Origin of the sequence: Ensifer sp. NM-2 (genome assembly GCF_003024455.1) — a bacterium.
GTDB lineage: Bacteria > Pseudomonadota > Alphaproteobacteria > Rhizobiales > Rhizobiaceae > Ensifer > Ensifer canadensis.
On record NZ_PVZR01000003.1, the window covers coordinates 172,461 to 284,640 of the forward strand.

General features: G+C 62.8%; 109 protein-coding genes, 1 other RNA gene and 3 pseudogenes (1 of these 113 running past the window's edge). 65 read left to right on the forward strand and 48 right to left on the reverse strand.

The genetic code is table 11. The features are described 5' to 3' along the window. Window positions 1-29 precede the first annotated feature (29 nt). From panC to C6558_RS08135, 5 genes are all read left to right on the forward strand, one after another. Window positions 30-905 carry a pantoate--beta-alanine ligase gene (panC, locus tag C6558_RS08115; protein WP_025427709.1) on the forward strand — a complete coding sequence of 292 codons (876 nt, stop codon included), beginning with the start codon at window positions 30-32 and terminating at the stop codon, window positions 903-905. Between the two features lie 2 nt (window positions 906-907). Then, on the forward strand, window positions 908-1,729 hold the full coding sequence (gene panB / locus C6558_RS08120) for a 3-methyl-2-oxobutanoate hydroxymethyltransferase (RefSeq protein WP_025427708.1): 822 nt from the start codon (window positions 908-910) through the stop codon (window positions 1,727-1,729). 418 nt (window positions 1,730-2,147) lie between these two features. Then, on the forward strand, window positions 2,148-2,867 hold the full coding sequence (locus tag C6558_RS08125) for an AzlC family ABC transporter permease (RefSeq protein ID WP_084814678.1): 720 nt from the start codon (window positions 2,148-2,150) through the stop codon (window positions 2,865-2,867). A 3-nt stretch (window positions 2,868-2,870) separates the two neighbouring features. Next, the gene (locus C6558_RS08130; protein WP_025427706.1) at window positions 2,871-3,185 is read left to right on the forward strand and encodes an AzlD family protein; all 315 of its coding nucleotides are present in this window, start codon (window positions 2,871-2,873) and stop codon (window positions 3,183-3,185) included. Between the two features lie 228 nt (window positions 3,186-3,413). Then, window positions 3,414-3,653 (forward strand): hypothetical protein, encoded by a 240-nt coding sequence (locus tag C6558_RS08135; protein ID WP_025427705.1) that lies wholly within the window; start codon window positions 3,414-3,416, stop codon window positions 3,651-3,653. Between the two features lie 259 nt (window positions 3,654-3,912). Here C6558_RS08135 and C6558_RS08140 read toward each other — a convergent pair whose 3' ends face one another. After that, complete coding sequence (locus C6558_RS08140) at window positions 3,913-5,748, reverse strand: aminopeptidase P family protein (RefSeq protein ID WP_025427704.1); 1,836 nt, start codon at window positions 5,746-5,748, stop codon at window positions 3,913-3,915. 631 nt (window positions 5,749-6,379) lie between these two features. On the opposite strand from C6558_RS08140, the pseudogene C6558_RS41385 reads away from it, so the two are divergent. Then, window positions 6,380-6,910, forward strand: a pseudogene (locus C6558_RS41385) (adenylate/guanylate cyclase domain-containing protein); the annotation flags it as partial. A 1,435-nt stretch (window positions 6,911-8,345) separates the two neighbouring features. Here the strand turns inward: C6558_RS41385 and C6558_RS08150 are convergent. The 4 genes from C6558_RS08150 to C6558_RS08160 form a co-directional block, all read right to left on the reverse strand. After that, the gene (locus C6558_RS08150) at window positions 8,346-9,221 is read right to left on the reverse strand and encodes a 50S ribosomal protein L11 methyltransferase (protein ID WP_025427702.1); all 876 of its coding nucleotides are present in this window, start codon (window positions 9,219-9,221) and stop codon (window positions 8,346-8,348) included. A gap of 155 nt (window positions 9,222-9,376) precedes the next feature. Next, the gene (locus tag C6558_RS08155) at window positions 9,377-9,976 is read right to left on the reverse strand and encodes an SCO family protein (RefSeq protein ID WP_025427701.1); all 600 of its coding nucleotides are present in this window, start codon (window positions 9,974-9,976) and stop codon (window positions 9,377-9,379) included. Window positions 9,977-10,162: 186 nt separating this feature from the next. Next, window positions 10,163-10,321, reverse strand: coding sequence for a hypothetical protein (locus C6558_RS40285; RefSeq protein WP_025427700.1), 159 nt, complete (start codon window positions 10,319-10,321; stop codon window positions 10,163-10,165). A gap of 64 nt (window positions 10,322-10,385) precedes the next feature. Then, the gene (locus tag C6558_RS08160; RefSeq protein WP_025427699.1) at window positions 10,386-11,585 is read right to left on the reverse strand and encodes an NAD(P)/FAD-dependent oxidoreductase; all 1,200 of its coding nucleotides are present in this window, start codon (window positions 11,583-11,585) and stop codon (window positions 10,386-10,388) included. A 148-nt stretch (window positions 11,586-11,733) separates the two neighbouring features. On the opposite strand from C6558_RS08160, the gene C6558_RS08165 reads away from it, so the two are divergent. From C6558_RS08165 to C6558_RS08180, 4 genes are all read left to right on the forward strand, one after another. Further along, window positions 11,734-12,147 carry a MarR family transcriptional regulator gene (locus C6558_RS08165; protein WP_309141651.1) on the forward strand — a complete coding sequence of 138 codons (414 nt, stop codon included), beginning with the start codon at window positions 11,734-11,736 and terminating at the stop codon, window positions 12,145-12,147. A gap of 179 nt (window positions 12,148-12,326) precedes the next feature. Beyond that, window positions 12,327-14,462, forward strand: coding sequence for a methyl-accepting chemotaxis protein (locus C6558_RS08170; protein ID WP_038577246.1), 2,136 nt, complete (start codon window positions 12,327-12,329; stop codon window positions 14,460-14,462). Window positions 14,463-14,464: 2 nt separating this feature from the next. Beyond that, window positions 14,465-14,929, forward strand: coding sequence for a chemotaxis protein CheW (locus tag C6558_RS08175; RefSeq protein ID WP_018326507.1), 465 nt, complete (start codon window positions 14,465-14,467; stop codon window positions 14,927-14,929). 247 nt (window positions 14,930-15,176) lie between these two features. Beyond that, window positions 15,177-15,473 carry a hypothetical protein gene (locus C6558_RS08180; protein WP_025427696.1) on the forward strand — a complete coding sequence of 99 codons (297 nt, stop codon included), beginning with the start codon at window positions 15,177-15,179 and terminating at the stop codon, window positions 15,471-15,473. Between the two features lie 82 nt (window positions 15,474-15,555). Here the strand turns inward: C6558_RS08180 and C6558_RS08185 are convergent, their stop codons facing one another. Further along, entirely contained in the window at window positions 15,556-16,032 is a 477-nt protein-coding gene (locus C6558_RS08185; RefSeq protein WP_371412249.1) for a CreA family protein, read from the reverse strand. A gap of 131 nt (window positions 16,033-16,163) precedes the next feature. Continuing rightward, window positions 16,164-17,408 carry a diguanylate cyclase gene (locus C6558_RS08190; protein WP_025427694.1) on the reverse strand — a complete coding sequence of 415 codons (1,245 nt, stop codon included), beginning with the start codon at window positions 17,406-17,408 and terminating at the stop codon, window positions 16,164-16,166. 248 nt (window positions 17,409-17,656) lie between these two features. Between C6558_RS08190 and C6558_RS08195 the strand changes: the two genes are divergently transcribed. The 4 genes from C6558_RS08195 to C6558_RS08210 all read left to right on the forward strand — a co-directional run bounded on the left by C6558_RS08195 (window position 17,657) and on the right by C6558_RS08210 (window position 20,253). Next, on the forward strand, window positions 17,657-18,331 hold the full coding sequence (locus C6558_RS08195; RefSeq protein ID WP_025427693.1) for a phosphoribosyltransferase: 675 nt from the start codon (window positions 17,657-17,659) through the stop codon (window positions 18,329-18,331). A gap of 130 nt (window positions 18,332-18,461) precedes the next feature. Beyond that, window positions 18,462-19,103, forward strand: a complete 642-nt coding sequence (locus C6558_RS08200; RefSeq protein ID WP_225906331.1) for a cysteine hydrolase family protein — start codon at window positions 18,462-18,464, stop codon at window positions 19,101-19,103. 190 nt (window positions 19,104-19,293) lie between these two features. Continuing rightward, the gene (locus C6558_RS08205) at window positions 19,294-19,755 is read left to right on the forward strand and encodes a GNAT family N-acetyltransferase (protein ID WP_025427691.1); all 462 of its coding nucleotides are present in this window, start codon (window positions 19,294-19,296) and stop codon (window positions 19,753-19,755) included. Window positions 19,756-19,806: 51 nt separating this feature from the next. Beyond that, window positions 19,807-20,253, forward strand: coding sequence for a DUF488 family protein (locus C6558_RS08210; RefSeq protein ID WP_025427690.1), 447 nt, complete (start codon window positions 19,807-19,809; stop codon window positions 20,251-20,253). Window positions 20,254-20,287: 34 nt separating this feature from the next. Here the strand turns inward: C6558_RS08210 and C6558_RS08215 are convergent, their stop codons facing one another. The 4 genes from C6558_RS08215 to C6558_RS08230 form a co-directional block, all read right to left on the reverse strand. Continuing rightward, entirely contained in the window at window positions 20,288-20,590 is a 303-nt protein-coding gene (locus C6558_RS08215) for a hypothetical protein (RefSeq protein ID WP_128090488.1), read from the reverse strand. Between the two features lie 382 nt (window positions 20,591-20,972). After that, window positions 20,973-23,417 carry an ATP-dependent helicase gene (locus C6558_RS08220; RefSeq protein ID WP_025427688.1) on the reverse strand — a complete coding sequence of 815 codons (2,445 nt, stop codon included), beginning with the start codon at window positions 23,415-23,417 and terminating at the stop codon, window positions 20,973-20,975. A 135-nt stretch (window positions 23,418-23,552) separates the two neighbouring features. Continuing rightward, window positions 23,553-23,957, reverse strand: coding sequence for a carboxymuconolactone decarboxylase family protein (locus C6558_RS08225; protein WP_025427687.1), 405 nt, complete (start codon window positions 23,955-23,957; stop codon window positions 23,553-23,555). A 132-nt stretch (window positions 23,958-24,089) separates the two neighbouring features. After that, window positions 24,090-24,911 carry a cyclase family protein gene (locus tag C6558_RS08230; RefSeq protein WP_057211137.1) on the reverse strand — a complete coding sequence of 274 codons (822 nt, stop codon included), beginning with the start codon at window positions 24,909-24,911 and terminating at the stop codon, window positions 24,090-24,092. Window positions 24,912-25,227: 316 nt separating this feature from the next. Between C6558_RS08230 and C6558_RS08235 the strand changes: the two genes are divergently transcribed. Together C6558_RS08235 and C6558_RS08240 are read left to right on the forward strand one after the other, a co-directional pair. Further along, window positions 25,228-26,412 (forward strand): efflux RND transporter periplasmic adaptor subunit, encoded by a 1,185-nt coding sequence (locus C6558_RS08235; protein WP_025427685.1) that lies wholly within the window; start codon window positions 25,228-25,230, stop codon window positions 26,410-26,412. Further along, complete coding sequence (locus tag C6558_RS08240) at window positions 26,409-29,549, forward strand: efflux RND transporter permease subunit (protein WP_025427684.1); 3,141 nt, start codon at window positions 26,409-26,411, stop codon at window positions 29,547-29,549. Before C6558_RS08235 ends, C6558_RS08240 begins: the two co-directional genes overlap by 4 nt. A gap of 76 nt (window positions 29,550-29,625) precedes the next feature. On the opposite strand, the pseudogene C6558_RS08245 reads toward C6558_RS08240, so the two are convergent. Then, window positions 29,626-30,062: pseudogene (locus C6558_RS08245) on the reverse strand (DUF1772 domain-containing protein). Window positions 30,063-30,373: 311 nt separating this feature from the next. On the opposite strand from C6558_RS08245, the gene C6558_RS08250 reads away from it, so the two are divergent. After that, a complete protein-coding gene (locus C6558_RS08250; protein WP_025427683.1) occupies window positions 30,374-31,780 on the forward strand; it encodes an FAD-binding oxidoreductase in 1,407 nt (468 codons plus the stop codon). Window positions 31,781-31,947: 167 nt separating this feature from the next. Beyond that, window positions 31,948-35,685, forward strand: coding sequence for an AsmA-like C-terminal region-containing protein (locus C6558_RS08255; RefSeq protein ID WP_107027140.1), 3,738 nt, complete (start codon window positions 31,948-31,950; stop codon window positions 35,683-35,685). Window positions 35,686-36,074: 389 nt separating this feature from the next. On the opposite strand, the gene C6558_RS08260 is transcribed toward C6558_RS08255, so the two are convergent. Beyond that, window positions 36,075-36,866 carry a hypothetical protein gene (locus C6558_RS08260; protein ID WP_025427681.1) on the reverse strand — a complete coding sequence of 264 codons (792 nt, stop codon included), beginning with the start codon at window positions 36,864-36,866 and terminating at the stop codon, window positions 36,075-36,077. A 401-nt stretch (window positions 36,867-37,267) separates the two neighbouring features. Here C6558_RS08260 and C6558_RS08265 point away from each other — a divergent pair, with 401 nt between their 5' ends. Continuing rightward, on the forward strand, window positions 37,268-38,152 hold the full coding sequence (locus C6558_RS08265) for a GGDEF domain-containing protein (RefSeq protein ID WP_025427680.1): 885 nt from the start codon (window positions 37,268-37,270) through the stop codon (window positions 38,150-38,152). Here the strand turns inward: C6558_RS08265 and C6558_RS08270 are convergent. From C6558_RS08270 to ssrA, 4 genes are all read right to left on the reverse strand, one after another. Next, window positions 38,132-38,368 carry a ribbon-helix-helix domain-containing protein gene (locus C6558_RS08270; RefSeq protein ID WP_025427679.1) on the reverse strand — a complete coding sequence of 79 codons (237 nt, stop codon included), beginning with the start codon at window positions 38,366-38,368 and terminating at the stop codon, window positions 38,132-38,134. The genes C6558_RS08265 and C6558_RS08270 overlap by 21 nt on opposite strands. Before the next feature lie 212 nt (window positions 38,369-38,580). After that, on the reverse strand, window positions 38,581-38,790 hold the full coding sequence (locus C6558_RS08275) for a DUF4169 family protein (protein WP_025427678.1): 210 nt from the start codon (window positions 38,788-38,790) through the stop codon (window positions 38,581-38,583). Window positions 38,791-38,810: 20 nt separating this feature from the next. Further along, the gene (locus tag C6558_RS08280) at window positions 38,811-39,326 is read right to left on the reverse strand and encodes an SspB family protein (RefSeq protein ID WP_025427677.1); all 516 of its coding nucleotides are present in this window, start codon (window positions 39,324-39,326) and stop codon (window positions 38,811-38,813) included. A gap of 111 nt (window positions 39,327-39,437) precedes the next feature. Continuing rightward, window positions 39,438-39,801: a transfer-messenger RNA gene (gene ssrA / locus C6558_RS08285) on the reverse strand. Between the two features lie 144 nt (window positions 39,802-39,945). On the opposite strand from ssrA, the gene C6558_RS08290 reads away from it, so the two are divergent. The 10 genes from C6558_RS08290 (at window position 39,946) to C6558_RS39875 (ending at window position 47,471) form a co-directional block, all read left to right on the forward strand. Next, entirely contained in the window at window positions 39,946-40,254 is a 309-nt protein-coding gene (locus tag C6558_RS08290) for a DUF2853 family protein (protein WP_025427676.1), read from the forward strand. 163 nt (window positions 40,255-40,417) lie between these two features. Further along, a complete protein-coding gene (locus C6558_RS08295; RefSeq protein WP_025427675.1) occupies window positions 40,418-41,212 on the forward strand; it encodes a thymidylate synthase in 795 nt (264 codons plus the stop codon). A gap of 151 nt (window positions 41,213-41,363) precedes the next feature. Beyond that, window positions 41,364-41,969 (forward strand): glutathione S-transferase, encoded by a 606-nt coding sequence (locus C6558_RS08300; RefSeq protein WP_025427674.1) that lies wholly within the window; start codon window positions 41,364-41,366, stop codon window positions 41,967-41,969. Next, window positions 41,962-42,498 carry a dihydrofolate reductase gene (locus C6558_RS08305; RefSeq protein WP_025427673.1) on the forward strand — a complete coding sequence of 179 codons (537 nt, stop codon included), beginning with the start codon at window positions 41,962-41,964 and terminating at the stop codon, window positions 42,496-42,498. The genes C6558_RS08300 and C6558_RS08305 overlap by 8 nt, the downstream gene beginning before the upstream one ends. Window positions 42,499-42,751: 253 nt before the next feature. Continuing rightward, the gene (gene hflK, locus C6558_RS08310; protein WP_025427672.1) at window positions 42,752-43,849 is read left to right on the forward strand and encodes an FtsH protease activity modulator HflK; all 1,098 of its coding nucleotides are present in this window, start codon (window positions 42,752-42,754) and stop codon (window positions 43,847-43,849) included. Next, entirely contained in the window at window positions 43,846-44,769 is a 924-nt protein-coding gene (hflC, locus tag C6558_RS08315) for a protease modulator HflC (RefSeq protein WP_025427671.1), read from the forward strand. Before hflK ends, hflC begins: the two co-directional genes overlap by 4 nt. Window positions 44,770-44,776: 7 nt before the next feature. Continuing rightward, window positions 44,777-44,962, forward strand: coding sequence for a DUF2065 domain-containing protein (locus C6558_RS08320; RefSeq protein ID WP_025427670.1), 186 nt, complete (start codon window positions 44,777-44,779; stop codon window positions 44,960-44,962). Window positions 44,963-44,967: 5 nt separating this feature from the next. Further along, complete coding sequence (locus C6558_RS08325; protein ID WP_025427669.1) at window positions 44,968-45,354, forward strand: ACT domain-containing protein; 387 nt, start codon at window positions 44,968-44,970, stop codon at window positions 45,352-45,354. Between the two features lie 466 nt (window positions 45,355-45,820). Then, window positions 45,821-47,260 (forward strand): DegQ family serine endoprotease, encoded by a 1,440-nt coding sequence (locus C6558_RS08330; protein WP_371412250.1) that lies wholly within the window; start codon window positions 45,821-45,823, stop codon window positions 47,258-47,260. Window positions 47,261-47,300: 40 nt separating this feature from the next. Beyond that, complete coding sequence (locus tag C6558_RS39875; protein ID WP_156408090.1) at window positions 47,301-47,471, forward strand: hypothetical protein; 171 nt, start codon at window positions 47,301-47,303, stop codon at window positions 47,469-47,471. A gap of 119 nt (window positions 47,472-47,590) precedes the next feature. Here C6558_RS39875 and C6558_RS41390 read toward each other — a convergent pair whose 3' ends face one another. After that, entirely contained in the window at window positions 47,591-47,719 is a 129-nt protein-coding gene (locus C6558_RS41390; protein WP_255569857.1) for a hypothetical protein, read from the reverse strand. Between the two features lie 94 nt (window positions 47,720-47,813). On the opposite strand from C6558_RS41390, the gene C6558_RS08340 reads away from it, so the two are divergent. After that, window positions 47,814-48,716: a LysR substrate-binding domain-containing protein gene (locus C6558_RS08340; protein WP_025427667.1), complete on the forward strand. Its 903-nt coding sequence runs from the start codon at window positions 47,814-47,816 to the stop codon at window positions 48,714-48,716. A gap of 272 nt (window positions 48,717-48,988) precedes the next feature. Here C6558_RS08340 and C6558_RS08345 read toward each other — a convergent pair whose 3' ends face one another. After that, window positions 48,989-49,564 carry a GNAT family N-acetyltransferase gene (locus C6558_RS08345; protein ID WP_025427666.1) on the reverse strand — a complete coding sequence of 192 codons (576 nt, stop codon included), beginning with the start codon at window positions 49,562-49,564 and terminating at the stop codon, window positions 48,989-48,991. Then, window positions 49,561-50,448, reverse strand: coding sequence for a phosphoserine phosphatase SerB (gene serB / locus C6558_RS08350; RefSeq protein WP_025427665.1), 888 nt, complete (start codon window positions 50,446-50,448; stop codon window positions 49,561-49,563). Before serB ends, C6558_RS08345 begins: the two co-directional genes overlap by 4 nt. Here serB and miaA point away from each other — a divergent pair. After that, window positions 50,447-51,358, forward strand: coding sequence for a tRNA (adenosine(37)-N6)-dimethylallyltransferase MiaA (miaA, locus tag C6558_RS08355; RefSeq protein WP_025427664.1), 912 nt, complete (start codon window positions 50,447-50,449; stop codon window positions 51,356-51,358). The genes serB and miaA overlap by 2 nt on opposite strands. Window positions 51,359-51,524: 166 nt before the next feature. On the opposite strand, the pseudogene C6558_RS08360 reads toward miaA, so the two are convergent. Next, window positions 51,525-52,666, reverse strand: a pseudogene (locus C6558_RS08360) (sulfatase-like hydrolase/transferase); the annotation flags it as partial. A 186-nt stretch (window positions 52,667-52,852) separates the two neighbouring features. On the opposite strand from C6558_RS08360, the gene C6558_RS08365 reads away from it, so the two are divergent. Next, window positions 52,853-53,194 carry a potassium channel family protein gene (locus C6558_RS08365; protein WP_025427662.1) on the forward strand — a complete coding sequence of 114 codons (342 nt, stop codon included), beginning with the start codon at window positions 52,853-52,855 and terminating at the stop codon, window positions 53,192-53,194. 61 nt (window positions 53,195-53,255) lie between these two features. Further along, the gene (gene cax / locus C6558_RS08370; RefSeq protein ID WP_057211147.1) at window positions 53,256-54,356 is read left to right on the forward strand and encodes a calcium/proton exchanger; all 1,101 of its coding nucleotides are present in this window, start codon (window positions 53,256-53,258) and stop codon (window positions 54,354-54,356) included. A 29-nt stretch (window positions 54,357-54,385) separates the two neighbouring features. Here the strand turns inward: cax and C6558_RS08375 are convergent, their stop codons facing one another. Beyond that, window positions 54,386-54,787 carry a VOC family protein gene (locus C6558_RS08375; protein ID WP_025427660.1) on the reverse strand — a complete coding sequence of 134 codons (402 nt, stop codon included), beginning with the start codon at window positions 54,785-54,787 and terminating at the stop codon, window positions 54,386-54,388. Window positions 54,788-55,056: 269 nt separating this feature from the next. Continuing rightward, the gene (locus C6558_RS08380; protein WP_162174744.1) at window positions 55,057-57,081 is read right to left on the reverse strand and encodes an ATP-binding protein; all 2,025 of its coding nucleotides are present in this window, start codon (window positions 57,079-57,081) and stop codon (window positions 55,057-55,059) included. A gap of 216 nt (window positions 57,082-57,297) precedes the next feature. On the opposite strand from C6558_RS08380, the gene C6558_RS08385 reads away from it, so the two are divergent. The 7 genes from C6558_RS08385 to C6558_RS08420 all read left to right on the forward strand — a co-directional run bounded on the left by C6558_RS08385 (window position 57,298) and on the right by C6558_RS08420 (window position 66,708). Next, on the forward strand, window positions 57,298-59,739 hold the full coding sequence (locus C6558_RS08385; RefSeq protein WP_107027143.1) for an arylsulfatase: 2,442 nt from the start codon (window positions 57,298-57,300) through the stop codon (window positions 59,737-59,739). Between the two features lie 43 nt (window positions 59,740-59,782). Next, entirely contained in the window at window positions 59,783-60,145 is a 363-nt protein-coding gene (locus C6558_RS08390) for a hypothetical protein (protein WP_244494216.1), read from the forward strand. Window positions 60,146-60,566: 421 nt separating this feature from the next. Then, window positions 60,567-61,100 (forward strand): SRPBCC family protein, encoded by a 534-nt coding sequence (locus C6558_RS08395; protein WP_025427656.1) that lies wholly within the window; start codon window positions 60,567-60,569, stop codon window positions 61,098-61,100. A 254-nt stretch (window positions 61,101-61,354) separates the two neighbouring features. Further along, the gene (locus C6558_RS08400; protein ID WP_084815050.1) at window positions 61,355-62,572 is read left to right on the forward strand and encodes an MFS transporter; all 1,218 of its coding nucleotides are present in this window, start codon (window positions 61,355-61,357) and stop codon (window positions 62,570-62,572) included. 795 nt (window positions 62,573-63,367) lie between these two features. After that, on the forward strand, window positions 63,368-65,146 hold the full coding sequence (locus C6558_RS08410; RefSeq protein ID WP_025427654.1) for an acetolactate synthase 3 large subunit: 1,779 nt from the start codon (window positions 63,368-63,370) through the stop codon (window positions 65,144-65,146). Between the two features lie 22 nt (window positions 65,147-65,168). After that, the gene (gene ilvN / locus C6558_RS08415) at window positions 65,169-65,741 is read left to right on the forward strand and encodes an acetolactate synthase small subunit (protein ID WP_025427653.1); all 573 of its coding nucleotides are present in this window, start codon (window positions 65,169-65,171) and stop codon (window positions 65,739-65,741) included. A 472-nt stretch (window positions 65,742-66,213) separates the two neighbouring features. After that, window positions 66,214-66,708 (forward strand): nucleoside deaminase, encoded by a 495-nt coding sequence (locus C6558_RS08420; RefSeq protein WP_025427652.1) that lies wholly within the window; start codon window positions 66,214-66,216, stop codon window positions 66,706-66,708. Between the two features lie 627 nt (window positions 66,709-67,335). On the opposite strand, the gene C6558_RS08425 is transcribed toward C6558_RS08420, so the two are convergent. Continuing rightward, window positions 67,336-68,181, reverse strand: a complete 846-nt coding sequence (locus C6558_RS08425) for an aldo/keto reductase (RefSeq protein WP_025427651.1) — start codon at window positions 68,179-68,181, stop codon at window positions 67,336-67,338. A 277-nt stretch (window positions 68,182-68,458) separates the two neighbouring features. Here C6558_RS08425 and C6558_RS08430 point away from each other — a divergent pair, with 277 nt between their 5' ends. Further along, the gene (locus C6558_RS08430) at window positions 68,459-69,052 is read left to right on the forward strand and encodes a LysE family translocator (RefSeq protein WP_025427650.1); all 594 of its coding nucleotides are present in this window, start codon (window positions 68,459-68,461) and stop codon (window positions 69,050-69,052) included. On the opposite strand, the gene C6558_RS08435 is transcribed toward C6558_RS08430, so the two are convergent. The 3 genes from C6558_RS08435 to C6558_RS08445 form a co-directional block, all read right to left on the reverse strand. Further along, window positions 69,044-69,523, reverse strand: coding sequence for a DUF2269 domain-containing protein (locus C6558_RS08435; RefSeq protein ID WP_057211149.1), 480 nt, complete (start codon window positions 69,521-69,523; stop codon window positions 69,044-69,046). The genes C6558_RS08430 and C6558_RS08435 overlap by 9 nt on opposite strands. Further along, complete coding sequence (locus C6558_RS08440; protein WP_025427648.1) at window positions 69,523-70,806, reverse strand: SDR family oxidoreductase; 1,284 nt, start codon at window positions 70,804-70,806, stop codon at window positions 69,523-69,525. Before C6558_RS08440 ends, C6558_RS08435 begins: the two co-directional genes overlap by 1 nt. A gap of 188 nt (window positions 70,807-70,994) precedes the next feature. Further along, entirely contained in the window at window positions 70,995-72,008 is a 1,014-nt protein-coding gene (locus C6558_RS08445) for a hypothetical protein (protein WP_025427647.1), read from the reverse strand. Window positions 72,009-72,354: 346 nt separating this feature from the next. Between C6558_RS08445 and nthA the strand changes: the two genes are divergently transcribed. The 3 genes from nthA to C6558_RS08460 are packed head-to-tail and all read left to right on the forward strand — an operon-like array spanning window position 72,355 to window position 74,013. Then, on the forward strand, window positions 72,355-72,999 hold the full coding sequence (gene nthA, locus C6558_RS08450; protein ID WP_025427646.1) for a nitrile hydratase subunit alpha: 645 nt from the start codon (window positions 72,355-72,357) through the stop codon (window positions 72,997-72,999). Next, entirely contained in the window at window positions 72,996-73,655 is a 660-nt protein-coding gene (nthB, locus tag C6558_RS08455; RefSeq protein ID WP_025427645.1) for a nitrile hydratase subunit beta, read from the forward strand. The genes nthA and nthB overlap by 4 nt, the downstream gene beginning before the upstream one ends. Then, entirely contained in the window at window positions 73,624-74,013 is a 390-nt protein-coding gene (locus tag C6558_RS08460) for a nitrile hydratase accessory protein (protein ID WP_371412247.1), read from the forward strand. Before nthB ends, C6558_RS08460 begins: the two co-directional genes overlap by 32 nt. A 348-nt stretch (window positions 74,014-74,361) precedes the next feature. On the opposite strand, the gene C6558_RS08465 is transcribed toward C6558_RS08460, so the two are convergent. The 4 genes from C6558_RS08465 to C6558_RS08480 all read right to left on the reverse strand — a co-directional run bounded on the left by C6558_RS08465 (window position 74,362) and on the right by C6558_RS08480 (window position 77,325). Beyond that, window positions 74,362-75,189, reverse strand: a complete 828-nt coding sequence (locus tag C6558_RS08465; RefSeq protein WP_025427643.1) for an anti-sigma factor — start codon at window positions 75,187-75,189, stop codon at window positions 74,362-74,364. Further along, window positions 75,186-75,740, reverse strand: coding sequence for an RNA polymerase sigma factor (locus tag C6558_RS08470; RefSeq protein ID WP_025427642.1), 555 nt, complete (start codon window positions 75,738-75,740; stop codon window positions 75,186-75,188). Before C6558_RS08470 ends, C6558_RS08465 begins: the two co-directional genes overlap by 4 nt. After that, window positions 75,724-76,095 (reverse strand): hypothetical protein, encoded by a 372-nt coding sequence (locus tag C6558_RS08475; protein ID WP_025427641.1) that lies wholly within the window; start codon window positions 76,093-76,095, stop codon window positions 75,724-75,726. Before C6558_RS08475 ends, C6558_RS08470 begins: the two co-directional genes overlap by 17 nt. Before the next feature lie 141 nt (window positions 76,096-76,236). After that, entirely contained in the window at window positions 76,237-77,325 is a 1,089-nt protein-coding gene (locus C6558_RS08480; RefSeq protein ID WP_057211151.1) for an AbrB family transcriptional regulator, read from the reverse strand. A 405-nt stretch (window positions 77,326-77,730) separates the two neighbouring features. Between C6558_RS08480 and C6558_RS08485 the strand changes: the two genes are divergently transcribed. Together C6558_RS08485 and C6558_RS08490 are read left to right on the forward strand one after the other, a co-directional pair. Continuing rightward, on the forward strand, window positions 77,731-78,858 hold the full coding sequence (locus tag C6558_RS08485; protein ID WP_025427639.1) for an ATP-dependent RecD-like DNA helicase: 1,128 nt from the start codon (window positions 77,731-77,733) through the stop codon (window positions 78,856-78,858). Between the two features lie 39 nt (window positions 78,859-78,897). Beyond that, the gene (locus C6558_RS08490) at window positions 78,898-79,257 is read left to right on the forward strand and encodes a VOC family protein (RefSeq protein WP_025427638.1); all 360 of its coding nucleotides are present in this window, start codon (window positions 78,898-78,900) and stop codon (window positions 79,255-79,257) included. 81 nt (window positions 79,258-79,338) lie between these two features. Here C6558_RS08490 and C6558_RS08495 read toward each other — a convergent pair whose 3' ends face one another. The 3 genes from C6558_RS08495 to C6558_RS08505 form a co-directional block, all read right to left on the reverse strand. Further along, complete coding sequence (locus C6558_RS08495; protein ID WP_025427637.1) at window positions 79,339-80,013, reverse strand: spermidine synthase; 675 nt, start codon at window positions 80,011-80,013, stop codon at window positions 79,339-79,341. A 205-nt stretch (window positions 80,014-80,218) separates the two neighbouring features. Then, window positions 80,219-80,899: a MerR family transcriptional regulator gene (locus tag C6558_RS08500; protein WP_025427636.1), complete on the reverse strand. Its 681-nt coding sequence runs from the start codon at window positions 80,897-80,899 to the stop codon at window positions 80,219-80,221. A gap of 416 nt (window positions 80,900-81,315) precedes the next feature. Continuing rightward, the gene (locus C6558_RS08505) at window positions 81,316-82,428 is read right to left on the reverse strand and encodes a hypothetical protein (RefSeq protein WP_025427635.1); all 1,113 of its coding nucleotides are present in this window, start codon (window positions 82,426-82,428) and stop codon (window positions 81,316-81,318) included. Between the two features lie 457 nt (window positions 82,429-82,885). On the opposite strand from C6558_RS08505, the gene C6558_RS08510 reads away from it, so the two are divergent. The 3 genes from C6558_RS08510 (at window position 82,886) to C6558_RS08520 (ending at window position 85,876) form a co-directional block, all read left to right on the forward strand. Next, window positions 82,886-83,638 carry a pyridoxine 5'-phosphate synthase gene (locus tag C6558_RS08510; protein WP_025427634.1) on the forward strand — a complete coding sequence of 251 codons (753 nt, stop codon included), beginning with the start codon at window positions 82,886-82,888 and terminating at the stop codon, window positions 83,636-83,638. Between the two features lie 272 nt (window positions 83,639-83,910). Then, complete coding sequence (locus C6558_RS08515) at window positions 83,911-84,534, forward strand: histidine phosphatase family protein (protein WP_025427633.1); 624 nt, start codon at window positions 83,911-83,913, stop codon at window positions 84,532-84,534. A gap of 127 nt (window positions 84,535-84,661) precedes the next feature. Beyond that, window positions 84,662-85,876, forward strand: a complete 1,215-nt coding sequence (locus C6558_RS08520; RefSeq protein WP_025427632.1) for a multidrug effflux MFS transporter — start codon at window positions 84,662-84,664, stop codon at window positions 85,874-85,876. Window positions 85,877-86,146: 270 nt separating this feature from the next. On the opposite strand, the gene C6558_RS08525 is transcribed toward C6558_RS08520, so the two are convergent. After that, window positions 86,147-87,034: an NmrA family NAD(P)-binding protein gene (locus C6558_RS08525; RefSeq protein ID WP_025427631.1), complete on the reverse strand. Its 888-nt coding sequence runs from the start codon at window positions 87,032-87,034 to the stop codon at window positions 86,147-86,149. A gap of 162 nt (window positions 87,035-87,196) precedes the next feature. On the opposite strand from C6558_RS08525, the gene C6558_RS08530 reads away from it, so the two are divergent. From C6558_RS08530 to C6558_RS08540, 3 genes are all read left to right on the forward strand, one after another. Then, a complete protein-coding gene (locus C6558_RS08530) occupies window positions 87,197-87,601 on the forward strand; it encodes a helix-turn-helix domain-containing protein (protein ID WP_025427630.1) in 405 nt (134 codons plus the stop codon). Window positions 87,602-87,619: 18 nt separating this feature from the next. Continuing rightward, window positions 87,620-88,891 (forward strand): NAD(P)/FAD-dependent oxidoreductase, encoded by a 1,272-nt coding sequence (locus C6558_RS08535; protein ID WP_025427629.1) that lies wholly within the window; start codon window positions 87,620-87,622, stop codon window positions 88,889-88,891. A gap of 201 nt (window positions 88,892-89,092) precedes the next feature. Further along, window positions 89,093-89,467 carry a VOC family protein gene (locus C6558_RS08540; protein ID WP_025427628.1) on the forward strand — a complete coding sequence of 125 codons (375 nt, stop codon included), beginning with the start codon at window positions 89,093-89,095 and terminating at the stop codon, window positions 89,465-89,467. A 267-nt stretch (window positions 89,468-89,734) separates the two neighbouring features. Here the strand turns inward: C6558_RS08540 and C6558_RS08545 are convergent, their stop codons facing one another. Further along, window positions 89,735-90,454, reverse strand: coding sequence for an aspartate/glutamate racemase family protein (locus tag C6558_RS08545; RefSeq protein ID WP_025427627.1), 720 nt, complete (start codon window positions 90,452-90,454; stop codon window positions 89,735-89,737). Window positions 90,455-90,653: 199 nt separating this feature from the next. Between C6558_RS08545 and C6558_RS08550 the strand changes: the two genes are divergently transcribed. Both C6558_RS08550 and C6558_RS08555 read left to right on the forward strand, forming a co-directional pair. After that, complete coding sequence (locus tag C6558_RS08550) at window positions 90,654-91,118, forward strand: Lrp/AsnC family transcriptional regulator (RefSeq protein WP_025427626.1); 465 nt, start codon at window positions 90,654-90,656, stop codon at window positions 91,116-91,118. 8 nt (window positions 91,119-91,126) lie between these two features. Beyond that, window positions 91,127-91,708 (forward strand): isochorismatase family protein, encoded by a 582-nt coding sequence (locus C6558_RS08555; RefSeq protein WP_038577231.1) that lies wholly within the window; start codon window positions 91,127-91,129, stop codon window positions 91,706-91,708. A 17-nt stretch (window positions 91,709-91,725) separates the two neighbouring features. On the opposite strand, the gene C6558_RS08560 is transcribed toward C6558_RS08555, so the two are convergent. The 4 genes from C6558_RS08560 to C6558_RS08575 form a co-directional block, all read right to left on the reverse strand. Continuing rightward, window positions 91,726-91,995: an antibiotic biosynthesis monooxygenase gene (locus C6558_RS08560; protein WP_025427624.1), complete on the reverse strand. Its 270-nt coding sequence runs from the start codon at window positions 91,993-91,995 to the stop codon at window positions 91,726-91,728. A gap of 124 nt (window positions 91,996-92,119) precedes the next feature. Then, a complete protein-coding gene (locus tag C6558_RS08565) occupies window positions 92,120-92,386 on the reverse strand; it encodes a hypothetical protein (protein ID WP_025427623.1) in 267 nt (88 codons plus the stop codon). A gap of 438 nt (window positions 92,387-92,824) precedes the next feature. Further along, complete coding sequence (locus C6558_RS08570) at window positions 92,825-93,853, reverse strand: DUF3095 family protein (protein ID WP_025427622.1); 1,029 nt, start codon at window positions 93,851-93,853, stop codon at window positions 92,825-92,827. A gap of 72 nt (window positions 93,854-93,925) precedes the next feature. Further along, window positions 93,926-94,321, reverse strand: coding sequence for an Ohr family peroxiredoxin (locus C6558_RS08575; protein ID WP_025427621.1), 396 nt, complete (start codon window positions 94,319-94,321; stop codon window positions 93,926-93,928). Window positions 94,322-94,475: 154 nt separating this feature from the next. Here C6558_RS08575 and C6558_RS08580 point away from each other — a divergent pair, with 154 nt between their 5' ends. Then, the gene (locus tag C6558_RS08580) at window positions 94,476-94,967 is read left to right on the forward strand and encodes a MarR family winged helix-turn-helix transcriptional regulator (protein WP_025427620.1); all 492 of its coding nucleotides are present in this window, start codon (window positions 94,476-94,478) and stop codon (window positions 94,965-94,967) included. Between the two features lie 145 nt (window positions 94,968-95,112). Here the strand turns inward: C6558_RS08580 and C6558_RS08585 are convergent, their stop codons facing one another. Beyond that, window positions 95,113-96,747, reverse strand: coding sequence for an autotransporter outer membrane beta-barrel domain-containing protein (locus tag C6558_RS08585; protein ID WP_107027144.1), 1,635 nt, complete (start codon window positions 96,745-96,747; stop codon window positions 95,113-95,115). A gap of 587 nt (window positions 96,748-97,334) precedes the next feature. Between C6558_RS08585 and C6558_RS08590 the strand changes: the two genes are divergently transcribed. The 5 genes from C6558_RS08590 (at window position 97,335) to C6558_RS08610 (ending at window position 102,177) form a co-directional block, all read left to right on the forward strand. Further along, window positions 97,335-97,580 carry a DUF3302 domain-containing protein gene (locus C6558_RS08590; RefSeq protein ID WP_025427618.1) on the forward strand — a complete coding sequence of 82 codons (246 nt, stop codon included), beginning with the start codon at window positions 97,335-97,337 and terminating at the stop codon, window positions 97,578-97,580. Further along, window positions 97,577-98,518 (forward strand): HlyD family secretion protein, encoded by a 942-nt coding sequence (locus C6558_RS08595; protein ID WP_025427617.1) that lies wholly within the window; start codon window positions 97,577-97,579, stop codon window positions 98,516-98,518. Before C6558_RS08590 ends, C6558_RS08595 begins: the two co-directional genes overlap by 4 nt. A gap of 430 nt (window positions 98,519-98,948) precedes the next feature. Then, window positions 98,949-100,217, forward strand: coding sequence for an NAD(P)/FAD-dependent oxidoreductase (locus tag C6558_RS08600; protein ID WP_025427616.1), 1,269 nt, complete (start codon window positions 98,949-98,951; stop codon window positions 100,215-100,217). 259 nt (window positions 100,218-100,476) lie between these two features. Further along, window positions 100,477-100,941 carry a hypothetical protein gene (locus tag C6558_RS08605; RefSeq protein ID WP_025427615.1) on the forward strand — a complete coding sequence of 155 codons (465 nt, stop codon included), beginning with the start codon at window positions 100,477-100,479 and terminating at the stop codon, window positions 100,939-100,941. Between the two features lie 3 nt (window positions 100,942-100,944). Next, window positions 100,945-102,177, forward strand: a complete 1,233-nt coding sequence (locus tag C6558_RS08610; RefSeq protein ID WP_025427614.1) for an HlyD family secretion protein — start codon at window positions 100,945-100,947, stop codon at window positions 102,175-102,177. A gap of 350 nt (window positions 102,178-102,527) precedes the next feature. Here C6558_RS08610 and C6558_RS08615 read toward each other — a convergent pair whose 3' ends face one another. The 3 genes from C6558_RS08615 to C6558_RS08625 form a co-directional block, all read right to left on the reverse strand. Then, entirely contained in the window at window positions 102,528-102,947 is a 420-nt protein-coding gene (locus C6558_RS08615) for a DUF1801 domain-containing protein (RefSeq protein ID WP_084815052.1), read from the reverse strand. A gap of 398 nt (window positions 102,948-103,345) precedes the next feature. Beyond that, a complete protein-coding gene (locus C6558_RS08620) occupies window positions 103,346-103,816 on the reverse strand; it encodes a GNAT family N-acetyltransferase (RefSeq protein WP_025427612.1) in 471 nt (156 codons plus the stop codon). A 177-nt stretch (window positions 103,817-103,993) separates the two neighbouring features. Then, window positions 103,994-104,425: a rhodanese-like domain-containing protein gene (locus C6558_RS08625; RefSeq protein WP_025427611.1), complete on the reverse strand. Its 432-nt coding sequence runs from the start codon at window positions 104,423-104,425 to the stop codon at window positions 103,994-103,996. 73 nt (window positions 104,426-104,498) lie between these two features. On the opposite strand from C6558_RS08625, the gene ftrA reads away from it, so the two are divergent. Next, window positions 104,499-105,554: a transcriptional regulator FtrA gene (gene ftrA / locus C6558_RS08630; RefSeq protein WP_051509172.1), complete on the forward strand. Its 1,056-nt coding sequence runs from the start codon at window positions 104,499-104,501 to the stop codon at window positions 105,552-105,554. A 21-nt stretch (window positions 105,555-105,575) separates the two neighbouring features. Here the strand turns inward: ftrA and C6558_RS08635 are convergent, their stop codons facing one another. Beyond that, window positions 105,576-106,559, reverse strand: a complete 984-nt coding sequence (locus tag C6558_RS08635) for a nucleoside recognition domain-containing protein (RefSeq protein ID WP_025427609.1) — start codon at window positions 106,557-106,559, stop codon at window positions 105,576-105,578. A 114-nt stretch (window positions 106,560-106,673) separates the two neighbouring features. Between C6558_RS08635 and C6558_RS08640 the strand changes: the two genes are divergently transcribed. Continuing rightward, window positions 106,674-107,126, forward strand: a complete 453-nt coding sequence (locus C6558_RS08640; RefSeq protein WP_025427608.1) for an Lrp/AsnC family transcriptional regulator — start codon at window positions 106,674-106,676, stop codon at window positions 107,124-107,126. 112 nt (window positions 107,127-107,238) lie between these two features. Here C6558_RS08640 and C6558_RS08645 read toward each other — a convergent pair whose 3' ends face one another. Both C6558_RS08645 and C6558_RS08650 read right to left on the reverse strand, forming a co-directional pair. After that, window positions 107,239-107,988, reverse strand: a complete 750-nt coding sequence (locus C6558_RS08645; RefSeq protein WP_025427607.1) for an SDR family oxidoreductase — start codon at window positions 107,986-107,988, stop codon at window positions 107,239-107,241. 587 nt (window positions 107,989-108,575) lie between these two features. After that, window positions 108,576-109,577, reverse strand: coding sequence for a threo-3-hydroxy-L-aspartate ammonia-lyase (locus C6558_RS08650; RefSeq protein WP_025427606.1), 1,002 nt, complete (start codon window positions 109,575-109,577; stop codon window positions 108,576-108,578). Between the two features lie 312 nt (window positions 109,578-109,889). Between C6558_RS08650 and C6558_RS08655 the strand changes: the two genes are divergently transcribed. Together C6558_RS08655 and C6558_RS08660 are read left to right on the forward strand one after the other, a co-directional pair. Next, a complete protein-coding gene (locus tag C6558_RS08655; protein ID WP_025427605.1) occupies window positions 109,890-110,297 on the forward strand; it encodes a GFA family protein in 408 nt (135 codons plus the stop codon). A gap of 135 nt (window positions 110,298-110,432) precedes the next feature. After that, window positions 110,433-110,966, forward strand: coding sequence for a hypothetical protein (locus C6558_RS08660; RefSeq protein ID WP_025427604.1), 534 nt, complete (start codon window positions 110,433-110,435; stop codon window positions 110,964-110,966). A 49-nt stretch (window positions 110,967-111,015) separates the two neighbouring features. On the opposite strand, the gene C6558_RS08665 is transcribed toward C6558_RS08660, so the two are convergent. Beyond that, window positions 111,016-111,921: a LysR family transcriptional regulator gene (locus C6558_RS08665; RefSeq protein WP_025427603.1), complete on the reverse strand. Its 906-nt coding sequence runs from the start codon at window positions 111,919-111,921 to the stop codon at window positions 111,016-111,018. A 74-nt stretch (window positions 111,922-111,995) separates the two neighbouring features. Between C6558_RS08665 and C6558_RS39620 the strand changes: the two genes are divergently transcribed. After that, a protein-coding gene (locus C6558_RS39620; RefSeq protein WP_128090489.1) for a DUF1127 domain-containing protein crosses the window boundary here: on the forward strand, window positions 111,996-112,180 show its 5' portion. 64 nt of this gene lie beyond the right edge of the window; only the first 185 of its 249 coding nucleotides appear in the window; the start codon lies at window positions 111,996-111,998; the stop codon falls past the right edge of the window.

Sequence of the window (112,180 nt, forward strand, 5' to 3'; positions counted from 1 at the left end):
GGCGCCTTCGCGGATTGGAGGGTCCGGATTTGAAGACCATCACCACCATCACCGAGCTGCGCGCAGCCCTTGCCGAATACCGGCGGGCAGGCAAGACGGTCGGGCTCGTGCCGACCATGGGCTATCTGCATGTCGGCCATATGGAGCTTGTGCGCCGTGCGCGCGGGCAAAATGACGTCGTCGTTGCCAGCATCTTCGTCAATCCGCTGCAGTTCGGCCCCAACGAAGACTTGAGCAAATATCCGCGCGATCTCGCCCGCGATCAGGCGATGCTGGAAGAGGGCGGCGTCGACTTCCTGTTTTCGCCAGGGGTGTCCGACATGTATCCGCGACCGATGGAAACGGTGGTCGACGTGCCGAAGCTCGGCTCCGAGCTTGAAGGTTCCGTGCGTCCCGGCCACTTTGCCGGCGTTGCGACTGTCGTCACCAAGCTGTTCAACATCGTGCAGCCGGACCGCGCCTATTTCGGCGAGAAGGATTTCCAGCAGCTGCAGATCATTCGCCGTATGGTCGATGATCTCGCCCAGCCGGTGGAGATCATCGGCGTGCCGACGGTGCGCGAGGCCGATGGGCTCGCCTGTTCGTCGCGCAATGTCTACCTCAGCGCCGCTGAGCGTGAAGCGGCTGCCATCGTGCCGAAGGCACTTGCCGAGGCCGAGCGGCTGGTCGCGTCCGGGATCACCGATGCCGTCGAAGTGGAAAGGGCCGTGACGGCTTTTCTTTCCGCCGAACCGCTGGCTCGACCCGAAGTCGTGGCGCTGCGCGATCCTGGCACGCTCGAAACAATTCAAGAGATCGGTGACAAGCCGGTGCTGCTGCTGCTCTTCGTGCGCTTCGGCACGACGAAGCTGCTCGACAACCGCGTGATTGCCGCCAAATCCGCCCATTTTGCAAAGGTTGCCTGAGAATGAGCGTACAATCTGCCAGACGCCGCCTGAGCCCTGCCAATATCGAGGCGCTGAAGGGCGAGCGCCCGATCGTCAGCCTGACGGCCTATACGACACCGATTGCCCGGCTGCTCGATCCGCATGTCGATTTCCTGTTGGTCGGCGATTCGCTCGGCATGGTGCTCTACGGTCTCGACACCACCGTCGGCGTCACGCTCGAGATGATGATCGCCCATGGCCAGGCGGTCATGCGCGGCTCGGAGCGCTCCTGCATTGTCATCGACCTGCCGTTCGGCTCCTACCAGGAATCCAAGGAACAGGCCTTCCGAAGTGCTGCACGCGTTTTGAAGGAAACCGGCTGTAGCGCCGTGAAGCTCGAGGGTGGCGCCGAGATGGCCGAGACGGTCGAGTTCCTCGTCAGCCGCGGCATTCCGGTTCTCGGCCATGTCGGGCTGATGCCGCAGCTCGTCAACACCACCGGCGGCTATCGCTCGGTCGGTCGCAACGAGAAGGAAGTGGCCAAGATCCGCCGCGACGCCAAGGCGATCGACGATGCCGGCGCTTTTGCGATCGTCGTCGAAGGCACCGTCGAGCCGGTTGCGCGCGAGATCACCGGGGAATTGCGCTCGCCGACCATCGGCATCGGCGCATCGCCGGCCTGCGACGGCCAGATCCTCGTCTCTGACGATATGCTGGGCCTGTTCAACGACTTCAAGCCCCGCTTCGTCAAACATTTTGCCGAACTGGCGCCGGCGATCTCGAAGGCTGCGGAGGAATACGCCAACGAGGTCAAGGCGCGCACGTTCCCGGGTGTCGAGCATACGTTCCAGGTCAAGCGCTGACACATCTCTTTGCACGACCTGGCCGCGCCAACGAGCACACGGCGACTTTGAACAGGAGGGCGCAGGTCATGCGGCTTGCGCCTTATCCCACTGGGGGAGCGATCTTCGGATAAATGCCCCACCGCCAGGTGGTCGGTGGCGAGGCGGCGGTGAAAAAACGGCGATCGCTTATCGACCCGTGCGCATTTCGTTCAAGCCTGCCGCGGTCAGGCATCATAAAATTCAATCATTGTATAAGCGCAATTGAATTGTTGGTCGGGGCGGGAACGCCTATCTGTCCGGCACAGGACGACAGCCGCGCGCGCCTTGAGGTGCACAGTCGCTGTCGCAGTTTTGAAATGCTGCATGTGGCCTTGATCGATCCCGATTAAAGACGGCATGCCGCGGGCGCCCATTGCCGGCGCCGCGGGAGGATTCCATGAGAAAAGACGAATTCTGGGAAGGCGTGCGCGGCGGCTTCCCGATCATGCTAGCGGCGTCACCCTTTGGCGCGCTGTTCGGTGCGCTTGCGGTCGACAATGGTTTTACCATCGCCGATACCGTGTTCATGAGCGCGACGGTTTATGCCGGCGCCAGCCAGATGGTCGGCATCGAGCTGTTCGGCAACCATGTCCAGCCATGGCTGGTGGTGCTTTCGGTCTTCGCCGTCAACTTCCGCCACGTGCTCTATTCCGCCTCGATCGCCAAATACATCCGGCATTTCACCGAGGTCCAGAAGTTCTTTGCCTTCTTCCTGCTGGTCGATCCGCAATATGCCGAGACCGAGAAGCGCGGCGAGCGTGGCCTGCCGGTGACCTTCCCCTGGTATCTCGGCTTCGGCCTGGTGATCTATTTCCCCTGGATCTTCAACACGCTGCTTGGCGCGATCTTCGGTCAGTTGATCGGCGATCCCAAGGCCATCGGCCTCGACGTGCTCTTGCCGATCTACTTCCTCGGCCTGGTGATGGGTTTTCGCAAGCGTGACCGCTTTTTGCCGATCGTTGCGGTTTCTGCCGTGGCGTCGGTTGCCGGCATGCATCTCGTCGGCTCGCCCTGGCATGTCAGCATCGGGGCGCTGGCGGGCGTGCTGCTCGCCGCCTGCCTGCCGCCGACCGAGACGGTTTCGGCACCGCCCGTCGCCATCGAGAAGGAGGCCTGAGCCATGGACCCGCAACACCTCAATCTCATCTATCTGATCATCGCGGCGGCCGTTGCGACCTTCATCACCCGCATCGGTGGCTATGTGCTCATCACCCAGATGAAGCAGATCCCGCCGCGGCTCGAATCGGCATTGAACGCCGTTCCGGCGGCGGTGCTGACGACGCTGGTGGCGCCGGCCTTCGTCTATGGCGGCTTCGACGTCGCGGTCTCGATGTTCGTCGCCTTCGCCATTGCGCTCGGGCTTAATCTCTCCACCTTGCGCATGCTCGTCATCGGCTGGGTGGTGGTGATGCTGATCCGGCATCTCGTCCTGTAGGTTCCTCACCGCCTTTGTGCGGGCAATCCCTGTCGCTGGTCGTGTCGTCGAAGACGGCGCGGGCAGGGCAGGGTGCGCTGAACGCTCCGGCGTTGGCTTCGGGCGCGTCCTGGATTATCATCCTCTGATTGCCGGAGAGGTACGGCTGCGCCGCGCGCCCTGTCTGACGCGCAAAGGTCGCGGTTGCACTTTGACTTGCTGCAGCCTCCCGGTGGTGGAGGAGCGACCATGATTACCAGGATCTCGATTGCCCTTTTGCTCGCGCTTGCGCCTGCGACGGCCTTTGCCAACCAGTGCCCCACCATGATGGCTGCGATCGATGCGGCCATCCCGACGGCCTCTCTTTCCGAGGCCGACATGGCGAAGGTCACGGCGCTGCGCAAGCAGGGCGAAGACCAGCACAAGGCCGGCGATCACGCCGCGTCGGAGGCAACGCTCGGCCAGGCCAAGAAACTGTTGGGAATCTGAAAGGAAAAGCCGGGGCTTCCCCCAAGCCTTTGTGCTTCTTCTTGAAAGCCGGCGTCAGAGCGGGATGAGGAAAACTGCGTGCGGTTTTCCGGCCGCATCCCGCCCCAATTTGCTACAGCGCCGGGCGCTCTCCCGGATTCGCTTGTTGCGCTTTAAGCTCTTGTTTTTGCGCATGTCGTTATCGCAAAACCACTGCGCACCTTTGCGCGACATGCTTTGGGGACTGGAAACGCGCTTCAGCCCCTTCGCAATGCCCCACTCAGCGTGTGATGGCTTTCGTCGCGGTCTTCAGCCAGTTGCGGGTCTCGTCGCCCACCAACAGCGGCATCAGCTTTTCGCGCGTCTCGGCGTGGTAGGCGTTGAACCAGCCCAGTTCCTCGTCGGTCAGCAACGCCGGCAGCACCAGGCGGCTGTCGATCGGGCAATAGGTGATCGTGTCGAAGCCGAGCATCGCCAGGTCGCCGCCGGCGATCTCTTCGGCCGGTTGCACCACGATGAGGTTTTCGATGCGGATGCCGAAGGCGCCGGGGCGGTAATAGCCGGGCTCGTTCGACAGGATCATGCCGGGCAGCAGTTCCTGGGTTGAAAGCCGGGCGATGCGCTGCGGTCCCTCATGCACCGAGAGGTAGGAGCCGACGCCGTGGCCGGTGCCATGGGCGTAGTCGGCGCCAGCCTTCCACAGCGCGATGCGGGCCAAGGGGTCAAGGTCGACACCGCGCGAGCCCTTGGGGAAACGCGCGGTGCTGATGGCGATCATGCCCTTCAGCACCAGCGTGAAGAAGCGCTTCTGCTCTTCCGGAACCGCGCCGACCGCCACCGTGCGGGTGATGTCGGTGGTGCCGTTGATGTATTGCGCGCCGGAATCGATCAGGAACATGGTGCCTGCTTCGATCGCGCGGTCGGTTTCGGTCGTCACGCGGTAGTGCATGATCGCCGCATGCGAGCCGGCACCGGAGATGGTGTCGAAGGAAATGTCCTTGAGTGGGTTTTGCATGCGCTCGCCGACGGTGGCACGGGCGGCTTCCAGCTGGTTGGCAGCGCCGATCTCGGTGACGGTGCCGGGCTCGGCCTTGTCGAGCCAGGCGAGGAATTCGACCATCGCGGCGCCATCCTGCAGATGCGCGCGGGTCGAGCCCTCGATCTCGGCCCTGTTCTTCTGGGCGCGGGGCAGGCGGGCTGGGTCGACGGCCTCGACGACCTTGCCGCCCTTGGAGCGGATCAGCTCGGAAATGGCGAAGGAGGCAAGGTCCGGGTCGAGCATGACGGCAGCACCCGCAGTACTGAGCGTCGACAGGCGGTCGTCGAAGGTCGAGGGTGCTGCGATCTCGGCGATCTGGGTGAGATAGGCTTCCTGCTCGATGCCGGTCTTGCGCTTGTCGAGGAAGATCTCGGCGCGGCCGTCGGCATGGATGATGGCGCGGGCGAGCGGATGCGGCGTGTGCGGCACGTCGGTACCGCGGATATTGAAGGTCCAGGCGACGGAGGAGGGGTCGGTCAAAACCACGGCGCTGGCACCGGCCTTTTCGAGGCCGCCAGCGATGGTCGCGATCTTGTCCTTGGCAAGCTCGCCGGCCTGCTCGATCGGCTGGATGGAGACGCGGCCGAGCGGGGCTGCCGGGCGACCGGTCCAGATGCGGTCGAGCGGGTTGTGGTCGAGGAAGACGAGCGAGCCGCCGAGGACGGCAAGCGCCTTTTCCAGCCGGCGCACTTCAGCGCCTGTGTGCAGCCACGGGTCGATGCCGAGCCTGAAGCCCTTGGTGCCGTTATTTTCCAGCCAGAGATGCGGCGGCTCGCCGATGAGATCGCCGCCGATAAAGACCTGGCCGTCGACCTGTTCCTTCAGCTGGGTCACGTAACGTCCATCGACGAAAACGACAGCCTGACGCTGCGTAATGAGGGCGACGCCGGCGGAACCGGTAAAGCCGGTGAGCCAGGAAAGCCGCTCCGACGATGCCGGCACATACTCGCCCTGGAACTCGTCGGCACGGGGTACGAGAAACCCGTCGATGCCGAGGGCGGCGAAGGTGGCGCGCAAGGCTTCTGTGCGCTCCTTGCCGAACTGGGGCGTGGAGGTGACTTCAAAGGACTGAAACATGAGGGATTTCCGGTAAATTGGGCGGAGAACCGCGGGAAAGATGCGCGATCTTAGCGGAAACGTCCATGGGGAGGAAAGAGGCGAGATCCTGCCGGGCATGCCGGCGGCAGGACGTGCACAGAATCAGAGCATTTCCAGGAAAAGTGCGAAGCGGTTTTCCGTCAGGAAATGTGTAAAAACAAAGAGATAGAGCGTTTTTGCGATTCCGCATAAATCGGAAATGCTTTAGAGGGCAATTGCTCATTTACCATACATATGCGCTTTCTGCATGGCTCCTATGCCAAGAAGCTGCTATCTCTATCGGAATAATAGTTTATAAGCCGCCTCAACGAACACGGACGAACATCCGGTGGTTCAAAAGCCTGCAGTTCCGAGAATAGTTGATCACTCTGTTCTCCTCCTCCCTCAAGGGTGGTCAATTTCGGAACGGTAGACGCCCGCTCGAGCGCTCCTCCTCCTCAGGCTCGCGGGCATGGTTCGGTCTCAAGCCGAACCAGCAGGCGATGCCCCTGGCATCGCCTTTGTTTCGAAGGGCCGCCCGTCATGAAAGACGTGGCGGCCTTTTCGTTTTTCTTCGGCTTGGCTTTTTGGCGCTGGCACCCTGACATCAACGGCTCTTTCGTGCGCCGTTATGGAGCACGTGCCACAAGATGATTTTGCACAAGGTCACAATCCCGATATTGTGGACGAGTTCGGTTTCCCAACAGAGTGCGCCACCCGAAGGAGACGTGGGAGCGTGGTCGAGAAATCAATCCACCGCCGCCTTGTTGCGATCCTCGTCGCCGATGTGGTCGGCTATTCCCGCATGATGGAAGCCGATGAAGCCGGGACGTATGAGACGCTGAAGGAGCGGCGAAGTCATGTGCTCTACCCGGTGGTGCGCGCCCATGGAGGACGCATCGTCAAGCTGATGGGCGACGGCGTGCTGGTCGAATTCGCCAGCGCGATTGACGTCGTCGAGGCCGCGCTCGAGCTTCAGCGGAAGATGGCGGAGGCGAATGCCGGTGTTCCAGAACCCAGCGAGATCCTGCTCCGCATCGGCATCAACATCGGCGATGTCATCGGCGAGGGTTCAGACATTTATGGCGAGGGGGTCAACATCGCAGCGCGACTGGAAGCGCTGGCCGAGCCGGGTGGCATCTGCATGTCCGAGAAGGTGCACAATGAAGTCCGAGGCAAGATCCCCGTCGTGATGAAAGACCTCGGACTGGTGCAGCTCAAGAACATTGCTGCGCCGGTCAGGATCTTCGGAATGGAGACGGCCCGGGCACTGCTCCAAACGACACTTTCTCGCGGCAGGGAATTTACCACCATCGCCGTTCTGCCTCTCACGAACATGTCGGGAAGCACAGAGCAGGACTACTTCGCCGACGGCCTCACCGAGGACATCATCACCGAGCTGAGCCGCTTCCGGAATCTCTCCGTCGTCGCCAGAAACACCACGTTCAGCTACAGGGGCCAATCGGTGAACGTGGCGGAGGTGGGCCGGCAGCTCGGTGCGGAATTCGTCCTCGAAGGCAGTGTCCGGCTGGCTGGCCAGCGCCTGCGCGCCTCGGTGCAATTGATCGACACACAGACAGGGGCGCATGTCTTTGCCGAGAGATTCGATCGCGAAATGGCGGACATCTTCGCGGTCCAGGATCAAATCGTCGATGCGATCATAGGTCGCCTGTTTTTCAATCTTCAAGAGGTGGCCGGGGCCGTTCGCGCAAGGAGTTCGACGACGGATATCTCCGCCTATAGGTCCTGGCTCCGGGCAGGGGCTGCCTGGCGCAACGGTGACGAACAGGGTGCACGCGGGCACATGCAGGAGGCGATCCGCGTCGACCCGACCTATGCGCCCGCTCTCGCCTCGCTAGGATTGCTCTACGCATACTGGCGGTTCAGTGAGCCTGATGCTGCGACAGATGCCGGGCTTGAGGTTGAGTGCCAGGAATATGCCGCGCGGGCGATCGCTGCCGACAGAAACGATCCATTCGTCCTCACCAGCGTTGCTGCATGCTTTCTGTTGGTCGGGAAAATTGACGAGGCCCTGCGCTACTCCGACATTGCGATCTCGATGAGCCCGCGCGACATGAACGTCCTTGTCGCCCGAGGCATGATCCTTTCCTATGCGGGAATGCATGAAGAAGGCTTGGCGCTTGTCGAACGGGGCTGCAAGTTCGAGCCGCTCCTGCCGCCGGCGTTCCTCTCCAGTCTCGGGGACTGCTACTATCTCGCGCGCAGGTTCGATGCGGCATTGACCGCCTACGGAACCCTGATCGATCCGCCGTATTTCTTCCGATTGAACCAGGCGGCCTGTCTCGCCCAGCTCGGCAGGCCAGGCGGCCTGTCTCGCCCAGCTCGGCAGGGCGGAGGAGGCGGCAATCATAACGCGCGCGATGCCCGCGGCGTTCGATGCAGACGTCTACGCCCGAAACACCGCGAAGATTTGCTCCTTGTCAGAGGATGCGGAGCTCTGGCTGAACGGCTTCCGCAAAGCCGGCATATCCATCGCTCAGTTCTCCCACCGCCGTCCGGCGAAGGGATAGGCTGCAAACCGAGACCAGGTCAGGCTTTGCGAAGAAACCCTGCGGCTGTCGCTCCGGACGCGTGCCTCACTTCTCCAGGTGGATCGTCACCCAGCCGTTGCGCCAGATGGTGCGGACATGGCGCAGGTGCTGCCCGTTATAGGCGGCAAGCACCTTCCAGCGCTGCTCGGCAAGAATGCCCGAGAGGATCACCGAGCCGCCGGGGGCGAGGTTGGCGGTCAGTTGCGCTGCCATCTTCATCAGCGGACGGGCGAGGATGTTGGCGATGATCAGGTCGAAGGGGCCGTTGCCGCTGAAGGCGGTGGAGTGAAAGCCGGGGGCCGTCGCAAAGGTCATGCCGGTGACGACGCCGTTGCGGCGGGCATTTTCCTCGGCAACGCGGGTGGCGATCGGGTCGATGTCGGTGGCGAGCACCGTCACATGCAGGAGCTTCCAGGCAGCGATCGCCAGCACGCCGCTGCCGGTGCCGAGGTCGAGCACGTTGCGCACCGTGCGGGTGCGCGCCACGGTCGCCAGCACTTCGAGGCAGCCGGCGGTCGTGCCATGGTGGCCGGTGCCGAAGGCCTGGCCGGCCTCGATCTCGATGGCGATCTCACCGGTGCGGACCTTGTCGCGGTCATGGGAGCCATGCACGACGAAACGGCCGGCGCGCACGGGCGCCAGCCCCTCGAGCGACTTGGCGATCCAGTCGATATCCGGCAGCACTTCGCGTTCGATGGCAAGATGGGAAAAGTCGTCGGCAAGCGCCTCCGTCAGCCGCTCGTTGACGCTCTCCTCGTCGGCCGCCATCATGTAGATCGAGGCTTCCCAGACGTCGCGCTTTTCGTCGACTTCCGTCGTGCCGATGGCAAAATCCTCTTCGCCGAAGACCTCGCTCATGCGGTCGAGCACGGCTTCCGCCTGCTTCTCGGTGGTGGTGACGAAAAGTCTGATCTCGCTCAAGGCTCTGTCCTTCGGCTGGCTCTGCATAATCGCCGCACGCCCTATCCGACGTGCGCCGCTGCAAGCCCCCGCCGCTAGCATGAAAGCTTGGCAAACGCAAAGCGCCGGGCGATGCCGGCGCTAGCAAAGATGTTCGATTGGGGCAGGAGCGGTCCTCAACCCTTGGTGAGGTTCTCGAGCTTCTTGATCGCGGTTTCGGGGTTTTCCCCGTAGGCGATGGTGCCGGAGAAGCTGCCGTCGGCGTCGAGCAGGAACACCGAGGCGGTATGGTCCATGGTGTAGTCGCCGTCAGGCTTTTCGGCGTCGAGCGGCACCTTTTTGGCGTAAACGCGGTAGCCCTTGACCATCTCCAGCACCTTGTCGGCCGGACCGGAAATGCCGGTGATGCGCTTGGACACGTTGGAGACGTACTGGCCGAGAATTTCAGGCGTGTCGCGCTCAGGGTCGACGGTGATGAAATAGGCCTGCAGCTTGTTGCCTTCCGGGTCGACCTTTTCCAGCCAGCCGTTCAGCTCGAACAACGTCGTCGGGCAGACCTCCGGGCAATGGGTGAAGCCGAAGAACAGCGCGGTCGGTTTGCCGGAGAAAGCCTTCTCGGTGATCTCCTTGCCATCCTGCGCCACCAGCGTGAAGGGCACGCCGAAGGGGCCGGAGGCGCCCTGCTGCTTCGACTGGGTCATCTCGTAGGTCAGCCAGCCGAGAACGCCGGCCATGACGACGACGGCGGCCCAAAGGGCGATGCGAATGGTTTTCATGCGTGCTACCGATTTAGTTGGGGCCTTGGCCGGCCATATCAGGTTGATCGGCTTTTGATACCGTCTCCGCCGCAGCCACGCAAATGGGACAATTGCCGCAGGCAATCTCTTTGTGTTGAAGCATTTCCGGACGGAAAACCGCTTCGCACTTTTCCTGGAAATCCTCCGGCAGTAATGCCCGTCAGCTCAGATGCACCAGGCAAGGCCGGACTGGGCGAGCGCCAGGAAGATATCGGCGCCGTTCGCCATCCAGCCGCGGAAGGCGAGAAGCGTCACGACGGCAAGCGCCATCGCAAGACCCGCAAGCAGCGGAAGCCGGATCGATCTCTGCGTTCTCGTGTTCATGACCCTATCATAGCATCCGGAGCGCCAAGGGGAAGGGATCTCCGGCCGGGCCGGAGATCGGCGTTCAGGCGGCCGGCAACACCAGCGGGTCGAGATCGGCGCGGTAGCGCTGGACGGCCTGGGTCGTTTTCGCGTCGAAGGGCAACAGAAGCGGCAGGAGAAGATCGCGCAGGAACAGTGCGACCGGGCCCTTTGCCTGCTTCTTGGCGCCACGGCGGCGGCTGATGCGGACGATGTGTTCCACCCGGTCGCGCCGGAGCGTCTCATAGGCCCTGAAGGCCCGGCTCGGCGCGCCATAGGCGGTGAGGCAGGCGGCGAGCACGACGGCATCCTCGATCGCCATCGAGGCGCCCTGGCCGGCATGGGGAGAGACCGCATGGGCGGCATCGCCAAGCAGCACGACGCGATCGTCGAACCAGCGCGGCAGGTGGCCCATGTCGAAGACCGGATAGGCGCGCGGCACCGAGGTGACGGCCGCGGCGATGTCGCGGACCGGGGCGGCGTCGCCGGCGTGCTGGGCGCGGGTGCGGGCGGCAAGGGCTGCCGGATCCGGCCGGCCGATCGCCGTCTCCTCGTCGAGCGTGAAGGAATCGAACCAGAACACCGGCCCTTCCTGCGCCTTGATGTAGCCGAAGAAGGCGCTTTCGCCGAACATCAGGCGCAGCACGCCGCCGCTCGACGGCACGTGAGGACAATCGAGAAAGCCGCCGGTGCCTGTCAACCCGGTATAGAGCGGCTCGGGCGAGGCGGGCAATGCGAGGCGCCGCGTGCGCGACCAGACCCCGTCGCAGCCGGCGAGCCAATGCGCATGCGCACTCTCGCCGTTGCCGAAGCGCAAGGTCACGCCGTCCGCTTTCCGCTCGATGTCGATGAGCGCGTGGTCATAGCGAATGTCGACGCCCTGCGCCGACGCTGTCTGGCGTAGCGCCTCCAGCAGGTCGGCGCGACGCAGGGTGATGCTCGCGGCGCCCGCCTGCCGTTGGGCTTCCCGCTCATCGAGCAATGCCAGCCGTCGGCCAGCGGCGTTGAGGATTTCAATGCCGGTCGTCGGGATGCCGAGGGAAGAGACACGCTCGGCAAGGCCGAGCGCGCGCAGCGCATTGATGCCGTTCGGCGCCAGCGTCAGGAAGGCGCCTTCGCCGGACGCCTCCCGCGGCCGAGCCTCGAAGATCTGGACTGAGTGGCCGGTCTGGCGCAGGCGAATGGCGAGGGACAGGCCGGCAATGCCGGCGCCTGTTATCGCGATGGAATTCTGCTTTGGCATATGCGTCTCCAAGGCTTGCGTCCGCTGCAAGCGAAGTTCATATTGTTGCGATGAATGAAAAGTACGATGGATTAATATTTAGATGATCGAAGTAAATTCGTCAAGCCCGGCGCCGGACGGACTCGTCCGAGCAATTGGCGGCGCCGTGATGCGCTGGCAGGATGCGACCCAAGCCTATGACGAGGCGGTGGGCGAGCGGCTGCAGCTCAATGCCGCCGAGCGCCGCTGCCTCGCGTTCTTGCATGCCGGCCCGCGACCGGCCGGCGCGATTGCCGAGGAGACGGGACTGACGCCAGCGGCGGTGACGGCGCTGATCGACCGGATGGAGGCACGCGGCCTCTTGCAGCGGACGCGCAGCGCCGAAGACCGGCGCAAGGTGATGGTGGAAAACACCGATGCAGTGGAGATGCTGACGGCGCCCTATTACCGGCCGATCGCCGAGGAAGGTGCCGGCTTCCTCGCGACCTTTTCAGCCGAGGAGCAGGCGGTTCTGCTGCGCTTTCTCGAAGGGGCGACCGCGCTCCAGCAAAAGCATCTCGCCGCGCTGCGTTTCTCCCCATGATTCGGGGGTCGGCTTAGCGAATGCTTAAGGTCTGTTTGCCAGTGTTTTGCCAACGCGGGTGAAGTGCTTCACCTCTACATGACATGACGTCATCCGGTTTGATCGAGCCCGGCTTTCCGCATCGATTTTAACGGAGGACTTCGCCTGGTTTTGGCAGGTCCGTGACCATGGACTGCCCTATGACCGCAACGTCTGCGCCCCTGAAAAAGAACCTCACCGTCAGCCAGCGGCTTGCCACGCTCGCCGGTGCCGCCTTCGTTGGCTTCGGCTCCGTGCTCGGCGTCGGCTGGTATGAGGACATGCGCTCGAACGAGGCGCTGAACGGGGCGATCACCGCGCAGCGCGGCCTGACCGCCGTCGACGAGATGCGGCTTGCCACCACCAACCTCGTGCTCAACGCCATGGATACCATCGTCGACCGTAACGAAGGCGTGATCCATCCGGAGCGCGCCGCAGGCATCGCAACCACGCTTAGCCTTCTCGAAGCCAGCAAGGCGGATATCAAGACGCTGGCGACGCTGCTCGGCCGGACTGACGCGCTTTCGACCTTCGACGCGGATCTCACCGAACTTCGCCAGGCAATCGGCGTCGACCTGAAGACGCTGGTCGAAGGCAAGGCTTCGACGGAAGAATTCGGCAAGATCGACGACGCGATCGACGGTGCCGGCGAACGGCTTGGTAAAGCACTTTCGCAGCTCTCCGAGGCTGCGACACAACTGGTTCAGACGCGGGTCGACGAAGCGCGCGCCGTTTCGGCCGATGCGCTTCTGCTGCAGACTATAGCCGGTCTCGTCGCCATGGCGACCTTGCTCGGCCTGCTCTGGTTTCACGGGGCGACGTTGCGCCGCGGCATCCTCGGGCTTCGCGACAGCATGCAGCGCATCCAGAAGGGCGAGCTCGGCTCCAAGGTCGAGGCGCTTGACCGTGGCGACGAGATCGGCGTCATGGCCCGCTCCGTCGATCTCTTCCGTGCCTCGGCCATAGAAAAGCAATCGCTCGAGCAGAATGCGGCGGCAAGCCGCCGCGAAATCGAGAAGGAACGCGAACAGCAGCAAAGCGAGCGCGACGAAGCGGTTCGCCGCATCCAGGCTGCGGTCGACAGCCTCGGCCTGGCACTGACGCAGCTTGCCGAAGGCGATCTCGCCGTCACCATCGACCGCCCCTTCGATGGCAAGCTCGATACGCTGCGCCGCAATTTCAACCAGACGGTCGAGCGCCTGCGTGACGTGCTCTTCAACGTCAAGGAAAACGCGCTCTCGATCGAGACGAATGGCCGCCAGATGCGCACCGCCGCCGACGACCTGGCGCGCCGCACCGAAAAGCAGGCCGCATCGCTGGAGCAGACATCCGCCGCCCTCGACGAGATCACGGTGACCGTGCGCACCGCGACCCAGCGCGCCGAAGAGGCGAGCCGCATGGTCGACGAGACCCGCACCAATGCGCAGGAATCCGGCCGCATCGTCGGCGAGGCGATCAGCGCCATGGCCCGCATCGAGGATGCCTCGAACGAGATCGGCACGATCATCAACGTCATCGACGAGATTGCCTTTCAGACCAACCTTCTGGCGCTGAACGCCGGCGTCGAGGCAGCGCGGGCAGGGGAAGCCGGCAAGGGTTTTGCCGTCGTGGCGCAGGAAGTGCGCGCGCTGGCGCAGCGCGCCGCAGGCGCCGCCAAGGATATCAAGACGCTCGTCGGCCGCTCGGGCAACGAGGTCGGCACCGGTGTCCGGCTGGTGCAGGCGACGGGCGAGGCGCTCGGTCGCATCGGCGCCGATGTCGCGCGGATCAACGAGCACATGAGTTCCATCGTCATGGCGGCGCGTGAGCAGTCGACCGGGCTCAACGAAATCAGCACGGCGGTCGGCCAGCTCGACCAGATGACGCAGCAGAACGCCGCGATGGTCGAACAGACCAACGCCTCCAGCCACACGCTGGCGCAGGACGCGGAAAAGCTGACGCAACTCGTCGGCCAGTTCCACGAGGGCCGGACCGTCCAAGCATTGATGCGCTCCAACGCACCGTCGCAGACGACCGCGAGCGTGAAGCCAGTTACGACCGTGAAGCCGGCAGCGCCTGTCCAGACGCGGGCTTCAACGCAGATCGCAGCCGCAACGACGCCTGCAGCTGCAAGGCTCGTACCCAGGGGCACGCACAAGGCGGTGCCTTTGCACAACCTTGCCTCGGCAAAATCGACCTCGCGTCCAGCTCCATCCCCCGCCAAGGCCCTGATGGGCAAGCTAGCGGGCGCATTCGGCAACCAACCGGGCTCCGTGCCATCGACGTCGGCCTCCGGTGAGAATTGGGAAGAATTCTGATCATGTCCAACGCAATCAAGCAGTCCGGTGCCTATCTCGAAATCGTTTCGTTTCATCTGGGCGACCAGGAATTCTGCATCGACATCATGGCGATCCGCGAAATCCGCGGCTGGGCGCCGGTGACGCCGATGCCGCACACGCCGCCCTACGTGCTCGGCCTCATCAACCTGCGCGGCGCGGTGATCCCGGTCATCGACATGGCCTGCCGTCTCGGCATGAAGATGACCGAACCGTCGGAACGTTCGGCGATCATCGTCACCGACATTGCCGGCAAGCTGGTCGGCCTGCTCGTCGAGCAGGTATCCGACATGATGACCATCAAGAGCGAAGATCTGCAGCCGGCGCCGGAGATCATTCCGGAAGCGCAACGTGCCTTCTGCCGCGGCATTGTCGCGCTGGAAAAGACCATGGTCTGCTTCCTCAACCTCGACACGGTGATTGCCGACGAGCTGGCGCAGGCCGCCTGACCACCTTCGAGCCGCGGATTGGCGATGCGCCCTGGGGCTTTCCCGGGGCGTTTCGCGTTTTGCGCGTGGCACGTTGGTCAGAAAGCCCGCAGGTCAAGTTAAACTTGCGTCATGATTTTCACGCTTGGGCGAGGCTATCGTGACAAAACGTCATGAGCGCTGACGGAACAGTTGTACTACTTTAGCGTTGTCGCAGCGTACCTGTTCGGAGGCCGGGTACCGTATTTTTGAAACAGGAGTTGAACCTATGACCATGTCTGTAAGGAAACTCATTGCCGCGCTCTCCGTAACAACGCTCATTGCCGGCGCCGCCGGGCCAGTTCTGGCTGACAGCTACTATCAGGGCATCGACGCGAACAATCCTCCCGGAACACAGTATCGCGCCAGGGTCGCCCCGATGCGCACCACCGTTGCTCCAGTCGATAGGATGTCGACAGGCAGTATCTACAGAACCGTTCCGCGTGCCTACCAGCAGCCGTTAACTGATCGCTATCAGGGTGGTGACGGCGACTACTACCAGGGTATCGTCCCGCCTACCTATTGAGCATCGATGGCCTGACGCCAGTTGTGGGGACTGGCCGGTGACAAAGCCCTCCTGGAACACTCTTCCGGGAGGGTTCGTTTTGTCAGGGCTTCGGCTTGCCTTCCTGCCAGTTGACGGTCTGCCCGTAGAGCGGGATCGTCGTGATCGACATCTTGGCCGAGCCGTCGGTCAGTTCGCGCGAGTGGGCAAGATAGATCAGCGTGTCGTTCTTGCGGTCATAGATCCGGGTGACGAGCAGGTCTTTCCAGATCAAGGACAAGCCGGAGCGGAACACTTCCTCGCCTTCTTTCGAAAGGTCGATGTCGCCGATCTCGATCGGGCCGGTCTGGCGGCAGGCGATCGAGTTGTTGGATGGATCCTCGAACCAGTTGCCGTTTTTCAGCCTATCGATGACGCCGCGATCGAAATAGGTGACGTGACAGGTCACACCCTTGACCTTGGGATCGCTGACCGCGTCGACGATGATGTCGTTGCCGAGCCAGTCGACGCCGACTTCGCCGACGGTTTCGGCCCGGGCGGGAGAGACTGTCGTTACGAAAGCGGCAAGGCTGGTTAGCATCAAGACGCGGAACGAACGGGACATGAATTTCCTCCGGTGGTTTGCACCGTTCACATAGGTTCTGCCCCAATCAATGCAAGATGGCCAGCGCAAGGTGGACACGTGAACCGGGCTGAGCGGAGGTTCCCGGATCAGCCGGTGTCGCGCAGCAGTTGCGGTGCGAGCGAATAGGCCTCGGCAGCGCGAAGCTGTGCGGCGGCAGCGGCAAGCACGCGACCGCTGGCGTCTGGCTGCAGCCTCCCGGCGATGGTGCAGCGGTCGCGTCCGTCGGCCTTGGAGGCGTAGAGTGCCATGTCCGCCCGGATCATCACGTCGGTCATGGTATCGCCAAGGCCCGCGCTGGCAATGCCGATGCTGACAGTCAATCGGATCGGCTGGCCGAAACGTCCGACGGGGGTGACGCGGACCGTACGGCCGATCTCCTCGGCCAGCAGAAACGCTTCGCCTTCGGTATGGTCAGACAGCACCACGCCGAATTCCTCGCCGCCGATGCGGCCGAATGTGCCGCGTCCGGCAAGGCAGGCGGTGACCGTGTCGGCGAAATGGCCGAGCGCGGCATCGCCGGCCGCATGGCCATAGCGGTCGTTGATCTGCTTGAAATAGTCGAGGTCGAGCAGCAGGAAGGCGGCGGGGCGCGCGTGCGCCGTGCACGAGGCAAAGATGCGTTCGCCAAGTTCGATGAAGGCGCGCCGCGACAGCGCTCCTGTCAACTCGTCGCGGGCAATCGTGGTCTTGAGATCGGCGATGACGCGGTCATGAGTCATCAGGATGACGCCGAGAAACAGGATGGGCATGTAGAGCAGCCACATCGCAGCCAGCAGAAAGTTCCAAGCAACAAGGGGAGCCGGGCCCGCCTCGTTCACGGGGGAAGGGGGCGAGATCGCGGCGATCTGCAGGAGCGTGACGCTGGCAATGGCGGCACCGATGACGATTGCCTTCCGTGTTGTCGGGTCGCTCGCTGTGCGCAGCCTCAGGACGGAAATGGAGGCGACCACGAAGACGGCGGCGGCGATGCCGAGCGTGATCAGCGCCCGAGCCGCGGTACTCTCAGCGCCGAACGCAGCCAGAACCGAGATGGTTGCAACCATCGTTGCGCCGAGCGGCAGGATTGCCGGCCTCCAGCTGGGTAGAGCGAAGAACGAGCGGAACCCGGCGAGTACGAAGAGACAGGCGATGGCAAGAAACGCAAAGCCGACAAGCAGCAGCGGCCGGAGAGACTGGATCTCGGCCAGCATCACCAGTGTCATGGCAATGGCTGTCATGGCACAGCCGGAAGCGAACTCCGCAGCGCCTGGCATCGATGATTTCTGCAGCGAAAGCAGTACCGGCAGCATCACCAGTAGGCATATGATCGATAGGGCGGGGAGAAAGCTCATTTCGAAACGGCCTGTCGTGCTAAAATCGAGGAAGGCGGCTTACGTCAATGCCAAATATGCAGGGGTCAATTGGTAGCTTTGGCGCCTTAACGAAACCCGGCGGAAATCGCTGCAATTTTAGCGACTGCCGAAATTGACACGGTTGTCCACCGATGCGGAGTGACAACTGCCGGATGGTCAGGCGTTTCGTCGGCGGTGACGCGGTGCCAGGCGGTTCAAGCGGCCTTCTGCGGGCCGGGAGAGGCGACATGTTCACGGGACCGGTGTTCTTCGAAAACAGGGCCGACGCCGGCCGCAGGCTGGCGCAGGCGGTGGCCGTCGAGGCGCCGCCGGAGCCCCTGGTCATGGCGCTGCCGCGCGGCGGCGTTCCGGTTGCCTTCGAGATTGCCACGTATCTCCGCGCACCGCTTGAGGTGCTGATCGTGCGCAAGATCGGCGCGCCGGGTCATCAGGAATTCGGGCTTGGCGCACTGGTCGATGGCGAAGAGGCGGAACTGGTGCTGAACCGCGAGGCCGTGCGCCTGGTGCGGCCGCCGCGCGGCTACATCGCCGCCGAAGCCGAGCGCCAACGCGCGGAAATCGCAAGACGGCGGGTGCTCTATCTCGGCGATCGCGAGCCGCATTCGCCGAGGGATCGCAATGTGGTGCTCGTCGACGACGGCATTGCCACCGGCGGCACGATCCGCGCGGCGATCCAGGCGCTGCGCCGGACCGGTGTGCGTAGCCTGCTGTTGGCGGTTCCCGTTGCGCCGGCGAGCGCGCTCGCAAGCCTGCGGCCGTCGGTCGACGGCATCGTCTGTCTCTCCACCCCCGCCTTCTTCCGCGCCGTCGGCCTGCATTACCGCGACTTCGAGCAGACCTCGGATGCCGAGGTCATGACCTTGATCAGCAGGGCGAGGGCAGGCGGGTGCGATGACGCTTGAGACGGAGGTTGTTACCGCCAACATCTGCCTCCGGCCGTATTGAAACCTTGGAACCGCCGCGCCACATTCCCGGTGCTTGATTGAAGCGTGAGGACGGCCGCCGGAGGAGGTGGGCCGGAAGAGGGGAATGATGGCAGTTTCACTGGACATTGGGAAAACGCTTGCCGATTTTTGCCGACCGGACCGGATGGCGCTGGTGGTTTATGACATGCAGGCGGGGATCACCAATCAGGTCAAGAATGGCCCGGCGATCCTGGCTGAGGTGCTGAAGGTTCTGGAGGCCGCGCGCGCCGGCGGCTATCCCATCATCTTTCTGCGGCATCTGTCGATGCCGAAGCCGCTGATGGGCGCGTTCCAGATGCGCCAGGCGATGGCCTGGCAGCGCACGGACGATCCCGATGCCGTCAAGCCCTGGTTCCTGCGCGGCACGCCGGGCTTCGAGCTGGTGGCGGAACTGGCGCCGCGCGACGATGAGGCCATTCTCGACAAGATCACGTTCTCGGCCTTCGAGGGCACGCCCCTTGCCATCATCCTGCGCGATCTCGGACTGACCTCGTTTGCCATCTGCGGCATTGCAACCGAAATCGGTATCGATCCGACGGTGCGCCATGGCGCCGATCTTGGGCTGGTGCCGATCGTCATCCGCGATGCCTGCGGCGCCGGCCACCACGAGGCCGGCGAGCGCTCGATGGACAACATCGCCTTCATGGGCGACGCGATCCTGACCGGCGTGGACGAGATCATCGGGGCGATGGCCAAGGGCCGAATGTAGCGGCAGTCTTTGTCGCTGGTCCGCTCCAGCTCGGGCTGTTTCAGTGGGTGCACGGTCCTCGCAATCGCGAAGACCGTGGCGCCTTCGCCCCTTGAGGGCTGAGCACGCCTTGCGCAGGCAGGCTATGAATGGAAAGACATCACGCCATCATCCCCATAGTTCATTCGCATCGATCCAGCAGGATAGAGATATGACCGACGCAGTTCGCATCCGCCCGATTGTCCGCAGCGATTACCAGCAATGGCTGCCGCTCTGGGATGGTTACAACGCCTTTTATGGAAGGTCGGGTGCAACGGCGCTCGATCCTGATATCACCGCAATGACCTGGTCGCGATTCTTCGATGCTTACGAGCCGATGCACGCGCTGGTGGCCGAAAACGAGGGACGGCTGGTCGGGCTCACCCACTACCTCTTTCACCGCAGCACGACGTCCATCGGGCCGAACTGCTATCTCCAGGATCTCTTCACCAGCGAAGCTGCGCGCGGCAAGGGCGTTGGCGCGGCATTGATCGAAGGCGTCTACGAGGCCGCCCGCACGGCCGGCTCGCCGCGGGTTTACTGGCAGACACATGAGACCAATGCCACAGCGATGGCACTTTACGACAAGGTGGCGGAGCGTTCAGGCTTTCTCGTCTACCGCAAGATGATCTAGGCTTTAGCTTGGCTGAAGGCTGTGTGACAGCGGGCAACTGGGGTGGACGCGATGGACAACGTGCAGGTTTCTACGATCGGCTTCACAAAATCATCGGCGGAAGATTTTTTCGATCGCCTGCAGAAGGCCGGCGTCAAGACGATCGTCGATGTCCGGCTGCACAATACCTCGCAGCTTGCCGGCTTCGCCAAGGCCAATGACCTTGCGTTCTTCCTGAAGAAGATCGGCGGTATCGACTATGTGCACCAGCCGCTTTTTGCGCCCACCGAGGCGATCATGAAGGCCTACAAGACCGACAAGGGCGACTGGAAGACCTTTTCGCGGGACTTTCTCGACCTGATGGCGGAGCGCAAGGTCGAGCAGCACGTGAAGCCGGAGGCGCTGCAGGGCGCCTGCCTGCTCTGCGCCGAGGACAAACCGCACCGCTGCCACCGCACCCTCGTCTGCGAATATCTCAACGATCGTTGGGGAGGCCGCCTTCGCGTCGAGCATCTGTAGGACCTGACAGTCGCCAGCAGCTGTGCCGTCTCCTTCAACCGTCACGCTCTTGATGAACGCTCCCGTACTCGCAAGCTGTTTGAACAACATCAGCCTTGTGGCCATGGTCGCGATGGTAGGCAAGGAGTAGTGAATGTAGCTCGGCAAAAGTAATGGCAAGGCCGTGCGAGACCACTAGGAGCCCTTTGGGTGTTCCAAACATGCCGCTTCGCCGAATCTTCGCGCCAATTTTCTTATGTAGGCGGCCGATCGTGTTCGGATCGAGTGTCAACACAATCATTTTTTGTTTGTGATACTCGATCGGATTGAGGCCGACGATCGCGGGCCAGGGGATCATGCTCGGAGCCAGTCGAGCATCGCTAAACCCCTGAGGGGACAACATGATAACGCTGCGTCGCATCGGAACGTAGAGGACGAGTACACCCAGGAATGCAGCGGGCCAAGCTATCGAGCCGAGATAGCGGGCGAACAACAAGCGACCAGAACCTGCTTCTACATCCAGTTCAGTACAGTTGTTAGGGAAGCCGCCGACAGTGCTGCGGCGGCGGCGAGGATTCCTATCAATTGGGGCCAGGATTTTTTGACTTCGACGGTGCGGGAGGTGTCAATCATATTGGCCGTTCCGCCTGGGCGATTTAGAATCCGATGCCGGCAATCCAAATCGTCCGTTGTCCCAACTGGTTGCCACCTGATGTGCCAGCCTAGCAGACTCGTTGCGCTCACGCTTTCTCGACAAATCCATCCAGCACGCGCTTCTGCCCGGCCTTGTCGAAGTCGATCGTCAGCTTGTTGCCTTCGATCGCTGAAATGTTGCCGTTGCCGAACTTCATGTGGAAGACGCGGTCGCCGACGGTGAAGCGCGAGGGCTCGGTGCTGGTGGATTTCGCCACCAGTTCGCCATCGATGGTGCGGCTGCGCGGGCCGCTTTCGCCGTAGCCGATGCGCTCGACGGCGTGGCCGGAGCGCGAGCCCCAGTTGTCGCGCGTCGCATCCGAGCGGTTCTGCTGGGCGCGCTTCCAGCCGGGGGTGGAGTAGTTGTTCTGGAAGGGATCGGCCTTGTCGAAGCGCGACTGGCCATAGCCGCCGCGGCCGTACCCGCCATAGGACTGCTCGGTCTCGGCCACCTCCACATGGGTATTCGGCAACTCGTCGAGGAAGCGCGAGGGCAGGGTGGACTGCCACAGCCCGTGGATGCGGCGGTTGGAGACGAACCAGATGTGGCAGCGGTGCTTTGCCCGGGTGATGCCGACATAGGCAAGACGGCGTTCTTCCTCGAGGCCGGAGCGGCCGCCCTCGTCAAGCGCGCGCTGGTGCGGAAACAGGCCTTCCTCCCAGCCGGGCAGGAACACGGTGTCGAACTCCAGCCCCTTGGCCGAATGCAGCGTCATGATCGAGACGGCATCGAGGTTTTCGTTCTGCTCGGCGTCCATCACCAGCGCGACGTGTTCGAGGAAGCCGCGCAGGCTCTCGAAGGCTTCCATCGAGCGGATCAGTTCCTTGAGGTTTTCGAGCCGGCCCGGCGCTTCGGCCGATTTGTCGTTCTGCCACATAGCCGTGTAGCCGCTCTCGTCGAGGATCTGCTCGGCAAGTTCGGTGTGCGGCGTGGTTTCGAGCAGGCTCTGCCAGCGGCGGAAATCGGCGACGACATCGAACAGCCCCTTGCGGGCCTTGGCCTTCAGTTCGTCGGTCTCGATGATGTCAGTCGCAGCCGCAAGCATCGGCACGTCGCGGGCGCGGGCATAGTCGTGCAGGGTGCGAATGGTGGTGTCGCCAAGGCCGCGCTTCGGCGTGTTGACGATGCGCTCGAAGGCAAGGTCGTCGGCCGGCTGGCAGACGAGCCGGAAATAGGCCATGGCGTCGCGGATCTCGAGCCGCTCGTAAAAGCGCGGGCCGCCGATGACGCGGTAGTTCAGGCCGAGCGTGACGAAGCGGTCTTCGAATTCGCGCATCTGGAACGAGGCGCGCACCAGGATCGCCATGTCGTTGAGCTTGTGGCTCTTGCGCTGCAGTTGTTCGATTTCCTCGCCGACGGCGCGGGCTTCCTCTTCGGAGTCCCAGGCGGCGTGCACCTGCACCTTCTCGTCATCCGGGTCGGTGCGTTCGGTAAACAGCGTCTTGCCGAGGCGCCCCTCGTTGTGGGCGATCAGATGCGCGGCGGCGCCGAGAATATGCTCGGTCGAGCGGTAGTTGCGCTCGAGCTTGATGACCTTGGCGCCGGGGAAATCCTTTTCGAAGCGCAGGATGTTGTCCACTTCCGCGCCGCGCCAGCCATAGATCGACTGGTCGTCGTCGCCGACGCAGCAAACGTTCTGCGGCACGCCCTTGGCGCGCTGCGCCAGAAGCCGCAGCCACATGTACTGCGCGGTGTTGGTGTCCTGATATTCGTCGACGAGGATGTAGCGGAACTTGTCGTGGTATTCCTTCAGCACATCCGGATTGCTGCGGAACATGCGGATCGGGTGCAGCAGCAGATCGCCGAAGTCGCAGGCGTTCAGCGTGCGCAGCCGGTTCTGGTAGGCGGCGTAGAGCTCGCGGCCCTTGCCGTTGGCAAAGGCGCGGGCATCGCCCTCGGGGATCTGCGCCGGGTCGAGGCCCTTGTTCTTCCAGCCGTCGATCATGCCGGCGAACTGCTTGGCCGGCCAGCGCTTGTCGTCGAGGCCCTCGGCCTGGATGATCTGCTTGATCAATCTGACGACGTCGTCGGTGTCGAGAATGGTGAAGTCGGAGCGCAGGCCCACCAGCTCGGCGTGGCGGCGCAACAGCTTGACGCCGATCGAGTGGAAGGTGCCGAGCCAGGGCATGCCCTCGACCGCATGGCCGACGAGCACGCCGACGCGCTCCTTCATCTCGCGCGCCGCCTTGTTGGTGAAGGTCACCGCAAGGATCTGCGAGGGGAAGGCGCGGCCGGTGGAAAGAATATGGGCGATGCGGGTGGTGAGAACCCGGGTCTTGCCGGTGCCGGCGCCGGCGAGAACCAGCACCGGGCCATCCAGAGATTCGACCGCTTCGGCCTGTTCCGGATTGAGGCCGGAGAGATAATCCGGGCGCTGCTGGCGGTCGCGGGCAGCCATGGCGCGCGCGGCGATGCCGCCCGTTGCTGGCGGCTGCTTGCGCGGGGCCGGCTCTTCGTCGAAGAAGGGAATGTCGTCGAAACCACTCATCATGCGGCTCAATGTAGTGATTCGGAGGCGAAAGGCCAGAAAGGATGTTCTTCTTTTATTCCGTTTTCTGCGCCACCCGCACCAAGCCTGTGGAAAGACAGGCGATTTCGAAGCCGCTTATTCTCGCGCTCACCGCCGTCAGGCCGTCCTGTCGAAGGCAGCGTCCACCGGCACCTGCAAGGCGGTCGCCAGCTGGTTGGTTCTGGCGGCAAGTGAGATCACGCGCAAGAGATCGGCATGTTCGGCGTCGCTCATGCCCTTGGCTCTCGCGGCAGCCGTATGCGAATGGGCGCAGTAGCCGCAGCCATTGCTGACGGAAACGGCGATGTAGAGCATTTCCTTGACCAGCGGATCGAGCGCGGAGGGCGTTGCCATCACCGCCTTGACGTCGCGCCAGGTCTGCTCCAGCAGGTCGGCATCGAAGGCGAGCCACAGCCACATATTGTTGATGAAATCCGATTTGCGGGTGGCGCGAATGTCGTCGAACACGGCTTTTACGCGCGCGTCGGATTCCGGATCGGCAGGCGGGGCGATGGTGCTCATGACGTCTCCTGGTCATAGGGTCAATCGGGGGGCGTCCGGCGGCGGACGCCGCCGGATCGGCAGGTTGGTATCCCTCTTTGCTTGTACGCATTTCCTCACGGAAAACCGCTTCGCATTTTTCCTGGGTATGCTCTAGACGAGCGCAAACACGCGCGCCGGACCGCCGGTGCCGCCGCGGTGTTTGGGCGCGCCAAGCACGAGGGTCGCGCCCTTGACGGGCACCTTGTCGAGGTTGGCGGCCGCCTCCAGTCCCCAGCGGCCTTCCGGCAGCCAGGCATAGTGGGTGGCGAAATCAGGCGAGGGGCCATGGTCGAGCGAAAGCGTGTCGACGGCGATGCCGGCCGCCTTGGTCTCGTCGAGCAGGTATTTCGCCGCCTCGGCGTGGAAACCGGGAAAGTGCATCTTGCCGTTTGCATCGGCATTGCGGAACTTGTCAGTGCCAAGGTGCGCTCCCCAACCGGAAAGCATGGCGACGCAGGCGTTTTCCGGAATGTCGCCATTGGCGGCGACCCAGGCCTTGATGTCGTCGGGTGTTATTTGCGCATCGGCATCGGCGGACGCCTTCTCGCGGATGTCGACGACGCAGAGTGGCACGACGAGCTTTTCAACCGGCAGCTCGGCGACCGACAGACCATCGGCGGAGAAATGCAGCGGCGCGTCGACATGGGTGCCGGTGTGTTCGTTCACCCGGAGCTCGAACAGGTTGAACTTGTCCTTGGCGTAGCTGAACTTTTGCTCGCGGAAGAACTGCTGCTGGCCGAAGAAGGTCGGGAACTCCTCGTAGAGTTCGTGGGTGAGGTCGGTGACGCCGGTGTGTCCCTGGGCGAGCGCCGGCGGGGCGATACCGGCGCTCGCGGCGGCGATGCCCGCTGTGCCGACGGCTGCTGCCTTGAAGAAGCTGCGGCGGGACAACATTTTCTGCTTTACGGATTCCATGACGCACGCATCGCACATGTCTTTGCTTCCCTCTCAAGAACCGGTCGAAACCTGATGGCAATGGCTGCCAGCGGTTGCAGGATACCTCAGAGGAAATCGCTGTAAACGGTCTTTGTCCCGTGCGTTTTGATGGAATGACACGGCGATCGCGATTGCCGGCGCACGATGGCGCTGATGTCATCATGCCGCCAACAAATACGCTTTTATTACAATTGCGTAATGATGGCATTCCGCCGTTGCCCACAAAGGTGCGAACAACGATACTCTGGGCAAATCGGAACGTTCCGCCGGCGCGTGCCGCGCAGGAGCGCGTTTTGCATATTTGGAGACATGAATGCGGGTTTGGAAACAGCTGGCGGTGAGCGCCGTTGTGCTTTTGGTGGGTGCCGGCGTCTGGGTGCGGTTCGTGCCCGGAGCAGGCGAAACGCTGGCCGCGATCGGTGTCTCGCATCCGCTGATCGATGCCATCTCCAAGCAGAGCGGTGCCGCTGGGGGCGAGGGCGGCCAAGGCAGCGGCGGACGCAGGCAGGGCGGCAACGACGCCATCCTCGTCATGGTTCGCCCTTCGGCAACGTCTGTCGTCAATGACCGGCTGAACGCGATCGGCAACGGCGAGGCGATCCACTCCGTCACCGTGACGCCGACGGCCACCGGCAACCTCACCGAAATTCTCGTGCGCTCCGGCGAAAAGGTGGCGCAGGGGCAGGTGATCGCCAAGCTCGATAGCGACGACCAGAAGATTGCTGCCGACCAGGCGCGGCTGACGCGCGACAGTGCCCGCGAAAAACTGGAGCGCTATCGCAACCTCAGCACAGCGCGCGCGGTGACCGCCGTCGACGTGCGCGACGCCGAAATCGCCATGCAGGCCGCGGAGCTTGCGCTCAAGACCGCCGAGCTCGACCTCAAGCGCCGCGATATCGTTGCGCCGTCGCAGGGCGTTGTCGGCATCATCACCGTCAATGTCGGCGACTACGTCACCACGACGACGCCGATCGCCGTGGTCGACGACCGCTCGGAAATCCTCGTCGACTTCTGGGTGCCGGAGCGTTTTGCGAGCAAGATCGTCGTCGGCCAGCCGGTGACAGCGCACGCCATTGCCCAGCCGGGCAGCCAACTCGAGGGCGTCATTCACGCCATCGACAACCGCCTGGACCAGGCAAGCCGGACGCTGCGCGTGCGGGCGCGGCTGGAAAATCCTGACGACACGTTGCGGGCGGGCATGTCCTTCTCGGTGACCATGGCATTCGATGGCGACACCTATCCGACCGTCGATCCGCTCGCGATCCAGTGGAGCTCCGAAGGCTCCTATGTCTGGCGTGTCAGCGCCGACAAGAGCGAGCGGGTTCCGGTCAAGATCATCCAGCGCAACCCCGACAAGGTGCTGGTTGATGCGGCCTTGAGCGAAGGCGACGAAGTCGTCACCGAAGGTGTGCAGCGGCTGCGCGACGGCGGCGACGTGCGCATTGCCGGGCGCGAGCGCCGCGATGCCGCGCAGAAGGTCGCGGAGGACGGGAAGTGAGCGGCGCGAAGGAACCCGGCCACCAGACCGCGCGCGAGGCCGGCAAGACCGGCTTCACCGCGCTTTTCATCCGCCGGCCGATCTTCGCCCTGGTCGTCAACACGCTGATCGTCGTCGCCGGCCTTGCGGCCTGGAACGGCATCGAGATCCGCGAACTGCCGCAGGTCGACCAGCCGGTCGTCTCCGTGACGACGACGCTCGACGGTGCAGCACCCGAGACCATGGACCGCGAGGTGACATCGGTCGTCGAAGGTGCGGTCTCGCGCGTGCAGGGCATCCGCGACATCTCCTCGACCTCGTCCTTCGGCCGCAGCCGCGTGACGCTGCAATTCTCCGACACCACCGACATCGGCCAGGCGGCCAACGATATCCGCGATGCGCTGGGGCGCGTTCGCAACCAGCTGCCCGACCAGGCGGACGAGCCGAGCATCGTCAAGGCGGACGCCGACAGCCAACCGATCATGCGCCTGGCGCTGACCTCCGATACCATGTCGATGGAAGACATGACGCTGCTCGTCGAAAACGAGATCAGCGACCGGCTGGCCGCCGTCGAGGGCGTCGCCGACGTTGCCGTCTATGGCGACCAGGAAAAAATCTTTCGCATCGACCTCGACCAAGCCAAGCTTGCCGGGCGCGGCGTGACGGTGGCAGACCTCAGGACGGCCCTTGCCAACGCCTCCTATGACGTGCCGGCCGGCAAGCTCACGAGCGCCAGCCAGGACATTTCGGTGCGCGCCACCGCCGACCTGCAGACGCCGGAGCAATTCGAAAACCTCATCCTCGTCAACAATGTGCGGCTGCGCGACATCGGCACGGTGACGCTCGGACCCGATTCAGGCACCACGGCGCTGCGCTCCAACGGCCGCCAGGGCATCGGCCTCGGCATCATCCGCCAGGCGCAATCCAATACCGTCGATATTTCCGAGGGCGTGCGCAAGGTCGTCGAGACGATCCAGACGCAGATTCTTCCCGAGGGCACGCAGCTCAGGATCACCAGCGACGACGCCGTCTTCATCAACGGCGCCATCCACGAGGTCGAGATTGCGCTGGGCGTGGCGATCTTCATCGTCACGCTCGTCATCTACATGTTCCTGCTCGACTGGCGCGCAACGCTGATCCCGACCATCACCATGCCGATCGCGCTGATCGGGACGGTGGCGGCGATCTACATGGCCGGCTTCTCGATCAACATCCTGACGCTGCTGGCGATCGTGCTCGCCACGGGGCTCGTGGTCGATGATGCGATCGTGGTTCTGGAAAACATCGTGCGACGGCGGGCCGAAGGGCTGGGCCCAAGGGCCGCGGCCGTGCACGGCACGCTCGAAGTGTTCTTCGCGGTGCTGGCGACGACCGCGACGCTTGCGGCCGTGTTCGTGCCGCTGTCCTTCCTGCCGGGCCAGACAGGCGGGCTCTTCCGCGAGTTCGGCTTCGTGCTCGCCTTCTCGATCCTGCTTTCGTCCTTCGTGTCGCTGACGCTCTGCCCGATGCTGGCATCGCGCATGCTGACAAAGGAGGCCCACAACGAGAAGCCGGGGCCGATGCGCCGGTTCGGGGCACGGGCTTCGGAATTCTACCGGGTCACGTTGCGCGGTTGCCTCAATGCGCCGCTGATCGTCTTCGTCGTTGCCGCCTTCTTCACCGCCATGGGCGGCATCGGCTTCATGACGCTGAAATCGGAACTGACACCGAGCGAGGACCGCTCGCAGGTGATGATGCGCATCAACGCGCCGCAGGGCGTGTCGCTGGAATATGCGCAGGCGCAGATGCGCCGGATCGAGGACGGGCTGCAGCCGCTGGTCAAATCCGGCGAGATCGACAACATCTTCTCGATCTCCGGCCAGGGTGGTTCGGCCAATAGCGGCTTCATGGTGCTGACGCTTGCCCCCTGGGACAAGCGCGACCGCAGCCAGCAGCAGATCGTCTCCGACATCAACAAGGTGACGGCGCGCATCCCCTCGGTGCGGGTGTTTGCGATGCAGCCCAACAGCCTCGGCATTCGCGGCGCCGGCAGCGGCCTGCAGGTGGCGCTTGTTGGTAACGACTACACCAAGCTCGGCGATGCCGCGGCAAAGCTGGTGCGCCAGATGGAAGACACCGGGCGCTTCGAGAATGTGCGGCTGAACTATGAGGCCAACCAGGCGCAGCTTTCGATCACCATCGACCGCGAGCGGGCATCCGACATGGGCGTCGATATCGGCGGCCTTGCCTGGGCGCTGCAGGCGATGCTCGACGGCAACAGCGTCGTCGATGTCTATGTCGACGGCGAATCCTACCCGGTCAAGCTCCTGTCCTCGACCAATCCGGTCAACGACCCGACCGACCTGCAGAACATCTTTCTGAAAGCCGGCGACGGCAAGATCGTGCCGATGTCGACGATCGCCAGCGTCGAGGAAACCGCCGTGGCGCCGCAGCTCTCGCGCGAATCGCAGCTTCGCGCCGTGTCGCTGTCGGCCGGGCTCAAGTCCGACCTGGCGCTCGGTGAGGCGCTGACCATGGTCGAGCAGATGGCCGAGCCGCTGCTGCCGCCGGGCTCGCGCATCATGCCGCTGGCCGAGGCTGCCACCCTCAACGAGAACGCCAACGGCCTCGTCATCACCTTCGGCTTTGCCCTCGTCATCATCTTCCTGGTGCTGGCGGCGCAGTTCGAAAGCTTCATCAGCGGCTTCATCATCATGGCGACGGTGCCGCTCGGGCTTGCCTGCGCGATCTTTGCGATGATCATGACCGGCAACACGCTTAACATCTACAGCCAGATCGGCCTGGTCATGCTTGTCGGCATCATGGCGAAGAACGGCATCCTGATCGTCGAATTCGCCAACCAGCTGCGTGATCGCGGCCAGGATGTGCGCACGGCGATCGAGAACGCCGCCAACATTCGCCTCAGGCCGGTGATGATGACGATGATCGCCACCATCGTCGGCGCGGTGCCGCTGGTGCTGGCAAGCGGTGCCGGTGCCGAGGCGCGCATTGCGCTCGGCTGGGTGCTGGTCGGCGGGCTCGGCCTTGCCGTGGTCGTGACGCTCTATCTCACGCCGGTCGCCTATCTCGTCATTGCTGGGCTCACGAAGCCGCATGCGGACGAGGAGCGCAAGCTGCACGAGGAAATGGAAGCGGCGGCCGCGCTCGAAACGAAATAGCGGCGGGCTCTCAGCGTCGGCAGCGAAGATGTCAACGCTGACCGCCTGTCGCGCTGCTCCCTGGCTCTAAAAAGCGCTAACCCTGAAGTTCAAGCCAGGCGGCGATCAGAAAGACCACCGCTGCGATCGCGCCCAGCGCACTCCTGCCGGCGTGGAGCCTCGCCCAGCGGCGGAGAAGCGCGCGGGTTTCCTCGCTCGCCTCATCCGGCCGCGTTGCCTCGAGGCGTCGGTTGATCGGCATGATGACGAGGATCGTGTAGGGCCAGTTCAGAATGATGATTGCTGCCCCTAGGCCCCAAAGTGCATTGTCACTCTGCCACCATGCGGCAGCGCCGAGCAGGCCCGAGATGATTGCGAGCGAGGCTTGCATCTCGAAACCTCGCCGGTAGGCCGGCACCCATTGGGCGAGGGCCGCTCATCGAGGTGAAGCCTTGCCGGGTGTTCGGCGACGTTGATGTAGACGGCGGCGCCGAAGAATACCGCTGCGGTAAACAAAGCGAGCAGACCGAGCATTTGACCTTCTCCTCTCTCCCTTCAGTATATACCGTCAGGGGCTGCACAACGATAGGTGTCGTCGTTGGGCGCAGAGCTGCCGGCTCAAGGGCAGATCCGGGAGGGAATTCTGATCGACGTTATCCGTCGCAATGCGAAAGCTTTGTGACACTCAGGTCTCACCAGCGGCGTTTTCACGCGATAGTCTGCCGGAGACTGCGTGAACGTCTGGACAAAGTGATTCCGATTTGCACAGTAGCGCCTTGAAATGAAAGCGCTTCCCCTATGTCGGAATGGGGCAGCGCGAATGGCATGAAGAAGGGACGTTTTCCGTGGCATTGAAGGCGATCAGAGCTGGCTCGAGAAACGAAACCGGGATCGAAACCGCAAAGGGGCAGCTTGCTGCCCGATTCGGCGATCGGTTCCAGACGGGCGAAGCGATCCGTGCCCAGCATGCCCACACCACCACCTACATCCCGGCGCAGCTTCCCGATGGCGTCGTCTTCCCCGAGAGTGCCGACGAGGTGCGCGAGATCGTTGCGATCGCAGCCGCAAATGCCGTGCCGCTCATTCCCTTTGGCACCGGATCCTCGCTCGAGGGCCACGTCAACGCGCCGAACGGTGGCATTTCCGTCGACATGATGCGGATGAACCGGGTGCTCGAGGTCAACGCGGAAGACTTGGATTGCCGGGTCGAGCCCGGCATCACCCGCGAGGAGCTGAACACCTATCTGCGCGACACCGGCCTGTTCTTCCCGATCGATCCCGGCGCCAACGCCTCGATCGGCGGCATGGCCTCGACGCGGGCGTCCGGCACCAACGCGGTGCGCTACGGCACGATGAAGGACAATGTGCTGGCGCTGACGGTGGTGACATCAGACGGGCGCGAGGTGCGCACCGCGCATCGGGCACGCAAGTCGTCTGCCGGCTATGACCTGACCCGGCTCTTCGTCGGGGCCGAGGGCACGCTCGGCATCATCACCTCGATCACGCTCCGGCTGCAGGGCATTCCCGAGGTCATCTCCGGCGGCGTCTGCCCGTTCCCGACGATTGCCGATGCCTGCAACGCGGTGATCCTGACGATCCAGTCCGGCATTCCGGTCGCCCGCATCGAGCTGTTGGACGCTTTGCAGATGAAGGCGTGCAACGGCTACTCCGGCCTTTCCTATGAGGAAACGCCGACGCTTTTTGTCGAATTCCATGGGAACAGCGAGAGCGTCGAGATGCAATCGCGGCACTTTGCCGAAATTGCGTCGGAATTCGGCTCTAGCGGCTTCATCTGGACGACCAACCCGGAAGAGCGGGCGCGGCTGTGGAAGGCGCGGCACAACGCCTACTGGGCCCAGAAGAGCCTGATCCCCGGGGCTGCAATTCTCTCCACCGATGTCTGTGTGCCGATCTCGCGGCTGGCCGATTGCGTTGCGGCGACCCATGACGACATCGCCCAGCACGGTCTGACGGCACCGATCGTCGGCCACGCGGGCGACGGCAACTTCCACGTCGGCCTGCTGTTTGACGACAAGGACGCCGCCGACGTGGCGCGGGCCGAGGCCTTCGTCGAGCGGCTGAATGCGCGGGCGCTGTCGATGGACGGGACCTGCACCGGCGAACACGGCATCGGTCAGGGCAAGATGCCGTTCCTCGAAGCCGAACTCGGCGACGCGCTGGATCTGATGCGGCAGGTCAAGCGTTCTCTCGACCCGCAGAATATCTTCAACCCCGGCAAGATCTTCGCCTGACGCGAGACGACGGGCGAGGGGACACGCGGCCGCGCGGCCACTACCCCTTTGGGGCAAAGGCGGGCGCGCCCGCGCAATTGTAATGGACGGAAACGTCCCTTTGGCGTTCATATGGACGCAGACGGCGTCGACAGGCGCCCCGAGAACTTGATGGGAATGTAGGCACGGTGCTTTCGCGAATTCTGGTTGCCATCGGCGGTCTTGTGGTTGTTGCGCTCTTTGCGGCGCTGATCGCCCCGTGGTTCATCGACTGGACGGGTTTCCGCAAGGAATTCGAGCGCGAGGCTAGCCGCATCATGGGCAAACCCGTCGTCGTGCACGGCCGCGTCGACGCACGCCTGATCCCGTTCCCGACCGTGACGCTCAACGACGTGCGTGTCGGCGGCAGCGATGCGCGCGAACCGCTGATCCAGGTCGAACAATTCTCGATGAGCGCGGAGCTTGCGCCGTTCCTGAGTGGCGAAGCGCTAATCTTCGACATGCGCCTCGACCGGCCCAAGGCCAAGGTCCGGCTGCTTTCCGACGGTACGCTCGACTGGGCGCGTGGTACGCGCACGGCGATCCCCGCCAAGACGGTGGTGCTTGAAAACGTAGAGATCACCCAGGGCGAGATCGAATTCATCGACGAGCAGACCGGCCGCACCCGGCGCGTGACCGACCTTGCCGCCGATCTTTCGGCCCGGTCGCTGGCCGGCCCCTGGAAGGTCGAAGGTCGTGCGGCATTGGACGGCGAGGCCGGCAGTTTTGCCTTTGCCAGTAACAAGGTGGACGAGGCGGGCGCGCTCAGCCTCAAGGCGCGGGTGACGCCGGACAAGCGTCCATTCGGCGTCGAGCTCGATGGCGCGCTGAAGATCGTCGACTTCAAGCCGCTTTACGGCGGCCGCTTCACGCTGACCGAAAACCGCCCGCAGGGCGAGGCCAAAGAAGTCGACGACCATGCGCCGCTGCGCATCAACGGCGATTTCCAGCTGACCAATGAGAGCATCCGTGTGCCGGAGTATCGCTTCGAGGTCGGTCCTTCGGATGATCCTTACGTGGTGACCGGCGAGGCGACGCTCGACACCGGCAAGGAGCAGAAGTTCCTGCTAATTGCCGACGGCCAGCAGATCGACGTCAGCCGCATCGGCAATTCCGGCAGCAACGGCAAGACCGGGCGCGACCCGGCGATCTCCATGCGCCAGCGGCTGGAAGCGATGCTGGCGATCGCTGCCGACATTCCCATTCCGCAGGTGCCGGGCAGGGCCAGTTTGAAGCTGCCGGCGATCGTCATCGGCGATACGACGGTGCGCGACGTGCGCATCGACGTACAGCCTGATGGCGCCGGATGGGTAATCGACAATGTCGTGGCGCTTCTGCCCGGTCGCACCCAGCTCGAGGCCAAGGGACGGCTCAACCTCAAGGGTCAGCGCTCCTTCCGCGGCGACCTGCTGCTCGCGTCCAACCAGCCGTCGGGGCTGGCGAGCTGGCTGGCCGGCTCTGTCGACCCGGCCATCCGCAAGCTGAAGACCGCGGGTTTTTCGGCAACCGTCAACCTGACCGACACGCTGCAGCAGTTCGAAAACCTTGAAGTCGCGGCCGGCGATGCCAGCCTCAAGGGGCGGCTCGAGCGCCAGTCCTTCGCCGAGCAGCAGCCGAACCTTTCGCTGCAGCTGAACGGCAACCGCATCGATCTCGAAGCCTTGCAGGCGCTGGCTGGCCTCGTCGCCGGCGATGCCTCGACCTCGACATTGATGCAGCACGCGATCGCTGCCGACCTTTCGGCCGACGAGTTCTCCGCCTTCGGCGAAGATGCCCGCGACGTTCAGGCGGTGGTGACGCTCAAGAACGGCCAGCTACAGGCCGAGCGCGTGGCGATCGGCTCGCTTGCCGGCGCGCAGCTTGCCTTTTCCGGCCGCGCCAGCGGCGATCTCGCAAAGCCCGTCATTTCGGCCAAGATGAAGCTCGCGGCCAACGATCTGACGCCGTTCCTGGAAATGATCGGCCGGCACGCCGTCGATCATCCGGCCCTTCGTCGGCTGACCAAGGCTGGCCCGTACTACACGGACGCCGCCTTCGACGTGACGCTGACCGCCGGCAACAAGGAAGGCAACGCGCCCGCGACCTTCGGCATCTTCGGCACGGCCAACGGCACCAAGATCGCCGCCAGCTATCAGGCGCCCGACATGGCCCAGGCGCTTGCCGGCAAGGGCATGCTGCTCGAAGCGACGCTCGAAAACCCGCAGACGCTGTTGCTGCTCGGCCAGGCCGGGTTCGATCCGCTGCCATTCGATGCGGACGCCAACGGCATCCTCTCGGTCAAGCTGCAGAGCACCGATGGCTCCAACGCCAATGGCACGGTGACCTTTACCACTGAGAAGACGGCGCTTGCCGCCAAGGGCAGCTTCGATCTTTCGCGCGACCATTTCCTCGAGGGCCAGGCCAAGCTGACGCTGCAGACGGAAGACCTCGAACCTTATCTGCTGCAGCAGGGCATCGCCCTGCCACAGACGGGCAGTGGCCTGCCGATCTCTGTTTCGGCCGACGTGGCGACGACACCGGAGGCGATCGCCCTTACAACGGTCGAAGGCAAGGCGGATAACAACGGCTTTGCAGGCGCGCTGACGATCGACCGCAAGGTGCCGGGCAAGGCGGAGGGCCAGATCAACCTTGCAACGCTCGATCTCGCCTGGCTCGCCGAGGGCATCCTCGGCCAGGTTCAGGACATGTCGACCGGCGCGCTGTCGAAAACGCCGGTCGCCCAGGCGGCCTGGACCGGCCTCAACGTGGCCCTGGATGTGCAGGCGGCCAATTTCTGGCCGGGCTTCTACGGCGCCGTTGGAAATTTTGTCGGCAAGATGGAATGGAAGGGCGACGAGATCGCCTTCACCGACGCGACCGGCGACTGGCTCGGCGGCAAACTTGAGGGCCGGGTGCAGATCGGCAATGCCAACGGTTCCGGCTTCCTGCGCTCGCGTCTCGACGTCAAGGGCGGCGATCTGGCGCAGGCGGGCTGGATGCGGGCAGGCGCGCCGGTTGCCACCGGCACCTTCGACCTGTCCGTGGCGCTGGAGGCATCGGGCGCGAACGCGCAAGCCATGGCGCATTCGGCAAGCGGCTCGGGCACTGCGACCTTCAACGGCGTGACACTCAACGGCATCAACAGCGCCGCCCTGCCGCAGTTGATGGCGACTGCCGATGCGCTGAAGATGGAGATTTCAGCTGACGCGATCCGCCAGGCGGCGGAGGCGACGGTGTTTTCGGGCCAGTCGGTCGTCGGTGTGGTCAAGGTGCCCTTCAGCATCGCCGGCGGCGTGCTGCGGGCACAGAACGTGACGGCCGCCGACGGCAACGCAGCTTTTGCCGGCGAGGCGTCGCTCGACCTTGCGGCAGAACGCATCGATGCCGGCATCGACATGACTTTCCGTCCGGGTGACGAGGCGCTTGCTGGCGCTGAGCCGCGCGTGCGGCTCGGCTTCGCGGGACTGCTGGCATCGCCAGGCGTCAGCCTCGATGTTGCCGATCTCTCGAATTTCCTCTCGCTTCGGGCCTTCGAGCGCGAGCGCCGGCGCGTCGAGACGCTGCAGGCCAACGTGCTTGAGAAGCAGCGGCTGCGCCGCGAGGTGCAGCTCTACAAGGCAAAGGCGCAGCAGCGTGAAGTCGAGCGCCTGCGGGCGATCGCCGACGAACGGCGCCGCGCCGCTGCGGCAGTCGAGGCGGAGCGGGTGAAGGCGGATCTCGCCGCCCGCGCCGAGGCGGCCCGCAAGGCGGCGGAAGAGGCTGCTCAGGCCGAACGCGAACGCCAGCAGCAACAGCAGCTGGGCGCGCCAGCGCAGGCGCAGCCGAATACAGGTACCGTCGAAGGCCCGCAGAAACCGGGCGGCCAGGGGCTGAATTTCGACGTCTTGCCCGACATTACCGTGCAATAGTCTTGCCGGCATCGCGGTTGCGCGCCGCATAGGCGTTGGCCTACTGCATGGTTCCTTAAATCCTATTCGATTTAAGGATAACAACAGGCAGCAATTCAAAGTGCTACAGCGACCTTTGCCCGTCTAATAAGACGCGCAAAGGTCGCTGTAGCTGTGCGTGCCGTCGGGCGTGCAGCTGTGCGGTTTGTCGCCCGCGTGCTCACACCGGACGATCACGCTTGGATCGTTTCCAGTTTAAGCGGAGTCGCAGAAATGCTCTGTCTCTTTGTTCTTACGCATTTCCTGACGGAAAACCGCCTCGCACTTTTCCTGGAAATGCTTGGGTCTCCAGCTCGCATTGGAGCATAGTATCTTTCGGCCAGGATTGCGAAGCGTCGCCGCGTCCCGGTTCAGAAGTGGATGGCAACGCCGAGGATCGGTCCGTGTTGCACGGCGTCGAACTTGAAGCCGTCGTCGCTGTAGTCGACGCCGAGTGCGCGGTAGCCGGCGACGACTGAGATCGTATCCGTGAACTTGTAGCCGAGACCGAGCGCTGCATCCCAGTCGAGATCCGCGCCGCCCGCACCGACCAGCCCCCAGCCGGTCATATAGAACTCGGGCGTGAAGTAATAGGCGCCGCGCAAGCCCGCGACCGCATCGACCCATGTCGCACTGTCTTCGCGTTTCCTACCGTTGAGCAGGCCGCCTGAGAACGAAAGCGTCGAATCAACCGACCAGACTTTCAGGCCGCCGACGAAATCCAGGTTGGACGATTGATCTTCGTAGATCGCATAACCGACGCCAAGCAATCCGGCAAAGGTCTTCGATTTCACATCGACGCTATTGGCAAGAATGCCGTTCGGCGTGTGGCCGTCGGCGGAAAGGTCGGTATAGATCACGTCGCCGAAGATGCTGTAGGGCCCGTTGCGGGCTTCGCCCGTCGCCATGAAAGCGAAATCGAGATGGTCCCAGATATCTCCGAAGCTTGAATCGATGTGCACCTCAGGGAGACCGAACTGGGCGGTGTCGCCCGTCAGGCCCGCCATCCAGAAGTAGGGTGCAACGGTGAACTTCCAGCCGCTCTCCGTCTCCTGCTGTTGGGCTGTGGGTGCAAGAAGGGGTGCGATATCGGCGGCGCTGGCGATGGCGGCCGATGACAAAGTCAAACACGTGGCCAGACCGATACGAGCATAGAGCTTCATGGGTTCCTCCCTCTCCTGTCCAGCCAGCGACTCTCGTGCGCTGGCAACTGTATGATTGTTTGAAATTAGTGCAGTCTAAACAAGCCCATTCGCGTTTATTGCCGGATCAAGCGTTACCGAAATGCCCGAGCTGTGGCGCCAAGCACACAGAAACCGGTGGGATGGGCCACAGTTGCAATCTCAAGTCTATGTTTCTGTCGGCGTGTGCTTCAAATTTTCCCGGATTGGTGTGTTCAGGGACGGGTGCTGAGGCATGCATCTGGTTTGTGAAGGCAATCCCGCTCCTGCGCCGAATGCCTGCTTTTGCGCGCTGAAATGGGGAGACCCCTAAAATCCTAATGGATTGATTGAGCAGGAGTTAGCATCCTGCCTTCACAGTGAGGCCTGCAACGGGGGGTGGCATGAAGTCGCTGGAGCAGGGCCTTGATCGCCGCGCGATCATCTGGATCATGAACTGGACGTTTTCAGGCACTGCCGGCTGCACGGCCGTTGCCCTTCTCATCACTTATTACTACATCGTCCCGTTCGGCGGCGAGCTGATGGCGACCTCAATGCGCCTTGCGCTGTTCATTCCGCTGCTGCTGGCCATCCCGCTTTTCGCCTTCATCGGCATCAAGCTCCAACAGTTGGCACTTGCCAACGATCTTCTGACGCTGGCCAGTCGCTATGACGGCCTGACGGGCTGTCTCAACCGTGCCGCCTTCACATCGGATGTCACCGCATTCTTTGCCGATCAGGACCTCGAGCCGTTTCCGCCGACGTCGGCGCTGATGGTGCTGGACGCCGACCACTTCAAACGCATCAACGATTGCCACGGCCATCTGGCCGGCGATCAGGCATTGGTGGCGATAGCAACCGAGATGCGCCAGGCAGTGGACGGTAGCGGCCTGACGGGGCGCCTCGGCGGAGAGGAATTCGGCGTTTTCGTTCCCTATGCCCGTCCCGAAACGATAGGGGCGATGGCGGAGCGAATTCGGTTGGCGGTGGCCGAGCGCGGGCAGGCGATCGCGCCGGGCGCAGAGCCAGTCACTGTCAGCGTCGGTGTGGCGCTGTTCAGCTATCCCGCCCACTATGAGGATGTCTTCAAGATCGCCGACGACCAGCTCTATCTCGCCAAGAATACCGGGCGCAACCGGGTTTGCCTGGTCGAGTATTTGCGTCGGCCGGGCGGCATCAGGGCGATGGCAAACCAGCTGCGCGAGGGGCTTGCAGGCGTCTTCACCGAGACATTCGGAAGCGGCCGCGATGAGCCAGGCGAAGAGCCGTCAAGTGTCGCTGGCCGCTGACAGCTCTATATTCGCCTTTATCCAGTCGAGAACGTAGACGCGGAGCGCCGAAGACAGGTTGCTGTCGGCGCCACGCGCATCGTCGATCTCGACGATCAGTTGGGCGATCGGCATGGCGCGGGCGGCCGCGATCGTCTTCAGCTCCAACCAGAACGGATCTTCCAGCGAGAAGCTGGTGCGGTGGCCGTGCAAGGTGGCGGAGTGTTTTCGGATCATCGCCGGAGCTCGCAAATTGATTCAAGTCGTTGGCGGTTTGATTCGGGACGTTGCTGCAAGTCATTGAAGCGGAATCGCTTTTTTGCAGGTCGTGCGCCGGGTTCGACGTTCTAAAGCGCGTCGCGATCTCTACAGCGCCGCGCGTCTTATTAGACGCGCAAAGGTCGCTGTAACGCTTTAAACGTTCCGCAGCCGTTCGTGCGCGCGGCGCTTCAGTCCTCGGCCTCGTCAGGTCGATCGCCGGAAGGTTCGCGGCGCCCCTGGTCGAGGGCCTTTGCCGCCTTCGCATTCAAGGCGTCGGTCAGCGATTTCTCGGCCTTGGTGCGGCCGAACGAGATGCGGTTCTGTTCGGCCTGCTTTTCTTTTTCGGCGCGGGCATTGCGCTTGCGGAACTGGCGTAGATTGACGACGTCACCACTCATGCCGCGTCCTTTCGCTTGCCTCAGTTCTTCTTGCGGAAGGAGTCGAGCGAAACCACCGAGCCGCCGCCGTTCTTGGCGTCGCCGGATTTTTCCGGGTCCTTGGGCGGCACTTCGCCATCGGTTTCAGGAACGGGATAGGCGGTGATCTCCGCCGATTCGGCCTCTTCCTCTTCGGCCGTCGCCACGTCGAATTCGAGTTCGAAATTGACCGAGGGGTCGTAGAAGCCGCGAATGGCATTGAACGGAATGACCAGCCGCTCCGGCGTATCGGAGAAGGACAGGCCGATTTCGAAGCCGGCCTCGGAAACCTTGAGTTCCCAGAACTGGTGCTGCACGACGATGGTCATCTGCTCGGGATACTTGGATTTCAGGTGCTGCGAGATGCGAACACCCGGCGCGCCGGTCAGGAAGGTGATGAAGAAATGGTGCTCGCCGGGCAGGTGGCCGGTGGCCGCAACCTCGGTCAGCACCTTGCGGATGACGCCGCGAAGCGCGTCCTGCGCCAGAATGTCGTAGCGAATGTGGTCCTGGCCCATGAGATTCCCGTCTTTCTCGAACTCAATTCTACTGTCGGCTTTCCATTGCCCGTCTCGATATGACGAGTCAATTATTCAAGCATCTATAGACCATTTCGAAGCGGGGGAGAAGGTGAAGGCTTCTGTTGCCAGGTGCCTTCGGACCCCGCCTTACGGTGCTACCCGGAAGGACTTGATTTGAAGTGTCGCACCGCCGTTAGGCAGCGAGACGTGCTTCAGCATAGTTGTCGTTTGCAACTATAAGTTTAGCCCGATAACGGTGGTACAATGCCGAGCAAAAAGTCGATCTTTACGCCCTTGTCGATCCTATTTCGCCCCCATCAAAAGCCGGTCATCGAAATCTCGACCGGTTTTTGGTGGAGGCGCCGGGTACCGCCCCCGGGTCCAATGGGTTTATTTCACCGCCCGTTTATTGCCATAGCCGCCCGAAGACGGCATCTGTCATATAGGTCTTTCCGGCGCTGAAGAAAAGGGGAAAGCACGGATATATCGCAGCTTTTCCAAAACCCCTGACATGCCAAACGCCTTGACATGAATGGCAGCCGTGAAAAACTCCGGCTGCTGCACGCGGCCTGCAAGGGCGCTGCGGTTTATCGAGCAAGATCAATCTGGAGGCATCATGACTGACTATCTCGCAGATGTGCAGAAGTATGACAGCGGCGCCGACGAAGCTGTTGTGAACAAGATCGTGCGCCATCTCGGCATTGCACTGCGCAACAAGGATTCCTCGCTCGTGTCGGCCACGGACCCCAAGGAACTCGATCGCGTTAGGGAAAAATGGTGCGAGAAGAAGCTCGGCGTCGTGGGTGCGGAAGCGGATGCGGCCATTTCGGCGACGACGAAGGCGATGTCGGCAGATCGATCCAAGTCACGCGTGACCTTCTATTATCTGGTGGCCAAGAACCTCGGTAAGCTGCAAACGCTGTAGATCACGTTCATTGTGAAGGCGGGATGCAGGCGGAAAACCGCGCGCACTTTCCTTGATCCCGCTTTGAGCGCGGCTGAATATGCGGGATAAACACCCCCGGGACATTGGTTTGCCGCCGGCTTCACCCTAAATTTGGGACAACACGAATCGGCGGCGCCAGACCATGCAGCAATATCTCGACTTCCTCGACCATGTGATGACCAGCGGAACCGACCGGGGTGACCGGACGGGAACGGGGACGCGCTCGGTCTTCGGCTACCAGATGCGTTTCGATCTTTCGCAAGGCTTCCCGGTGCTGACCACCAAGAAGCTGCACCTGCGCTCGATCATCCACGAACTGCTGTGGTTCCTGAAGGGCGAGACCAATATCGCCTATCTCAAGGAAAACGGCGTCAGCATTTGGGACGAATGGGCGGACGAAAACGGCGATCTCGGGCCCGTCTACGGCTACCAGTGGCGCTCCTGGCCGGCGCCGGACGGGCGGCATATCGACCAGATCGCCGGTCTTGTCGAAAGCCTGAAGACCAATCCGAACTCGCGCCGTCATATCGTTTCCGCCTGGAACCCGGCGCTGGTCGACGAGATGGCCCTGCCGCCGTGCCATTGCCTGTTCCAGTTCTATGTCGCCGACGGCAAGCTTTCCTGCCAGCTCTATCAGCGTTCGGCCGACATCTTCCTCGGCGTGCCGTTCAACATCGCCTCCTACGCGCTTCTGACGATGATGGTGGCGCAGGTGACCGGGCTGAAGCCGGGCGATTTCGTCCATACCTTCGGCGACGCGCATATCTACCACAACCATTTCGACCAGGCACGGCTGCAGCTTGCCCGCACGCCGAAGACGCTGCCGACCATGCAGATCAAGCCAGACGTCAAGGATCTGTTTTCGTTCCGTTTTGAAGACTTTACCCTGGTCGGCTACGAAGCTGATTCAACCATCAAGGCGCCGATCGCCGTCTGAGGCGTCGTCGCCTCGGGGGTGCGGGCAGGCGGTCGATACGGGCATTCGCGTAACGGCGGCAGACCGGGAGGGTTTGCCGTTTCTTACGGAGTTCAGATGTTACAGCGGCCTTTGCGCATCATGTTCGGCGAGGCGCTGTCGGGAGGTTTCGATGCTGACGCTCGTCCACGCACCCTTGTCGCGCTCGTCGCGTATCGTCTGGCTGCTCGAGGAGATCGGCGCGGAATACGAGATCCGCTATGTCTCGATCCGCCGCTGGGATGGCACCGGCGCACCCGACGACAACAATCCGCATCCGCACAAGCAGGTGCCGGCGCTCTTGCACAAGGGTGCGCTGATCTGGGAATCGGCGGCCGTGGTACAATATCTCACCGACCTTCACCCCGAATGCAGTCTCGGCCGGGCGCCCGGCCATCCCGAGCGCGGCGCCTATCTCTCCTGGCTTGCCTATTATGCCGGCGTGATCGAGCCGACGGCGCTGGCCCACATCACCGGCGCGACGATCAACAATCCGGCGCAGGCGCGGCTCTACAGCGAAATGTGCGCCCATGTGATCGACGTGCTCAACCGACAGACCTATCTGCTCGGCGCGACGATGAGCGCCGCCGACCTGCTTTTGGCCAGCGCACTGCAATGGATGCGCAAGATCCTGCCCGAGAGTGAGGTCGTCGACCGCTATATCCGGGTGGTCACGGACCGGGCAGCCTATGTCAGGGCAAGTGAAATCGACAGCAAACCGAATGGGTTCCATGACTGATACCAGCACCAACGAGCCGAAAATCTCCATCGTCGTCGCGGTTGCCGCCAACGGCGTCATCGGCCGCGACGGCGATCTGCCGTGGCGGCTTTCCACCGATCTCAAGCGCTTCAAGGCGCTGACGATCGGCAAGCCCGTGATCATGGGGCGCAAGACCTGGGCCTCGATCGGACGTCCGCTGCCCGGCCGAGCGAACATCGTCATCAGCCGCAGCGCAGATTTTACTGCTGAGGGCGCGACCGTCGCGCATTCGCTGGAGGAGGCGCTGGGCGCAGCGCGGCGCGAAGCGTCGGCATCAGGGGCAGACGAGATCTGCGTTATTGGCGGCGGCGAGATCTACCGGCAATCGATCGGCGTCGCCGATATCCTGCACATCACAGAGGTTCAGGCGGAAGTCGAAGGCGATACTCGCTTTCCGGATATCGACCCTGACGTTTTCGACAAGGTGTTCGAAGAGGACCTGCCGCAGGGCGAGAAAGACAGCCATGCCATGCATTTCGTGACGTGGCGGCGCCGGGCCACGCGCTAATGCATGCCTCCTAAAATCGGCATCGATCTAAGGAGAAAGTTATGCAGCGAGTTTGAAGCGCTGTCCTTGGCGCGTCATGTTTGGCGCGCCGCGCGTAATGGGCCATTCGTCAACTATTTTGAACCATTTACGGTGAACTCTGGCGTATCGCGTTGAAAGCGGTGCATGTCATACCTATAACGGGTTCACATCGTGGACGTCCGTGCATTCGCGCGGCAGTTCAGCGTGAGCAGTATTCAAAAGAGAGGTTTTGATGCCCTGGAGCAATCAGAATGGCGGCGGCGGCCCTTGGGGCGGCGGCGGCGGCGGAGGCAATCAGGGGCCATGGGGCCAGGGGCCGAACCGGCCGCGTGGCGGCGGCAAGGGCGGACCGCCGGATCTCGAAGAGATCATTCGCCGTGGCCAGGATCAGCTGAAGAACGTCGTTCCCGGCGGTTTCAACGGCGGCATCTTCGCCATCGTCGGCCTGCTGATCGTCGGCTTCATCCTGATCAACTCGATCTACACCGTCCAGCCGGATGAACGCGGCGTCGAAATGCGCTTCGGCAAGCCGAAGGACGAGATCTCGATGCCGGGCCTGCACTATCACTTCTGGCCGCTCGAAACCGTCGAGTTCGTCAAGATCACCGAGCAGCAGCAGAACATCGGCGGCCGCAACAGCGGTCAGTCCAATGCCGGCCTGATGCTCACCGGCGACCAGAACATCGTCAACGTTCAGTTCTCGGTGCTGTTCTCGGTCACGGATCCGAAGGCCTACCTCTTCAACGTCGAAAATCCGGCTGACACGCTGCAGCAGGTCGCCGAAAGCGCGATGCGCGAAGTGGTCGGCCGTCGTCCGGCCCAGGACATTTTCCGCGATAACCGTCAGGCGATCGCCGCCGACGTGAAGAGCACGATCCAGGCAACGATGGACAGCTACGGCGCCGGCGTTTCCGTCAACACCGTGGCGATCGAGGATGCGGCCCCGCCGCGCGAAGTCGCCGATGCGTTCGACGAAGTGCAGCGTGCCGAGCAGGACGAAGACCGCTTCGTCGAAGAAGCCAACCAGTACGCCAACCAGATCCTCGGCAAGGCCCGCGGTCAGGGCGCGCAGATCCGCGAAGAGGCAGCCGCCTACAAGGGCCGCGTCGTCAAGGAAGCGCAAGGTGAGGCCCAGCGCTTCATCTCTGTTTATGACGAATATTCAAAGGCGCCTGATGTAACCCGCAAGCGTCTCTATCTCGAAACGATGCAAGGCGTTCTCGGCAAGTCGAAGAAGGTCATCATCGACGAGAAGAACGGGCAGGGCGTCGTGCCCTATCTGCCGCTGAATGAAATCGGTCGGCCGGCACAGTCGGGAGGCGCACAGTGATCAACAATCGTACTTCAATCATCCTGATCCTGCTCGCCGTCGTCCTGGTCGGTCTCTATTCGTCGATCTTCGTGGTCAACGAACGCCAGCAGGCGATCGTCGTTCGCTTCGGTCAGATCCAGGACGTCAAGACCCAGCCGGGCCTCTACTTCAAGCTGCCCTTCGCCTTCATGGATGCCGATCGCGTGCAGTATGTCGAAGACCAGGCCCTGCGCTTCGATCTCGACAACATCCGCGTCCAGGTTTCGGGCGGCAAGTTCTATGAAGTCGACGCCTTCGTCATCTACAAGATCGCCGATCCCCGTCGCTTCCGCGAAACCGTTTCGGGCGACCGCGATTCTGCCGAGGCACGTCTGCGCACCCGTCTCGACGCATCGCTGCGTCGCGTCTACGGTCTGCGTGGCTTCGAGGCAGCGCTGTCCGACGAGCGTGCATCGATGATGCGCGAAGTTCGCGCCGACCTCAAAACCGATGCCGAATCGCTCGGCCTCAACATCGAGGACGTTCGCATCCGTCGCACAGACCTTACGCAGGAAGTCTCGCAGCAGACCTTCGACCGCATGAAGGCCGAGCGTCTGGCGGAAGCCGAACTGATCCGTGCCCGCGGTAACGAAGCCGGCCAGCGTCGCCGCGCCATCGCCGACCGTCAGGTCGTCGAGATCGTCGCCGACGCCCAGCGCGAATCGGAAATCCTGCGCGGTGAAGGCGAAGCCGAACGGACGAAGACCTTTGCCGACGCATTTGCGCGCGATCCGAAGTTCTTCGAATTCTACCGTTCGATGACCGCCTATACGGAGTCCATCGGTAGCTCGGACACGACGCTCGTGCTGTCGCCGCATTCGGAGTTCTTCCGTTATTTCAATGACTCGGAAGGCAAAGCACCGGCTGCGACAGAGACGCAACCGGCGACCGGGAACTAAGCGGACAATGTCCGACTTTCTGACCGGGATTGCTTTTTTCCTGATCATCGAGGGGCTGGTGTACGCACTGGCCCCTTTGGTTTTAGTGGAATTGGCGAAGCGTTTGCCGTATGTCCCGGAGCATCAGCTTCGACTGGCCGGGGTATTTTCCGTTGCCGCCGGTGTCGGACTTGTCTGGTTGCTTCGAGGATAATGCGAATGCCACATAAACTGCTGATCCGGCTGGTCGATGCCGAATATGCGATCACCCGTCTCAATGTCGGTTCCCAGATGCCGGAATGGCTGCCGGGGCCGGGTTTCTGGACCGTGTCCAGCTCGCGAGAGGAAATGACCCTCGTCTGTCGCGCCGCGCGCGTCCCTTCCAGCACCCAGAGTTCGCTCGGCTGGCGCTGCTTCCGTATCGAACAGCATTTCAGCGTCGACGTGCCCGGCGTGCTTTCTTCCGTGCTCAGGCCGCTGTCGGCCGCGGGCATCGGCGTCTTTGCCAATTCGACCTTCAGCACCGACTATATCTTCGTGCCGGGCTCCGATCTCGACAAAGCGGTGCAGGCGCTGAAAGAGCACGGGCACGAGATCACCATCTGATCTACTGCATAATTCCTTAAATCGGATTCGATTTAAGGAGAAATTATGCAGTGAGCCTGAAGTGCTACAGCGTCCTTAGCGCGTCATATTTGACGCGCGGCGCTGTAGGCTCCGTATCCGCACTTTCGAGCGGATCAGAAAATCGTGTCTGGACGCTTCTGAATTCCGCCGTATCTTCACTGGAAGATCGGGTGCAACGTGATCCCCGGATCGCGTCGCTGTCACCGGCTGCATAAGTCTTCCGATCGGGATCGATCGTGGGATAAATTATGCGGCAAATCAAAGTCGCTGCAGCGACCCTTGCTCTTTGTCGGGCGCATGGGGCTGCAGAGCATCGCATGACGCGGCTACCTTCAAGGGCGCCGCACCGCCGAGACAATGTGAGGAGCTCCGCGAATTGTCCACTCGATCGAAATCCTTCGGCGCTCTGGCGCTGGCCGCCACGCTGCTTCTGTCCAATGCGGCCATGGCGCAGACGGCCGCCGTTCGCCCGCCGAGCAATGGCCCCGCATCCGTCGCCGACCTTGCGGCCGGCCTGCTTGATGCGGTCGTGAACATTTCGACGTCCCAGCGCGTCAAGAACGACGACGATGCGCCGACGCCGCAGGTGCCGGAGGGCTCGCCCTATCAGGACTTCTTCGACGAGTTCTTCAAGGGGCAGGGCGACAAGGGCGGCAACCGCCAGCGCACCGTCAATTCGCTCGGCTCCGGCTTCGTCATCGATCCCGCCGGCGTCATCGTCACCAACAATCACGTGATCGAGGGTGCCGACGATATCGAAGTGATCTTCGCCAATGGCAGCAAGCTGAAGGCCAAGCTCGTCGGCAAGGATACCAAGACCGACCTCGCGGTGCTCAAGGTCGAGCCGAAGACGCCGCTGAAGGCAGTACCCTTCGGCGATTCCCGCAAGATGCGGATCGGCGATTGGGTCATGGCGATCGGCAACCCGTTCGGCTTTGGCGGCTCTGTCTCCGTCGGCATCATCTCGGCGCGCGGCCGGAACATCAATGCCGGCCCCTACGACAATTTCATCCAAACGGACGCCGCCATCAACCGCGGCAACTCGGGCGGCCCGCTGTTCAACATGCAGGGCGAGGTGATCGGCATCAACACGGCGATCATTTCGCCGACGGGCGGCTCGATCGGTATCGGCTTCTCGGTTCCGACCGAGCTTGCCGCCAATGTCGTGCTGCAGCTGAAGGATTTCGGCGAGACGCGGCGCGGCTGGCTTGGCGTGCGCATCCAGCCGGTGACGGACGATATCGCTGAAAGCCTGAAGATGGCCTCGCCGCGCGGCGCTCTGGTCTCGGGCATTATCGAGGGCGGGCCGATCGCCAAGGGCGAGATCAAGGCCGGCGACGTCATCATCAAGTTCGATGGCAAGGACGTCTCCGAGATGCGCGACCTGCCGCGGGCGGTCGCCGAAAGTGCCGTCGGCAAGGCCGTCGACGTGGTGATCATCCGCGACGGCAAGGAGCAGACGGTCAAGGTCACGCTCGGACGGCTCGAGGATGGCGAGGGCATCGCCAATGCCGCGGTAACCACCAATGAAGAAGGCGGCGAGGACAAGAAGACGGATCAGCCGCCGGCAGCCGAGCTGCCCGCCACCGACACGGTGCTCGGCATGAAGCTGACCACGCTCAATGCCGAAAGCCGCAAGAAGTTCGGCATTGCCGACGATGTCGAAGGCGTGGTGATCGCCGAGGTCCAGGCAGGCTCTGCCGCCGCCGAGCGGCGGGTGGAGCCGGGTGACGTTATCGTCGAGGTCGGCCAGGAAGCGATGGATACGCCTGACGACGTCTCCGAGCGCGTTGAAGAGCTGAAGTCCGACGGCCGGCGCAATGCGCTGCTGATGCTTTCCAACAAGACCGGCGAATTGCGCTTCGTCACCGTGCGCATGGAATAGGACGGCGTGGCGCGATGGCCTTTTCCTGAATCCTTTCAGGATGATCGCGCCGTTCTCTCCCGGCTTGATTCCGATCCCTGAGATTTCGATTCAAGGCGGTGTCTTCCTTGAACCGGCAGCGGTCGAAGCTCAGTATTATGCGGTGGCGCTTCGGGCGATCTACAGCGTCGCGCGTCTTATTGGACGCGCAAAGGTCGCTGTCGCACTTTGAATTGCTGCATGTTTGGTAGGTCCTGTCTTACGTCCGGCACTGTGGTGACGGGCGGTGGCCGCTGTCTTGGAGGTACCGCCTGCAGCGCCGTTGGGGAAAGCGGTGCGGCGGCCCCCCCCTCAGTCTTTGGCGCAGGGCACGCCGTGGCTGGCGGTCCGTTCCGGTCGGGTGCGGTGTATGTCGTGCCGCAGGGGCTGAAAGGTCATCAGGCGCAGCGCGTCGATCAGGGTCTCGAGGATGGCGTACATGGCCGGATCCTCCTTTCTGGTTCCTCATTTCAACGCACTTGTCGCAAAGGCTCAAACGAGTTTACAGTTGTCTTCGGATGACTTGAGGTTATGCATGAAGCGCGGCCGTCTGCCCCTGACAGCGTTGCGGAGTTTCGAGGCTGCGGGCCGGCTCGAAAGCTTCACGCTGGCTGCCGGCGAGCTTTTCGTTTCCCAAGCCGCAATCAGCCGACAGATCCGCGAGCTGGAAAACCTCATCGGCCGGCCGCTGTTTGAGCGGCGCCACCGCAGCGTCAGCCTGACGGTCGAGGGCCGGTCGCTGCTTTCGGTGCTGACCTCCGCCTTCGACATGGTGGGAGACAGCCTGGAGGCGCTCTCCGGGCACAAGCCTGGCCATACGCTGAGGGTCAGTGCCGAACCGTCCCTTACCGGCTGCTGGCTGGTTCCGCATCTGGCGGAGTTCCAGAGCGAGCATCCCGAGATCGACCTGTTGATCGACGCCGACCCGCGGCTTGTGGAGTTTCGCAGCGGGGACGCTGATATCGCCATGCGTCACAGCTTGAAGCTCTCCTCCTGGCCGCGCGTCGAGGCGCGACGGCTTGCGCAGGTGGAGATGATCCCGGTGATCGCGCCGGAGCTTGCCCGGTCCGGCAGGCCCTTGTTGATGCCTGTCGATCTCATGCAGCATGCGCTCCTGCACGAGGACAATCGCGAAGCATGGCAGCAATGGTTCACTGCTGCCGGGGCGGGACCGGTTCGCATCGAGCGGGGCGCGATCTTTACCGATGGCGCCATGGTGCTGCAGGCGGCGTTGCGCGGCAACGGCGTCGGGTTGGTCGATCGCGACCATGTGCGCGACGAGCTTGCGGCCGGGCGCCTGCTGCAGCCGTTCGATGTCTCGGTGCCCTATGGCGCCTTCTTTCTCGTGGCGCGGCGGTTCGACGCTTTGTCAGAGGCGGCGCAGGCGTTCGTCACTTGGGTCGAACGGAGTTATCCGGGGGCAGGGCGCGGGGGGTGACGTCTCGGATGGCGTTGCGAGATGTTCCGGGTGGGTCGCCCCTCATCCGCCTGCTGGCACCTTCTCGCCGCCTGCGGGGAGCAGGCTCGGATGTGACCGGACTGACAACGCGCAAACGTTGCGGATTGGCGAAGAGGGTTCGGCTTGCGCATCTCTCCCCGCTGGCGGGGAGAGATGTCCGGCAGGACAGTGAGGGGCAAGCGCAGCGTCATGAACTGCAAGCGGCTGACGGATGAACCCGCAAGCCGCCGTTTACCGGCGCCGCGGCGCTTTCACGCCACGTCCTTCGCCCGCTGTGCCTGCCATTCCGCCCGGGTGATTGCGTAGAGCACGTGGCGAACGAGCTGCGGTTTGTCGGCGGGGATGCGCGGGTGGTTGAAGTCGCGTGCGGGGTCGCGGTGCATTCCAAGGCGCGCCATCACCGCCGTCGAGCGGGTGTTGTCGGGGACGGCGAAGGAGACGATTTCGCGAAGGCCTTTTTCGTCGAAGCCGTAGCGCAGGAGGTCGGACGCTGCCTCGGTGATATAGCCCTTGCCCCAGAAGGGGGCGGCGAGCCGCCAGCCGATCTCGACGGTGCCTTTCGGCAGGTGGGGCTCGAGGTCGGTATAGGCGAGGCCGCAGAAGCCGATCGGCCGGTCGTCTTTTTTCAGCGCGACAGCGAAGAAGCCGAGCCCCGTTTCGGCGATGCCCTGGCCGACGCGGTCGAACAGCGCGTCGGTTTCCTCCCGGTTGCGGCGATGGGGGAAGAACGCCATCACCTCGGCATCATTGTTGATCTCGAAGAAGAGATCGCGGTCGGCCTCCTTCCAGGCGCGGATGCGCAGGCGTTCGGTCTCGGAAACGATCATCTGACGAAATCGGTCTTTCGATAGCCCTGCAGATAGAGAAGGGCCGTGAGGTCGCCATGGTCGATGCGGACCTTCGCCTGTTCGGCGACCACGGGCTTGGCGTGCAGCGCAACGCCGGTGCCGGCGAGCTGCAGCATGCCGAGATCGTTGGCGCCGTCGCCGACGGCAAGCGCCTCGTCGGTCGAAATGCCGAGGCGGCCGGCAATGTCGATGAGCGCATCGACCTTGGCCTGTTTGCCGAGGATCGGTTCGGCGACCTCGCCGGTCAGCGTGCCGTCCTTCTCGATCAGCGTATTGGCGCGGTTTTCCTGGAAGCCGAGCATGTCGGCGACCGGGCCGGTAAACACGGTGAAGCCGCCGGAGATGAGGGCGGTGTAGTAGCCCTTCGCCTTCATCGTGGCGATCAGCTCAGGGCCGCCCGGCGTCAGCGTGATGCGCCTGGCGATGACATCGCCTACGACGCTCGAAGGCAGGCCCTTCAGCAGCGCGACGCGCTCGATCAGCGCCGGCTCGAAGGCGATCTCGCCGTTCATGGCGCGGGCGGTGATGGCGGCAACCTTGTCCTTGAGGCCGACTTCGGCGGCAAGTTCGTCGATGCATTCCTGGCCGATCATGGTGGAGTCCATGTCGGCGATCAGAAGCTTCTTGCGCCTGGTGTCGGCGTCCTGGACGGCGACATCGACAGGCGTTCCGTTCAGCGCGCCGCGCAGCGCCGCCTCGGCGGCAAAGGGGTCCGTGCCGTCGGTGAGCGCCAGGTCGCAGGCGACGCCGTCGGCGAGCCAGTAGAGACCGGATGCCCTAACGGCGTCAGCGGCGGCTTCCGCGAGCGCTGGCGTCAGAACAGGATTTGACGGATTGGCGATAAGCGTGGCAACGAGAGCCATGGACAACAACCTTGAAACCGATACGGACGCGATCCTGATAACCGGGCCGACCGCCAGCGGCAAGTCCGCGCTTGCGGTCGAATTGGCGCGCCGGCATGACGGCGTGGTCATCAACGCCGACAGCATGCAGGTCTATGACACTTTGCGGGTGCTGACCGCGCGCCCTGACGAGGCCGATATGGGTGGCGTCGAACACCGTCTCTACGGCCATATGCCTGCCGGTCAGGCCTATTCGACCGGGGCGTGGCTGCGCGAGGCGCAAGCGCTCGTCGCCACGCTGCGCAAGACCGGCCGGTTGCCGGTCTTCGTCGGCGGCACCGGGCTCTACTTCAAGGCGTTGACCGGCGGGCTTGCCGACATGCCCGAAATTCCGGCCGCCATTCGCGAGCGGCTGCGCGAGCGGCTGATGCAAGAGGGGCCGGATGGGCTGCATGCCGAGCTTGCCGCGCGCGACCCGCAGACGGCAGAGACGCTGAAGCCCGGCGACGGCCAGCGTATCGTGCGCGCGCTCGAAGTGGTGGAGGCGACCGGCCAGTCGATCCGCCTCTACCAGCAGAAGAGCGGCCCTGAGATCATCGATCCGCAACGGGCGCGAAAGCTTGTCGTGCTGCCGGATCGCAAGGTGCTGCACGATCGCATCAACCGCCGCTTCGGTATGATGCTCTCCGGTGGGGCGATCGACGAGGTGCGTGCGCTCTTGGCGCTGAACCTCGATCCGGCCATGCCCGTGATGAAGGCGATCGGCGTCAGCCAGATTGCCGCGCTCCTGCGCGGCGAGATCGATGAGGCCGAGGTGATCGAGACCGGCGCCGCCGCAACCCGGCAATATGCCAAGCGGCAGATGACCTGGTTTCGCAACCAGCTCGACGACAGCTGGCAGCGCATCGAGAATGCTGCCGAGGCTATTTGAGTTCCGGCGGGCGATCGCACCACCGGATAACGATGTGTAAAATTCAGACTTGCAGGACAAAGCCGCCATTCTCGGCGGCTTTGTCGTTTGGTGCGGAAGTGTCGTCGTCAAGACGCGCCGCGGTCGACGGCGCGGCTATGCGGGCGACCACCTTCGGGATAGGTGATCAGTTGCCTGTTGGCATCGGGATACTAAAACCGTCCTTTGACAACTCATCGCGTAGCCACTGGAATTGTTGGTATTTCGAGATCTCGATCGGACCGGAGTAGCTCGCGCTCTGCAGCTTGCGCGGCGGATACTTTACATAGGTTTCCATCAGCTGTTTGATCGCGTCGCCGATGGTGACCATCGTCCAGGTGCGCTCCGTGTAGTTGTTCATGAAGATGTCGTAGCGCTCCTGCGGGTCCTGCCAAAGATCGAAGACCTGCGGGACCGTTGCGACATATTTGGATGCGCCCTTCCAGCCAAGGTTCGAATCGACCGCCAGTCCTCCCGTCGACTGACCGTCGTCGCCGCGCAAATTGAACACCGCCTTGTAATTGCCGACGCGGGCAGCGCCGGGCGAAAGTTCGTTCTCGGTGAAGTAGAACCAGGACGTGCGTTCCGACTTGCCCGTACCGAGCAGGATCGGCGACATGTCATAGCTGTCGAAGATGGTCGGCTGGCCCTCGCGGTCCTTATCCGGCAGGGCGACGCCGGCGACGGAGGCGAAAGTCGCCATCAGATCAAGCCCGCCGACGATATCGTGGTTCTTGCTGTTTGGCTTGACCTTGCCCGGCCAGACAGCGATGGCGGGAACGCGATTGCCGCCTTCGCGAACGGTACCTTTGGTGCCGCGGAATGGCGTGTAACCGGCGTCGGGGTACACGTCCTGCCAGGCGCCGTTATCGGTGGTGTAGAACACGAGGGTATTTCTGTCCAAGCCGGTTTCATGGAGTTTGTCCATGATGCGGCCAATGCGGGTGTCCAGTTCCACGATGCTGTCGGCATACTTCGATTTCGACATCGACTTATGCTCGAACTCCGGTGCAGGCAGGTTCGGCTGGTGCACCTTCATGAAGTTGACGCTGATAAAGAATGGCTTGTCGGATTTGGATGCGTCGTCAGGAAGCCAACGGCGGCCTTCTCGACGTAGCTATCGAAGAACGGAATACCGACAACACCCGGTGCACCGTTGATCGTCGGCGTATCGACGTACTGGCCGTTGATCTTGAACTCTTCCACGGCTTTTTCACCCGCTTTGCCTGACAGAGCGCCTTTGGTCACTTTCTGGAACATCGCCCGCAGCTTCGGATCCATGTCGGGGAACCGCAAAATCCGCTCGATGGCAGCCGACCTACCTCGTTACCGTTACAGAGTTGACATTTCTCCACATTAGATCACCCTAAATTGTAATCTGGACTGCAGGGGTAATCTGGTCGTCGGCATTATCTGGAAATGTCTTTCAGGCGGCCATCATGGGGATGGCGGCTTTCGTTTCTCGGGCAGGGTCCGATGGGTACTAAGCGCACAAGACGGATCTTCTTCATCGAGTTCTATCGCCAGCTTGGCGTTGTCTGGCCAATCCTGTCCGGCATGCTTGGCATCATGCTCGGGTGCGGCCTGTTGATCGGGCGAATAGAGGAATGGCGGATGATGGACACGCTGTATTTCACCTTCGTGACCGGTCTTACCATCGGCTACGGCGATCTGGTGCCGAGCCACTTGTCTTCGCGCGTGCTGGCCTTGCTTATCGGTCTTACGGGGATTGTGCTCACCGGCCTCGTGGCAGCCGTCAGTGTCCAGGCGCTGAGGACTACGGCCGATGATAGCAACGGGCGAGATTCGCCAGACTGAGCCTTGTTTGCTGTCGCCGGCCGCATTCCGGTCGAGAAGCCTCGATGCATTTGGGGGGCTCATGAGCCAGCTTTGGCACGAAATTCGGCACACTCCGCTCCTCTGGCTCCTGGTCCTGGGGCCGTTGGTGCTGGTGGCGCATAGTGCCGCACCCGATGCGCACACGCTGCTTTTCCTGCTTTCGGTCTTGGCGATCATTCCGTTGGCAACTTTGTTGAGCCATGCCACCGAAGCCGTCGCCGCCAGGACGGGCGACACGGTCGGCAGCCTTCTCAACGCAACACTCGGCAATCTGACCGAGCTTATCATTGCGCTGGCCGCCTTGCGGCTTGGTCAGTACACGCTGGTGAAGGCCTCATTGGCCGGCGCCATCGTCTGCAACACGCTTTTCATGCTGGGCGCTTCATTCCTGCTCGGCGGCCTGAAATACCACGTTCAGGACTACAATCGCGTCGGCGCCCGCCTGCAGACGAGCATGCTTTTCCTGGCAACGATCGCCCTTATCGTTCCGTCGGCAATGGCCGAGGCCGATAGTCTCGCAGCGGCACCGGACTTCATGCAGGAGTTGAGCTTCGGTCTGGCGATCGTTCTGATCATCGCATACGGGTTGGGCTTGTTCTTCTCCCTGAAAAGCCATCGCGAATTCTTCGGCAGCGTCGAGCATGCTGCCACCTCGGACGATGCTCCCTGGCCGTTGAGTGTTGCGCTTGCGACGTTGGCCGCCGTGACGGTCATGGTCGCCCTAGTCAGCGAAGTCTTCGTGGAATCGGTGCAGCAGGCGGCCGAGACGTTCGGAATGACGCCGGCATTCGTCGGGTTTATCGTCGTGGCACTGGTGGGGGCGGCGGCCGAAATGGCGTCGGCATTTTCCGGCGCTCGCAAAAACCGGCTGGACCTGAGCGTCGGCATTGCGCTCGGTAGTGCTGCCCAGATTGCCCTTTTCGTTGCTCCCGTTCTCGTGCTTTTGAGCTACGTCATCGGGCCGACGCCGATGGACCTGCAGTTCTGGCCGGGTGCGGTCACCATGGTGCTGCTCTCCACCATGACGGCCTTCATCGTCACGACCAGCGGCCGGGCCGCGTGGTTCGTAGGCGTGCTGATGCTCATGGTCTATGTGATCTTCGCCATGACGCTGTATCTGCTGCCGCCCAAGCTCTTGTGAGCTCGCACGCAGGCAAAGGACCCAGCTGTTCAGGGCAGGTTGATCTGCCAGGAAACGCCGAAGCGATCGTTGACCCAGGTGAAACGCCGGCTGAAGCCGTAATCCTCCGGTGGCATCAGTATCTTGCCGTCCTCAGCAAGAGCGGTGGAAAGACGAGTGAGTTCTTCCTCGCTGTCGCAATCGATGAAAAAGGAGAAGGACGGGGTGAAATCGAAGGCGTGGCTGACCGGGCTGTCGATGCATTTCACCGTCTGGCCGCCAAGGCGGAAGGCTGCCACCTTGACGCTGCCTTCGGCACCCTGTTCGCCAGGGCCATAGCGCTCGATCGACAGGATCTCGGCATCGGGAAACAGCGAGACGTAGAGCGCCATCGCGGTCTCGGCCCTGTTGCTGCCTTGGAACATCAGGAAAGGGGTGACGGCTGCTACCATGTCTGCCTCCTGCGTCGAATGTTTTGGCCGCACGCCGCGGCGCTGTTTTGATGTCGGCTTGGCCCCGTACTGGAGAACGGCCAGGTCGGCCCTGCGGTTCCCGCTCCTTTGACGCGCCCGTGCCTTTGCTGGCGCGAACGCGGGCGCACTTTTGCCGCACGCGGCGGGGGCGCACAAGTCTGTCCGATCTGCTGATGTCCGGTGGGGAGGGTGAAAACGCCTTGAGGGGCCGGCGCGAGCCGAAGCCTGCCGAGGCGCACCTGCGCGTCTCAGGGTTTGCGGATGATGCTGCCGAGCGGCCGCTTGAGCAGGCTGTCGCGCAGCGAGCCTTCGCGTCGCGGTTCGGTGGCGGGGCGGACAGCATAGGCATCAGTCGGTGGCGGCGGGCGATAGCCGGCCGCCGGCTCCGGTGTCTCGGTCAGAAGCTGCTGGCGGATCTGGTTGAAACGCTCGAGCTGCGGATTGCCGGGCTCGGGCGCGCGGGGCAGCATGTCGGGGCGATAGGGCTCGATCTCCGCTACGTCATCGTCGTCGAAGCCGGCAGGCGCCGGTTCGTCGCGGGTCTCGGGGCCCAGTTCTGCGGCCCAGAGCCGCTCGTCCTGCTCGTCGGTGGTGGCGGCCGCCAGATAGCTCTGCTGGAAATTCGAGATGTTCGGGCCGGTGATCGCCCGCATGCGGTTGACGATCGAGCGGATGTCGACGGTCGGCGGCGCGTCCTCGTCGACCCGGTCGATAATCCCGTGGGCGCGGGGCAGCCGCTCCTCGTTGACGCGGGTAAAGCGCATTCGCATGGGCACGGCGACCGCCTCGCCGAAGGCGATGGCTTCGCCGTTGCCAATCGATGAGATGAAACTGGTGGTCGAGATCGACGAGTTGGGAATGGCCGAGCGGATGATCTCCTGGTCGCGGTCGTTGGCGAGCCGCATGGCAAAGACCGTCGAGCACTGCGACAGGATCGTCGGGTCGAGTTCGCCCGGACGCTGGGTGATGATGCCGAGCGAGACCCCGTATTTTCGGCCTTCCTTGGCGATGCGGGCGATCGCCTGGCGCGTCGGCAGGAAGCCGAGCGACGGGTCGGCGGGCACATAGCGGTGTGCCTCTTCGCACACGACCAGCATGTGGATGCCGCCACTGCTCCAAAGGCCGATTTCGAACGCCATGCGGCAAAGCACCGAGGCGACGGAATTGACGACTTCCGACGGGATGCCTGCGAGTTGGAAGGTGGCGATCGGCCGGCCCTCGCCGGGAATGCGGAAGACCTTGGCGATCGTGTCCTGGATCGTGTCGGAGATCGTGTTCGACGAGAACATGAAGTGGTAGCGCGGGTCGTTGATCGCCGAGACGATCCTGACCTTGAGCGAACGCAGATGCGGCTTGTCGTTTCGCCCTTCGAGCCGGCCAATGCGCTCGTCGATCAGCGCCAAGAGGTCGGCGATGCGATAGGGCACGGGGGTATCGGCGGTAATCGAGCTCTTTTCCGTCTGGCGGCGCACGAGGCCGGACTCGGCGCTGCCCTTGAAGGCTTTCTTGGCGTCGGGAATGACGTCGCGCAGGATGTCGAGTTCTTCGGGGATGGCGGGACGGCCACGGAAAATGACCTCGGCGAACTCCTCCAGCCGGAAGAACCAGAACGGCAGGTCAAGCGTATCGGGGTCGATGACGACAGCAAGTTCCGGGAAGGCGGCGGCAAATTCGTTGTGCGGGTCGAGGATCAGCACGCGCAGTTTCGGATCGGCGGCAATCGCCTTGTTGAGCAGCAGCGTCACGGCGGTCGACTTGCCGACACCCGTGGTGCCGACGATGGCGAAATGCTTGGCCAGCATCGACGGCACATGGATCGTCGCGTCGAGGCTTTCGTCCTGGGTCAGCTTGCCGATGATGCAGCAATCGTCCTGGCCGGAATCGTAGATGCGGGCGAGATCGGCGGTGCGAATGCGATGGGCGACCGCACCAAGGTAGGGATACACGCTGATGCCGGCGGAAAACTCCTCACGGCCTCCGGGGCCGACATGGACTTCTCCCATCAGCTCGACCTCGATGCGGAAGGTGTTGTCGGTGTCTTCGCCCCATTCGCTGCTGGCCGTCTGCATGGAATAGACGAGGGCAACCACACGGTTTCTTCCGACCGTGATCGAGATCAGCCGGCCGACCGACCAGAGTTCCGTCAGCGAGGTTTCGCCCTTTTCCGCGACGGCAGCAATGGTTGCGCGCGAACCGCTGCACGCGACGACGCGGCCGAGGAAGCGATTGCCGGGCTTCAAGCCGTCGCGGCGATCCTGCTCTCCGGCACGCATCGAGGAATGAAGATCATTGTTCAGCAACGCACAACCCCGGCACAACGGTCCTTCATGTTAGCGCGGGGGATTTAACAAGTGGTTTCGGCATTGGCTGCGACGATCAGGCGCGAACGCTGCCAGCGACGCATGGCTGGTGCATTGCTCGCATCAATTTATGCGCGTACTCTAATATAATGAATTCAAAGTGTGCCTGAGCCACGGGAGATTTTCCTCATGAAAATTTGTCACAGCATGCTTGCGGGCGCAGGTTTTCTCGCCATGAGTTGCATCCCCGGGTTGGCGCAGGAGGTCAAAGGTCTCCCGGGTTCTCCGGACGCCACGATCACGATTGACGGCAAGCAGCTTCCCCAAGCCGATCCGCGCTTCGGCGGCGTGATCAATCAAAAGGCCTCGGAGTCGCAGCCCTGGTGGGCCCCGCGCATCGCGCCGCCGCAGGGCGCTCCCAACGTGCTGCTTATCATGACGGACGATGTGGGCTTCGGTGCGCCCGGCACCTTTGGTGGCGTCGTCCCGACGCCTGCTCTCGATCGCATCGCCAACGAGGGCCTGCGTTTCACGAACTTCCACTCCACATCGCTGTGCTCGCCTTCACGAGCGGCATTGATTACCGGCCGCAACCATCACGTCGCCGGCTTCGGTGTCGTTGGTGAGATGGCAACGGGATATCCTGGCTATAACTCGATCATCCGCAAGGAGAACGGCACCATCGGCACCATTCTCAGGGACCATGGCTATGCCACCTCGTGGTTCGGCAAGAACCACAACACGCCCTTCTATCAGTCAAGCCAGGCGGGCCCGTTCGACCAATGGCCGAGCGGAATGGGCTTCGAATATTTCTACGGCTTCGTCGGGGGCGACGCGAGCCAGTGGCAACCGAACCTGTTCCGCAACACCACGGCCATCTACCCGTTCGAGGGCAAGCCCGATTGGAACCTGACCACGGCAATGGCCGACGATGCCATACAGTACATGACGCAGTTGAAGGAGATCGCGCCAGACAAGCCGTTCCTCGTCTACTACGTGCCCGGCGGCACCCACGCGCCGCACCATCCCACGCCGGAATGGATTAAGAAGATCGGCGATATGCATCTCTTCGACGAGGGCTGGAACAAGCTTCGCGAGACCATCTTTGCCAACCAGAAACGGCTGGGCATCATGCCCGAAAATGCCAAGCTGACGCCTTGGCCGAAGGAACTGCCGGAATGGGATACCCTCAATCTTGAGCAGAAGAAGCTCTTCATCAAGCAAGCGGACGTTTATGGAGCCTATCTCGCCTATACCGACAATGAGATCGGCAGGGTCATCCAGGCGGTCGACGATCTGGGCGAACGCGACAACACGCTGATCATCTACATCAGCGGCGACAACGGTGCGAGCGCCGAAGGCATGGTCAACGGCACGCCGAACGAGTTCACGACGTTCAACGGCGTTCCGGTCCCGGTGAAAGACCAGTATCTCTGGTACGAATTCTGGGGGTCGGACCGCACGTTCCCGCATTTCTCCGCTGGTTGGGCGTGGGCGATGGGCACGCCGTTCAAATGGATGAAGCAGGTGCCGTCGCACTTCGGCGGAACGGCTCAGGGCATGGCGATGTCGTGGCCGGGCCACATTGTTGACGCGGGAGGTATCCGCCGGCAGTTCCACCATTTCATCGACATCGTGCCGACGATCCTTGAGGCGACCGGTATCACAGCGCCGGACACGATCAACGGCATCCAGCAGCGCCCCTTCGATGGCGTGAGCATGATGTATACCTGCGACAAAGCCAACGCCGAGGCGCCATCCACGCGCAAGACCCAATATTTCGAGATGCTCGGCAATCGCGCCATCTATCACGACGGCTGGGTGGCGGCGACGACGCCAGCGACCCTGCCGTGGGAGCTGAGCGCCAAGACGCCTCCCGATGTGATCTCCGGATACAAATGGGAGCTCTACAACGTCAAGGACGACCCCACCCAGTTCGACGACCTTGCCGCCAAGATGCCAGACAAGCTTAAGGAAATGCAGGCGCTGTTTTATTCGGAGGCAGCAAAACACGACGTCTTGCCGCTGGATAACTCCACGCTCGCCCGCTGGAACGCGCCTCGTCCGAGCCTGACGGCGGGACGGGCGGAATTCACCTATTCGGGCGAACTAAGCGGTGTGCCAGCCAGTGCTGCGCCGAAAATACTGGACAAGTCCTACGGCATCACGGCCGAAGTCGAGATACCCGAAGGCGGAGCGGAAGGCATGATCGTCACCGAGGGTGGGAGGTTCGGCGGTTACGGGCTGTTCCTGAGCAAGGGAGAACTGGGATTCGGGAGCGGTAAGGTCGTCTTCCTCTATAACCTGCTCGACCTCAAACGAACCACATGGGAAGGGCCCACACTGGATGCCGGCAAGCACACCATTGTCTTTGACTTCAAGTCGGACGGCCCAGCGCTGGGTCAAGGTGGCACGGGTATCTTGACCGTGGATGGCAAGGAAGTGGTAAGGAATTCGCTGGATCACACCACGCCGATCACGTTTCCGGAAGACGAATCTTTCGATGTTGGCCTGGATACGCGCTCCGGCGTCGCGATGATCGAGTATCGCTACGATCCACCTTTCAGGTTCACCGGCAAAATCGACAAGTTGACTTTCAAGTTGAGCGAGCAGCCAACAGCGAAGCCTTAGGCTGTTCAGGCAGCCTTGAAGCGCATGGTTGAATGAAAGGTATATGCTGGTGAGTTCGATGAAAACGGTCCTGATGTTCGCCGCCGTCAGCGAGGCGGCCACGGGGATGGCGTTACTCATCGCCCCGTCGTTTGTGGCGGAACTGTTGTTCGGCGAGCCCCTGGCCGGCGCGGGAGCGTCGGCTGCTCGCGTGGCCGGGATCGCCCTGATCGCATTGGGGCTCGCCTGCTGGCGGCATTCGCCTCTGGTCGGCATGTTGACCTACAATGTGGCCGTGACGCTTTATCTTGCCTATCTCGCTGTCGCCGGTGAGCTGACCGGCGTCCTGCTGTGGCCGGTCGTCGCGCTTCATGCCGTCTTTTCCATCCTTTTGTCGCGCGCTTGGCTCGTCGCTCCGGAGCGTTGAACGAAGATCCCAGTTCAGGACGCGGAATCTCGGGGACGACAACCTTGATTGAAGGCCACGGCGGCTGACCTGTTCGCAATAACGGGGAAGTTCGGGAAACCATACGTCCTGTCGCAAACGTAATTCAACCAAACGGTTGACTATTTGCCAGTGCGCGCGTACATTCAACCAAATGGTTGAATTATAGGTGCCTGAGATGATGTTCGTCTTTCACCCCGACCACCTGCCGAATGCCCAAGAACGCTTCTGGACCGACCGTCTCGACAGGCTCGAGAGGGCGTTGAGCCAGCGCGTGTCTCCATCAACGGAAAACCACGGCCCGACCGGCCGTGGCCAGACCAAAGCCGACCCGATCGAACCTCGCCCGGCCTTTCCGGGCCCGACAAACCCAAGCCCGACAAACCCAAAAAGGAGACGACAGATGAACGACCTTTCGACCCTGGACACCTATGGCGTGCTGAGTGAACCGGACACGTTGAAGATGACGCGGCTACTACCCGGGCCGATCGAGCGAGTCTGGGCCTATCTGACCGAAAGCGACCTGCGCCAGCAGTGGTTGGCGTCAGGCCAGATGGAGATGAAGGTAGGCGCGCCGGTCGAACTCGTCTGGCGCAACGACGAACTCACCAACCCGCCCGGCGAGCGCCCGGCCGGTTTTCCCGAAGAGCATCGGATGCAGAGCCAGATCACCGACCTCGACCCGCCGAGAAAGCTCTCGATAAGCTGGGCCGGTAGTGGTGACGTTTCCTTCGAGCTGGAGACGGTGGGCAACAGGGTGCTGTTGACCGTGACCCACCGCAGCATTGCCGACCGCGCCACCATGCTGATGTTCGGTGCCGGCTGGCACATGCATCTCGACATTCTGGCTGCTCGTGCCAACGGCACGGAGCCGCAACCTTTCTGGGACGGCTGGAACCGCCTGATGAAAGACTACGACCAACGGCTGCCTGCCTGAAGGGGAGCGCCGGTCACAACAGGCGTGTGGCGATGCAGGGCTTCTCGCTCCGAGAGCCCGATGCCGCACGCCGGCTGTGCTCCAGAAATCTGTTCGCGCAAAAAAAGTGCGACGACGAGTCGGATGTCCGAGCCCGGAAGCGTCCTTGTGCCGAGGGGACGGTGTGTGTGCCTTGCGTGGAGTTTCCGTCCGGGCCGGCGCAAGCCGGGCCGCTTGAAGAACAGCAGTCGAGATGAGGTACGAGGAGATACCACATGCACAATTCCCGATATCGCTGGGTGATCGTCGCGGCGGGCGGCCTGTTGGGCTGCATCGCCATCGGCGCCATGTTTTCGCTGCCGGTGTTTCTTCGGCAGATCTCGCAGGATACCGGCTGGTCCGTCACCGGCGTCTCCAGCGCGATGACCATCGGCTTTCTATCCATGGCGGCGGCAAGCATCGCCTGGGGCAGCCTCTCGGACCGGCTGGGCGCCCGGATGATCGTGCTGATCGGGTCGGTTATTCTTGCCGGGAGCCTGCTTTTGGCAAGCCGGGCGACATCGCTCATCGAGTTTCAGATCGTCTTCGGCCTTCTCGTCGGCGCGGCGACCGCGGCGATCTTTGCGCCGATGATGGCCTGCGTCACCGGCTGGTTCGATACCCATCGCAGCCTGGCGGTATCCCTGGTTTCTGCCGGCATGGGCATGGCGCCGATGACCATGTCGCCGCTGGCGGCATGGCTCGTCTCCATCTACGATTGGAGAACGGCGCTGCAGATCATCGCGGTCATCGTTGCCGCCGTGATGATACCGACGACGCTCTTGGTGCGCCGCCCGCCGGTTCAGGAAGACGAAAACACCGCTTCGGCAATGGATAGCGGGCCGCAATCGTCAATGTCGGTCAGCCAGGCCGTCCGGTCCCCGCAATTCATCGTGCTTCTGCTGACGAACTTTTTCTGCTGCGCCACCCATTCGGGCCCGATCTTCCATACGGTGAGCTACGCGGTCACCTGCGGCATCCCGATGATAGCTGCCGTTTCGATCTACAGCGTCGAAGGGCTCGCGGGCATGGGCGGCCGCGTCGCCTTCGGCCTGCTCGGGGACCGGTTCGGAGCCAAGCGCATTCTGGTTCTGGGACTGCTGATCCAGGCGTTCGGCGCGCTTGCCTATGTCTTCGTCAGCGAACTGGGGGCGTTCTATGCGGTGGCGGTGCTGTTCGGCTTCATCTATGCCGGTGTCATGCCGCTTTATGCGGTGCTGGCGCGCGAGAATTTTCCGCAGCGGATGATGGGCACGGTGATTGGCGGCACGGCCATGGCAGGTAGCCTTGGCATGGCGACCGGACCCTTGGCCGGTGGCCTGATCTATGACGCCTTCGCCAGCTACGCCTGGCTCTATATCGGTGCCTGGGGCATCGGTCTCGGCGCCTTCCTGATCGCCTTGACCTTCAGGCCATTCCCCAAAGGCGTGCCGGTGCCCGTACCGGCACAGTGATCATCGGGCGATAGCCCACGTGGACGGCCGCGAGGGCTTGGATCAGGTCCGCCTCGCTCGGTCAGCGCCCGGGTACCAGGCGAAGTTCGAGGACCGGCCCGTGTACGGAGGCGGGCAAGCGACGGGCTGGGCCGCGTCAATGACGCGACACGCAGCGGGTCGGCAAACCCAACGGTGACCGGGAACTGGAACGGTTGCTCGGCGATCTCGTGGCTAAGCTGGTCAACGCATGACGTCGGCGGAGCTTTCGGCCGCGATCAAGGGAGCTTTGGTCCGTGAACGGGCAGGGCCGGCTCTGTCGCAACCGCTCTATTGGTGGGAGTTCATGTCGAAGACGACCCAGCGGAAGAACAGGTAGATGGCGCCAGCGCTGATGACCAGCGGCGAGAGTACGGAAAGGTCAAGCATATCATTGCCTTGTTTTTTAGCACTGCATCATGCAGCCGGGCCATCTTTCCCCAGGCCACTTAAGTTTAAGTGGATCGATATGGTAAACGGAAGGGATTGGTGGCGATGGCGCGACGTTGCCTCATGGGCGCTTGCGGCGGCGGCGGCCCGGTTTCGTGCAATCCGATATCTCCCGGAAAAAGCGTTGACGCTTCCGGCTTTTGCGTTTAACAAATCGTCCCATGATAAATTTTGCGGTTATTCTTGTGGTGGGACGGCGCATGGGCAGGATGGTGTAACCATCCGGCAGTAGCCACCCATGCGCTAAACGAGGCTCCTGACGGGGCCTTTTTTTATGCCTTCAAACAAGCTAAGCACCCAACTGGGAAAAGGGATGGAAGCAAGTCAATGAGCGGTACAGAGAACCAGATGACAGGCGCGGAGATCGTTCTCCAGGCACTGAAGGACAATGGCGTCGAGCATATCTTCGGCTATCCCGGTGGCGCCGTGCTTCCGATCTACGACGAAATTCACCAGCAGGAAGATATCCAGCACATCCTCGTTCGCCACGAGCAGGGCGCCGGCCACATGGCCGAAGGCTATGCCCGCTCCACCGGCAAGGTCGGCGTCATGCTGGTTACCTCCGGTCCCGGAGCCACCAACGCCGTCACCCCGCTGCAGGACGCGCTGATGGATTCCATCCCGCTCGTCTGCATCTCCGGCCAGGTCCCGACCTCTCTGATCGGCTCGGACGCCTTCCAGGAGTGCGACACGATCGGCATCACCCGGCCGTGCACCAAGCACAACTGGCTGGTTCGCGACGTCAACGATCTCGCCCGCGTTATCCATGAGGCGTTCCGCATCGCCCAGTCCGGCCGTCCGGGTCCTGTCGTTGTCGACATCCCGAAGGACGTGCAGTTTGCGACCGGCACCTATACGCCGCCGTCGGCCGTTCCGGCCCAGACGAGCTACCAGCCGAAGACGCAGGGCGATCTGAAGAAGATCGAGGAAGCCGTCGAACTGATGAAGACGGCCCGCCGTCCGATCATCTATTCCGGTGGCGGTGTCGTCAATTCCGGCCCTCAAGCCTCGCAGCTGCTGCGCGAACTGGTCGAGCTCACCAATTTCCCGATCACCTCGACGCTGATGGGGCTGGGTGCCTATCCTGCTTCCGGCAAGAACTGGCTCGGCATGCTGGGCATGCACGGCACCTACGAAGCCAACATGGCGATGCATGACTGCGACGTCATGATCTGCGTCGGCGCGCGCTTCGACGACCGCATCACCGGCCGCCTCAACGCGTTCTCGCCCAACTCCAAGAAAATCCACATCGACATCGATCCGTCGTCGATCAACAAGAACGTTCGCGTCGACGTGCCGATCCTCGGCGATGTCGGCTCGGTTCTCGAAGACATGGTCCGGCTTTGGCGTGCGGCCACAAAGGCGGACGACAAGACACGGCTGGCCGACTGGTGGGAAGGCATCGTCAAGTGGCGGGCGCGCAACTCGCTGGCCTATGCCGCCAACGACGACGTCATCATGCCGCAATACGCGATCCAGCGGCTCTATGAGTTGAGCAAGGGTCGCGACACCTACATCACCACCGAAGTCGGCCAGCATCAGATGTGGGCCGCCCAGTTCTTCGGCTTCGAACAGCCGAACCGCTGGATGACCTCGGGTGGTCTCGGCACGATGGGTTACGGTTTCCCGGCTGCCATCGGCGTCCAGGTCGCGCATCCCGACAGCCTCGTCATCGACATTGCCGGCGATGCCTCGATCCAGATGTGCATCCAGGAAATGTCCTGCGCGGTCCAGTACGGCCTGCCGGTCAAGATCTTCATCCTCAACAACCAGTACATGGGCATGGTGCGCCAGTGGCAGCAGCTGCTTCACGGCAACCGTCTGTCGCATTCCTACACCGAGGCGATGCCTGACTTCGTCAAGCTGGCGGAAGCCTATGGCGGTGTCGGCATCCGCTGCGACAAGCCGGGCGAACTCGACGATGCGATCCGTCGCATGATCGACACGCCGGCGCCGGTCATCTTCGATTGCCGCGTTGCCAACCTCGCCAACTGCTTCCCGATGATCCCATCGGGCAAGGCGCACAACGAGATGCTGTTGCCGGACGAAGCCACGGACGAAGCGGTCGCCAACGCGATCGACGCCAAGGGCCGCCAGCTGGTTTGAGATAGGGACAGGAAACAATAAAATGAGCGCACACCTTCAACCGACCGGTTCCGCCTATTTCATCGCCAAGGAAACCGAAGTCGCCGAAACGCACACGCTTTCGGTTCTCGTCGACAACGAGCCGGGCGTTCTCGCCCGGGTCATCGGCCTGTTCTCCGGCCGAGGCTACAACATCGAGAGCCTGACCGTTTCGGAAACGGAACATCAGGCGCATCTCTCGCGCATCACCATCGTCACCCGCGGCACGCCGCACGTGCTCGACCAGATCAAGAACCAGCTCGAGCGGCTGGTTCCGGTCCACCGGGTCGTCGATCTCACCGTGCGTGCCGGCACGCTTGGCCATGACCGCCCGGTCGAGCGCGAGCTGGCGCTCGTCAAGGTGCATGGCTCGGGCGACCATCGCGTCGAGGCCCTGCGGTTGGCAGATGCCTTCCGTGCTTCCGTCATCGACGCCAATATCGATCACTTCGTGTTCGAGATCACCGGCAAGTCGTCGAAGATCGAACAGTTCATCGCCATCATGAAGCCGCTCGGTCTCATCGAAGTCTGCCGCACCGGCATCGCCGCGATGAACCGCGGCCCGCAGGGGATGTGATTGTAGGTTAGCGGGTAGGGGGGTGACCCTTGTCTGGCCTATCTGAGCCAGGCGGGGGGTGTTTGCCCCACACCTCAGCCCTCTCCCCGCAGGCGGGGAGAGGGGGTGCAACTTCGAGTTTGCGCAACTGGAGCGTTTCCGGTTTAGACAGAGTCGCAGAAACGCTCTATCTCCCTGTTTTGACACATTTCCTGACGGAAAACCGCTTCGCACTTTTCCTGGAAATGCTCTAGGTGGCGACTGCCACCCGTCCCCCCGATTCTTCCCTGACAAGCTCGCACCTCGATCGGCCTTGCTGCCAAAGTCAAAAAAGATCAAATTGATTCTTGTATCTGTTCATCGGGGGAATGGCAGATAGGCGGCGCTGGGGAGCTGACATCCTTTTACCTGGCAGAGAATGCAAATTACCCGTTCCGTTACCGGGGAAACATTAGTGGTGAATGAACCGCGATAATTCTCAGGAGCTCACAAAATGGCAAGCAGCAAGCGGCCCTATGATGAGACACTTTTGCGGAAGGCCTTCGATGTGGCGCGGCGTTCGCGCGAGGGCGGGGATCACCCGTTTGGTTCAATTCTCGCCGACCGTGACGGCAATGTCTTACTGGAACAGTGCAACGGCTACAGTTCGGAAGGTGGCGACCGCACGGCCCACGCGGAGCGGCTTTTAGCCACGCGCGCCGGCAAAGCCTATGATTTGGATTTTCTTGCCGGATGCACGATGTACACGTCCGCGGAGCCATGCGCCATGTGCTCAGGCGCGATCTATTGGGCAGGCATAGGGCGCGTCGTGTTTGGCCTGTCCGAGAGAGAGATGAAACAACAGATAGGCGCGAGCGAGGAAAATCCGACGCTTGATCTCCCCTGCCACATCGTGTTCGCCGCCGGTCAGCGCCCAACGGAAGTCGTCGGCCCCATGCTTGTGGACGAGGCGGCGAAACTCCACGAAGAATACTGGTCTCGTCGTTAAAGCGTTTCCGATTCAAACGGAGTCGCAGAAACGCCCTATCTCTTTGTTTTTACGCATTTCCTGACGGAATGCCGCTTCGCACTTTTCCTGGAAATGCTCTGGATCGCGACGATCCTATGAGTCCAATGGATTGGAGTCTGGTGGCAGTTTCTGCCTAATTGCGCAAGTTTGCCGCATCTATCCTTCTCCCCGCAGGCGGGGAGAAGGTGGCCGGCGGGCCGGATGAGGGGCGGGCGGAACGCTGTGCAAGTCGCCAGGAAACTTCGACAGGCCAGGCAGTTGGCTAATCCCGTAAACAGCCTACACGCGATAGGGGCACGCCATTCTCCCGCATTCCGGCCCACTGCATGTATCCTAAGGATACATGCAGCAATTCAAAGTGCTACAGCGACCTTTGCGCGCCTAATAAGACGCGCGGCGCTGTAGTGCCGGAATCCAGCGACTCGACGTCCGTCGGGTCAAAAGACCTTTCAGCCCAAAGACTTGGGCTGGCTGGATTCCTGTGACAAGCACAGGAATGACGGGGGGTTTGGCCGGTCCCCAGCGTCTCCACGACCCGTCATCATGAGAGCTGAACCTGCCAATTTCTGCCGGAAAGATCCGAGTGGGGCCTTAAACGGTCGGCCCTCAAATCATCTCCAACGACCTTTTGCGCTTCGGTGGCGGGAAGGCGTTGTCGAGGGTCGCGAGGTTTTCCGGGGTCAGGTGGATGTCCATCGCGTCGCGGTTTTCGCGGGCGCGTTCCGCCGAGCCAGTCTTGGGGATCGAGATCACGCCGGGGCGGGTTTTCAGGAAGGCGAGTGCGATCTGCGCCGGCGTTGCCTGGTGCGCCTTGGCGATGTGGACGAGATCCGCGTTGCGCAAGAGCCGGCCCTCGTCGAGCGGCGAATAGGCCATGACGGCGACACCGCGCTTCTGGCACCAGGGCAGGAGATCATATTCGATGCCGCGCCTTGAGAGATTGTAGAGAACCTGGTTGGCGGCGACGTTCTTGCCGCCGGGAACCGCCAACAACTCCTCCATGTCGTCGACATCGAAGTTGGAAACGCCCCAGGCGCCGATCTTGCCGGCCTTCTTCAGGGCTTCGAACGCCGCCACCGTCTCGGCGAGCGGATAGCCGCCGCGCCAGTGCAGCAGGTAGAGATCGATATGGTCGATGCCGAGATGCTTCAGGCTGCGCTCGCAGGCGGCCTCGGTGCCGATCCGGCTGGCATTGGAGGGCAGCACCTTGCTGACGATGAAGGCTTCGTCGCGCCGGCCTTTGACCGCCTCGCCGACGACGCGCTCCGAGGCGCCGTTGCCGTACATTTCGGCGGTGTCGATCAGCGTCATGCCGAGGTCGAGGCCGGCCTGCAGGCTCTTCACTTCCTCTGCGGCGCGCGAGCGCTCGTCGCCCATGCGCCAGGTGCCCTGGCCGAGAACCGGAACGGAGCGTCCATCGATGAGCGTGGTGGTCGGGATCGGATCGTGCATTCGGCTTTCCCCTTGGTCGGACGTGGACGGGATTAAGCGTTGGGCGGGTCCCAGCGTTTCGTATGTCGCAATCTAGCGCAATCGGCGGGTCTTTCGAGGTGCCTTTTCTCGGCGCGCAGGCGCGTTGCTGGTCGCGATATCTCGGGCGCGGAACTCGACCCAACTCCCGTTCCGTCCTATCAGGCCGGTGGTCGCCCGATGTTGTCACCGTGACAATTCCGGGCTGGTTGCCAGGATTAGGTCAATTATGTTGACCTAATCCTGGTGGAGGAAGATAATGCAGGCCGATACGCTCCTGGCGTTGTTTCTGTTCGCGCTCACGACGTCGATTACGCCGGGCCCGAACAATATGATGCTCTTTGCCTCGGGCGTGAACTTCGGCTTCGTGCGCACCATCCCGCATATGCTGGGGATCGGTGCCGGTTTCTTCTCGCTGCTGATCGCCGTCGGTCTCGGCCTGGGCGCGCTTCTCCACGCCGTACCGTTGCTCTACACCACCCTGAAGTTTGCCGGCGGTGCCTATCTCGTCTGGATCGCCTGGAAGATCGGCACCTCGCGCTCGCTCGGCGAAGGCAAGGCCGGCGCCGTGCCGATGACCTTCCTGCAGGCGGCGGCCTTCCAATGGGTCAATCCCAAGGCCTGGGTCATGGCAGTCTCGGCAATGGCGACCTATACCGGCGGCGAAAGCTACATCGCCAGCGTGCTTGCCGTCGGCCTGGTCTTTGCCCTCGTCAACGTACCGAGCGTCTCCACCTGGGCCGGTTTCGGCTCGGCCCTGCGCCAATGGCTGTCGGAGCCCGCACGGCTCAAATGGTTCAACATCACCATGGCGGTGCTGCTCGTCGTCAGCCTGTGGCCGATGCTAAAATAGCTGGAACTGCGGCTTTGCCAGCATCAGCCAGAAAATGCCGACAACGGCAAAGAAGGCCGGGAAGCCGCAGGCAAACCAGATGGCATAGAGCCGATCGAAGGCCGGCGGCAGCGGCGTGTTCTCCGCCGCAGCAAGCTGCGCCAGATTGCGCAGCCGGATCTGGATCCAGACCACGGGAAGCCAGAACAGGCCGGTGACGACATAGAGGATCAGCGACAGCGCGATCCACCCTTCCGCAAGCGACCAGCCGATGCTTGTCGCCAGCAGATATCCGGTGATCGGCTGAAACACCACGGCTGTGGCGGTGAAGACCGTATCTGCGACCACGACTGTGCCGGCGACATGGGCGATCAGCCGCGCATCGCGCGTGCGGCTCGCCATCAGCATGAAGAAGGCGATGCCGGCGCCGGTACCGAAGAGCACGGTGGCGCCGATGACATGGGTGAGGCGCAGGAGGTCGTCCGGAAACATCAGCGTTCATCCCGAATGGCGAGGGTGGCAAGCGTCAACAGGATCGACGGCAGAACCTTGACGAGCGGCCCGAGCGGATCGGTCCAGAGTTCGGGCTCCGCCAGGGTTGCGGAGGCGAGATAGGCGGCGGTCAGCGCCAGCATTCCCAAGAGCGCCTGTTTCGCCCACGGGCGGACGAGCACCGCGGCTCCGAGCACGATATCGGCAAGGCAGGTCAACAGCGTCAACGCCGTTGCCGGGCCTTCGGCCAGGAACCGCAGGAAATGCTGTCTCGCCGCATCGATGGCAAAGAGCGGGACCAGCCCCGAAAGCAACCAGAAGGCCGACAGCCCGACGATCAACAGTGGTTTCAAAAGATAAAGCCGGGCAAACCAGAGATCCTGCACGCCGGATGGCACAGCCGAAAGGCTTTGGCGGGCCGACAGAAACGGCACCGGGGCGTGAGCGTCATCCTCGGCTGAGACGCCGCCGGCCATCACCGAAAGCGCAGTCGAGCGCAGTGGCGAGCGCCAGCCGAGCCGTCCGGCGATATCGGCAAGGAGCCCGACGGGTGCGGCGAGCGGGGCCGGCAGCGAAACGATCCTAGCTGGCGATAGGCCAAGCCATTGGCGGTGCAGCGCGACGAGCTCGGCAAGGGGTGGCCGCTCTGGGTGGCCGAGCACGAGGTCGCTTCGTTCGGGCAGGAGACCTGCGACGGCGGCGCTGACCGCCTCGGTGACATCGCTAAGGGCAACTGTTTCGACGCGGCTTTGCGCGTGGACGAGCGGGATCGCGAAGGGCAGGGCGGCAAGCGCCCTGAGCAGGGCCGAGCCGCCATGGGCATTGCGGCCGAGCACCAGCGCCGGCCGCAGAATGACATGCGACACGCCGCTTTCCGCAAGCGCCGTGTCGGCGCGGAACTTGGTGGCGAGAAAGGCGAGGTCAGTGCCGGCATCGCCGCGCGGCGCCGAGATCTGCACGATGCGCATCGGCGGTTTGTTTTTGGCAGCGGTATAGAGCGCCAGCATCGCCGCTTCCTGGGTTGCAGCGACATGATCGGCCAGGCCATCCTGCAGCGCGCCGGCGCAGTTGACGACCACGTCATGCGTCTCGACCAGCGGCAGCCAGTCGCCGGCCTTGCGCATCTCAGCAAGGTCGGCGGCAATCCATGACGCTCCCGGCCGTTTCAGCCGGGCGCGGGCGACATTGCGACCAAGGCCGGTCACCCCATGTCCGTCGCTTGTCAGTCGATCGAGGAGGGCCGAGCCGATGAAGCCGGTGGCGCCGAGAATCAGAATTTTCATGACGTCAGTTTACAGAGCTGCCAGCGAAAATTGGCGGGTAAAAATGATCGAGCAGCGAAGGTGGATTGGACGACTTCGCGCCTCGGATGGAGCCGGCATCATGCAACAGCAGAGGCTGCTGCGGGCACCAGGGCAAGCCTGCGATTGCTAGGTCAACAACCGACGCGGCAGGGGGCAGGGCGAACCTATCACAAGAACTGGTCGATAATGGACAAGACAGCGAGCAGCAGCATTGGCGGAATGACTATGGCAAGCCGGAATGCCCATTTTGAAGGCAATCGTGGCCTATCGACCGGATTGTCTTTCCGCAACGGTCGAATGAGTTTTTCCCTGACGAACGCGGGGGATAGGAGGTCGCCGAAGGACACCCCTATGGTCTCATCGATTGCCGCTCGAATGTGATTGCGCTCGGCCTCGCTCAGTTCAAGCCGGGTGAGTTTCTCGTCAAGCAGGATCGGTAACGGGACGCCTTCGGTGATGACGGCGAGGGCGGGGTAGGCATGTCCGGCGAAGGGGGTTGTCGGCAGCGCGCGGTCGTCGCTCGTCGGCCGGAGGTACAGTGGGCGCTGGCCTGGCTTCATCCGGGTATAGGCTGTCTTTATAGTACCGCGCGCAAAGGGAACGCTCGGGGCGTAGCGCAGGATTTGGCTGCCGCTCAGATCGACGATGATGGGCTTCAGCAAATACCGCCGGCCGGCGGCGCGGCGGGCAAGGAGAATGGGGATGGCGTTGCTCAGCATGACCAGGCTGAACAGCACAAGGCCGGCTCCGAGGATGAGCCGCTGCGCCGTCGTGCGAATGACGCTGCGATAATCATGGGTGAGGCTGACATGCTCGGGGCTGTCGCCGGCGATTGTGATGTTGCCGTGCCGGCAAAGGCCGGGTTGACCGACCGAACGGGTGTTCAAGATTTGCTCGTGGGGCTGACCATCGTGCTGAAAGCGAACCTGCGTGCTGCAGAGCTGGGGTTCGCCGCTGCCAGGCAGGCAATCGACCGAGCAAATCTCTGCGCCGCTGACGAGAACGGGGTTCCGGCTGATGGCGTAATCACGCCTGATCTCGTCGATCGGGAGCCGGAGCAGGCCCACCGCCAATGGCAACGGCAAAAGTGCCAGGAAGAGGAAAAAGAAGCCCAGGGAAAAGACGGGCGCAACGACGCGGATAGCACGGGACGGGAAAGCACTTTCGATTGGTGTCGTCATGCGCTGCCAGTTCCCCCAATGCTCCGTCCTCCGCCTTCCGCCCACAAGGCGTCGTGGCGTCGAATCACCCCGCTTGCTAAGACCTTAGCGCAACTTCAGACTTGTGACGGAGGTGGTGTGCAATCGTGCCTTCGCCGTTTCCTGATGATTGCTTGCAATCAAACGGGCCGTTTTGACAGCGATGGCAAACCGCGTCGAACCGGACTTGTTACGGTGACAATTCCGGTCCACGGCCGCTGGTAAAATCGATTTCGAAATCGGCGTTTATTCGCTACGACTATTGCCTCAGGGAGGCAGCGGCGCCATCTGCGCAGCCGCGAGGCGCCGTGCTGCGAGGAGCCAGGCAATGTCCGAACACCATCATGGTCACGATCACCATGATCACGACCATCACCACGACAACCATTTCACCGATATGGAGGCGCGGGTAAAGGCGTTGGAAACGGTGTTGACGGAGAAGGGCCTGATCGATCCGGCGGCGATCGATGCCATCGTCGAGACCTACGAGACCAAGATCGGCCCGCGAAACGGCGCCCGCGTCGTTGCCAAGGCCTGGACCGACGCCGAATTTGCCGACTGGCTGAAGGGCGACGCAACGGCGGCGATCGCCAGCCTCGGCTATACCGGCCGGCAGGGCGAGCACATGCGCGCCGTGTTCAATACGGCCGACACCCACAACCTCGTCGTCTGCACGCTCTGCTCCTGTTATCCCTGGTCGGTGCTCGGCCTGCCGCCGGTCTGGTACAAGGCGCCGCCCTATCGCTCGCGCGCGGTCATCGATCCGCGCGGGGTGCTGGCGGAATTCGGGCTGATGCTCCCCGAGGACAGGCGCATTCGCGTCTGGGATTCGACGGCGGAGCTGCGTTATCTCGTCGTGCCGGAGCGGCCGGTGGGGACAGAGGGGCTCCGCGAGGAAGAGCTTGCCGATTTGGTGACCCGCGATTCCATGATCGGTACCGGGCTTGCGCTTGTCACCGAGGCGCTGCGATGAACGGGCCGCACGATCTCGGCGGGCAGCATGGAATGGGTCCGGTCGCGCCCGAGACCAACGAACCCTATTTTCACGCCGAATGGGAAAAACGGGCGCTCGGCGTGACGCTTTCCTGCGGCGCCTTCGGCGCCTGGACCATCGACGAGAGCCGGCATGCGCGTGAAAACCTGCCGCCTGCCACCTATCTCTCGGCGAGCTATTACGAGATCTGGACGCGGGCGCTGGAGACGCTGCTGAAGCGCCACGGTTTCGTGACCCAGGCCGAACTCGACGGCGGCCAAATGCTCGAGAAAGGAGCCGAGCCCAAGCGCGTGCTGAAGGCCGACATGGTGCCGGCGGTGCTTGCCAAGGGCGGCTCTTGCGACCGGCTGGTCGAAACGCGCCCGCGCTTCGTCGTCGGCGAACAGGTGCGCACCAAAAATTTCAACCCGACGACCCATACGCGGCTGCCGCGCTATGCCCGCGCCAAGCTCGGCACGATCGAGGCGGTGCAGGGTTCCTTCGTCTTTCCCGATGATAACGCCCATGGCCGCGGCGAGAGCGCGCAGTGGCTCTATACAGTGGTGTTTGACGGGGCTGAGATCTGGGGCGAGGGCGCCGACCCGACATTGACGGTGTCGATCGATGCCTGGGAGAGCTACCTTGAGCACCTGTAAGACGACATCGCCGCTTGCCGCCTCCGCCGAGCTGCCGAAATCGCCCGAGGGCGATCCCGTCTTCGCCGAGCTGTGGCAGGCGTCTGCCTTTGCCATGACGGTGAGACTGCACGAAAAGGGCGTCTTTTCCTGGAACGAATGGGCCGAGGCGCTTTCCGCCGAACTCTACAAGCCCGGCCGCAAGGCGGATGCCAGCGACTATTTCGATTGCTGGGTGGCGGCGCTGTCGCGGCTCGTCACCGAGCTTTCGATCACCTCCAGCGGGCAGCTGGAAACCTTGACGAAGAGCTGGCAGCGCGCGGCCGAGGCGACGCCGCATGGGCATCCGATCCTGATCGAGAACGACCCGCTGCGGTAGCGGTCTGTCATATCTCATGGGACGCGAGCGGGTTTGCCCCTCACCCTAGCCCTCTCCCCGCGGGCGGGGAGAGGGGACGTGGACGACAATAGCGTTGCCACCTGGCATCTGTCGTTGACGAGCACCTCGGCAGCGAATGGCTGACGTGGAGTGGCCGCGAGCCACAAGTTTCCTTCTCCCCGCGTGCGGGGAGAAGGTGGCCGGCAGGCCGGATGAGGGGCCATCTCCACGGAACATCACGTAACGTGAATCGATGCTTCGAAAACTGAGCCAACGTTATGATATGGCGACGGTTTTAACCTCGAAACGCTTTCAGTTGCGGCAGCGCTGCAGTCGTCTCTGACGCCGTCAACTCTTGGCGGCTGCCGGCTTCTCGAACTGGCGGTAGCATTCGTCGGCGACCTGTTGCAGAAGCGTACGCGGCACTTCGCCGGTGACGGCATAGCCGATCGGTCCGTCGATCCAGTAGAAGGTTTCGACGCCGCCGCTGCTGTCGATGCGGAAGCTGGTTTCGCGGTTGTCCGGGTTGCGGCCGAGAAGCACGGTCAACCGCTGGCCGCTCGGGTCTTCATACATGAACAGCGCGCCCGCCTTGCCGTTGACCGGTAGCAGCCTGCCGCCGACGAGCGAAAAGCCGAGTTTCGACAGATCGGGAATGTTGAGCGGATGATCGAGCCGCTTGCCGAGCCAGGTGGCAAGGTGGGTCTGCTGGTCCGGCCCGACCTCGACGGCGTGGCGCACCTCGCTTGCATAGATGAGAAACGCTGACTGCGCCTGCCGCGGCAAGCTCTCAGTCACCAGGGCAACCTGTTCTGAACGTTCGGGGGCGAGGACATGCGGGGCATAAAGTCCGCTGAGGGCGCCGGCGCCAAAGAGCAGGAGACCGGCGGCGATGCGGCCGCCAAGGCGCAAAGTCCAGCGATCGCGCGAAGCGACGGCCGCGCCCCGGCTGCTCGTACCTGCGAGCAACGCCCGGTCGCGCTCGTCACTGCGGGCATAGGTCGAAAACATGGCGCGGAGTTCGGTTGCCTGGCCCTGCCACTGGCGGACCTCCTCGGCGCGCGCGGGGTTGCGCTCGAGCCATTGCTCGACCCGCGCCCGGTCCGCCTCGCTCAGGAAGCCGTCGACATAGGCGTTGAGGTCGTCTTCGGAGACGGTGTTCAATTCGTCCGTCATTTCGGTCTCCGCATGCTGATCACGTTGTCGTCCTTCATCGCTTCGGCAAGCTGGTGACGCGCCCGCGACAGGCGGGACATCACCGTGCCGATCGGAATGGCCAACATGTCGGCCACATCCTGGTATCGGTATCCCTCAATCACCACGAGCATCAGCACCGAGCGGTTTTCCGCCGAAAGGCCGTTCAGCGCCCGTTCCAGCCGCGAGCGTTCGAGCGGATCGCTCTCTTGGGTTTCCGCCTGGAGGCCGAGGTTGTCGTCGAGCTCGACCTGCGGGTGCAGCGCGGTGTGCCGGTGCCGGTTGCGGCTGAGATTGGTCATGATGGTGAAGGCCCAGGCACGCAGGTTGACTCCGCGCCACTGGGCGCGGCGCGCCAGAACCTTCTCGACACAATCCTGCAGCAGATCTTCACCATCAGGATCCGAGCGCACAAGGCTGCGCGAATAGCGCCGGAGCGCCGGCATCAGCGCCAGCACATCCTCCTCGAACCGGTCGGATGCGGGGCTTTTCGCCCCCGCATCCATATTCACGCCATCACGGCTTGACGACATCCCATTCGCCCTTCAAGCCATCCCCGGTAATGTCACCCATCTTCTTGTCCTTGATAAAGAAATACAGCGGCATACCGTCCTTGGCCCACTGCTTGGCTCCATCCTTGCGTTCGACGACCGTGTAGGCTCCTTCCGCCTTGGCATCGCCTTCGACCGTGAAGGGCGGCCAGTTCTTCGCGCAGGCGTCATAGCAACTGGAAACGCCGCCATGGTCGTCCTTGTAGGTGTAAAGCGTCATGCCGTTGGCGGCGGCGAGCACATTGCCCTTTGCCGTTTCGACCGTCTTGACCGGAGGTGCCGCAAAGGCGGCGCCGGCGACAAGGGAAATGGCAATAGCGAGCGGTAACGTTCTCATGGGAGCTTTCCTTCCTCAACTTGAATCTAGCGGAGTGCGCAGGCGCGCGGATCCTGACATGAGACACGAGGAGGGCGGGGATTATTCCCGGAATTGTTGCATCGTCGCACTTTTTTCAAGTGCCGGCGAGCCGCACCGCTTTCAGGCGCGGTTGGCGACGAAGCGGGCGAGCGCGGGGCCGATCATGGTGATGATCATGAGACGGGCGGACTGCAGCGCCATGACGAAGGAGAGGTCGACATTGCTCGAAGCGGCGATGACCGCGATCGAATCGAGCCCGCCCGGGCTGGTGGCGAGATAGGCCGTCAGCGGGTCGATGTCGGCGACCTTGATGAGCAGCAGGGCAAGCAGGCCGGAAAACGAGATCAAGACGACGATTGAGATCACCGTCGGCACCAGTGCGCGGCGCGCGTGGGCAAGGATCGAGCGGGTGAAGCCAAGGCCGATGTTCCAGCCGAGCAGGGCGTAACAGAGCGCCAGCAGCCATTGCGGCAGCTCGGTGGTCATGACGCCGCTGACATTGAGCACGGCGCCGACGAGGAACGGCAGCAGGAAGGCGCCGGCCGGCACGCGCAGCATCCGGCCGGCAAAGGCCGCGCCGAGCCCGACGGCAAGCGTTGCCAGGAACGGCAGGATCGAGACAGGCTCGAACCAGACGATTGCGGTTTCGGCCTCCGCGCCGGTCACCCAGAGATGGGCGACCATCGTCGCGGTGCTGGCGACGAAGATGACGCGCAGATACTGCATGAAGGCGACGAGGCGCGCATCGGCGCCATAGGCATCCGCCATCAAGAGCATGGTGGAGGCGGCACCCGCCGACGAGCCCCAGATCGCCGTCGTGCCCGGCAGGATGCGCATGCGGGTGATCACCCAGCCGCAGAGCGTGCTGACGGCGATGACGGAGAGAATGACGCCGAGGAACAGCGGCCAGTTGCCGGAAAAGGTGCCGAGCATGCCGGGCGTCATCGCGCCGGCGATCATCATTGCAAGAATGAATTGCACGCAGAAGTACACCTGCTTGGGCAGGCGGATGGTGCCGCCGTTCATGCCGAAGAGCACGGCCGCGAGCATCGGCCCCATCAACAGCCCGGCGGGAATGCCGACCAATTCGAGGACTGTCGCAAAGATCACGGAGACGAGCGTGAGAAGCAGCCATTGCAGCGTCGGCGCAAGGCGGCCGATGCCGACAGGGTCCGAAGACGAGGGCGTGGCGGGCTGGTCGGGCTTCAAGGGCATTCTCCGGCATTGCCTCAGGCGGTTGACGTGTTCGTGCCCGCCTGATCCGTTTGTCGGGGCTGGCCCATGCAGGGATCGGTTCGCCGCCGCGCAACCGCTCGTTAGCAGCATTGCGCGCAGGCATTCAAGCGGCAGGCTGGCCACAGGGCCAGAAAGTGCCACAGCGGATAGGGCGGGCGGCCGAAACGACTGGATGGGGGTGCCGTCATGTGACACGCCTGCGCCATTGCGGCGCGGCGCTGGGCAGCCCGGCGCGCGGCAGATCGATGATAGCTCCTTGATCTGGTGCGGGATTTCGCGATGGAGGTCGTTGCAAACGCGGGTGCCGGGCGTCCGGCAGGATACGACGACCCGAAATCCGGGCTTGCTTGTGCACCCCGAATCCTGACACTTCGGATCATGCAATTTGCTCCGCAACAGGACGAGGCCCTCAAGGCCGTTTCACAATGGCTGAAAGAGGGCCGCTCGCAGCTCTTTCGGCTGTTCGGTTATGCCGGCACCGGCAAGACGACGCTTGCGCGCCATTTCGCCGAGCATGTGGATGGCGACGTGCTGTTTGCCGCCTTTACCGGCAAGGCCGCCCAGGTGCTGCGCTCCAAGGGTGCCAGCAACGCCAAGACCATTCACTCGTTGATCTACCGGCCGCGCGGCGAGGAGGAGGTTTCCGACGAGGAGACCGGCAAGACCTCGATCGCGCCGATGTTTTCCATCAACCGGCAAAGCCCGGTCGCAAAGGCGGCGCTGATCATCGTCGACGAATGTTCGATGGTCGACGAGGCGCTCGGCAAGGACCTGATGAGCTTCGGCACGCCGATCCTGGTTCTCGGCGACCCCGGCCAGTTGCCGCCGGTCACCGGCGGCGGCTATTTCACCAATCAGGATCCGGACTATCTGCTGACCGACATTCACCGCCAGGCCCGCGACAACCCGATCATCCGGCTGGCGATGCAGGTGCGCGAAGGCAACGAGATCATGCATGGCGACTACGGCACCACCCAGGTGATCGGCCGCGGGCAGGTCAACCAGGAGCTGGTGCTGGAGGCCGACCAGGTGCTGGTCGGCACCAACAAGACCCGGCGGCGCTACAACCAGCGGCTTCGCGAGCTCAAGGGCTTTACCAGCGAATATCCGCAATCCGGCGACAAGCTGGTCTGCCTGCGCAACGACCCGGCCAAGGGCCTGCTCAACGGCTCGCTCTGGCAGGTCATGAGCTCGTCGAAGGAAACGGTGAAGCCCGGCATCAACCTGATGATCCGCCCTGAGGACGACGACATGGATCGCGGTGCCGCCAAGATCAAGCTGCTGAAGGCAGCCTTCGAAGAGGTCGAGGGCGAAATTCCTTGGTCGACCCGCAAGCGCTACGACGAATTCGACTTCGGCTACGCGCTGACGGTGCACAAGGCGCAGGGCTCGCAGTGGAACAATGTCGTGCTGTTCGACGAGAGCTGGGCGTTTCGCGATACCCGCGAGCGCTGGCTTTATACCGCGATCACCCGTGCGGCCGAGCGCCTGACGATCGTTCGCTGAGGACGGGCAGGCCTAAGTCTTCGATCGAGGGAGATTTCAGTGCCGATCAACAGGATCATCATTTACGCCCAAGACGTCGAGGCGACCGTCCGCTTCTACGAGAAGCACTTCGGCTTTCAAGCATGCGACGAGGCGGGCGACCGGATCATCGAGCTGATCTGCGGGGAAGGCGGGGCCAACCTGATGATCCACCCGGCGGCCAAGGGACAGCGGCGCGGCCAGTCGCTGGTCAAGCTGGTATTCGACGTGAGAGACGTCGAAGCCTTCTGCGAGCGCTGCGCTGCCGAAGGGCTGGTGTTTGGGGCCATCCATCAGGCCGATGGCTATGTCTTCGCCAACGCGAAGGACCCGTGCGACGATCCGATCTCGGTCTCAAGCCGCGCTTTTCGCAACGGGTGACTGTCGAATAGCGCGGCGTTTTTCTTGGCTCCGTCGCGCCGCGGCCGGATCTGAAGCGCGCGCCGCTCTTTCTGCTCTTTGCTAGCGCTTGGTCGCCATCCACAGGACATGGCGGGCACCACCACGCTTGCCGTTGGCGCGCACATTCACCTCGTCGGTGGCAAAGCCGACTTCGCGCAAGCGGCGCGTAAAGGCGCTGTCCGGCGCCGATGACCAGACGGCAAGCACGCCGTTTGGGCGCAGGGCAGCCTTGGCCGCGCGAAGGCCGGTGTGGTTGTAGAGGCTGTCGTTGGAGGCGCGCGTCAAGCCATCCGGACCATTGTCGACATCGAGCAGGATGGCATCGTAAGCGGCGGTCTTCGATCGGATCAGCGCGCCGACATCGCCGACATGGATGTCGACGCGTGGATCGTCGAGCGTGCCTTGGTGGAGATCCGCCATCGGTCCGCGCGCCCACTCGACGACAGCTGGCACGAGCTCTGCGACCACCACCCTGGCATCATCAGGCAGCGCGCCCAATGCGGCCCGCAAGGTAAACCCCATGCCGAGGCCGCCGATCAGCATGCGGGCATTCTTCCGGCAGGCAATCCGCTCACAGCTCAGCGTCGCCAGCGCCTCTTCCGATCCGCTCAGCCGGCTGTTCATCAATTCCGTCGAGCCGAGCATGATGGAAAATTCGCTGCCGCGGCTCTTCAGGCGCAACTCGTCGCCATCACCGGGAATGGTTGCGCGGTCTAGCAGGATCCAGGGAAGCATCGGGGTCGTCTCTCATTGCATCGTTCAAGCGCCTCGTAACATGAGCGTGGCGCTGAAGACATCACATTGTCGATGATCCAGGGAGAATTGCCCCCTCACGATGCCCTTTTCGGCGACGGGAATTTCGACACCGCGATGCTTCATCCCCGTGACCAGCGCGGGATCTCGGCTAGATACGTCCGATAGCGCGAAGCGTCGCGCCTGGTTATTCCGCGGCGATCATGCCTGATAGCACCGCCTTGGCGATGGCCTGGAAGCGGTTGTGGGCGTTGAACTTGCGGATGATGCCGGCCTCGAGCGTCAGCGCTGCGGCCAGATCCATCTCCATCAGCCGGGCGATGCGTGCAGCCGGGTAACCTTCGGCCATGAATGTGAGGCATTCGCTCTCGATCGGCGAGAGATGCACGTTTTCGGCGTCATCGGACGAGGCCTCGCCCTGTTCAGCTTCGTTTTCCAGCAGTTCGGCGATGCGCTGCATCTGGCGCCGCAGGTTGGATTGTTGCGCCGCCAGTTCCCGGCGTCGTGACAACAGCGCTTCCTTGAACAGCCGGTCGGCCTCTGTCTGGTCGTCGGCGCCGGCAAGACCAGCGAGCAGTTCCTGGATGGCCGCGATCGGCATGTCGATTTCACGGCAGGCGTTGATGACGGCCATGCGGCGGATGTGGTCCGGTCCATAGACCCGCATCGGCCCCATGCGGGCGGCGGTCAGCAGGCCCTTCTCCTCATAGAAATGCAGGGTGCGGTGGGTGACGCCGAAGGCATCGGCCATATCGGCGATTGCAAGCGGGCTTGAGGGATCGTGATGGGGAAGCGGCAGTCTGGGCAGGTAGCCGGTGCGCTCCGGCGCCGCCAGCGCGCCCTCGTACTTCCAGTGGTCTCGCGGCATATCGATGATCCCCGTTTGACAGTGCCGCGCGCCTGTTCAAGGGGGCGAAGGCAGCCGTCACGCTTCGATTTGCTGCATAATTGATCCCGATATCGCTGCCGATTTACGGAATTATGCCGCAGGCATCAGGAACTCGTCGCGATCGCACGGTATGACCGGAGCGGAAGCGATCCGCGCTCCAATGCAACCGTCGATGGTCGACGATAGCGACTGCTGCTCGGCTGGGGCACACCGCGAAGGGCGCGGCTACTGCTGACAATTGTGCTTGCCTGACGAGCAACCAGGCACCAATTCCCAACGCATGGCCACACCGTATACGCGAATCACATATATGAATAGTCCTGAATATTGCAGGGGAAGTGCTGGTTTGGGCCATGCTGGCGGGCCGCTTAGGACGCAGGCAGCATGGTTTTCCGTCAGTGGCCGATGACCCGGAGTGGGCTGTTTGCGCTGAGGATGAACAGCGGCTCGTCGCCGCGCAGCGGTGCCAGTTTTTGCTGGCAGGACCAGGCGCTTTCGAAGCTGCCGCGGGTCAGCAGCTTGCGATACTGGGCGGTTGCCGTCATGCAATCCATCAGCGGGCTCTGGATCTGTTCTTCGCTCGCATGGGTGTAGATCTCGCCATCGAGGGAAAACAGTTCGGATGCCAGCGACATGCTTTCAAACAGCAGATCGGGCTCACTCTTCAATCGTTCGCTTGTGATGAAATCCTGCCGCAGCGGCACGCCTTCGCCATCATGCTTGAGCGTAACGCGCACACCGGCCGCAGGCGCGTCGTACCAGGTCAGCTCGAGCGAAAACGACAGCGCCGCATTGCGCGATACCGGCCGTCCGGCGTCGCCGTCGGTGGCGCGCGCCAGTGTCCGGTGGCGCTGAGCGGCGGCGCGAAGGGCGACGGCGAAGGCTTTGACGTCGGCGTTCTGGTCTCCCGATATGGCGACGTTGACGGAGGGCAGCACGCGCTCGATCGAATGGCGGCCGTTGAAGAGCTTCGCCTGCGCATCGATGTCCATCGTCATTTCCGGTGAAGGCAGCGGCGCAAACAACAAAAGCGGCAGCACCGACAGCACAGCCAGCGGCGAAGACAACGGTGCCGGCGGCCAGGCCGTCTTCTGGCCGGGGAGGCGCTTGCGCGTCAGCTTCGGCTGGCGCGTCTGTGGCTCGGCGGGGCAGGCCGCATCGATCTGCCGGCGGCTGTATTCCGGTACATAGGTGCCCTTGGGAATGACCAGATGCCATTCGTCCTCGGCGCCATCGGTCTCGTAATAGGCCTTGAGCAATTTGCGCAGCTTGCCGGCATGCACCCGCACCAGCGGATCGCTGTCGGCATTGAACGCCTGAGGGCGGTCGAAGACGTCGATGGCGATCGAATAGCCCTTCAATTGCGGGCCTTCGCCGATCATCTCCTTTTCGACCACATAGGCGAGAAAAGCGCGCAGGCGTTCGGAACGCGCGAAAGACTTGCTCTCGAGGATACGGCGAAGGTTTTGCCGTATCGTCTCGTCGCAGGGTCTTTCGACCGCCATCATCAATTGTTGCTCCAGGTTCATTCGTCGCGAAACTTTATGAAAGAGATCGAAGGGCAGATCTGCCGCAATTCGATATGATTCGGAAATTTAGGCTCAAAAAAAGCTGTTGTCAGGATGCTTGACCCCAAATTTGAGATTTATCTGAAATAAACTCAAAATTGCGACCGTCCCCTGTGGCAGAACGTAGCGGTGCGTCTTTTGCGACCTTGCATCGCCGACATCCGCATCGGTTTTTGCCTTGGTTGATGGGTCTTGCTGGACGCACTGCATGTTAGGCCCCACTAATGTCAAGGTTTCGTCAAGGCATGGCCGGCAAACAAGCGACGCCGGAGCCGACTTTCGCTGGCGAACGTACTCTTTGGAATTGCTGCATAATCTTGGTCCAAACTGTTTTCTGTTTTTACAATTATGCAGTAGAACATTGCATTGACATTGCCCGCCTCTGGAAAGTTCCGACATGCCCGCAAAACTGTCCGTGAATCTGAATGCCGTTGCCATGCTGCGCAACCGGCGCGATCTTCCCTGGCCGTCCGTCACTGCGCTCGGCCGCATTGCTCTTGAAGCCGGCGCAAGCGGGCTGACGGTGCATCCGCGCCCCGACCAGCGCCATGTGCGCTTCTCCGATCTGCAGCCGATCCGCGATCTCATCGACGACGAATTCTCAGCGACCGAGTTCAACATGGAAGGCTACCCGAACGAGGAGTTTCTACGCCTCGTCGAAACGCACGAGCCGGAACAGGTGACGCTGGTACCTGACGATCCGGCGCAGGCGACCTCAGACCATGGCTGGGACTTCCGCAAGAACCACAACCTGCTCGGCAGCGTCGTTGGTCGGCTGAAGAAAAAGGGCTTTCGCGTTTCGCTGTTTGCCGATGGCGACGAGGACACCGAGGCGCTACGCATTGCCAAGGAGACGGGTGCCGACCGCATCGAGCTTTATACCGGCCCCTATGGCGGTTGCTATGACGACCCCGAGAAGGCGGAAAAGATTGCCGCCGAACTCGGCCGCACGGCGGAAATCGCCGCCAGCCTCGGGCTCGAGGTCAATGCCGGGCACGACCTGACAGTCGCCAATCTGCCGCTGCTCGCCAGGCACATCCCCAACCTCGCCGAAGTGTCGATCGGCCATGGCCTGACGGCAGATGCGCTGGAGTATGGCATGGCCGAAACCGTGCGCCGCTTCCGCCGCGCCTGCGGCCAGACGGTTTGAAGCCACCATTTGCAGGCGACGCAGTCCCTGACGGGCGCGCCATTCAGAGCGGCAGGCGGGCGCGGAGCCCATGGGGACGTCGCGAGTTTCGCGACGTATTCCGCAAGCGCTGGCATGGCGGAATGTTCACTCTTGCAGCGCCGCGCGGCGCTGTAACATTTTAAAATTTCTGCATAATTTTCTCCGTCGATCGATTCCGATTTAAGGCGCGCCATGCAGTTGCTGTGTCGCGAAAACCGGACCGACGAGGCGAAATTCATGAGATTGCCGATATGAAAGACATTTTCGTCGTCACCCACACTCAATCCATCCACCACGAAGAGGACAAGGTGGGAGGCTGGTACGACACCGACCTGACAACTCGCGGCCACGAGGACGCGGCGGCAACTGCCGAGCAGCTGCTGGACCTCATCGGCGGGAACGAGGTGGAGATCCATAGCTCGGATCTTCGCCGCGCATCGCAGACGGCGGCTGCCATTGCAAAGCGCTTCCAGCGGCCGGTGACGGAGACCGCCGATCTCAGGGAAATCAGCTACGGTGTGGCGGGCGGCAAACCCCAGGCGTGGCTCGACGCACGGTATAGCCCGGCGCCGGACGACAACCGGCTCGATTACCATTGCGGCATCGATGGCGCGGAAACCCGGCGCGACGTGGCAGCCCGTGTCTACCCTTGCGTGAACGCGATCGTCGAGCGGCCTTGCGAGACACAGATCATCGTGACCCATGGCTTTACACTCACGCTGGTCCTTGCCGCGTGGATGAAGATACCGATCGATGCCTCGGGCTTCCTGAGTTTCCCGGCAAAATCCGGGAGCATCACGCATCTGCGCCAGGACGATTTCTTCCGAAATCGGGCAGTCATCAGCCTGGCGGATGCCTCCCACCTGAACTCCTGAGCGCCGTGAAACCGAGACGCTGAACTTTCAGGAGCAAAGTTTCTCGAACGAGTCTTGCGACTGGCGCGCGCAAACCTGCGGCTTGACTGCTATAGGTCGAGCCTATCTTTTCCTTTGTGTGCGGCTAATGACATCTCCCACCAGTTTCCGCGAGCGTATCGCTCTCTATGCCCTTCTGACCTCGCTAACCTCCATCAGCATCGATGCGCTGTTGCCGGGCTTGCGTCAGATCGGGGCCGATGTCGGCGTTGCGCCGCCGCTCTCTACCCAGCACATCATATCGCTTTTCATCCTCGGCATGGCGTTCGGAGAGTTGCTGCTGGGCCCGCTCTCCGACGCGATGGGACGAAAGAAAGCGCTTGTTCTGGGCCTTGGCGTCTATGCGCTCGGTACGGTCATCGCCATGGTGGCAGGCTCACTCGAAATGGTGATTCTCGGCCGATTTCTTCAGGGGGTCGGCGTCTCCGGACCGAAGATCGCCACGCGGGCGATGATCCGCGACCAGTTCGAGGGCGATGCCATGGCCCGCGTCATGTCATTCATGTTCACGCTCTTCATTCTCGTGCCGATGCTGGCTCCGACGTTGGCGCAGGGTATCATCGCGGTCGGCGGCTGGCGCAGCGTCTTCGTGGTCTATCTCGCTGTGGCAGGCCTTCTCGGGTTGTGGCTGGTCATGCGGCAACCGGAAACATTGCCGGCCGGGAAACGCATTCCCTTTCGTCCGAGGCTTCTGCTGTCGAACGGGCGGCGTATCCTGTCAAATCGGCGCGTGACGCTGCTGATCGTGGCGACCGGGCTCGTCTTCGGTGCGCAGCTCCTTTACCTCAGCACGGCGGCCGATCTCTTCTTCGATGCCTATGGGATCGGACAAACCTTCCCATTGTATTTTGCGATGCTGGCCACAGGGATCGGGCTTGCTTCGTTCCTCAACGCAAAACTTGTGCAGCGCTTTGGGGCGGAGACAATGGCACGCTATGGTTTTGTCGGGCTGGCGACGGCGGGACTGATGATGCTGGCGGCATCCATTTTTTGGGGCGGACGGCCGCCACTGACCGTGCTGATGGTGCTCGGCTTTGCGGCGTTCTTTGCAGTCGGGGTGCTGTTCGGCAACCTGAACGCCATGGCTATGCGCTCGCTTGGCCAGGTTGCGGGCCTCGGCGCATCGTTGATCGCCTCCGGATCGAGCCTGATCGCGACCCTGTTTGCCATCGGTCTGGGCGCCTTTTACAACGGCACGACGCTGAACCTGTCGGCGGGTTTCTTCCTCGCGGGCATCAGCGCTCTCGTTCTGGCCGAGATCGCGGTGCGGGGAGATGTCGGGCCGGTGGAGGCCGTCCGATAACGATAGAGGGCTGCGAAGATTGGGCAGGCCGTGGGGAAAGCTTGGAAGCAATGGGGTGTTGGCGGACCGAAAGCCGGCATTTGCCGGCCCGGCTGATGACAAACGACCGAGATCCCCTGTTTGATGCGAGAGACATCCCGTCCTTCTCATCCTCGCCCTTGTGGCGGGGATCCAGTGACCCGACGTCTGTCGGGTCAAAAGACCTTTCAGCCCAAAGACTTGGGCTGGCTAGATTCCTGTGACAGGCACAGGAATGAGGGCGCTTACCATTCAGCCGGCAAGTCTTGCCCTGCTGGCTTCGAGGAAGGCGGTGAGCGGCAGGGGGGTGGCGCCGGTCAGGGTCGTCACGTCGCTCGTCACCATGTCGATATGGCCCTCGCGGGTGTTGGCGTCGAAGGAGACGACGATCGGGATGAGGAAGTCGGGCAGGCCCGCGCCCTTCAGCCCGCCGGCCAGCGCGTCGTCGGAAATGTGGACGACGTCGAGCGGCTTGCCGGCAGCCTTGGAGACGAGAGCGGCGATCTCGTCGGTCGAGCGCAGCTCCGGGCCGGTCAGCGTGAACGTGCGGCTTTCATCGCCGGCTGAAAGCAGGGCTGCTGCGGCGGCCTTTGCGGCATCGGCGCGGGCGAGGTGGGCGAGGCGGCCCTTGCCCGAGGACGAGTACCACTGTCCGGTTTCCAGCGCATGCGGCAGCGCCATGAACAGGTTTTCCATATACCAGCCGTTGCGCAGGATCGTGTAGGGGATGCCGGTTGCCTTGATGGCGTTTTCGGTGCCGAGATGATCGGGCGCAAACGGGATGACCGAGGTCTCCGGGTTCGGCATCGAGGTGTAGAGGATGTGCTTGGCGCCGGCCTTCTTCGCGGCCGCGACGGCTGCCAGATGCTGATGCAGGCGCTTGCCCGGCTGGTCGAGCGCATCGGTGGAGATGATCAGGATGCGGTCGGCGCCGGCAAAGGCCCGGTCGAGCGAGGCCGGATCGTCGAAGTCGGCGACACGTGCCTGCACGCCCTTGCCGACATAGTCGGAAAGCTTTGCCGTATCGCGGCTGGTGGCGATGATGTTGGCCGGCTGGACCTTGCCGGATGCAAGCAGCGCATCGAGCACGAGCTTGCCGAGCTGGCCGGTGGCGCCGGTCACGAGCAATGTATCGGACATGAACTTTTCCTTTTTCTCTGTGATGCCAGCCGACGCTTCGGGAGGGAAAGCACGTCTGCCGGTTGTTGGTCTCTTTTTGAGAGTTGCTCTAATCTAGTAATCTGGTAAGAGCTGTAAAGGAGGCAGTTTTTTCTGCCGTGGTTACAAAAAGGGTACCGGCCCATGAACAAGCTCAGTGGTGATGTGAAGGGCAAGCGCGTGGCGATGGTCTGCGGCGTGCCGATGGATGTCGAGAATTGCCCGGTGCGCGACGTCATGGACAACATCGGCGGCAAGTGGAACTCGCTGATGATCCTGTCGCTGGCCGACGGGGCGTTGCGCTTCTCGGAACTTCGGCGGCTGATCCCCGATATCTCCCAGCGCATGCTGACGCAGACGCTGCGCGACCTGCAGCGCGACGGCTATATCAGTCGCACGGTCTTTCCGACGCAGCCGCCGAGCGTGGAATATGCGCTGACCGATCTCGGGCGCTCGTTGCACGAATTGCTGAAGCATTTTGTCGATTGGTCGGCTGCCAACCATGTGGCAATCCGCGCCTCGCGCCAGGCCTATGACGGCGCGCCTTGAGCGGCTATTGCTGACTGCATGAAGAGACTCGATATCGGTATTGCCGGCGCCGGGCCGGCCGGGCTTGCCTCGGCGCTTTTGCTTGCGCGGCAGGGCCACCGCGTTGAAATCCTGGAACGTTTCGCGGACGTCGCGCCGGTCGGCTCCGGGCTGATGCTGCAGCCGACGGGGCTGACGGCGCTCGCCGCGCTCGGGTTGCTTCAGCCGATCATGGCGCTCGGCAGCCGCATCGACCGGCTGCACGGCGCCGATGCCAGGAGCGGCCGCACGGTGCTCGACGTGCGCTATGACGCGCTTGCGGGCGGTCGCTTCGGGCTGGCCGTTCAGCGCGCAGCGCTGTTCGGCGTGTTGCATGATGCAGTTACAGCGGCCGGCATTGCCATTCGCACCGGCATGACGCTGACCGCGGCCAAGACCTCGGGCGAAAAGGCGGTGCTGACGGATGCCGCCGGCCAGGAGGCGGGGCGCTATGATCTCGTCATCGACGCGACCGGTGCCCGCTCGACCATTGCGGCGGGTGCCGCGACGGCGCCCGGCGTGCGCGAGCTTGCCTATGGCGCCTTCTGGGCGACGCTCGACAGTGACGGCCTGACCCATGATCCAAACGCACTGACACAGCGCTACGACCGCGCCAAGGTGATGATCGGCATCCTGCCGGCGGGCCGGGCGCGACCGAAGGCGCGAGACCATGTTGCCTTCTTCTGGAGCGTCAAGGTCGGCGATGCCGACGCCGTGAAGGCGGCGGGTCTGGACAGATGGAAGGCGGCAATTCGCGACTACTGGCCGGATTGCGCGCCGCTGCTCGACCAGATCGACGATTGGGACCAACTGACGCTGGCGCGCTATGCCCACCGCACCTTGCGCCCGCCGACGTCGGGCCGCGTCGCTTTTGTCGGCGACAGCGCGCATTCGACCAGCCCGCAACTGGGGCAGGGCGCCAACATGGCGCTGATCGATGCGGCGACGCTTGCCCACACTTTGTCGCTTACCGACGATATCGACGCGGCGCTGGCCGCGTATGGCCGGGCGAGGCGCAACCATATGGCGCTGTTCCAGCTGCTGTCGCTGGCGTTCACGCCCTTCTACCAATCGGACTCCGCAGCGCTTGCCTGGCTGCGCGACCGGCTGGTGGCAACGATCGCGCGCATTCCGCCTTCGCCGGCGCTGCTCGCCTCGATAGTTTCGGGCACGCTGATCGACCCCTTTGCAGCCGCGGGCCTCAAGGAGTGCGACTGGCAGGCGATATGCGCGCAGCCGGTCGCCGAAAGCGCTGTCGCCGTGCCCGCCTGAGCGTACCGCGAGACCGCGCATCCGCGTGCAAACCCTGTATAAGGCCCGCTCAGCATAATTCCTCAAGTTGGATTCGATTTAAGGAATTATGCAGCAAATATAAGGTGTTACGGCGTCCTTTGCGCGTCATGGACGCGCGGCGCTGTAGAGGGACGGAAATGCCGACCCTCAAATGGTTCTTTGCGTTGGCGAGGTGTTGTGATGACAGAATTTGTGGCTGCGGTTCTGGTGCATGTCGCCGATGTGGATGCAGGGCTTTCCTGGTATCAGCGCGCCTTCCCAAGCGCAGAACGTCGCCGTCTGGACGCCTTCGATTTCGAGTATCTGAAGATCGGTTCGACCCATCTGGAAATCGTGCCGGCGGACGAGAAGGTGGCGAGCGGCGCGGCCGGTTCGGTCGTCTATTGGCAGGTCGAGGATTTCGACCGGGCGCTTGCCGATTTCAACGGTCTGGGCGCGCCGCTCTATCGCGGCCCGCTTGCGATCGAAGACGGGTTGTGGATGTGCCAGGTTCGCGACCCCTGGGGCAACTGCATCGGCCTTCGCGGGCCACGCAGCGGGCAGGAAACGGCTTGAACATCCGACGCACCTGAACGGCGGCAAACGTCAAGCACGCGGCGCGGCAATTGCGCCTACTGCATGTTTCCTTAAATCCTATTCGATTTAAGGATCAAAACATGCAGCCATTCAAAGTGCTACAGCGACCTTTGCGCGTCTAATAAGACGCGCGGCGCTGTAAGGGACCGAGCATGCCGCATGGATCAACGGAAAATGGCCCACAGCGCAGGCTGGAGGCCATTTTCGTTTGCGGTCGGTGCGGATCGGGGAACGCCCGATCCTGGCTTATGCGGCGCGGCGCAAATCCTCGACGCCGAGGGCGAATTCGACGGCGGCGTCGGCGTGGATCGCGGTGGAGTCGAAGCCCGGCAGCGGCAGGCTCTTCGGGTCGAGGATCAGGCAGATCTCGGTGCAGCCAAGGATGACGGCATCGGCCCCTTCGGCCTCCGCCGTGTCGATCAGGTCGATCAGCGCCTTGCGGGAAGGGCTCAGCACCTTGCCGGCGCAAAGCTCGTCGAAGATGATGTTGTGCGTCAGCGTGCGGCCAGCAGCGTCGGGCACCATCACTTCGATGCCGTGGCTCTTCATGCGCTCGGCGTAAAAGCCGTGCTCCATCGTGTAGCGGGTGGCAAGCAGCAGCGGCTTGCGAACGCCGGCGGCCTTGAGGCGGGCTCCGGTCTCGTCGATGATGTTGATCAGCGGAATGTCGACGGCCGCCTGCACGGCGTCGGCGATCAGGTGCATGGTGTTGGTGCAGATCAGCACGCAGTCGGCACCGGCCGTCTTCAGCCCATGGGCAACATCGGCAAGCCGCCTGGCGGCGTCGTCCCAGCGGCCGGCCTTCTGCAGGTCGACGATCGACTGGAAGTCGACGGAGTGCAGCAGCACCTCGGCCGAATGCAGCGCGCCCAGCCGCTCGCGAACGGCCTCGTTGACCATGCGGTAATAGACCACCGAGCTTTCGAAGCTCATGCCGCCGATAAGACCGATCTTGCGCATTTCCATCGTTTCTTTCCCTGATCCTGTCGCCATCCGCACCGAAGTGCGGCCAGCTGTTTTCGATGGGGAAACTATGCCGGACCTTCGTCCGCAATGGTTCGCTTTGATGGCGCGAGAATGGTCGTTTAGCGCGAATGAATTGCGCAATGACTGTTGATTGTGCAAATATGCAGCGTATCGTTTCGATGAAATGGGAGTGGTGAGCGTGCTGGACGAGAGAGACAGGAAGCTTTTGACGCTGTTGCAGCAGGATGGGAGCATGGCCGTCGGCGAACTTGCCGACCGGGTGAACCTTTCGCTGTCCGCCTGTTCGCGCCGCATCCAGCGGCTGGAAGAGGCAGGTTACATCGCCAAGCGTATCGTCGTTCTCAACCGCGAGCGCATGGGCGTGCCGACCACCGTGTTCGCGATGATCAAGACTGCGCATCACTCCGACGAGTGGATCGAGACATTTCGCCGGGCGATCAGCGACATCCCCGAGATCGTCGAGGCGCATCGCCTGACCGGCAACTACGACTATATCGTCAAGGTCGTGTTGCCGCGGGTCGAACACTACGACGTGGTCTACAAACAGATCGTGCGCAAGGTGGAGCTCTTCGACGTTTCCGCGTCTATCTCGATGGAGATCCTGAAGAGCGGCACCGCGGTGCCGGTCGATTATGCGGAGTGATTGAGACGATGAGCGAGAACGGCATCAAACTGGCCGAGGCGCTTGTGGTCGTCGACGTGCAGCGCGCCTTCATATCGGGTGCGGATGCGGTGCCGGATCTTCTGTCGCTGCAGCGGGCCGTCGGCCGGCTGCTTGAGCGCGCGCGCGAAAAGGCAGTCCCCATCATCTTCGTGCAGAACGACGGGGAAAAGGGTGCGCCGGACGAGCCGGGCACGGACGGCTGGCAGTTGTTCTTCGATGCGAGCCCCGGTGAAACGGTCGTGCGCAAGTCCGTCGACGATGGTTTTCACGACACCGATCTGGAGGCGCGGCTGAGGAGCCATCGGGTCGAAACCATCGCCATCTGCGGCATGCTGTCGGAAATGTGTTTGGCGGCAACGGCGCGCCGGGCGATGGACCTCGGCTTCCAGGTGATCCTCGCCCACGACGCGCACGCCACCTATGACGTGCCACCGGGGCCGGGCGGCTCGGAAAAGGTCCCGGCGCACATGGCGGCGCGGGCCGCCGAATGGTCGCTCGGCGACGAGATCGTGCTGGTCGGAACCATCGACGAAATCGGCTTCGAGCCGGCGATGGCGCAGGCGGGGTGATGCCACTCCGGGCTATCTCATGCCTTGTTGGCAAACCACACTGTCGGCGTGCCTTGCACACCGCCGTTGCGCATTGCCGTTTTCAATTCGTCCAGGTTGCCGAACGCCTGAGCCGCTTCAAGCGTGGCAAACTCATGGGTTACGGTAACATCGTTGGGATTGTCAGGGGCTTGATAAACCGCCTCCGCCAAAACGCCGTTTGCCTTCTGCACCGGCGAAAACGCATCGTATACCCTGCGCCAGGCCGCGTAGTCGAAGACTTCGTGTCTTACGAACAATGTCGTCATATCATCCTCCTGCGTCAGGTTGGGTTGGGACGAGTGTCCTGCCCGGAGGGGCCTTTGTGATGCCGAGACATCGGCGCAAGCGCCTTAAGACCGTCTTGGCATGATGTCGGATGCGGCACCCCGGTTACTGGGATTGGACGAGTAACACCAGAGTTTCGGGCAGCACGCCATCATGCGTCATCGCATCCGCTGCCGCTTTTGTCTGCATGAAGGCCTCCAATTTTGCCATGTCGGCAACATCCATGACCAAGCCGACGCGGTTGGATGCCTGAGGGTCTACAAATGTGCGGATGTTTGTGACGCCGATCGGTTCGAAGATCTGCTTGCGGAGCGGCGAGGCGAGCCAGTGTTTGGTGTCTTTGACATCGTGATAAGCCATAACGGTAGGCATGATGTCCTCCCTTGTGGGTCAAATATTCAACTACACTGCTGCGTTTGGTAACGTTCATTTCAATGATGCTACGAATGTGGCTGTTTTCGACCCGCCCATCCGAAAGATATCTCTGCAATCACTTTGGATTAATTCGGAAAAATCGCATTCATTGGGTCGTTCTGTCGCGGCTGAGCTTTCGGTTGTTTCACTTGGCGACCCTCGCGCTCTGGTGTCGAATGCTTCACGAGCGGTCGCGACAGAATGAAATGGTAAACCGGGGTGAGGGCTCGGCTGTGGGCGCCGGCATCCGGTAGCCCATCGCAAGCTTGATATGGAGGGCTTGGACGGCCCCGTCCGGGGCTTGCGATGTTTCTGTCAACTGCCTAGCGAATCTACTGGATGTCGGTTTGCTGGAGGTGGATATGAAAGTGGATGGCCTTTGCCGCCCGCCAATAATCACGCCGCAGCTTGTTTGGCAGGTGCCAGCATTTCCGCGGCCCTGGCATAGCCGCCGTCCATTCCGTCGAGAAAATGTAGGTGTGAATCAGGTCTGCCGGATGGGATCAGGCAGGTCATCAGCGCATGAGACTGGCGGTGTAGACCGAAACTGACTTCGCCGCGTTGTCTGGCGGCGACAAGGATGGCTTCGACCCGGTCGATCTGCTCATGCGTGCAATCGAGCGTCAGGCGCAAGCCGTCATCGCACTTGCGGAAATCCGAATTGGCCGCGACCGTCGACCAGCGCGCCGGGTCGACATCCATCCGCTCATCCTTTGGTACCGCGACCGCCTCCGGCACCGGATGAGCCTGGCGCTGCCCGGCCTCGAGAACGGCAAGGACGCTTCTCGCCAGGGCGGCAAAGTCCTGAGCGCCGGTCTGTTCGGTCGGCTCTACCAGCAAGGAGAGAATTTCACCGCGCTGGCTGGGAAACGGCTTCCATTCGCACCGGAGACCGGTCAGGTTCGGTTGCGTCGTATCCCTGTCCGGCCTTATCAGGTAGCGCCCGCGCTTGATCTGCTGTTCCGCCCATTTCAATCCGCCACCGGCAAACATGGTATAGGTGGCGTCTTGCGATGCCGCGTAGCGGGCGATCCTGACATCGCTTCCGTTGGCGCGGACTTCGCGCACGGACAACAACCCGGTTCGAAGCGTCAGGCCAAGGCTGTCGCTCGCAAAGGCCGCGACCTGACGCAAGGTCGATGCCGCGGTTGCGGCCGCCTCCGGCGGCAGGGCGAATGCCGCGCCGTCGCCACGAAACACGAAGGGAAAATCGAACGTCCCCCGGGCGTTGCCGAAGGCGACGATCGCGGAGGCGCCGGCAAAGTTGACGTCCTCATAGCGCCCGGACCTGATCGCCGAGGTCGAGTCGACGACATCGGTAATGGCGATGTGCCAATCGTCGGGCAATGGCTCATAGATGGCCGGGTCGACCACATCAGAGAACTCACTATAGGCTTGCGGCGGCTGGGTGTGGCTGTTGCTCATCCGTGTTCTCCAAGTGGGCATAAGGGGAGGTCAGGTCTGCCGGGTGAGCGGCCAGACCTGACCGGATGGCCTTCAGACCAGATTGGTCTCGACATCGATGTTGCCGCGTGTCGCCTTGGAATAGGGGCAGATCTCGTGGGCTGCATGGATCAGTTCATGGGCGACGTCGCGGTCGAGGCCCGGCAGGCTGACATTGAGACGTGCGCGCAGGAAGTAGGAGCCGTCATTAACGTTCAGATCGATCTCGGTGTTGACCTCGGGTCCGGCCGTAAGCTTGATCTTTCTCTGGGAGGCGGCGACCTCGATCGCACCGATGTAGCACGCGGACCAGGCAGCACCGAAGAGGTTTTCAGCGGCCGGATGCGGCTGCGCCAGCTTGAGGTCAAGCATGCCATCGTCGCTGCGCGTGCCGCCGTTGCGGCCGCCGGTGTTGTGGGTCTTGCCGGTGAAGAGGAGCTTCTCGGTCATGGTGAAATCCTTTCTGGTTAAGTTTTATCGCATCCACTATAATCGGATGCGATGTAAATATGCCAACCCAAACCGGATGTCAATACCATTGCGATTTAATCGGATGCGATTTATATAAGGGTCGACAACGAGGACAATGGAACAGGATATACCCATGCCCAAATCCCCAACAGCAAAAGGTGCCGACGTTTCCGCGTCGCAGGCCGAATACGGCGGCAGGAAGCTTTCGAATTTTCTGTGCTTTGCGATCTACTCGGCAAACCTCGCCTTCGGTCGCGCCTACAAGCCACTGCTGGACAAGCTCGGTCTGACCTATACTCAATACGTGACCATGGTGGCGCTTTCCGAGGAAGACGAACAGACCGTGGGCACGCTCGGCGAGAAGCTCTTCCTGGAGTCGAACACGCTGACGCCGATCCTCAAGAAGCTCGAGTCCGAGGGCTATCTGCAGCGCCGGCGCGATCCGGCCGATGAAAGGCAGGTCCGCGTGACGCTGACAGCGGCTGGACGCAAACTGGTCGAAATGGAGCCCGGCGCAGCATTGACGGATGTGATCGGTCTCGGAGACGATTTTCCGGTGGTGCAGCAAACCGTGGTGAAGTTGCGCGACAACCTGTTGCGTGCGACGCATCCTGAGAAAACATGACGTTCGGTAGCCAGGAGCCGGGCAGATTCGCCGCTTGTCGGCTCGCAGGAGATAGTCAGAGCGTTAGGCGGAATCACGGAAGCGCTCTATCTCTTTGTTTTTCCGCATTTCCTGACGAAAAACCGCTTCGCACGTTTGCTGGAAATCAGAAGCTCCACGCGACGTGGAGCTTGCCCTCCCAGACATCGAGATCTTTCTGGCCGAAGCTCAAATAGCCGCCCGTCGCTTCGATCTGGAGGTTGTCGTTCACCAGCATTCGGAAGCCCGAGCGAAGCGAAAACGCCCAGGGCGAGGGCGTCACTTCCGACAGGTCGCCGGTCAGGATCTTGCCGTCGTTGGGCCGCTCGAATTGGTATTCGGCACCGAGTTCGGCGAAGGCGAGAAACGGCTGCCCGTCCGGCAGACGGAAATAACGGCTGATCTCGGTCGAGAGATCGAGGACGCCATAATTGAAGCTGTCGCCGGGAAGGGAAACGCTGACCGGTATGTTGAGGATGCTGCCCGAGAGGTCGTAGGCGTCGCTGTCGATATGGGACCAATTGACGGAGACCTTGGGGCGGATGAAATAGGCATCGACCTTATATTGGCCGTGGAGCGAGATTTCGCCGGCAAGACGCTCCGAATCCTGTCGGCCACTCAGCACGCTCAGGTCGATATCGTTGTTGTAGCGCCCGTATGTCAGCGATCCGTCGATCGCCCAGTGTTTCGACAGACGGTAGGCCGCATAGGGGCCGAAGCTGAAGCCGTCGGTGTCGATGCCCAATGTGCCGTCGAACGCATCGGTCGAACTGTTCTCAAGGGAAACGGTCATGCCGACGACGAGGTCGTTGGTGATGCGGCGATCGAGACCCATCGTCAACGAGCGGGCGAGCGTGTCGCTGTCGCGGTCATAACGTTCGTCGGATATGTCTGCGAACTGGATATCCGACCAGAAGTTCCAGAGCGAGGGCGCTGGCAGATCGCGGCCCGGCGTCAACGGCACCTGTGATCGGTCGGCGCTTTGGGCGGCGGCTTCTTCGGCAGCGAGGTCCCGGCAGATCGGCAGGTCGCGCTGTTGCTTGTTGGAATTTATCGACCGCGGGTCGATACAGGTGTCCGGCGTGGGGGCTGCGACCACGCGGCCGCCTCTGATGGCGGTCGGGGTGCGCGGCGTGAACCCCGGAAACACCGGCTGCGGGCCGACGTCCGGGCGGCCATCGGGCAAGTTGAAACCCGGGAACACCGGCTGGGGGCCGACATCCGGGCGGCCGTCGGGCAAGTGGAAACCCGGAAACACCGGCTGTGGGCCGACGTCCGGTCGGCCATCGGGCAAGTTGAAACCCGGAAACACCGGCTGCGGGCCGACGTCCGGTCGGCCATCGGGCAAGTTGAAACCCGGAAACACCGGCTGTGGGCCAACATCCGGGCGGCCGTCGGGCCAGTCGATGTTCGGAAAGATGATATTACGCACCTGGTTCTGGGTGTCGAGCAGGCACGGTTTTCCGCTCGATGTGTCATAGAGCTTGTGCGTGCCACCGTTGCCGTTTGAAACGACCGGCGAAAGCGAGAGATGGAGGCCGCGCTTGCTCTTGCTCCAGGTGTCGACTGTCTGATTGCCCTGAGCCGCCTCGAGGCCGAAAGACCCGGCGCTGGTTCCGGAAAGCCAGACAGAGCGGGTGGCCCCTTTCGTGTTGCCGAGATAGGCCAGGCCGCCGCGGGAACTGCAGTTCGCGGCTAATGCGTCGCCGGCTGCCCCAAAACTGCAGAGGCCGGCAATCAGCGCCGCACCCAGATATGCCATCGACGCCGCTTGTCGGACATGGAAATCAGCTCTGCGCATGCTTCCCCCAAACGCTCTGCGACATTCCTGCCGCAGCGAAGTATCGTCAATCGCTCCAAGCCGCTTCCTGGCGCTATTCCCCTTGCCCCCGAGGCGGCAGGCGACTGCCCCGCCGCACCGACTCCATTTGTATATTTCCTCAAAGCTTGCCGCACTCCCACCGTGCAATTCTAGTGGTTCGATGGCGGTTTTTCCCGCATGCCTGGCAATCGGGCCGAACTCGACAAAGCCGTTGCCGATGCTCGACCAACGTCGTCGGGGACAATGCGGAGCCGCCCGTGCGGGCGGTTCAAAGGTGAAAGAGACACGGTTGCACCCGTCGTTGCGCGAGGGCGCCCGCCACGGGCCAAGGCCGTCATGCCGTCTTCTCGGCCGTGCCGACGTCGGCATCGGATTAACTGTTACGTACTTCCCACGCGAGCGGCATTGGCTAGCCTGAGCCGATCTGTTCAGCGTCCTTGCCGGCAGCGCGGGTCGGCTCGCTCATGCCAGAGGCCACGGCCATGCCTGGCTCAATAGTGTTTACGCCTCAACGAAGGGATTTGGCCATGAGCCTTATCGACCTATTTGCGTGGATCGTGCTTGTCGTCCTGGTCTTAAGCACCGTCGCGGTGATCGTCTTCCTGGCCATGCTGCCCGGGATGATCGCCAAAAAGCGGAACCATCCGTGGGCCGAAGCGGTGACGGTGGGCGGTTGGGTGACGCTGCTGTTGGGTTTCGCCCTTTGGCCGATCGTCCTGATCTGGGCCTATGTTGACGTTCCCCGTGTCTCCAAGGTGGAGCTTGGACAATGATCGTTGTTCTTCTCAACGTCTATCTGGTCATCCTGTTCTGCCTGGTGAAGTTTCGGATTGTCCCGTTCAATCTGTTCTGGAAGGTCTCACCGATACTGGTCCTGCTCATCCTGCTGGTCGGCCTGTTCATCCCGATGAACTGGGGCGCACCGCAAGGACCCGCACTCGTCGTGCGCAATTCCGTCGCCATAGTGCCCAGCGTCGCGGGCGAAGTGGTCGAGGTGCCGGTCAAGGCGAATTCGCCGCTAAGGGTTGGTGACGTGCTGTTCCGTATCGATCCCGCTCCCTATCAGTCGCAGGTCAATGCTCTGCAGGCCCAGCTCAAGTTGAGCCAGTTGCGGCTGGCGGAGAAAACGAGATTGCAGACGACTCCCGCCGGACGCGCGTTCGATGTCGAACAATATCAGGCCGAGGTCGATCAATTGGAGGCGCAGTTGGTGGGAGCCAACTGGAACCTCGAAAAAACCATCGTCCGTGCTCCTGCCGATGGCTACGTGACGAACCTAGCGCTGCGCACGGGCGCGCGTGTCGCCAATCTGCCGCTATCACCGGTCATGGCCTTCATCGATACCTCGGAGACGATCATCGGCGTCGAGGTGCCGCAGATCGATGCGCGCTATGTCGAGCCCGGTCAGCCTGTTGAGGTGACGTTCAAGTACGAGCCCGGAAAAGTCTACGGCGGCAAGGTTGAGAGCATTCTCCAGGCGGTGGCGACCGGACAGACGCAGACGTCGGGCACTGCCGTTTCATCGAAGACCATCGAGACGCTGCCGTTCGTTGTCAGGGTAAAACTTGATGACGCCGAGTTTGCCAATCGTCTGCCCGCAGGAAGCACGGGGGATGCGGCGATCTTTACCGAACATGTCAGCGCGGCCCATGTGATCCGGAAAGTCCTGCTTCGGCAGATCGCGATCACGAACTACATCAACCCCTTCTGACTGAGGGCTAGATCGGGGCGAAACGATCAGTGCTTGTGTAAACGGCTGCGGGCGTAGGGCGGCCAGCTGCAAGCAATCATGTCCCATGCCCGGGGTCCATTTTCGGAAATCGCGTGCTGAACCCATGCTTGGCCGACGTTGCCCAATAGGTGAGGCTGCCACTGCTCTCGAATGCGTTCTGCAAATGACCAGCAGCAGCTGAAGGGCGGCATTGCGCCAGCCACACGGCGCCGAAGGCCGCCTCGCAGGGAGAGGGGGAAACGATCCTGCCAGCACCGACTTCCGGCACCCGTCTACGGTAGCCCAACACATTATTGCAACGCCGGTGCCAGCGCCATGACCGATTTTGCAAGGGTGGCATACGAAGCCGGCGGTTGTGTTGGCGCGGCGCCGCTCCACATTTGAGAAAAGTCAAATCGGGATCATGGCCATGCAGGACAGGCATCATGTCGTCGTCGTCGGTGGAGGGTTTGGCGGGCTGCAGCTCGTCAACGGGCTTGCCGGCGCGCCGGTGCGTATCACGCTGATCGACCGGCGAAACCACCATCTATTCCAGCCGCTGCTCTACCAGGTCGCGACCACGCTGATCGCTACGTCGGAGATCGCCTGGCCGATCCGCAATCTCTATCGCGACCGGCCGGAGGTAACGACGCTTCTGGGCGAGGTTACCGGCGTCGATGCTGCCGCCAAGACGGTGACGCTCAAGGGCGGGCAGGCGATCGGCTACGACACGCTGGCGATCGCCACCGGCGCGACGCATGCCTATTTCGGCCATGACGAATGGGAGCCGGTGGCGCCGGGTCTGAAGACGCTGGAGGACGCGACCACCATCCGTCGCCGCGTGCTCATCGCTTTCGAAAAGGCGGAACTCGAGGAAGACCCGGCCGTGCGCGAGGCGCTGTTGACCTTCACCGTGATCGGCGCCGGGCCGACGGGCGTCGAGCTTGCCGGCATCATCGCCGAAATGGCCCACCGCACGCTGCCGAGCGAGTTTCGCCGCATCGATACCCGAAAGGCCCGGGTGATCCTGGTGGAGGCGGGGCCGCGCATTCTGGCTGCCTTCAGCGAGGACCTGTCCGATTATGCCCGGCGTGAACTGGAAAGGTTGGGCGTGGAGGTCCGGACCGGAACGCCGGTGACGGACTGCACCGCCGAAGGGGTGACGATCGGCGAGACTTTCGTTGCCAGCCGGACGCTCGTCTGGGCCGCCGGCGTCCAGGCGTCGCCCGCCGCCCGTTGGCTCGGCATTGCCGAGGATCGGGCCGGCCGCGCGATCGTCGGCGCCGATCTTGAGGCGCCAGGTCATGACGATATCTTCGTCATCGGCGATACGGCCTCCGTCACCTATGACGGAGGCAAGCCGGTGCCGGGGATCGCGCCGGCCGCAAAGCAGCAGGGTGCCTATGTCGCGAAGGTCATCCGCGCACGCCTTGGTGGCGGCAAGCCGCCCGGCGATTTTCGCTACCGCCATCAGGGCAGCCTGGCGACGATCGGTCGGCGGGCGGCGATCATCGATTTCGGCCGCTTCAAGCTCAAGGGTGCGCTTGCCTGGTGGATCTGGGGCATCGCCCATATCTATTTCCTGATCGGCACGCGCAGCCGCTTCGCCGTCGCCTGGAGCTGGTTCTGGACCTATTTGAGTGGCCAGCACAGCGCCCGGTTGATTACCCAGAAAGAGACTTTGCGCGACGGGCAATAGCGGTGCGGCATGACAGCCGGCGGGCCTGAGCATCGCGGGTGGTGAGTGTGCCTCTACAGGTGAGTGTGCCTCTACAAGGGCTCGCTGGCTCCTGACGCAATGATGGAGGGGCGGTGGCCGGCAAGGCCCGCCGGACGCGACCGGCTGATATCAACCGTGATCGGGGATACGGTAAAAAAGACTTTGCTTACAAGCGCAAATTGTGTGCTAACTCTCTGAAATCGAGACTATAACCTGACATGCGTTGGGGGAGACGGAGATGGCAGACTTGATACATCCAAAAGCGATCGAACATCTGCCGATGTTCGTCACGCCGCCCGGGCAGTCTGACCTTCTGTTCAATTTCGTCGTGGTGTTCCTGCTGCTCGCAATCTTCGGGATCGGCACGCTCTACCTGCGCCTGCATGCCCTGCCCGAGCAGATGGCCCACGGGGGGAGCAAGGCGAAGTTCGAGGTCGTGGCAGTGCTGGCGCTGATCGCGCTGTTTACGCACAATCATCTCTTCTGGATCGCGGGGTTGATCTTGGCTCTGGTGGATCTGCCCGACATCTGGTCGCCGCTCAGATCGATCGCGCGTTCGCTGGAGAAAATGTCGGGCCGCGAACCGGAGCCGGAGCTGGACGCCCATGGGCACGTCCGTGTCGATCACCCTGTTGTTCCCGAGCCGGCGGCGTCGGCTGTCGAAACCAGGGTCGAGCCGACCTCGAATGATGGGAGGGCATGAGCCATGTTCGAGTTCCTGCTTTGCTCGATGCTGACCATCCTTCCCGACTATCTCTTTCGCCGGTATGTCCAGGGCAAGAGGTTCGGCCACGAAATCACGCTCTATTCCGTCTGGTTCGAACTTCGGTACGGCATCACCGCCTGTCTGATGCTGACGCTGACATTGATCACCCTGGTGTTCTATTTCCATCCGTCGACCAAGAACGTCACCTCGGTGTTCCGCACCGTTACCATTCTGCCGGAGACGGGCGGGCGTGTGGCCGAGGTCTATGTCCAGCGCCATCAAATGGTGGAGGCTGGTGCGCCGCTGTTCAAGCTCGACAGTACCGAACAGGAAGCGGCGATCGAGCTTGCACGTCGGCAGATTGCCGAGGTCGAGGCCGAAACCACGGTGGCGCAGACTGAGCTTGCCGCCGCCGACGGGCTGATCCAGCAGGCGCAAGGCGCCTTTCTTCAGGCACAGGACCAGCTCGAGACCCAGACGGAGCTGATGCGCCGCAACCCCAATGTCGTGGCTCCGCGTGAGATCGAGCGGCTGCAGGTGGCGGCTGACGGCCGCAGGGGAGCGGTCGACGCGGCCACTGCCAACAAGCGCACGCTGGAAACGAAGATCGCGTCGCTGCTGCCATCGCAGAAGGCAAGCGCCGAGGCAGCCCTCAAACAGGCTCAGGTGGAGCTCGACAAGACCACCGTGCGCGCCGGCTTTTCCGGCACGCTGCAGCAATTCACGCTCAGGGTCGGCGAAGTCGTCAACCCGATGCTGCGCCCGGCGGGCATTATGGTACCGTCTGAGGCCGGTCGCGTGGCGCTGATCGCCGGGTTCGGCCAGATCGAGGCGCAGGTGTTGAAAGTCGGCATGATTGCCGAGGCCACCTGCGTCGGCAAACCCTTCACCATCATCCCGATGGTGGTGACGGAGGTGCAGGCCGTGATCGCCGGCGGACAGCTGAGGGCGAGCGATCAACTGATCGACCTCTCGCAACTGGCGGCGCCCGGCACGATCACCGTTTACCTTGAGCCGCTCTATCCCGGCGGCCTCGAAGGGCTTCCACCGGGCAGCAGTTGCATCGCCAACGCTTACACCAACAGCCATGACGAGTTGGAAGCACCCGGCACCAGCACGCTGCGCGGGATCTATCTGCACGTTGTCGACACGGTCGGCCTGGTGCATGCGATGATCCTGCGTATGCAGGCGCTGATGCTGCCGGTGCAGACACTGGTGCTCGGCGGGCACTGACGGTCCGCCGCATCTGTTGACGGCAAAACGGCGCGGCGCGTGTTCGCGCCACCTTTTCCGTCGGTCGGTACGCGGGAGGGGCTAGAGCGTTTCCGGTTTAAACGGAGTCACGGACACGCTCTATCTCTTTGTTTTTGCGCATTCCCTGACGGAAAACCGCTTCGCACTTTTCCTGGAAATGCTCTAGGTGGATATGCGGCGCGCCCTGGCAACGATCCGGCGGGCATGACCAAACGCACCGGAGCGCAATTCTTGTGCCGCTTCGCAACGCCATTTCCATTCTTGCAAAATAGCGAACAGTCGGTTTGTCGCCAGTCCTGTGTCGGCGCCGGCAGGGACAAGCGGCCGCATCATGCGTCCGTGTTTTTGGCCGCCTTTGCCCGGCTGCCCGAAGACGCCTTCTTCTTCGCCTTGGCCTGGTTGTAGTCGATGGCGACGCGGACGAGGTTCTGCAGCGCGCGCTCGTCGATCTCGTCACCTTCAAAGACGTCGATCGCGCGCCAGACCTTGCCGCCAAAGCCGTTGTTGAACAGATTTTCAGGGTCCGGCAGGCTCGCGCCGTGAGAGAAGGTAAGCTTCACCTTATCCTTGTGGGCGTTGCCGACCGCGATGATGCCATCGCGAGACCACACCGGGCTTCCCATCCACTTCCATTCCTCTGCTATCTCCTTGTCTGCTCCAAGGATGCTTTTGCGCAGGCTGGCGAGTGTCTTGCCGCGCCAGTCGCTAATCCCGGCAATCAACTGGTCGATGTGTTCCGATGCATTCATTGGGCCTCTATCCTCCGACTTCCGGCTCCGTTTCTTCCGCCGGCAAAAACTGCGCTTACTTTGCTCGTGCCAGAAACGCCGTCCTGGCTCCTCGACTGCTTGGGCGGCGCAATTGCCACCGCACAATGCCTCAAATCGGAATCGATTCAAGGTATTATGCAGCGGGATTAATGTGTTGCGGCGTGAAGCGCAGCGCCGTCGTTTCCGCAACGGGAGGACACCGCGTGACGCCATTTTCCGGCTTGCGCGGCAATATGGTGCGGGCGGGCGCTAGGTCGAGGGGGCAGCATGAATTGCAACGATAGACCATCCCATACAACGAGCGGCCGTTGCGCCGCACAGGTGCTGTCACCCGCGTCTGCGTGCGCTTGCGAACGCGCTCACTGCCGCGATGTCGGTTAGTTGCCTGACGGCACCGGCATCGTCCACGGTTCCCAGACTTCGTCGGGCCCGCCGCCGTGACGCCGGTAGAAGCGTTTGGCCGGGGCGTTGCCGGCAAGCACGGTCCAGTTGATGCGCGGCGCGCCGATTTCGGCGGCGTAGCGCTTCAGCGCTTCGATGAGGGCAGCGCCCGCGCCTGAAGAGCGCGCGGTTTCCTCGACGAACAGTTCCTTCAAAACCACCGTTGGCTTCAGGTCATAGGTCCAGGGAATGACATACTGGACGGCGATGCCGACGACGCGACCGTCGAGCTCCGCCACGAAGACCCCGAAGCGCGGGCTGTCGCAAAGGCCGTGGTCGATCAGGTCCCGCTCAGTGACGGCAAACTTGTCGATATAGCCTTCGAAGACGGCAAGACCGCGCATCAGCGCCAGCACCGTGGCGACATCGCGATGCTCGAATGGGCGCGTGGAAATGGCAATCGTCATAGGGCTCCTCAAGGGGGCTGGCAGGGGTGATCCTGCCGGCTACCTTGGCGTGTTTGCGCCGATCCGCCAAGGTGGCCGTTTGGTGGAGTGCATGGATACGCGCACAATCGAATCCGGCCCGGGGAGCCAGCGATGGCCCGCCTGATCCGCGGGCCATCTGCATCGCAGGAGTAGCGCTCAGGCGGCAAGCAGCAGCCGGGGTTCGCCGGGGGCGGCGCCTGAAGCGAAGGCCAGGCCTTCGTCTTCCCAGCCGGTAATGCCGCCGATCATGATCTTCACCGGTCGTCCGAGCCGGGCGATCTTCAGCGCCGCCTGGTCGGCGCCGTTGCAATGCGGCCCAGCGCAATAGGGGACGAACAGGGTGTCGGCCGGCCATTCGGCCAAACGCTCTGCGCTGATCTCGCGGTGGGGCAGGTGGATCGCGCCCGGCACATGGCGGCGGGCATAGGCGGCCTCGGTTCCGACCACGTGCAGCAGCACGAAATCCTGTTCGCCCTTCTTCAGCGCGGCGGCAACGTCGGAGCAATCGGTCTCGACGCTCAGGCGGCGGGCGAAATGGGCAATGGCGATCTCGGGTGCTGCGGCCTGGGTTTCGGTGACGTAGCTCATCTTTCTCTCCTGTGGCTCTGGCCTTGGGCGGTTGACGAGGAGGGTTGTAGCAATGTCGGAAAGGGGCTGGCAGATGGCAGGTTTGCCATATATGCTCAAGATCATGCCAAAACCGTCTGTCACATCGCCATCACCAGCCAATCCACTCGTCGTCGCTCTCGCCTATGATGGTCTCTGCACCTTCGAGTTCGGCGTGGCGGTGGAGATGTTCGGCCTGCCCAGGCCTGAGATGGGCGAGGGGTGGTATTGCTTCGCCGTTGCGGCGATCGAACCGGGGGAACTGAGGGCCACCGGCGGCATCAGGCTGACGGCCGATGGCGGGCTCGATCTCCTGGCTGAGGCCGGAACCATCATCGTGCCCGGCTGGCGCGGTGCCGATACCCCGGTGCCTGAAGCCCTGTGCCAGGCCCTGCGGGCGGCACATGCGCGCGGCGCGCGGGTTCTCTCCATCTGCTCCGGCGTCTTCGTGCTGGCGGCGGCCGGTCTGCTCTCTGGCCTCAGGGCAACGACCCATTGGCGCTACACCGACAAGCTCAGGGCGCTCTACCCTGATGTCGAGGTGGTGCCCGACGTGCTCTATGTCGATAGCGGCGCGGTGCTGACGTCTGCCGGCAGTGCCGCCGGCATCGATCTCTGCCTGCATCTCATTCGCCGCGATTTCGGCAGCGAGGCGGCAAACAGGGTGGCGCGGCGCCTCGTCGTGCCGCCACACCGCGATGGCGGGCAGGCGCAATTTATCGAAAGGGCGGTGCCGGAAGTGCACGAGAGCGCGCGCCTCGGGCCCTTGATCGACCGGATGCGCGCGCGGCTCGGTGAGGATTTCTCGATCGCGGCGCTGGCGAAAGCAGCGGGCATGAGCGAACGCACCTTCCTGCGCCGCTTCGAGGCGGCCACCGGCACAACGCCGGCGCGCTGGCTGCTTGGCGAGCGGCTGGCGCGGGCCCGGCAGTTGCTGGAGGAAAGCACTGTTGGCATGGAACAGGTGGCCGAAGGCTCGGGCTTCGGCTCGACCCAGACGCTGCGGCATCACTTTCGCCAGCAGCTTTCGACGACGCCCGCCGCCTATCGCGCCATGTTCGGGCGGGTGGCAGCGCAAGCGGGTGCGCCGGCCGAGGTCGCGGCCGAGTAGCCGGACCGCGCCCTGCTGCCACTACGCCTCCGACGGGGCAAGTTCGCTGCCGTTCCTGCGGAAGTACGACTTGAAGAACACGGCGTCCGGCGCCGAGACGATGACCCGGGCGACGATCGCCGTTGCCGCTATGGCAAAGACTAGGCGACCGAAGAACACGCTGGTGAAATCGGCGCCGAGGGCAACCACGACCAGCGTATCCTCCACCAGGCTGTGGCCAAAGCCCATGAAGACGCACGCGAGGAAGACCTGGCGCGGCTCGACATTCGCCTCGCGTGCCTCACGGATCAGCAGCGCGCCGCCATATGAGATCCCCAAGAGTACGCCGACGGCGGCAAACGGCACCGTCTGCGGCTTTATGCCCGCAAGGCGGAAGAGCGGCGCCATGCCCCGGTTCAGCCAGCCGAGGAGGCCCACCAGCTTGAGGATCTCGATCGTCCAGCTCAAGGCCAAGAGCACGACGAGCATGGTGGCGAGCGTCTTCAGCGTGCTGAGCGCGAAAGCGATCCAGCCGGAGCCTTCGTTGACCGGTATCCATGTGGGGTTGAGCGGCGTGGCGAGCCAGCCGGTTGCCGCGAAGACCTGGTGTAGCAGTGCCGCGAAGATGAGGCCGCCGCCGATCCTGAGCGCCCCTGTGACCAGGAAGCCAGGGCCTGCTTTTTGGATGATGCGCTGTTCGATCGGGATGGCGTGGGCCACCAGCATCAGCGCCGAAAAGATGGTCATGTCGGCGGTCGTCAGTTCCGAAACCGGCACCAGCGCAAAGACGACCACGACCGCGCCCCAGATGCCGACCAAGAGGCCGGTGAGCCAGGCGAAGGCGAGCTCGGGCGGCAGCCCGACGAGCGTCATCAGCGGTTCGAAGGCCGGTGCGACCGCCCGGATCACGCCGAGTTCCTGCAGGACATGGGTGACGATCGTGACGGGAACGATGATGCGCACCAGGTCCCAGTAGATTTCGAGAGTGGCGAGCGTCTTGCGGTAGAGGATGATGTGAACGGTCATGGCGATGCCTCCTTGAATGGGTTGTCCAAGGACTAGCGCGGGGCCATTCGCAGTTGTGGTCAAAATATGCGAATATGTGCAATAAAATTGCACGCGCATAAATTGGGGGATGGAATGGATCGGATCGACAGAAAGCTGCTCAAGCTGATGCAGGAGGATGCGTCGCGAACCAACGCTGATCTTGCCACCGAGGTCGGGCTGTCGCCGTCGAGCTGCCTGCGGCGCATCAGGCGCTTAAGATCCGCTGGTATCATCGACCGCGTCGTTGCCGTTCTCAATCCCGCAAAAGCGGGCCGAGGGGTGAAGGCGATCATCACCGTCGAGCTGGAGCGCCACGGCGAACAATATGTGCGCCGTTTTCTCGATATGGTCGCCGCCGAGGCGGCGGTGACCCAGGCCTATAGCGTCAGCGGCGCGACCGATGCGCTTCTGATGCTGCGCCTGAAGGACATGGACGAACTCGACGCGCTCACCGAGCGACTGTTCGGGGAAGGGAGCAATGTCGCGCGATACTACACCAGCTTCGTGATCCGCACCGGCAAGGAGACGACGGCAATCCCGCTTTGAAGCTTCGATGTAACTGGACGAGCTTCGCAGGCACTGCACCCCGATCTGCGGCATCAAACGAAGGCGCCGGGGCGATCTACTCCGGCGCGCAACAACGGCGTTGCCGCTATGGTCATTTGACCGCGGCGTTGCCGCCATCGGCGTAGAGCGCGGTGCCGGCAACGAAGCTTGCCATCGGGCTTGCCAGGAATAGCGCCGCCCGGGCGATTTCCTCCGGTTGGGCGATCCGCTTCATCGCATGCAGGCCTGCGGCCCATTCCTTCTGCTCCTGGCTGCCGGCAGCCGGCGTGTCGACGCCGCCCGGGAGCAGGGCATTGGCGCGGATGCCGCTCGCGCCATAGTCGGCGGTGATGCCCTTGACCAGCCCCATCAACCCCGCCTTGGAGGCGCCATAGGCGCCCATGCCGGGGATGCCGACGCTGGTGCCGACGAAGGTCGAGGTGAAGACCAGCGATCCGCCGCCGCGCTTGAGCATTGCCGGGATCTGGTGGCGGGCGCCGAGGAAGGCGGAGGTGAAGTTGGCGGCCAGCACCTCCTGCCATTCTGCGGCCGTGATCTCGGCAAGCGGCCTGACCGCGCCGACGGCGCCGGCATTGTTGACGGCAATGTCGAGGCCGCCGAACCGGCTGATGGCGGCCTCAATCAGCCGGGCATGGGTATCTTCGTCAGCGACATCGCCGCTGACGGCGATCGCTTCGCCGCCCTCGGCACGGATAGCCTCCACCACGGCATTGAGTGGTGCTTGGGTGCGGGCGTTCAAAACCACCTTCGCGCCTTCGGTGGCGAAGAGTTCTGCGACCGCGCGGCCGATACCCGACGACGCGCCGGTGACGATTGCGATCTTATCTTGCAGCATGGACATGGACTTGCTCCTCTTGGTTGAGGCGCACTGAGTATCGCCGACAAGAAGCAGCGCCCACCCGATTTGCGATGGGGACAACTGAATGATGGTGGTCATCGAAAATTTGAAGGGTCGGTCCGGATGTCAGGGTTGAGCGGATCGAAGCGTAGCATCTGCCACGATCTCGTGTTTGCCCTGCACCCTGGAAAGTTCGCCGCGGCAAAGATGACTGCTCAAGCACCTGCATGTTTCCTTTACTCCTATCCGATCAAAGGGCAAAAACATGCAGTCAATCAAAGTGCTACAGCGACCTTGGCGCATCCTAAAAGACGCGCGGCGCTGTAGGGCCGACTATCCTTCACATTCATCGGAAGAAGAAAAACCAGACGGCAAAAGCCAGCATCCAAACCAGGACATAGTAGAAAGCTTGACCCTCGATCATGGCGGCGATCCCCATTCACCGATCGAGGGCATATTAGCATTGATGCAACCGAAGGGTAAGCGGGTGCGCGCTTCAGTGCCCGCCTAGAGCATCCTGCTTTCAAGTGGAATCGCTGAAAGCGGATAAGATGCTCTAGGATCAAAGTGCTAGAGCGTCCTTTGTGCGTTCATCTGAACGCACGGCGCTCTAGAAGTGCGCTGAAGGTTTTCAGATCGATGTTGCCGCCGCTCAACAGAATACCCACCCGCTTTCCGCCACAGGCGATTGCCCCCTGCAAAACGCCCGCCGCGGCCAGGCAGCCGGTCGGTTCCACGACGATCTTCATGCGCTCGGCAAAGAACCGCATCGTCTCGACCAGTTGCCCATCAGTAACCGTGACGATGTCATCGACCGTGTCTTTCAGGATGGCGAAGTTGTGGTTGCCGACATGGGTGACAAGCGCGCCATCAGCGATCGACTTCGGCACCGGGATCTGAACCACTTCGCCCTTGCGCAATGATTGCTGGCCGTCGTTTCCCGCCTCGGGCTCGACGCCAACAATGGAGCAGGCGGGCAAAAGCGCCCTGGCGCTGAGCGCGCTGCCGGCAAGCAAACCGCCGCCGCCCAGCGGAACGACGAGCAAATCGATCTCCCCGACATCCTCGATCAGTTCCAGTGCTGCGGTACCCTGTCCGGCGATGACATCCGGGTGGTCATAGGGAGGGATCAGCGCTGCGCCCCGGTCGGCGGCAAGGCGCAGGCTTATCTCCGCACGATCTTCCGTATATCGATCGTAAAAGACGATCTCGGCTCCATAGCCCCTGGTCGCCGCCACCTTTATCTCCGGAGCGTCGCGCGGCATGACCACTGTCGCCGAAACACCCTGGAGTCTCGCGGCATAGGCGAGTGCCTGGGCGTGATTGCCTGAGGAAAAGGCGACGACACCATTCTGCCGGGAGCGTGCGTCCAGCGCAGCGATGGCGTTGTACGCGCCACGGAATTTGAAAGCGCCCGCACGCTGCAGGTTCTCCGCCTTGAAAAATACGGTCGCTCCGGCTTGGGCGTCGGCAGTTCGCGATGTCAACACAGGCGTGCGGTGCGCCGCGCCGGCGATGCGTGCTCGGGCGGTCTGGACATCGTCGAAGGTCGGGATGCGCAGCGAAGCGGGTGCCGGTGCAGGATTGACCACGAGAAACCTCCATTGCGCACGCGGTGGCCCTGGGCCGAGAGGGAATTTTCCAAGGCACGGCAATGTAGCATCGCGCCGGCGTTTGCACGAGCCAGGTTGAAGAACCATTGGCGCCATCTGCCTTATGACACCGCTGACACGGGCCAGGCCGCATTGTACCGGCTTTAAGGCATCTGCTGCACAGTTCCGCGATTTTCAACAACGGCGGCCGGTGGCATAGTTTGCGCGGCTTGGCAGCGTCGCGTCAGATGGGACGCACACACGCCGCAGGACCTTGGATTTGGGATTTTCAGGCAAGGCGGGAGGGGCGGAATGCTGAAGACCTACACTGGCAGCTGCCATTGCGGCGCAGTTTACATCGAGGCAGATGTCGATCTCAGCGCCGGGACCGGCAAGTGCAACTGCACGCTCTGTACCAAGATGCGGCTGTGGTCGGTGGAGGTGGCGCCGTCGGCTTTCCGTCTGATCGCCGGCGAAGAGGCGCTAGCGGATTATCGCGGTCGCAACCCGGTCGCCCATCATTTCTTCTGCAGCCATTGCGGCGTGCGCCCGTTCGAGCGGATCGACGCACCGAACATGACGGGACACACCTATTACAACATCAACGTCGCCTGCCTCGACGGCGTCGATATCGACGAACTGATGGCCGCACCCGTCACCTACTTCGACGGACTGCACGATGACTGGGGCTCGACACCATCAGAGGTGCGGCATCTGTAGGGCTCGTTTCTGAAAATCCTGACCCCTTGTGTTACGCAGTTCTTGATGCAGCCGTCAGCTTTTGCGGGGATATTGCCTCGCGGATAATGTTGCGGCCACATGTCCCTGGTGGGGCTGCATTTCTGGAGTTGATTGATGGTGGAAAAGACGTTTCCAGAAGCCTTCCCGAGTGCACTCCGCTCCCAGTCCGCGATTGCTGTTTCAGCACTCAAACTGAATTCCGACTACGTTTCCGAACCGTTTTCGGTCAACGTTCTCGGCGAGATCCTGCACATACCTGGTCGGGTTCTTCCCTCGACAAAGCCGGAGTTTGTAGGGCTGAACCTGCAACGGCGCCAAATTGCACTGTGCATGCTGACGCGCAGTTCCGATGGCTTCGGACGTCAGGCCGCTCTGCAAGAAATCCTTCACATCAATAAGCCCTGGTCCATTCCTTTCGTCATCGCGTTGATCGGCGAATACGTCGTCGAGATCATCCATGACATCTACGCAGCTCTGCCCGACTTGGAGCGGGACGTTGTCTCAACATTTATCAAGGCAAATCCGGCGTTTTATAAGCTCACCTGTGACCGGGTGATGAGCTATTGGGACTGCTACTACCGTCGGCAGTTCCGGTGCAGCGACTACGTAGGCTTCAAGCTCTTGCGGCAACTGGACGCGCTTGCATGATTTGAAAGGCTGGAACAATGCGCCGGTCTCGTGGCCGCAACCTTGCAGCCTATATCAGGGGCTCCGGCTCCAGCGCCGCCAGCGTCTTCAAGGCAGCCAGCGTTTCGCGCAGGGCTCGATCAAGCCGTTTGTCGCGGCGCAGCACGAGGGCGAAGCGGCGCGAGAGTGGCGGCGACAGCGGTCGCACGACCAGCCGTTCGCGATCATGCGCGCGCAAGGCGATCTCCGGAACGAGCGCCGCGCCGAGGCCGACGGCGACCATCTCCTTGATCGCGGCGACGCTGCCAAGCGCCATCACCGGTTTGACGGCGGTGCCGCCGTCTGCCGCCAGCCATTCATCGGTGAGCCGGCGGGTGTTGGCGCCCGGCTCGTAAAGGATCAACGGTCGTTGCGCCAATGTCTCCGCCGTCACGGTGTCGGGGAGCGAGGTCTCCGCCGGAGCGATGGCGACGAAGCGCTCGTCGAAAAGCGGGGTGACTTCGAACATGCGGCCGGAGACGGGGAGGCTGACCAGCCCGATGTCGAGCAGATTGTCGTCGACAGCCCTGACAATGTCGGCGCTGTTGCCCGTCGCCACGGTGATGTCGAGATCGGGAAAGCGGCAATTGAGATCGGCGAGAAGCGGCGGCAGCATGAAGGCGCAAGGGGTGGCGCCGGTGCCGAGCCGCACGCGGCCGAGAACGCCCTTGGAGTGGCGTGCCACCGCGTCGACAGCCTCGTTTGTCGCGGCCTCGATGCGGCCAACATGCGCAAGCAGTTCGGCGCCGGCGGCACTTGGCCTTGCAGTGCGGCCGACGCGCTCGACGAGGCGCACGCCGAGCTGCTTTTCCAGCGCGCGCACCTGCAGGCTGATGGCCGGCTGCGTCAGCCCCAGGCGCTCCGCGGCGGCGGAGAAGCTGCCGAGTTCGGCGACCAGCGCGAAGGTTTTGAGGTAGTCCAGGTTGAGGGTTGCCATACCAAAGAAATCCTTATGCATTGCATAGAACATCCAAGCTTCATTTATAGATCGATGCCTTGCACAATGCGAGCATGATCAGCAGCAAAACATGGGTGTTCGACATGCTCAGGGAACTTGGCCTCTTTCTCGCCGCTTCGCCGCGCTCGCGGCTCTGGCAGTTGCAAAATCTGCGCGAACTGGACGCGGAGCGTCTGGACGACATCGGCGTCACACCTGCCGAAGCGTGGCAGGGAAGGCGCACCGAAAGCGCGCCGGC

Coding starts and splice junctions, on each gene's coding strand:
- hflK (WP_025427672.1), top strand. CDS start 42,752: ATGCCCTGGAGCAATCAGAATGGCGGCGGCGGCCCTTGGGGCGGCGGC.
- C6558_RS08590 (WP_025427618.1), top strand. CDS start 97,335: ATGAGCCTTATCGACCTATTTGCGTGGATCGTGCTTGTCGTCCTGGTC.
- C6558_RS08610 (WP_025427614.1), top strand. CDS start 100,945: ATGTTCGAGTTCCTGCTTTGCTCGATGCTGACCATCCTTCCCGACTAT.
- C6558_RS08380 (WP_162174744.1), bottom strand. CDS start 57,081: ATGCGTGCCGGAGAGCAGGATCGCCGCGACGGCTTGAAGCCCGGCAAT.
- C6558_RS08205 (WP_025427691.1), top strand. CDS start 19,294: ATGACCGACGCAGTTCGCATCCGCCCGATTGTCCGCAGCGATTACCAG.
- C6558_RS08620 (WP_025427612.1), bottom strand. CDS start 103,816: ATGACGATTGCCATTTCCACGCGCCCATTCGAGCATCGCGATGTCGCC.
- C6558_RS08535 (WP_025427629.1), top strand. CDS start 87,620: ATGAAGAGACTCGATATCGGTATTGCCGGCGCCGGGCCGGCCGGGCTT.
- C6558_RS08520 (WP_025427632.1), top strand. CDS start 84,662: ATGACATCTCCCACCAGTTTCCGCGAGCGTATCGCTCTCTATGCCCTT.
- C6558_RS08280 (WP_025427677.1), bottom strand. CDS start 39,326: ATGGGCCAGGACCACATTCGCTACGACATTCTGGCGCAGGACGCGCTT.
- C6558_RS08615 (WP_084815052.1), bottom strand. CDS start 102,947: ATGAATGCATCGGAACACATCGACCAGTTGATTGCCGGGATTAGCGAC.
- C6558_RS08295 (WP_025427675.1), top strand. CDS start 40,418: ATGCAGCAATATCTCGACTTCCTCGACCATGTGATGACCAGCGGAACC.
- C6558_RS08500 (WP_025427636.1), bottom strand. CDS start 80,899: ATGCCGCGAGACCACTGGAAGTACGAGGGCGCGCTGGCGGCGCCGGAG.
- C6558_RS08545 (WP_025427627.1), bottom strand. CDS start 90,454: ATGGAAATGCGCAAGATCGGTCTTATCGGCGGCATGAGCTTCGAAAGC.
- C6558_RS08635 (WP_025427609.1), bottom strand. CDS start 106,559: ATGACCGTTCACATCATCCTCTACCGCAAGACGCTCGCCACTCTCGAA.
- C6558_RS08460 (WP_371412247.1), top strand. CDS start 73,624: ATGCCTGGGAGAGCTACCTTGAGCACCTGTAAGACGACATCGCCGCTT.
- C6558_RS08130 (WP_025427706.1), top strand. CDS start 2,871: ATGGACCCGCAACACCTCAATCTCATCTATCTGATCATCGCGGCGGCC.
- C6558_RS08165 (WP_309141651.1), top strand. CDS start 11,734: ATGCGCTGGCAGGATGCGACCCAAGCCTATGACGAGGCGGTGGGCGAG.
- C6558_RS08525 (WP_025427631.1), bottom strand. CDS start 87,034: ATGTCCGATACATTGCTCGTGACCGGCGCCACCGGCCAGCTCGGCAAG.
- C6558_RS08465 (WP_025427643.1), bottom strand. CDS start 75,189: ATGACGGACGAATTGAACACCGTCTCCGAAGACGACCTCAACGCCTAT.
- nthB (WP_025427645.1), top strand. CDS start 72,996: ATGAACGGGCCGCACGATCTCGGCGGGCAGCATGGAATGGGTCCGGTC.
- C6558_RS08185 (WP_371412249.1), bottom strand. CDS start 16,032: ATGCTAACCAGCCTTGCCGCTTTCGTAACGACAGTCTCTCCCGCCCGG.
- C6558_RS08190 (WP_025427694.1), bottom strand. CDS start 17,408: ATGAGCTTTCTCCCCGCCCTATCGATCATATGCCTACTGGTGATGCTG.
- C6558_RS39875 (WP_156408090.1), top strand. CDS start 47,301: ATGATCGCGCCGTTCTCTCCCGGCTTGATTCCGATCCCTGAGATTTCG.
- C6558_RS08580 (WP_025427620.1), top strand. CDS start 94,476: ATGCCCAAATCCCCAACAGCAAAAGGTGCCGACGTTTCCGCGTCGCAG.
- C6558_RS08445 (WP_025427647.1), bottom strand. CDS start 72,008: ATGACGACACCAATCGAAAGTGCTTTCCCGTCCCGTGCTATCCGCGTC.
- C6558_RS08365 (WP_025427662.1), top strand. CDS start 52,853: ATGGGTACTAAGCGCACAAGACGGATCTTCTTCATCGAGTTCTATCGC.
- C6558_RS08410 (WP_025427654.1), top strand. CDS start 63,368: ATGAGCGGTACAGAGAACCAGATGACAGGCGCGGAGATCGTTCTCCAG.
- C6558_RS08160 (WP_025427699.1), bottom strand. CDS start 11,585: ATGCCAAAGCAGAATTCCATCGCGATAACAGGCGCCGGCATTGCCGGC.
- ilvN (WP_025427653.1), top strand. CDS start 65,169: ATGAGCGCACACCTTCAACCGACCGGTTCCGCCTATTTCATCGCCAAG.
- C6558_RS08325 (WP_025427669.1), top strand. CDS start 44,968: ATGCCACATAAACTGCTGATCCGGCTGGTCGATGCCGAATATGCGATC.
- C6558_RS08270 (WP_025427679.1), bottom strand. CDS start 38,368: ATGATCCGAAAACACTCCGCCACCTTGCACGGCCACCGCACCAGCTTC.
- C6558_RS08420 (WP_025427652.1), top strand. CDS start 66,214: ATGGCAAGCAGCAAGCGGCCCTATGATGAGACACTTTTGCGGAAGGCC.
- C6558_RS08605 (WP_025427615.1), top strand. CDS start 100,477: ATGGCAGACTTGATACATCCAAAAGCGATCGAACATCTGCCGATGTTC.
- C6558_RS08540 (WP_025427628.1), top strand. CDS start 89,093: ATGACAGAATTTGTGGCTGCGGTTCTGGTGCATGTCGCCGATGTGGAT.
- C6558_RS08260 (WP_025427681.1), bottom strand. CDS start 36,866: ATGAAGCTCTATGCTCGTATCGGTCTGGCCACGTGTTTGACTTTGTCA.
- C6558_RS08475 (WP_025427641.1), bottom strand. CDS start 76,095: ATGAGAACGTTACCGCTCGCTATTGCCATTTCCCTTGTCGCCGGCGCC.
- C6558_RS08470 (WP_025427642.1), bottom strand. CDS start 75,740: ATGTCGTCAAGCCGTGATGGCGTGAATATGGATGCGGGGGCGAAAAGC.
- C6558_RS08505 (WP_025427635.1), bottom strand. CDS start 82,428: ATGATGGCGGTCGAAAGACCCTGCGACGAGACGATACGGCAAAACCTT.
- cax (WP_057211147.1), top strand. CDS start 53,256: ATGAGCCAGCTTTGGCACGAAATTCGGCACACTCCGCTCCTCTGGCTC.
- C6558_RS08530 (WP_025427630.1), top strand. CDS start 87,197: ATGAACAAGCTCAGTGGTGATGTGAAGGGCAAGCGCGTGGCGATGGTC.
- C6558_RS08485 (WP_025427639.1), top strand. CDS start 77,731: ATGCAATTTGCTCCGCAACAGGACGAGGCCCTCAAGGCCGTTTCACAA.
- C6558_RS08180 (WP_025427696.1), top strand. CDS start 15,177: ATGACCATGTCTGTAAGGAAACTCATTGCCGCGCTCTCCGTAACAACG.
- nthA (WP_025427646.1), top strand. CDS start 72,355: ATGTCCGAACACCATCATGGTCACGATCACCATGATCACGACCATCAC.
- C6558_RS08170 (WP_038577246.1), top strand. CDS start 12,327: ATGACCGCAACGTCTGCGCCCCTGAAAAAGAACCTCACCGTCAGCCAG.
- C6558_RS08625 (WP_025427611.1), bottom strand. CDS start 104,425: ATGAGCTACGTCACCGAAACCCAGGCCGCAGCACCCGAGATCGCCATT.
- C6558_RS08390 (WP_244494216.1), top strand. CDS start 59,783: ATGCTGGTGAGTTCGATGAAAACGGTCCTGATGTTCGCCGCCGTCAGC.
- C6558_RS08220 (WP_025427688.1), bottom strand. CDS start 23,417: ATGATGAGTGGTTTCGACGACATTCCCTTCTTCGACGAAGAGCCGGCC.
- C6558_RS08300 (WP_025427674.1), top strand. CDS start 41,364: ATGCTGACGCTCGTCCACGCACCCTTGTCGCGCTCGTCGCGTATCGTC.
- C6558_RS08510 (WP_025427634.1), top strand. CDS start 82,886: ATGCCCGCAAAACTGTCCGTGAATCTGAATGCCGTTGCCATGCTGCGC.
- C6558_RS08125 (WP_084814678.1), top strand. CDS start 2,148: ATGAGAAAAGACGAATTCTGGGAAGGCGTGCGCGGCGGCTTCCCGATC.
- C6558_RS08210 (WP_025427690.1), top strand. CDS start 19,807: ATGGACAACGTGCAGGTTTCTACGATCGGCTTCACAAAATCATCGGCG.
- C6558_RS08235 (WP_025427685.1), top strand. CDS start 25,228: ATGCGGGTTTGGAAACAGCTGGCGGTGAGCGCCGTTGTGCTTTTGGTG.
- miaA (WP_025427664.1), top strand. CDS start 50,447: ATGGACAACAACCTTGAAACCGATACGGACGCGATCCTGATAACCGGG.
- C6558_RS08515 (WP_025427633.1), top strand. CDS start 83,911: ATGAAAGACATTTTCGTCGTCACCCACACTCAATCCATCCACCACGAA.
- C6558_RS08155 (WP_025427701.1), bottom strand. CDS start 9,976: ATGAAAACCATTCGCATCGCCCTTTGGGCCGCCGTCGTCGTCATGGCC.
- C6558_RS08400 (WP_084815050.1), top strand. CDS start 61,355: ATGCACAATTCCCGATATCGCTGGGTGATCGTCGCGGCGGGCGGCCTG.
- C6558_RS08275 (WP_025427678.1), bottom strand. CDS start 38,790: ATGAGTGGTGACGTCGTCAATCTACGCCAGTTCCGCAAGCGCAATGCC.
- C6558_RS08345 (WP_025427666.1), bottom strand. CDS start 49,564: ATGATCGTTTCCGAGACCGAACGCCTGCGCATCCGCGCCTGGAAGGAG.
- C6558_RS08560 (WP_025427624.1), bottom strand. CDS start 91,995: ATGACGACATTGTTCGTAAGACACGAAGTCTTCGACTACGCGGCCTGG.
- C6558_RS08200 (WP_225906331.1), top strand. CDS start 18,462: ATGGCAGTTTCACTGGACATTGGGAAAACGCTTGCCGATTTTTGCCGA.
- ftrA (WP_051509172.1), top strand. CDS start 104,499: ATGGCAGGTTTGCCATATATGCTCAAGATCATGCCAAAACCGTCTGTC.
- C6558_RS08655 (WP_025427605.1), top strand. CDS start 109,890: ATGCTGAAGACCTACACTGGCAGCTGCCATTGCGGCGCAGTTTACATC.
- C6558_RS08225 (WP_025427687.1), bottom strand. CDS start 23,957: ATGAGCACCATCGCCCCGCCTGCCGATCCGGAATCCGACGCGCGCGTA.
- C6558_RS08495 (WP_025427637.1), bottom strand. CDS start 80,013: ATGCTTCCCTGGATCCTGCTAGACCGCGCAACCATTCCCGGTGATGGC.
- C6558_RS08320 (WP_025427670.1), top strand. CDS start 44,777: ATGTCCGACTTTCTGACCGGGATTGCTTTTTTCCTGATCATCGAGGGG.
- C6558_RS08575 (WP_025427621.1), bottom strand. CDS start 94,321: ATGACCGAGAAGCTCCTCTTCACCGGCAAGACCCACAACACCGGCGGC.
- C6558_RS08230 (WP_057211137.1), bottom strand. CDS start 24,911: ATGTGCGATGCGTGCGTCATGGAATCCGTAAAGCAGAAAATGTTGTCC.
- C6558_RS41390 (WP_255569857.1), bottom strand. CDS start 47,719: ATGTACGCCATCCTCGAGACCCTGATCGACGCGCTGCGCCTGATGACC.
- C6558_RS08645 (WP_025427607.1), bottom strand. CDS start 107,988: ATGTCCATGCTGCAAGATAAGATCGCAATCGTCACCGGCGCGTCGTCG.
- C6558_RS08140 (WP_025427704.1), bottom strand. CDS start 5,748: ATGTTTCAGTCCTTTGAAGTCACCTCCACGCCCCAGTTCGGCAAGGAG.
- C6558_RS08585 (WP_107027144.1), bottom strand. CDS start 96,747: ATGGCATATCTGGGTGCGGCGCTGATTGCCGGCCTCTGCAGTTTTGGG.
- panB (WP_025427708.1), top strand. CDS start 908: ATGAGCGTACAATCTGCCAGACGCCGCCTGAGCCCTGCCAATATCGAG.
- C6558_RS08425 (WP_025427651.1), bottom strand. CDS start 68,181: ATGCACGATCCGATCCCGACCACCACGCTCATCGATGGACGCTCCGTT.
- C6558_RS08640 (WP_025427608.1), top strand. CDS start 106,674: ATGGATCGGATCGACAGAAAGCTGCTCAAGCTGATGCAGGAGGATGCG.
- C6558_RS08440 (WP_025427648.1), bottom strand. CDS start 70,806: ATGAAAATTCTGATTCTCGGCGCCACCGGCTTCATCGGCTCGGCCCTC.
- C6558_RS40285 (WP_025427700.1), bottom strand. CDS start 10,321: ATGAACACGAGAACGCAGAGATCGATCCGGCTTCCGCTGCTTGCGGGT.
- C6558_RS08570 (WP_025427622.1), bottom strand. CDS start 93,853: ATGAGCAACAGCCACACCCAGCCGCCGCAAGCCTATAGTGAGTTCTCT.
- C6558_RS08290 (WP_025427676.1), top strand. CDS start 39,946: ATGACTGACTATCTCGCAGATGTGCAGAAGTATGACAGCGGCGCCGAC.
- C6558_RS08375 (WP_025427660.1), bottom strand. CDS start 54,787: ATGGTAGCAGCCGTCACCCCTTTCCTGATGTTCCAAGGCAGCAACAGG.
- C6558_RS08665 (WP_025427603.1), bottom strand. CDS start 111,921: ATGGCAACCCTCAACCTGGACTACCTCAAAACCTTCGCGCTGGTCGCC.
- C6558_RS08175 (WP_018326507.1), top strand. CDS start 14,465: ATGTCCAACGCAATCAAGCAGTCCGGTGCCTATCTCGAAATCGTTTCG.
- C6558_RS08340 (WP_025427667.1), top strand. CDS start 47,814: ATGAAGCGCGGCCGTCTGCCCCTGACAGCGTTGCGGAGTTTCGAGGCT.
- C6558_RS08265 (WP_025427680.1), top strand. CDS start 37,268: ATGAAGTCGCTGGAGCAGGGCCTTGATCGCCGCGCGATCATCTGGATC.
- C6558_RS08135 (WP_025427705.1), top strand. CDS start 3,414: ATGATTACCAGGATCTCGATTGCCCTTTTGCTCGCGCTTGCGCCTGCG.
- C6558_RS08565 (WP_025427623.1), bottom strand. CDS start 92,386: ATGCCTACCGTTATGGCTTATCACGATGTCAAAGACACCAAACACTGG.
- C6558_RS08215 (WP_128090488.1), bottom strand. CDS start 20,590: ATGATCCCCTGGCCCGCGATCGTCGGCCTCAATCCGATCGAGTATCAC.
- C6558_RS08330 (WP_371412250.1), top strand. CDS start 45,821: ATGGCGCAGACGGCCGCCGTTCGCCCGCCGAGCAATGGCCCCGCATCC.
- C6558_RS08195 (WP_025427693.1), top strand. CDS start 17,657: ATGTTCACGGGACCGGTGTTCTTCGAAAACAGGGCCGACGCCGGCCGC.
- C6558_RS08595 (WP_025427617.1), top strand. CDS start 97,577: ATGATCGTTGTTCTTCTCAACGTCTATCTGGTCATCCTGTTCTGCCTG.
- C6558_RS08555 (WP_038577231.1), top strand. CDS start 91,127: ATGAGCGAGAACGGCATCAAACTGGCCGAGGCGCTTGTGGTCGTCGAC.
- C6558_RS08305 (WP_025427673.1), top strand. CDS start 41,962: ATGACTGATACCAGCACCAACGAGCCGAAAATCTCCATCGTCGTCGCG.
- C6558_RS08385 (WP_107027143.1), top strand. CDS start 57,298: ATGAAAATTTGTCACAGCATGCTTGCGGGCGCAGGTTTTCTCGCCATG.
- C6558_RS08600 (WP_025427616.1), top strand. CDS start 98,949: ATGCAGGACAGGCATCATGTCGTCGTCGTCGGTGGAGGGTTTGGCGGG.
- C6558_RS08435 (WP_057211149.1), bottom strand. CDS start 69,523: ATGTTTCCGGACGACCTCCTGCGCCTCACCCATGTCATCGGCGCCACC.
- C6558_RS08395 (WP_025427656.1), top strand. CDS start 60,567: ATGAACGACCTTTCGACCCTGGACACCTATGGCGTGCTGAGTGAACCG.
- C6558_RS08660 (WP_025427604.1), top strand. CDS start 110,433: ATGGTGGAAAAGACGTTTCCAGAAGCCTTCCCGAGTGCACTCCGCTCC.
- C6558_RS08430 (WP_025427650.1), top strand. CDS start 68,459: ATGCAGGCCGATACGCTCCTGGCGTTGTTTCTGTTCGCGCTCACGACG.
- serB (WP_025427665.1), bottom strand. CDS start 50,448: ATGGCTCTCGTTGCCACGCTTATCGCCAATCCGTCAAATCCTGTTCTG.